Genomic DNA, 111557 nt, shown 5'->3' with positions numbered 1-111557 from the left:
CTTCGTCTCGCTGCCCGAAAACTCACCGGAAGCGATGGAGGAAATCACCGGCGTGCCGGCGCAGGCCGTGCGCGGCGCGGCGCGTTTGTTCGCCACTGGCGGCAACGGCTCCATCTATTACGGCCTGGGCGTCACCGAACACAGCCAGGGTTCCACCACCGTCATGGCGATTGCCAACCTGGCCATGGCCACCGGCAACGTCGGCCGGGAAGGCGTGGGCGTGAACCCGCTGCGCGGCCAGAACAACGTGCAAGGCTCGTGCGACATGGGCTCGTTCCCGCACGAACTGCCTGGCTACCGCCACATTTCCGACAACGTCGTGCGCGCGCAATTCGAACAGGACTGGGGCGTGACCTTGCAGCCCGAACCCGGCCTGCGCATTCCCAACATGTTCGAAGCGGCGCTGGGCGGAACGTTCAAGGGCCTGTACTGCCAGGGCGAAGACATCGTGCAGTCCGACCCCAACACGCAGCACGTGGCGGCGTCGCTTGCGGCGATGGAATGCATCGTGGTGCAAGACCTGTTCCTGAACGAGACCGCCAAATACGCCCATGTGTTCCTGCCGGGCTCGTCGTTCCTGGAAAAAGACGGCACGTTTACCAACGCCGAACGCCGCATCTCGCGCGTGCGCAAAGTGATGGAACCCAAGAACGGCAAGGCGGATTGGGAAGTGACCGTAGCGCTGTCCAACGCGCTGGGCTATCCCATGCCCTACACGCACCCGCGCGAAATCATGGAAGAAATTGCGCGGCTGACGCCCACGTTCGCAGGCGTCAGCTACGAGAAGCTGGACAAGCTGGGCAGCCTGCAATGGCCGTGCAATGACGACGCGCCGGAAGGCACGCCCATCATGCACATCGACGCCTTCGTGCGCGGCAAGGGCAAGTTCATGATCACCAAGTACGTGCCGACCGACGAACGCAGCACGCGGCGCTTCCCGCTGCTGCTGACCACCGGCCGCATCCTGTCGCAGTACAACGTGGGCGCGCAGACGCGGCGCACGCCCAACGTGATGTGGCATGGCGAAGACGTGCTGGAACTGCATCCGCAAGACGCCGAAGACCGGGGCGTGGCCGAAGGCGATTGGGTGGGCATCCAGAGCCGCGCGGGCGAGACCGTGTTGCGCGCCACGCTGACTGACCGGGTGCAGCCGGGCGTGGTATACACCACGTTCCACTTTCCCGAGTCCGGCGCCAACGTCGTCACGACGGACAGCTCCGACTGGGCGACCAACTGCCCCGAATACAAGGTCACCGCCGTGCAGGTCACGCGCGTGTCCCAGCCTTCGGAATGGCAGCGCCAATGGTCGCGCTTTGAAGACATCCAGCACAAGCTGCTGCGCGAGCGATCGCGCGAAAGCGAAGCGACGCTGACCGGGAAATAACCCCTGCCGGCCTCGACCGCCCTGGATGCCATGACCGCTACCCCGTCCACGCCCCCCCGCGCCGACTGCACGCAGACCCCGGTCACCCGCGTGCGGGACGGGGCCATCGCCCCCGCCGCCGAACTCGACTTCGTGGCCGAGGAAACGCCGGTGGCGCTGGAGTTCAACGGCATCAGCCACGCCACCATGCTGGCCACGCCCGCCGACCTGGAAGACTTTGCCGTGGGCTTTTCGCTGTCGGAAGGCATCATCGACAGCGTCAGCGATGTGCGCGGCATTGACGTGCTGCCGCAATGCGACGGCATCGTCGTGCAGGTGGAAATCTCTACCGCTTGCGAAGTGCGGCTAAAGACACGCCGCCGCGCCATGGCCGGCCGCACCGGCTGCGGCCTGTGCGGCGTGGAAACCTTGCCCGAAGTGCTGCGCCCAGTCGCGCCCGTGACCAACGGGTCGGCCGTGCGTATCCAGGCCGTGCTGGCCGCCATGCGCGACATGCGCGCGCGCCAGGCGCTGCACGACATCACGGGCGCCACGCACGCGGCGGGCTGGGCGGGCGCCGACGGCGCCATTGCCCTGGTCCGCGAAGACGTGGGCCGGCACAACGCGCTGGACAAACTCATCGGCGCCTTGGCGCGCCAAGCCATGCATGCCGGCGGCGGCATCGTGCTGGTGTCCAGCCGCGCCAGTTTCGAAATGGTGCAAAAGACAGCGGCGGCCGGCGTGCCGGTATTGGCGGCGGTGTCCGCCCCCACGGCGCTGGCCATCCGCCTGGCGGAAGACGCCAACGTCAGCCTGGTGGGCTTCTTGCGCGGCGGCGACGCCACGCTGTACGCCCACCCCGAACGCTTCACCCCCTGAACGGAACCCTGACACGCAATGGAAATCGGCAACCTGATCCGCATGGCCAACCGCATCGGCCAGTTCTTTGACGCCATGCCGGACCGCCACGAAGCGCTGGAAGGCGTGGCCAACCATATCCACAAATTCTGGGAGCCCCGCATGCGCAACGAGCTGCTGGGTTTTCTGGCGGCCAGCCCTGATGGCGACGCAGGCGACGAGCAGTTGCACCCCTTGGTGCGGGACGCGGTCACGCAGAACCGCCAGCGCCTGACGCCCGCGCCCCGAGTGGGGTAGCCCGGCCGCACCGCTTTACCGCAGTCAGATCGCAGTACGCAGTACGCAGTGACGGATTCAATAAAAGAAGCCGCGCCCCCGTTCTATTTGCGGCCGGCGCGAGCGATAAAGCCGCACCCCACGAGGAGACTTCATGGAAAGTACCGCCACCTTGGACCTGCCCGGCTCAAAGCCGGGTTTTTTTGACAAAGAACGCACAATCGCCGGGCCGGGTTTTTCGCGCTGGCTCGTGCCTCCCGCCGCGTTGGCCATCCATCTTTGCATCGGCATGGCTTACGGTTTCTCGGTGTTCTGGTTGCCCCTGTCCAAGGTGGTGGGCGGCGCCAAGCCGCTGTCCTGCCCGGCCGACATGAGCCTGGCCGCGGAACTCTTCACGACCAGCTGCGACTGGAAGATTTCCACCATGGGGTGGATGTACACGCTGTTCTTTGTGCTGCTGGGGTGTTCCGCGGCGCTGTGGGGCGGCTGGCTGGAACGCGCCGGTCCGCGCAAGGCGGGCGTGGTGTCGGCGGTGTGCTGGTGCGGCGGCCTGGTCATTTCGGCCATTGGCGTGTACCTGCATCAGATGTGGATGCTGTGGCTGGGGTCAGGCGTCATCGGCGGCATCGGGCTGGGGCTGGGGTATATCTCGCCCGTCAGCACGCTGATCAAATGGTTTCCCGACCGCCGCGGCATGGCCACCGGCATGGCCATCATGGGCTTTGGCGGCGGCGCAATGATCGGCGCGCCGCTGGCTGACCTGCTGATGCGCCACTTCGCCACGCCCACCTCGCCCGGGGTCTGGCAGACGTTCCTGACGATGGCCGTCGTGTACTTCATCTTCATGATGTCGGGCGCGCTGGGTTACCGCGTGCCGCCCACGGGCTGGAAGCCGGAAGGCTGGACGGCGCCCGCCAAGCATGCCAACAACGCGATGATCACCAAGGGCCACGTGCACGTGAAGCGCGTCTGGGGCGTGCCGCAATTCTGGCTGGTCTGGCTGGTGCTGTGCCTGAACGTGACGGCCGGCATCGGCATTCTGGGCATGGCGTCCCCGCTTTTGCAGGAAGTGTTTGGCGGCGGCCTGATCAACAAGCCGGAACTGGGCTACGCCCAATTGGACAAAGACCAGCTGGCGGCCATTGCCGCCATTGCCGCGGGCTTTACCGGCCTGCTCAGCCTGTTCAATATTGGCGGGCGGTTCTTCTGGGCCAGCCTGTCTGACAAACTGGGCCGCAAGCTGACCTATCTGATCTTCTTCGTGCTGGGCTTCGTGCTGTACGCCGCCATTCCCTGGACGGCGCACATCGGCGCGCTGGCCCTGTTTGTGGCCGCGTTCTGCGTGATCCTGTCGATGTACGGCGGCGGCTTCGCGACCGTGCCGGCGTATCTGGCCGACCTGTTCGGCACGCAGATGGTGGGCGCCATCCACGGCCGGCTGCTGACGGCGTGGTCAGCCGCCGGCATCTTTGGCCCGGTGCTGGTGAACTACATCCGCGAATATCAGCTGTCTATCGGTGTGCCGCGCGCGCAGGTGTACGACATCACCATGTACATTCTGGCCGGCATGCTGGTGCTGGGCTTCCTGTGCAACCTGGCGATTCGCCCCGTCAACCCCAAGTACTTCATGACGGAGGCCGAACTGGCGCAGGAAAAGGCTTTGGCGCACGAACGCGCAGCAGCGGCTGAAACGCACGGCGTGGGCCGCTCGACCTTCCGCACGCCCGCCGCCCTGGTGCTGTTCGCCTGGGCCTGCGTGGGCATTCCGCTGGCCTGGGGCATCTGGATCACGCTGCAAAAGGCGGTCGTCCTGTTCCACTGAAGCGGCGCATCCGCGCGGCGCCGGGCGCGCCGCGCAACGCCCTGGGGCGCGAAACTGCTACATTGGCAGCCCGCGCCCTTTCTTTTTATCTCCCCTACATGATCCTGCCCCGTCCCCCCGTCCTTGCTGGAGCGACACGTTGACCGCCCCTGAACTGCACTGGGTAGAACAAGACGCCCCCCGCTCCGCCCGCTGGCGCTCTGAAACCGGCGCCACGCCGCCCAAGCGCGTGGTCGTGGTGGACGACACCCTGACCGCGGACATGGCCTACCGCCAAGCCTGCGAAGGCGTCGGCCTGCTGTGGCGCGGCGACTTCCAGAACGCGCGCCTGCTGCTGCAAGCCATGACCCGCCGCGTGGACAAGCGCCCGCGCAAGCCGGTCGACACGCTGCTGGAAGCTTTCAACCAGCACCGCCAGATTCAATCCCAGCGCGCCCGCATCCTGGGCATGCTGCTGATTCCGTTTGATGCCGGCCACGGCATTTCGCTGCGCCGCGCGCCCGACGCCCGCCAAGCCTGCGAAGAAGTGCACGGCCCCGCCGACGAGCCCTACGTGGCATCGCTGCGCGAACTGCTGGGCATGATCGGCGCCTTCGAATGGCGCAAAAAGGGCGTGGAAATTCCCGTCCTGAACAACCGCATCCACCCGCACTACGGCGTGTTTTCGCCCCTGCGCGGCGAATACGTCGAGCTTGTGGCCAACACCCCGATGCCGCGTGGCAGCGTAGCCTTTGATATCGGCACCGGCACCGGCGTGCTGGCCGCCGTGATTGCGCGCCGTGGCGGCAAGCGCGTCATCGGCACCGACCAGGACCCGCGCGCGCTGGCCTGCGCCCGCGAAAACCTGGAACGGCTGGGGCTGTCCAAGCAGGTCGACATCGTGGAAGCCGACCTCTTCCCCGAAGGCCGCGTGTCGTTGATCGTCTGCAACCCGCCGTGGCTGCCCGCCCGCCCGAGTTCCCCGGTCGAACACGCCGTGTATGACCCCGACAGCCGCATGCTGCGCGGCTTTCTGAACGGGCTGACCGCGCACCTGACGCCCAACGGCGAAGGCTGGCTGATTCTGTCGGACCTGGCCGAACACCTGGGCCTGCGCACGCGCGAACAGCTGATGGAAATGATTGATGCGGCCGGGCTGCGCGTCATCGAACGCATTGACACGCGCCCCACGCACGCACGCGCCAAAGACCCGAGCGACCCGCTGTACGCGGCGCGTTCGAAGGAAGTGACGTCGTTGTGGAGATTGGGCGCGGCGGCCGCACCGGCGGCTTGATTGGCTGTCTGACCGGAAGGCTTGCACGTGCGCTTGCTCGCAGGCAGGTCAGCACGCACGCAAGCAAGCACGCACGTACCTACGCACGATACCGCGGCCCGAAGATTTTTCTTCGGGCCGCATTTTTTTTCAGGCCTTGCCGGCAGCCACGTTCACGCTGATCGCAATGATGAACACGTTGAAGAAGAACGCGATGACGCTGTGCACCAGCGCCATGCGCCGCACCCGCCGGTTGACGATCTGCACGTCAGACACCTGGAACGTCATGCCCAGCACCAGCGCAAAATAGGCGAAGTCCCAGTAGTCGGGTTCCTGCGTGCCGGGGAAATCCAGCCCCTTGTGCGTGCCGCTGCGATGGCCGTAGTAGCCATGCGCGTAGTGCAACGCAAAGATCATGTTCATGTAGAGCCACGACAGCACGATGGTGGCCGCAGCCGCCAGCATGTCCACCACGCCGCCCACGCTGCTTTCGCCGCGCAATTCCACCCACAGCGCCACCAGCACCATGCACGACAGCGCCACGCTGCTCCAGAGCACGCCCATGCGCCCGACGTCCTGTTGCTTGGCGTGCACCCGCATGGAGGCCGAACTGGCCTGGCCGAACACCCTGGCGGTCAAGACCAGGAAGACCAGCGCGGCGGCGTCAAAGCCCAGCAGCAGCGCCAGGCTGGGCGAACGGCCCAGCGCATAGGCCGCGCCCCCCGCCACCACGAATAACAAACCGCACATCACCAGCCGGCGGTGCGCATGGAAGAACGGCAGGCGGCCGGCTCTGGCGGCGGCGTGTTCTTCTGGCGCCGCTCCGGGGGTGTGGTCTTGGTTTGTGTCCTGCCCCGGGTCTTTGCTTTGGTCTTTGCTTTGGTCTTTGCTTTGGTCTTTGCTTTGGCCTTCGCTTTGGTCTTTGTCCTGGTCTTGCTTTTCGCTTTTCTGCTGACCGCTTTTCTGCGGCGCTTGCGGGATCGGCTTCGTCATGCGGGCTCCTACGCGCGGCAAGAGTCCTACGCTAACCGATCGCCACCAAACCCACCAGCGCGCCGCCGAACAGCAGCCATAGCGGATGGATACGCGTGGCGCTGCCCAGCACCGCCACCACGGCGGTGATGGCGCCCAGCAGCCACGTATGCGCCGACGCCTCGGTGATGAGCGACGCGCTGGCCGCCACCAGCCCGACCGTCATCGGGAAAATGCCCGCCTGGATCACGCCGCGCCACGGGCGGTCTTTGAAGCGTTCCCACAAGCCCAGCGCCAGGATGGTGATCAACGACGACGGGCCGAACTTGGCGATGGTGGTGACGAGCATTCCCCACCACCCCGCCACGTGCCAGCCCACCAGCGTCACCACCATCAGGTTGGGGCCGGGCGCGGCCTGGCCCAGGGCGAACAGCGCCGAAAAATCGGCCGCGCTCATCCAGCCGTGCACCTCGACCACCTGGCGCTGCATCTCGGGCAGGATGGTGTTGCCGCCGCCAAACGCCAGCACGGACAGCTGGGAAAAGATCAGGGCCAGCGCAATCAGCGTATGAATCATCGACGTTGCCTCCACACGGCCAGGATGCTCAGCGGCGTCAGCACCGCCATCGTCGGCAGCAAGGGAATGCGCAACACGGCGATCGCCACGAAACAAATCGTGGCCACCACCCCAGCCAGCCAGTCGCGGCGCTTGATCACCGGCACGCCAATCTTGACCGCCATCGAAATCAGCAGCCCCGCCGCGGCGGCCGCCAAGCCGGCGAACAGGTGCTGGATGTGCGGATCGCTCTGAAAGCGGTCATACACCATGCCCAGCAGAATGACGATGGCCGACGGCGCCAGGATCAGCCCCATCAATGCCGAAAAGGCGCCGCGCGGCCCGCGGAATTTCATGCCCAGCGCCACCGACAGGTTGATGATGTTGCCGCCCGGCAAAAACTGGCACAGGCCCAGCAGGTCGGTGAATTCCGGGCCGCTTAACCAGCGGTGCTTCTCAACGACCATGCGGCGCGCCAGCGGCAGCGCGCCGCCGAAGGCCGTCAGGCCAAGCATGAGGAATCCGTAAAACAACTGCCCGCAAGTGGGCGCCGGCCGGCACTCGGCCTCTAGGGTGGAGGGTGCTGCATTCATGTTGTGAAAGCCGGTCTGGGGCCGGCAGGCAGGGGCTGGCGCGTTGCCGCGCTGACTGAGAAATACCGAGTTGGGAGCCTACTCTTCGCTCAAGATAATGTCTAATATATGACCACTTAACCACTCATATCCAACCCATATGGCATCGGTCGACTTGCGCCTGCTGCGTTACTTCCTGGCGGTGGCCGAGGAATCCCATCTGACCAAGGCCGCCGCCCGCCTTGGCATCCGGCAGCCGCCCCTTAGCCAGCAGATTCGCGTGCTGGAACAAGAGCTGGGCGTGACCTTGTTTCACCGCCTGCCGCGCGGCATGGAACTGACGGAAAGCGGGCGCGCGCTGGTCGACGATGCGCGCAATATCCTCGCGCTGGTGGACCAGGCGGTCGACGGCGTGCGGCGCGTGTCACAAGGCGAAGCTGGGCGGCTGACGGTGGGGTTCACCGGGTCGGCCGCGTTTCATCCTTTTGTGCCCACGGTCATCCGCCGCTTTCGCGAAAGCGCGCCCAACGTGCGGCTGGTGCTGGAAGAAAGCAGCACCGGCGAACTGCGCGAAGCCGTCAGCGAAGGCCGGGTGGATGTCGCCTTCATTCGCGGCGCGCACGGCACGGGTTCGGGCGTATCCGAAGAAACTGTGCTGGAAGAAACCATGCTGGCGGCTTTTCCCGCCGACCACCCCGCCGTCAAGGGACGCACGCGCAGCCAGATCGCGCTGTCCGAGCTGGCCGAAGAATCCTTGATTCTTTATCGCCGCCATAGCGGCCCCGGCTTGTACGACGCCATCATCACGGCGTGCAGCGCGTCGGGCTTCAGCCCGCGCGTGGCGCAGGAAGCGCCGCGCATGCTGTCCACACTGAGCCTGGTTGCGGCCGGCCTGGGCGTGTCGCTGGTGCCGGCGTCGCTGCGGCGCGTGAATATCGAAGGCGTGGTGTACGTCAATGTCACCGGCCCCGTCGCGCTGCGCGCGCCACTGAACCTGATCTGGCGCGACACGCCGATGTCGGGCGCCACGCGCAAGCTCATCGATGAAGTGCGCCGGCATCGCGCCGAAGACCCGGGGCTGGCGCGCGGATAGGCGGGCGTTACACTGCCGGGCACCCGGCTATTCTCTTTTGCCCTACGTTTTCGCCCCCCCGCACTCGACCATGCTTTCCGAATCCCCCATCGGCATCTATGACTCTGGCGTTGGCGGCCTGAGCGTGCTGCGCGCCATTCGCGACGCCCTGCCCCACGAATCGCTGCTGTACGTGGCCGACTCCGCGCACGTGCCTTATGGCGAAAAAACGCAAAGCTTTGTCGAACAACGCGCCTTCGCGCTGGCGGATTATTTCGTGTCGCGCCAGGCAAAAGCCATGGTCGTCGCGTGCAACACCGCCACCGCCGCCGCCATTGCCCCACTGCGCAAGCGCCACCCCGGCCTGATCATCATCGGCGTCGAACCCGCCATCAAGCCAGCGGCGCATCTGACGCATAGCGGCGTTGTGGGTGTGTTCGCCACCACCGGCACCTTGGCCAGCCCCAAGTTCGCCGCGCTGGTGCAGCGCGAAGCGCCCGAAGTCCGCATCCTGCTGCGGCCTTGCCCGGAATGGGTGCGGCTGGTGGAGCAAGGTGAACTGTCCGGCCCCGCCGTCGAGGCCGCGGTGCGCACGCCCGTGGCGGAATTGCGCGCGGCGGGCGCCGACGTGCTGGTGCTGGGCTGCACCCATTTCCCCTTTTTGCGCGACGCCATCCAGGCGGCAGCCGGCCCCGGCGTGCCGCTGCTGGAAACGGGCGCCCCCGTGGCGCGCTGGTTGCGGCATCAGTTGCAGGAAAAGGGCTTGCTGCGCGCAAGCGGCGTAGGTGAGCTGCATCTGGAAACCACCGGCAGCGCCCCCGCGCTGGCGGCGCTGGCCAGCCGCTTGCTGGGCAAGTCGCATGACGCGGCGGCCACGCCCGAACGCTGGCGCTGATCGCTTGCCCAGCATGCGCGCGGCTTGATCCTGCGCAGCGTCCCTGGTGCGAAATCGGCGAATAATTGGAATACAGTGATCGCACAGCCTCGCGGCTCGCACATAACAAGGAGACGACCATGAAACGCATCCTGATTCCCGTCGACGGTTCCCAACCCGCCATCCACGCCGTCCAAGCGCTGCTGGCGGCCCGCGCCTATGACCCCGTCGAACGCGTGGACCTGCTCAGCGTTCAGATACCGCTGAAGTCCGGCAAGATCGGCCGCGGCCTGTCGCAAGCAGAAATTGACGCCTACTACCTGGAAGAAGGCCAATCCGCGTTGCAGGAGGCCCGCCGCCTGCTGCAACAAGCGGGGGTGCCGTTTGACGTGCGTGTTGAAGTGGGAGAAGCCGCTGAAACCATCGTGCGTATCGCCGACGAATCCGGCGCTGACGAAATCTTCATGGGGTCGCGTGGGCTGGGGTCGGTCTCGTCTATGTTCATGGGGTCCGTCGCCACACGCGTCCTGCACCTGACGGCATTGCCCGTCACCCTGGTCAAGTAACGCATCAAGGAGCATCCATGCTGAACATCCTGGTCCCTGTCGACGGCTCCGACAATGCCAACCGCGCCGTGCTGTACGCCCGCCAACTGGCCCAAGGCGCGCCCGCCGCGCGCATCCACCTGCTAAACGTGCAAACGCCCACGCAAGGGCGTGCGGGCATTTCCCGTCTGATCACGCAAGACATGATCGATGAGTTCTACGCCCGCGAAGGCCAGGAGGCCACCGGCGAGGCGCGCCAACTGCTGGACACCACCCGCACCGGCTACACCAGCTACATCGCGTTCGGCCACGCCGCTACCGAGATCGCCGGCTACGCCCGCGACCAAGGCTGCGCCCGCATCGTGATGGGCACGCGCGGCCATGGCAACCTGGTCAATATCCTGATCGGCTCGGTCGCCAATCAGGTGCTGCAGCTGGCGGACGTGCCGGTCACGCTGGTGAAGTAAGGCGTCGGGCTGGCGTTTATTTTTAGCGCTTATGTTGCGCTGGCCAGCCCCGGCAACGACAAGGACACGCGCAGCCCGCCCAATGGCGACGGGCTCGCGTGAACCTCGCCGCCATACGTGCCAACCAGATCGCGCACAATGTCCAGCCCCAGGCCCGAGCCGGGCCGTTGTTCATCCATGCGCACGCCGCGCAGGAAGATGCGCTCGCGGGCATCGTCTTCAATGCCTGGGCCGTCGTCATCGATATGCATCAGCAAGCGCGCGCCGCTTGCGGGCTCCACAGAAATCAGCACCTGGCTGCGCGCCCATTTGCAGGCGTTGTCCAGCAGGTTGCCCAACATCTCCTGCAAGTCTTGCGGTTCGCCACGGAATACTTGCGCGCCGGTGAACCCTTGCATGCGGATCTGCAAGCCGCGCTGCGCATACAGGCGCTGCATGACGCGCACCAGCCCCGCCGCCGCGTCCTGCAAGGGCGCGCGTCCATCGGCCGCGCCTGACGCCGCGGCGGCGCGTGCGCGGGCCAGGTGATAGTCGATCTGGCGGTTGGCCATCGCCACTTGTTCCTGCACCAGCGCCGCCGGCACGCTTGCGTCGCGCGAGGCGGCGTTGGCCAGAATGGTCAGCGGCGTCTTGACGGCGTGCGCCAGATTGCCCGCTTGCGTGCGGGCGCGCTGCACGATGTCGGCGTTCATCGCCAGCACCTGGTTGAAATCGTCGACCAGGGGCTGGATCTCGCTGGGGAACTGGCCGTCGATGCGGCTGCTGCCCGCATCCTGTTTCGCCAATTGCCGCCGCAGCCGGGCCAAGGGCCGCAAGCCCACCACCACCTGCACCACGGCGGCGGCCGTCAAGCCAACGGCCAACGCGCCCAAGGCCATCGCCAGCATATGGTTGAAGCGCTCGATGGGTTCGGCCAGCACGTTGCGGTCGGCGGCCACAATCAGGCGCAAGGGCGCGGCGTCGTCTTCAGCCGGCTTCAGCACGCGCGCAAGCGCCGTCAGGCTGCGGCCGGCGGGGCCGCTAAGGTCATAAACCTGATCGCCGCTATCGGCATCGCGCGGCACGGGTTTCAGGGGCACATCCAGTGCCTGATCCCACAAGGACCGCGAGCGCGCAACGCCCATGGCAGCCGGCTTGCCGCCCTCCGCCAGCCGGTCCACCTGCCAGTACAAGCCGGATAACGGCTGCTCCAGCCGGGGGTCGCTCAGCGGCGGCGACACTTCCGGGCGGCCATCGGCGCCCAGGTTGATGGCTGCGGTGAGCTGGTTCAGATGCAAGGTCAGCTCGGCCTGCAACTGCTGCGTGATGTGCTGGCGAAACAGGCTGGAAAGCCCCCACCCCGCCAGCGCCACCGCCACCAGAATCCAGGCCAGCGTGCCGGCCAGCAGGCGCAGCCGCAGCGAGCCCAGCACGCCCGCGCGCCGCGCCGTCATTCGCGCGCCGCCAACCGGTAGCCCAGCCCGCGCACCGTTTCGATGGTGTCAGGCGGCAGCTTCTTGCGCAGCCTGCCGATGAAGACTTCGATGGTGTTGGAGTCGCGGTCGAAGTCCTGCGCGTACACGTGGTCGATCAATTCGGTGCGCGAAACGACCTCGCCCGCGCGCTGCATCAGTACCGACAACACCTTGAACTCGTGGCTGGTCAGCGTCAGCGCCTGGCCGTCGATCGTGACCTTGGCCTGACGCGTATCCAGCATCAGCGGGCCGCAACGCCATTGCGCGCTGGCGTGCGCGGTGCTGCGGCGTAGCAGCGCGCGCACTCGCGCCAACAACTCTTCCATGTGAAAAGGCTTGGTCAGGTAATCGTCCGCGCCTGCGTCGATGCCGGCCACTTTCTCGTGCCAGTTGTCGCGCGCGGTCAGGATCAGCACCGGCATGTTGCGCTGGGCGGCGCGCCATTGCTTAAGCACCGTCAGCCCATCCATCACCGGCAAGCCCAAGTCCAGCACCACGGCGTCGAATGCTTCCACATCGCCCATAAAGCGCGCGGATTCGCCATCGCCCGACACATCCACCGTATAGCCCGCGCCGCGCAGCGCGTCGGCCAGCTGGCCGGCCAGCGTGGGTTCATCTTCGACCACCAGGATGCGCATCAGTCCTTGCCCTTGAATTTGATGTCGCGCCCTTTGACGGACAACAAGGTGCCGTCGCGCGCATCGAGCTTCAGTTTGAGGATGCCGCCGCCGCTTTGCAGCACGCGGATCTCGTAGATGAATTCGTCATCGTCTTCTTCGAATTCCACCTTGACCACCTGCCCGGGAAAATCGCGTTCAACGATATCCAGCACGGCGCCCAGCGGCAGCACCTTGCCGGCTTCCAGCGCCTGGCGCGCGCGTTCGTGGTCGCTTTCGCCGGCCAGCCCGCTGACAGGGCCTGCGATCAGCGCAAGCGCCAAGGCGCAGCCCGACAGCAAGAGGCCGCCGCGCCTGGACCATGTCTGGGAAAAATACCGCAATGCCGGGCCTCTTTGGTGGGCGAACACGGGGAAAAGTGAGCGTCTTTTATACCGCGCCGAGGATGAACCTGGGATGAACGGCGGCTTCAGAAAAGGTTCATGCGCCAAGCCGAATAATGGGCACATGGTCGCTGCAACGGCCAGCCTTTCCCCCCTTACCCTCAGGAGATATCCCATCATGACGCGCATTCAAAAAACCCTGGCCGCCCTGGCAATTGGCGCATCCGCTTTGGGCGCTGGCGCCGCCGCCCAGGCGCAAACCGCGGCTCCGGCTCCGGCTGCGGCTCCCGCTCAGGCCGCTCCGGCCGCTCAGACTGCACCCGCGGCCGCTGCCCCGATGCTGACGATACGCCAGGTCTACGACAAGATGGAAGCCGCCGGCTACCGCAATATTTCCGAGATCGAACGGTCCAGCAAGCACGGCTACGAGGTCAAGGCCTACGACCCGCAGGGCCAGCGCGTGAAGCTGCGCGTTGATCCGCAATCGGGCGCGGTCACGCGCAGCCGCTTCGATGACTAAGCGCAGGGGGTCAACCGCGCTGAAGTCCCCCCGCGGGTGAAAGACGATTCTTGGGGTGAGTATGATGAATCCATTCAAGATTCCGGAGTCGCATCATGCCCACCCTGCGTCTCGCAGCGGCCAGCCTCACGCTGGTTACGCTTAGCGCCTGCGGCGAAGTCGCCACCCTGCCCGTCGAATCGGGCATGGGGCCGAACCCCAAACTGCCCGCCCCCAACACGACCCTGATTCCCACCGTCAACACGGCCAAAGCCGTGGGCTGGATCGCCGGCACGCAGCCCGTGGCGGCGGCGGGCCTGGGCGTCAACGCGTTCGCCAGCGGCCTGGACCATCCGCGCTGGCTGTACGTGTTGCCCAATGGCGATGTGCTGGTCGCCGAGACCAATGCGCCGCCCAAGCCCGAAGAGGCATCGGGCGGGCTGAAGGAATGGGCCAGCGGCATCGTCATGAAACGCGCGGGGGCCAAGACCCCCAGCGCCAATCGCATCACACTCTTGCGCGATACCGACCACGATGGCGTGGCCGACACGCGCAGCGTGTTGCTGCAAGGCTTGAATTCGCCCTTCGGCATGGCTCTGGTTGGCAACCAGCTCTATGTGGCCAATGCCGACGCCGTCTTGCGCTTTCCCTATGAACCTGGCCAAACGCAAATCTCGGCGGCGGGTGTGAAAGTCACTGACCTGCCCGCCGGCATCAATCACCACTGGACCAAGAACCTGATTGCCAGCCCGGACGGCAGCAAGCTCTATGTGTCGGTTGGCTCGAACAGCAACGTCGCGGAAAACGGCATGGAGATCGAAGCCGGGCGCGCCGCCATCTGGGAAATCGATGTGGCCAGCGGCAACAAGCGGCTGTACGCGACGGGGCTGCGCAATCCGGTCGGCATGGCCTGGGCGCCAGATAACAAAACCTTATGGACCGCCGTGAACGAGCGCGACGAATTGGGCAGCGACCTGGTGCCTGACTACATGACGTCCGTGCGTGATGGCGGTTTTTACGGCTGGCCCTACAGCTACTTCGGGCAACACGTCGACACCCGCGTCACGCCGCCCCGGCCTGACCTGGTGGCCACCGCCATCGTTCCCGACTACGCGCTGGGGCCGCACACGGCGTCGCTGGGCTTGGCGTGGTCAGCCAACAGCCGGCTGCCCGCGCCCTTTGCGCACGGCATGTTCGTGGGCCAGCACGGCTCGTGGAACCGCGATCCGCGCAGCGGCTACAAGGTCATCTTCGTGCCGTTCTCGCAAAACACGCCTGATGGCGCCGCGCGCGACGTGCTCACCGGTTTTCTGAACGAGAGCGGCCAGGCGCAGGGCCGGCCGGTGGGCGTCGCCATCGACCGCCAGGGCGATCTGCTGGTGGCCGACGATGTGGGCAACGTGATCTGGCGCGTCAGCCCCAAACCCTGATCCGGTTGCGCGGCCGGCGCAACTCAATGGCGCCGGCTTGCGCTGGGTCAAACCGCCGCACGCGCGATTTCGCTTTCTGGCCTACAGTAGCGCGAGAATGTCGTATCGCCGGTTTTCCCGCGCATTGCGCCCGCCGGCCGTCCGCTCCCCTCGAAACATTGGAGGCATGAATATGGTGTTCAAGAAATTGTGCGTTGCAGCGGTCCTCGCTGTTGCCTCGGCCCCGGTCCTGGCCGCCGACTGCTCGATCGATATCGCTGGCAACGACCAGATGCAGTTCGACAAGAAGGAAATCACGGTCAGCAAAAGCTGCAAGCAGTTCACCGTGAACCTGAAGCACCCCGGCACGCTGGCCAAGAACGTCATGGGCCACAACTGGGTGCTGACCAAAACGGCCGACATGCAGGGCGCCGTGAACGACGGCATGGCCGCGGGCCTGGACAACGACTACGTGAAGAAAGACGACGCCCGCGTCATCGCCCACACCAAGGTGATTGGCGGCGGCCAATCCGATTCCGTCACGTTCGACGTTAGCAAACTGGCTGCCGGCACCGACTACACGTACTTCTGCTCCTTCCCCGGCCACTTCGCGCTGATGAAGGGCACGCTGAAACTGGTCGACTGACACGGCTCAAAAAGCACGGGGCCACCGCTGCCCCCCCCGCTTGCCAGCACGGGCTGATTGCCCCGATTCAACCCGGGGCAATCAGCCCGTTTCCATTCGGCCACCCCTACAATGCCTGAGCCTCGAACACACGGAAAAGGAGCAGGCATGAGCACGGAAAAAGTAGCGATCGTGACGGCGGGCGGCAGCGGCATGGGCGCCGCCGCGGCGCGCAAGCTGGCGGCCGACGGATACCGCGTGGCCATTTTGTCTTCGTCCGGCAAGGGCGAATCGCTTGCGCAAGAACTGGGCGGACTGGGCGTGACCGGCTCGAACCGTTCGCCCGAAGATCTGGCCCGTCTGGTCGAGACCACGCTGCAAAAATGGGGCCGCGTGGATGCCGTGGTGAACAGCGCCGGCCACGGCCCCAAGGGCCCGCTGCTTGAGATCAGCGATGACGACTGGCACCTGGGCATGGAGTTCTACCTGCTGAACGTGGTGCGCATCACCCGCTTGGTGGCCCCGGTGATGAAGCAGCAGAAGTCCGGCGCCATCGTCAACATTTCCACGTACGCCACGTTCGAACCCGAAGCGCTGTTCCCCACTTCCGGCGTGTTCCGCGCGGGTCTTGCCGCCTTCACGAAGGTGTTCTCGGACGAATACGCCGAACACAATGTGCGCATGAACAACGTGCTGCCGGGCTTTATCGACAGCCTGCCGGAAAAAGAAGACCGCCGCGTGCGCATCCCAATGGGCCGCTACGGCACGGCCGAAGAAGTGGCCGGCCTGATTGCCTTCCTGGCCTCGGACGCGTCGTCCTACATCACTGGCCAGAACATCCGCATCGACGGCGGCATCACGCGCTCGGTCTGAGCCTCATGCTTATGGACTAAGCCTCTCGTCCGAATGACCGTATTGAACCCCGCCGCGCGGTTCAGTACCGTAGTTTTTCGCATTCGACGAGAGGCTGGCGATGACTGTCACCCCGGGCCAGGCGTCGCGCTTTCTGGCGCAGGCCACCTTCGGGCCCACCCCCGCACAGATAGACGCGGTTGTGCGCGAGGGCTACGCCCCGTGGCTGGACGCCCAGTTGGCGATGCCCCCGTCGCAAACGCATTTCGACTGGCTGCTGCAACAAAAGAAAAACACCGAAGCCTTCAAGGGCAACGGCATCAATGCGCCGCTGGAATCCACGCTCTGGCGCAAATTCATCAGCGCCGAAGACCAGGTGCGCACGCGCGTCGCGTTTGCGCTGTCGGAAATATTCGTCGTGGGGGTGCAGTCCATTACCGCGTCGTGGCCGCTGTTTGGCGCGGCGGGTTTCATGGACTTGCTGGCGGAACACGCGCTGGGCAATTATCAAACGCTGCTGACCGCCGTCACCAAAAACCTGTCGATGGGTTGCATGCTGACCTATCGCGGCAACCGCAAGGAAGACCCCAAGACCGGCCGCCACCCCGACGAAAACTACGCGCGCGAGGTCATGCAATTGTTCAGCATCGGGCTGCTGGAGCTTGAGCCGGATGGCACCGTCCGCAAAGAAAACGGCGCGCCCATCGAAACGTATGACAACGCCGATGTGCAAGGGCTGGCCAAGGTGTTCACGGGATGGGACATCAACGGGCCGGAGACCGATGTGGAATTCCACCGGCGGCCCATGGCGCTGAACAATGCCCAGCACTCGATGGCGGAAAAGCGCTTTCTGGGCGCGGTGATTCCACCAGGCACGGATGGGCACCTGTCGCTCAAGCGCGCCATGGATGTCATCTGCGCGCATCCGAACGTGGGGCCGTTCATCGGCATGCAGCTGATCCAGCGGCTGGTCACCAGCAACCCCAGCCCCGCGTATGTGGCGCGCGTATCGGCCGCGTTCAATGACGACGGCAAGGGCGTGCGCGGCAACCTCAAGGCGGTGGTGCGCGCGATTTTGCTGGACCCGGAAGCGCGCAACCCCGATTTGAACGACCCTGCCTGGGGCAAGGTGCGCGAACCCATCCTGCGTTTCTCGGGCTGGGCGCGCGCGTTTGGCGCCACGTCCACCAATGGCGCGTGGGCCATGCCCGACACCACCGACAACACGATCCGGCTGGCGCAAAGCCCGATGCGGTCGGCCACGGTGTTCAACTTCTTCCGCCCCCGATATTCCCCGCCCGTCACCGAACTCGCGAAGCGGCATCTGGTGGCGCCTGAAATGCAGATCACGGACGAGACCAGCATTGCGGGTTATCTGAACTTTTTGTCGATCTACGCAGACCGGGGGTGGGAAGACTTGCAGACGTCTTACGCGCCAGAGGTCGCCTTGGCGCACGACCCGCAAGCGCTGGTGGCGCGCATCGTGCTGCTGCTGGCGGGCGATGCGTTCAGCGCGCAGACCGCGCGCAGCATTGCCGACGCCGTCGCCACCCTGCCCGCCAGCCGGCCGCGCGACCGCGTGCGCGCCGCCATATTGCTGGTGGCCGCCACCCCTGAATACCTGGTGCAGAAATGACGCAACCCCACGACGCCGACCGCCGCGCCTTTTTGCTGCGCGCCTGCGCCTTGGGCGCGACGGGTGCGGCCGCGCCGCTGGCATTGAACCTGGCGGCGCTGGGCGCAGCCGCCGCGCAGGCCGCCCCGCCGTCGTACAAGGCGCTGGTGTGCGTGTTCCTGTACGGCGGCAACGATCCCTTCAACACCATCGTGCCGGTTGATGATGCCGCCTACCGCGCCTACGCCGCGGCGCGCACCGACATCGCATTGCGGCGCGACACGCTGCGCGCGACCGCGCTGCGTGGCAAAGCGGCTGCGCCGGATGGCGCGCAGTTTGCGCTGGCGCCCGCGCTGGCCCCGCTGGCTCCGCTGTACGAAAACGGCCAGATGGCGGTGCTGTTGAACGTGGGGCCGCTGGTCGTTCCCACCACCAAAGCGGAATACATCAGCGCCCGCGTGCCGTTGCCGCCCAAACTGTTTTCGCATAACGACCAGCAGTCGTATTGGCAGGCGCTGGCGCCCGAAGGCGCGGCATCCGGCTGGGCCGGCCGGCTCACGGACTTGTTCGCCAGCGCCAACGCGCAGCGCACGTTCACCGGCATCACGGCTGGCGGCAGCACCGTGCTGCTGGCCGGGCATAAGGTTGCCGGCTACCGCGTCGGCATCAACGGATCTACGCCGATTGAACTGCTGCACCGCGACATGTACGGCTCCAGCGCCTGCACGGCGCTGCTGCGTCAACTGATCACGCAGCCGCGCGAGCACCTGATGGAACGCGAGCTATCCCGCATCGCCGCGCAGTCCATTGATGCCGACACGCGCTTGCGCGCCGCACTGGCCGATGTGGCGGTGCCGGGCGACTTCGGCTCGCCACTGGCCCAGCAGTTGAAGATCGTGGCGCGCATCATCGGCGCGCGCCAAGCGTTGGGCGCACGCCGGCAGGTGTTCTTTGTGTCGCAAAACGGCTATGACAACCACACGGGTTTGAATGACACGCACCCAGCGCTGCTGCGGGAATTGGGCCAGTCTTTGGCGGTGTTTCAGCAGGCGCTGACGACGCTGGGCGTAGCGGATCAGGTCACGACCTTCACGGCGTCCGAGTTTGGCCGCACGCTGGGGTCCAACGGCAACGGGTCAGACCACGGCTGGGGTTCGCACCATCTGGTACTGGGCGGCGCGGTCAATGGCGGCCGCAGCTACGGCACCCATCCCGAAATCGCCCTGGACGGCCCCGGCTTCGTCGACAACGGCCGCCTGCTGCCCACGCTGGCGGTGGACCAGCTGGGCGCGTCGCTGGGCCGCTGGTTCGGCGCCGGCCGCGATGATTTGCGGCTGGTGTTTCCGAACTTGAAAAATTTTGATGCGGACGCGCTGGCGCTACTGCCCAGCGCATGATGCGTAAGCAGTGGGCCATCCTGCCCAGCACCTGCCGGGCAAGCCGTTGACCCGCCCGCCCCTCGCATCGAAGACGACGACGCCTGGCTACCTGGCCGCCAGCTTTCGCGTGGCCGCCAATTGCTTCCAGCGCACGGCTTCGCTTTCGACAAACGCGCCCAATTCGGCGGGCGTACTGTGGCGGACCTCGGCGCCTTGCTCGCCAATCTTCTTCACGACTGCCGGGTCCGCCAAGGCCTGATTCAACGCCTTGTTCAACGTTGCGACCACGGCGGCATCCGCCTTGGCGGGCGCGAAGATGGCGTACCACTGCGGCACATCCACGCCCGGCACACCGGCTTCAGCCAGCGTGGGCAAGTCGGGCAGCGCCGCCGTGCGGGTGGAGCCCGCTACCGCCAGCGCCTGAATCATGCCGGACTTCAGGTGCGGATACACGCTGAACAAGCTGGGGAACATCACCTGCGTGGTGCCGGACAGCGTATCCGTCAAGGCGGGCGCCGAGCCCTTGTACGGCACGTCCAGCATCTGTGTGCCGGTCGCCATGTTGAAGAGTTCGCCCGCAATCGCGGGCGCGGTGCCAGGCCCCGCGGACGCAAAGCTGAGGCCCTCGGGATGGTCGTGGCCGTACTTCACCAGACCCGCCACATCGTGCACCGGCAGGCGGCTGGTCACGACCATGATGGTGGGGGAATCCGCCACCATGCCGATCGGCGTGAAGTCTTTGACCGGGTCGTAGTTCAGCTTCTGCATGGCGGGGTTGATGCCGTGCGTGCCGATATAGCCGAGTATCAACGTGTAGCCATCCGCGGGCTGGCGCGCCACGTAGTCCGAGGCGATGGCCCCCTGCGCGCCGGGCTTGTTCACGACGATGACGGTCTGGCCCAGCAGTTCGCCCACCTTCTGGCCCACCACACGCGCCAGCACATCATTGCCGCCACCCGCGGCGGTAGGCACAACCAGCGTGATCGGGCGTTCGGGATAGGCGGCTTGCGCCGTTGCGCTCAGCGCCAGCAGCAGGGCTGCCGCGCAGGCGGTTTTCAAGGAATGGCACTTCATGATGTTGTCTCCAGAGGAATCATGGGTTGTTGTGTAAGCGGCCTCTTTGCGGGCCGCTTTTAAGGTCAAGACGCGTCAGGTACGTAGTCCGCCGCCACTACGCGGCGGCGCGCACCTGCAGGTTGTGCTGGGCGCCTGCCAGCACATAGTGGCCGGGCACGTACAACAGGCCCTTCATGATCTTGCGCGCCGTGCGCACCAGGCCGGCCGCGCGCACCACGCCGCTTGCGGGGTCCAGTTCCACATCAATATCCATGGCGCCCGACGGGTGCTCGATGCGCACGCTGCGATAGCCCGCCTGCACAGCCGGGCCGCCGCAATCGTGCCCCACCGTGCCGGGCATGAGGAACGCGCTTGCCACCCCCACCGCCCCCGTCGCCGCATGCGACCGATGGCACGCGCGCGGCGTGAAATAACGGGATCGCAAGGCCAGCCCGCCGGTGGCATCCGACGGGGCCACCAACACGGGTTTGGGAATGACGCTTTGGGACACATCGCCCAGGCCCATCCGGCGTCCTGCCTCCAGGCGTATACGCTCCATGCGTGCCAGCAACGCGGTGTCGGCATCCAGCTGCGCGGGCGTTTCATCGCCGCGCAGGCCGAAATCCTGCGCGCGCATCAGCACCATGGGCATGGCGGCGTCGATCAGCGTCACCGCCACGCCGTCCACCGTTTCCTGGCGCAATCCGCTGGGAAACAGCTTGCCCGTGACCGCGCCCCAGGCATCCAGAAAATTCAAACGCACGGGCGCGGCGGCGCCAGCCACGCCGTCGATACGCGCGTCGCCCTCGTAGGTCAAACGGCCGCCCGGCGTTTGCACCACCGCTTCGATGATTGCGCCCGTGTTGACGTTGTGCACCCGAACCGGCGTGACGCCCTGGCGTGCCGGGATCAGACCTTCGTCGATGGCGAAGGGCGCGGCGCCTGACAGCATGTTGCCGCAGTTGGGCCGGGTATCGACGGTGGCGCGGTCTACCGACACCTGCGCAAACAGATAGTCGATATCGCAATCGGGCCGCGTCGAGCGCGACACAATCGCGACTTTGCTGGTCAGCGTGTTGCCGCCGCCAATGCCGTCGATCTGCAAGGCATGGGGCGAGCCCATGGCGCTTAGCAGCAGCTGGTCGCGCTGGACAGGGTCTGCCGGCAGCCATTCGCCCAAGAAAAAGGGGCCGCGCGACGTGCCGCCGCGCATCAGTACGCAAGGGATTACGGTTTCCATGGACGCCATTCTGCGACGGCGCGGCTATTATTTGAATTGCAACTTACGGATGGATTAATGCATGGCACGCATCAATTTTGATTTGCAGGAATTGCAGGCTTTTGTGGCCGTGGCGGAACGCGCCAGCTTTCGCGCCGCCGCCGACGACCTGCACCTGTCGCAACCCGCGCTCAGCCGCCGTATCGAAAAACTGGAAAGCATTCTGGGCGCGCGGCTTCTGGAACGCACGACGCGGCGCGTGGCGTTGACGCAAGTGGGACGCGTCTTCCTCGAACGCGCCCGCACCGCCATCGACGAACTGGAAAGCGCCGTGCTCAGCATTGGCGACCTGGCCGCGCAGCGCGGAGGGCTGGTGACGGTGGCCTGCGTGCCGTCGGTCGCCTACTACTTTTTGCCGTCCGTCATCCGCGACTACACCGAACGCTTTCCGCGCATCCGCGTGCGCATCATCGACGAAACCGCCAATACCGTGCTGAACAGCGTGGTGACCGGGCGCGCCGACTTTGGCATCAGCTTTTTCGGCACCCAGGAGCCGGACGTCGATTTCAAGGCGGTGCTGCGCGAAGACTTTGTGCTGGCGGTGCGCCGTGACCATCCGCTGGCCAGCCGCCGCAGCGTGTCGTGGGAAGCGCTGGCGCAGGAACGCTTCATGACGGTCGCCAAGGAAAGCGGAAACCGCCTGCTGATCGACGATGCGCTGGCCAAAAGCGGCAAACGCACGGTCAGCGCTTTCGAGGTCAGCCACATCATGACGCTGCTGGGGCTGGTGGAAGCCGGTCTGGGCGTGGCCGCCGTCCCGCAACTGGCCATGCCGCAGGCGGGCCACGCCACGCTGACCAGCGTCAAGCTGGAACATCCGCGCGTCACGCGCACGCTGGGGCTGATCGCCCGCCGCGGCCGCCCCCTGGCGCCCGCCGCCCAACAGCTCTATAACCTGATTCATCAAGCCGGCAAGTCGGCCAAACGCAAACCCGCCTCCAACCCCTAGCCCCATGACCCTGACCCACTCCCTGGCTTTACAACCCGCTTCCGACGACGATCTGCCCTTTCTGCTGGCGCTGCGCAAAGCCACCATGCAGGAACACTTGCAGCGCGCCGGTGCGCCGCTGGATGACGAGCACCATCTGGCGCGCATCCGGTATCACTTTGACGACGCCCTGATCGTCTGGCTGGATGGCCGGCCCGCCGGGCTTTTCAAGCATTACCGCGACCCCGCCGGCTGGCGCATTGTGCAGATCCAGATCGACCCGGCGTTTCAAGGCCAGGGCTTGGGCCGCCGTCTGCTGGAAGGCGTGCTGGACCAGGCGGACGCCGAAGGCGCGCCCGTCACCCTGAGCGTGCTCAAGGGCAACCCCGCCCAACGCCTGTACACGGCGCTGGGCTTCACCCCCATCGAGGAGACCGAGCTGGAGTTTGAAATGCGATACGAGCCGGGCGCCGTCCGGCCGGTTGGCTGAACTCTGCAAATTCTTTTGTCCGCGCGGGAATATTCCCGCTACGGCTGGCGTCTGTAGAGGGCAGTCTCCCCCCACTTTCCTATCTACGAGGCACAACATGCGCAAACACATCGCCGCCGCCCTGGTTCTTGGTTCCGCCGCTCTGTTCTCGGCCGGCGCCCACGCCCAGGCCGTCAAGACCCAGGACGGCATCCTGGTCAACAGCGCGGGCATGACGCTCTATACCTTCGACAAGGACGCCGGAGGCAAAAGCGCCTGCAACGACCAGTGCGCCAAGATCTGGCCGCCCGTCACCGCCCCCGCCGACGCCAAAGCCATGGGCGACCTGACCGTCATCGCCCGCGACGACGGCTCCAAGCAATGGGCCTACAAGGGCAAACCCGTGTACCTGTACTCGAAGGACGCGAAGCCGGGCGACAAGACCGGTGACAACTTCAAGGACGTCTGGCACGTCATCAAGCCCTGATGCGTACCGCCAGCGCCGCCGTAACACCATGCGCGCCGAAGACGAAGCCCTGATCCTCGCCTGCATCCCCAGCCTGCGGCGCTATGCCCGCGGGCTGACGGGCGACCCGCACCGGGCCGATGACCTGGTTCAGGACACGCTGGAGCGCGCATGGAGCCGCTATTCGCGTTGGCAACGGCGCGGCGAACTTCGCGCCTGGATGTTCGGCATCATGCATAACCATTTCATCGACGGCGTGCGCGCCAATGGCAGGCGAGCCGACCAGGCCGCGCTGGGCGATCTGCCCGACGCGCCGGTGCGCGCAACGCAAACCGATCACCTGGAGGTGCGCGACCTGGACCGCTGCCTGCAAGCCCTGCCGGCCGAGCAGCGGGAAGTGCTGTTGCTGATTTGCGTGGAAGACCTGTCCTATCAGGAAACCGCGCAGGTGCTGGACGTGCCGATTGGCACGGTCATGTCCCGGCTGTCGCGCGCCCGTGAAAAACTGGGCGCGCTGATGCAAGGACGCGACTCGGTCAGCCGGCTGCATCGCGTGAAATGACATGAACGACAAACACCTGCATCCGATCCCGAGCACGGGTTCCCCCATTACCGAAGCCGATCTGCATGCCTATGCAGACGGCCAGTTGCCCCCTGCCCGCCACGCCGAGGTCGACGCCTTTCTGGCCGCGCATCCACAGGACCAGACCCGCGTGAACGACTGGCAGGCGCAACGCCGCGCGCTCCACGCCTTGCTGGACCCGGTGCTGGATGAACCGCTGCCGCTGCGCTTGCCGTTGAAACCGCCGGCCCGCGCATTCCCGTGGCGCGCGTTGGCGGCAGGCGTGGCCATTGCCGCTATCAGCGCCAGCGCCGCCTGGATGATGCGCGGCGCCATGGACGCGCGGCATCTGCAAACCGTGCTGGCCACCGCCAGCCCCGAGCGCGCGGCGGGCGGCTATGCCCAACGCGCGGCGATCGCGCACGCGGTGTATGCGCCCGACATGGGCCGCCCTGTTGAAGTCAGCGCCGATAACGAAAAAGGCCTGGTGACGTGGTTGACCAAGCGCATGGGCGCGCCGGTGCGCGCGCCATCCCTGTCAAAGGCGGGGTATGAACTGGTGGGCGGGCGCTTGCTGCCGGGCGGTTCCGGGCCGGTGGCGCAATTCATGTACGGCGCGGCAGATGGCCAGCGCCTGACGCTTTACGTGACGCGCGAAGCCGCGGGCGGACAGACGGCGTTTCAGTTCACGCAGGAAGGGCCGGTGCGGGTGTTTTATTGGGTAGAGGGACAGTTCGGCTACGCGTTGTCTGGCGCGGTCAGCCGGGATGAATTGCAGCGCGTGTCAGAAGAGGTTTACAAGCAATTGCAGGGATGAAGGCGGCCATGCCGAACACGCGCCCCCCCTCACCCGCCGCCTTTCTCGCGCGCCTCATGCAGCATGTGCAGCGTGATCTTCCGCACCTCTGCCTTGCTCATCTCGATATGCGAACGCAGCATCCGCGCCGCCTCATCGGCCCGGCGCGCCAGCACCGCGCGCAGGATCGCGGCGTGTTCATCGTAGGTGGCGTCCACGCGGAAATCCTTGGTGAAGTCCAGCCGCCGCACAATCCGGATTTTCTCTGTCACGTCGCGGTGAATCTGCGTCATCTCGGGGTTGCCGGCCGCCGCCACCAATGAACAGTGAAAGGCCTCATCCAGCTGCGCCACCAGCCGCCCATCCAGGATGCGTTGCGGCGGCGGCACCAGCCACACGTCTTTCAACGCGCCCAGAATGCCGGACACATCCATGGGTTCGCGCGCACACAGCTTATCCACCGCCGCCTGCTCCAGCACCACGCGCACGTCGTACAGGGCCTCGAAGCGCTCGAAGTCGAACGGCCGCACCTGCCAGCCGCTGCGCGGGCGCGCCAGCACGAAGCCTTCGCGTTCAAGCCGCGCCAAGCCCAGCCGCACCGGCGTGCGGCTGACCCCAAGGCGCGCCACCAGATCCGCTTCGGTGAAGCGTTCTCCGGGCAGCATGCGAAAGTCGAACAGGTCGTCCTTGATGCGTTGATAGACCTGATCAGCCAGCGACCCGGCAAGCGCTGGCGCCTGCCGAATTGCCGGGCTGATTTGCACGGATTCCAGACGCATCATCCCGCCACGGTGCAGGTCGCGTCTTCCGCCAGCACCACCAGCGGGTCGCCCGCGTTGACGGGCTTACCCGGCACGCAGCGGATGGCGGTGACGATGCCCGACGACGGCGCAATGACGGACAACTCCATCTTCATGGCTTCCACCACCACCAGCGTGTCGCCGGCCGACACGCTCTGCCCCACCTGGACGGGTATCTTCCAGATGTTGCCGCACATGTCGGCGCTGACCAGGCGTTCGCCGTCACGCAACGCCGTCTCGGCTTCGGCTTCCGGTTCAGCGGCGGTCTGCTCCGCCGCCACATCCTCGGTTTTCCACAAGGCCACTTCCGCGTCGAAGGCGCTCTTCTGGCGCGTCTGGAACACGGCGATGCTGTCCGCCTGCTCGGCCAAGAACTGCTGGTGCGCGGCGAAGTCGAACACCTCTTCTTCGATGCGCACCGTGGCGCGGCCTTCGCGGAAGTCTTCGCGCAGCACGTCGAGCTCGGTCTCGGTCACCGGGTAGAAGCGCACCTGATCAAAGAAGCGCAGCAGCCACGGCTTGCCGTCCTGGAACACGGGGTTCTTCAGGAATTTGTTCCAGATGGGCAAGGTGCGTCCCACCAGCTGATAACCGCCCGGCGAATCCATGCCGTAGATACACATGTACACGCCGCCGATGCCCACCGTGCCTTCGGCCGTGAACGTGCGCGCGGGGTTGTACTTGGACGTCAGCAAGCGGTGGCGCGGGTCGATCGGCACCGCGCAGGGCGCGCCCAGGTACACGTCGCCCAGGCCCATGATCAGGTAGCTGGCGTCGAACACGATGTTGCGCACATCGTTGCGGCTGGCCAGCCCGTTGATGCGCTGGATGAAGTCCACATTGTTCGGCAGCCACGGCGCATTGGGGCGCACGGTTTCCTGATAGCGCTGCACGGCACCCAGGGTTGCCGAATCTTCGAAGGCCATCGGCAGGTAGACCACACGCGTGGGCACCTTCAGCGTGGCCACATCGGCCAGCCCGGCTTCGATTTCCAGCAGCCGCGCAATCAGCGCGCCTTGCAGAATCTGGCGGCTGTCATAACGAATTTGCAGCGAACGCACGCCTGGGGACAGCTCCTGCACGCCCGCGATGGGGTCGGCGTTCAGCGCTTCCATCAGCAAATGGATGCGCATGCGCAGCGCCAGGTCGAGCACGTTGTCGCCGTACTCCAGCAGCAGATAACCGTCACCGGCCTGACGGTACGACACCGACGGGCGCGAGCCTTGCGCCGGCAGCGCGGCAATGATCGTCTCTGACGCCGTCGCTGGCGCCGGTGATGGCGCCGTTGCAGCGGGCGCCACCGACGACAAGGCCGCCACGCTTTGATCCTGCGCGGCTTCCAGCGCCACAGCCTGCGGATAGTCAATGCGCACAAAGCGGATGCGGTCGCCCGGTTTCACCTGGCCCACCTTCCACAGCTCGGCGCGCGCAATCGTGACGGGGCAGACAAAGCCACCCAGGCTGGGGCCGTCGCGCGTCAGAATCACAGGGCTGTCGCCCGTGAAGTTGATGCTGCCAATGGCGTATTCGCAATCGTGGATGTTGGACGGGTGCAAGCCGGCTTCGCCGCCGTTCTCGCGCGCCCAGGTGGGCTTGGGGCCAATCAATCGCACGCCCAAACGATTCGAGTTGTAGTGCACTTCCCAGTCGGCCGCGAAGAAGGTCTCGATGGCTTCGGGCCGGAAGAAGTCTGGCGCGCCGTGCGGGCCGTAGAGCACGCCAATTTCCCAGGTGTTGCCATAGACGGGAATCAAATCGGCCGGCGCGCCTTGCGGCTCGGCCACGGGCGGCGTGGCGGTCTGGCCGCCCAGCTCCGGGCGCACCAGCGGCAGCATGTCGCCCACGCGCAGCGTGCGGCCCGCGTGTCCGCCGAACTGGCCCAGCGCGAACGTCGAGCGGCTGCCCAGATAGACCGGCACGTCCAGACCGTTACGCACGGCCAGATAGCTGCGGCAGCCCGACAGCGCGCGGCCGGTGGCCAGCACCTGCCCCGACTTCACCGCAATGGGCTGCCACATCGGCACCGGCTCGCCGTCCAGCGTGGCGGCGCATTCAGCGCCCGTCAGCGCCACGATGGCGTCGCCGTGAAAGCGCAGCGTGGGTCCGACAAGCGTGGCTTCGATGCCTGCCGCATCCGGCGCGTTGCCGACGATGCGGTTGGCCACGCGAAACGCGTAGTCGTCCATCGGGCCGGAAGGCGGCACGCCGATATCCCAGTAGCCCGCGCGCCCGGGGTAATCCTGCACGCTGGTGTAGGTGCCAGCTTCCAGCACTTCGATGGCCGCAGGCCGGTAGGCGAAGCTTTCCAGAAAGCGCGTGGACAGCTTGCCCGCACGGAAACGTTCGTCGTCAACGATCTGGCGCAGATAATCCAGGTTGGTGGCGATGCCGTGCAAGCGGGTGCGCGCCAAGGCGTCCGCCAGCTTGTCCAGCGCGGCGTCGCGCGTGTCCGCGTGCACGATCAGCTTGGCCAGCATGGGGTCATAGAACGCCGGCACCTCGGTGCCGGTAGCCACCCAGCCATCGACCCGCACACCCTCGGGGAAGAACACTTCCGTCAACACGCCCGGCGACGGCTGGAACTGGCGCAGCGGGTCTTCGGCGTACAGACGCACTTCAATGGACGCACCCTGCGGCGCGCGCGTCATCGCCTCGATATCCAGCGCTTCGCCCGCCGCCACGCGCAGCATGCATTCCACCAGGTCCAGCCCGGTCACGGCTTCGGTCACCGGGTGCTCCACCTGCAAGCGCGTGTTGACCTCAAGGAAATAGAAGCTGTCGCGCGCGGGGTCGTAAATGAATTCCACGGTGCCGGCCGAGCGGTAATTGACCGACTCGCCCAATTGCACGGCGGCCGCCAACAGCGCTGCGCGCGTCGCCGCCGGCAACAAGGGCGCGGGCGTTTCCTCGATGACTTTCTGATTGCGCCGCTGCACCGAGCAATCGCGTTCGCCCAGCGCCAGCACGCGGCCCGCGCCGTCGCCAAAAATCTGCACTTCCACGTGCCGCGCGTTATCCACATAGCGTTCAATGAACGCGCCGCCATCCCGGAAAAAATGTTCGCCCATGCGCTGCACGCTGTCGAACGCCACCGTCAGTTCGGCTTCGTTCTCGCAGCGCGACAAGCCGATGCCGCCCCCGCCCGCCGTGCTTTTCAGCATCACCGGGTAGCCGATGCGTTCAGCCTGCGACAGCGCTTCGCCCAGGCTGGCCAACAGACCGGTGCCTGGCGTCATCGGCACGCCCGCTTGCGCCGCCAATTCGCGCGAGCGATGCTTCAAACCGAACTCGCGGATCTGCAAGGGCGTGGGGCCAACAAAGGCAATACCCGCCGCTTCGCAGGCGTCGGCGAATTCAGCGCTTTCAGACAGAAACCCATAGCCGGGGTAGATGGCTTGCGCGCCATGCTCGCGCGCGGCGGCCAGCAACAAGTCCATGCGCAGATAGCTGTCGGCGGCCTTCTCGCCGCCCAGCGCCACGGCCACATCGGCCTCGCGCACATGCTCGGCATTGCGGTCCGGGTCGGAATACACGGCCACGCTACGGATGCCCAGCCGCTTCAGGGTGCGGATGGCGCGGACGGCGATCTCGCCGCGGTTGGCAATCAGAACGGTATCGAACACGATGCGGCTCCCAAGTGTCTTGCGTACAGGGTTATCGAAGATCAGCGGGCAGCGTTAAGGCTGGCCAGGTAGGCGCGCCAGCCGCCGAACGCGGTGATGTCGCGCGCGCCATCCAGGCCGCGCGGCTCGCAGATGAAGCCTTTCACCAGCCGGCCGTCTTCGAGTTCCAGCGTGCCGATGCCCAAAGGCGCGGGAATCTCGGCCACGAACGCGCCGAATGCCGCGACGGGCACGTCCCACAGCTCCACTTCAATTGGCGCGCCCGACTCGGACTTCACCAGCCCCGGCTTGGGCGGCGTGGTGTTGGCCAGCGCATACAGGCGGTAGTCATCCGCCGTGCGGGTCTTTTCCGCCAGCACGGCATGGCGCGAGGTCAGTTGATGGTTCAGCGGCATGCCGGTCAGGTGTGCGCCGACGACCGCCACGCGCACGGTGTCGGCAGGCGGCTTGGCGGCATCCACGCCCGCAGGCAGCGGCGCACCGGTTGCGCCCAGCGGCAGGCCGCGCTGCGCTTGCCACAGACGGCCAAACTGCGCCAGCGCGCGGTCTTGCCAGGCCAGGCCGATCAGCGTGATGCCCGACGGCAAGCCATCGGCGCGCATGCCGGCCGGCACCGCTAACGCCGACAAGTCCGCCAGGTTGGCAAAGTTGGTGTACACGCCCAGCCGCGAATTCAGCGTGACCGGGTCGGCCTGCAATTGGGCAATGGTGTAGATGGAGGGCGACGTCGGCACGACCAGCGCGTCGAACCCCGCCAAGGCTTGATGAATCTGGCGTGTCAGCTCCGCGCGGCGGTACTCGGCCTTGAACGCATCCACGGCGTTGTAGTTCGCCGCCTGCTCGACAATGCCGCGCACAACGGGGTTGATGACTTCCGGCGTGGCTTTCCACAAGGCTTCAACGGCTGCGAAGCGCTCGGCCACCCACGGGCCTTGGTACAGCAGCGCGGCCAGTTCATTGAAGGGGGTGAAGTCAATGGCTTCCACTTCCGCGCCCGTGTCTTTCAGCGCGCGCACGGCGTCTTCGAACACGGCGGCGGCTTCGGCATCGCCGAAGAATTCCAGCGTGGCAGGCACCGCCAGTTTGGGCGCGCGCGGCCACGGCAGCGATGCGCCGGCCGGCATGGCGCGCGAATACGGGTCGCGCTCATCAAAGCCGCCCGCGACGTTGGCCACGAGTTCGGCGTCGGCGACTGTCAGCGCAAAGATCGACACGCAATCCAGCGTGCGGCACGCAGGCACCACGCCCGCCGTGCTGAGCCAGCCCTTGGTCGGCTTCAGGCCGACGATGTTGTTGAACCCCGCCGGCACGCGGCCCGAGCCCGCCGTATCGGTGCCTAGCGAAAACGCCGCGATGCCACGCGCCACTACCGACGCCGAGCCCGAGCTGGAACCGCCGCTGACGTACTCGGGGTTGAATGTGTTGGCCACCGCGCCGTGCGGCGAACGCGTGCCGACGAGCCCGGTCGCGAACTGATCCAGATTGGTCTTGCCGATCAGGATGGCGCCGGCCGCGCGCAGCCGCTGCACGACAGTCGCGTCTTCACCCGGCGTGTACGCGAACTCGGGGCAGGCGGCGGTCGTGGGCCAGCCGGCCGCATCGATGTTGTCCTTGATGGCGAACGGCACGCCATATAGCGGCAAGCGCGCGAGGTCGCCCCCGGCTGCCTCCAACATCAGACGCAGGCCGTCCAGCTGTTCGTCCAGCGTCGCGCGGTCAACCCGCTGAATCCAGGCGTTGTCCGCGGGGCCTTCGGGCGTGGCCGCATAAGCGGCCAACAGCACCTCGGGCTGCGCGCCGTCTTCCCGATAGGCGGCCTGCCATTGCGCAATCGTCCAACCGACGGGGCTTTTCTGCGTTGCTGCGGCATTCATGCTGGAATCCTTTCTTGTATACAAGTACGGATACCCAAGCAATCGCCGTGCCATGTTGGCGGGCTTTTTCGCTTTCCCTCTGGAACCCCCGGGCGGCAGCCACCGGACCCCGTTCCCGCACCCTTGCCCCACCCCATCGTCCGCACCGCAAGCGGGCAAGCGACGCACCTGTTTTGTGCATGCGGCACGGTTTTGAACCGCGACGCCGCTACGCAAACCCGCCGCGCGCCTTCGCGTAAACACCCCCTCTTCATACAGCGGCGCACCCCCTGCCGCGCACTTGGCATGCCTTTTGCTTTGATGTCCAGGTTGTCGGGTGTTGTTCAGATCGTTCCTGCCGGCCAAGCCGGCACATTCCATCCAGGAGTCACCATGAAACGCAGACTAGCCCTTAAGCAACTGACCGCCGTGAGCCTGTTGGCCATGTCCGGATGGATGCCACAGGTATTTGCCGCCGACGACACCATCAAGGTCGGCATCCTGCATTCCCTGTCGGGCACCATGGCCATCTCGGAGACGTCGTTGAAAGACGTCGCGCTGATGACCATTGACGAAATCAACGCCAACGGCGGCGTGATGGGCAAGAAGCTGGAGGCCGTGGTGGTGGACCCCGCCTCGAACTGGCCGCTGTTTGCCGAGAAGTCGCGCCAGCTGTTGTCGCAGGACAAGGTCGCGGCGGTGTTTGGCTGCTGGACCTCGGTGTCGCGCAAGTCGGTGCTGCCGGTGTTCAAAGAGCTGAACGGCCTGCTCTTCTACCCGGTGCAGTACGAAGGCGAAGAGCTTGAGAAGAACGTGTTCTACACGGGCGCCGCACCCAACCAGCAAGCCATTCCCGCCGTCGAATACCTGATGAGCGAAGACGGTGGCGGCGCCAAGCGCTTCGTGCTGCTTGGCACCGACTACGTCTACCCGCGCACCACCAACAAGATCCTGCGCGCCTTCCTGCATTCCAAGGGCGTCAAAGACAGCGACATCGACGAGGTCTACACCCCCTTCGGCCATTCCGACTACCAGACCATCGTCGCCAACATCAAGAAGTTCGCCACTGGCGGCAAGACGGCCGTCATCTCCACCATCAACGGCGACTCCAACGTGCCGTTCTACAAGGAACTGGGCAACGCAGGCCTGAAGGCCACCGACGTGCCGGTCGTGGCGTTCTCGGTGGGCGAAGAAGAACTGCGCGGGGTGGACACCAAGCCGCTCGTTGGCCACCTGGCCGCATGGAACTACTTCCAGTCGGTGAAGAACCCGGTCAACGAGGAATTCATCAAGAAGTGGAAGGCCTACGCCAAGGCCAAGAACCTGCCGAACGCCAACACGGTCGTGACGAACGACCCGATGGAAGCCACCTACATCGGCATCTACATGTGGAAGCAGGCGGTCGAGCAAGCCAAGACCACCGATGTGGACAAGGTGATTGCGGCAATGGGCGGCCAGAAGTTCAACGCGCCTGACGGCTACACCATCGAAATGGACAAGACCAACCACCACCTGCACAAGCCGGTCTACATCGGCGAAATCAAGGCGGACGGCCAGTTCAACGTGGTGTGGAAGAGCAAGGGCCCGATCCGCGCTCAACCCTGGAGCCCGTACATCCCCGGTAACGAAGGCAAGCAAGGCCTCTAAGCGGAAAAGCAGCCATGCACATCGCGGCAATCGCACACTTCTTGCGTCGTTCCCTGCTTGCATGGCTGCTTGCCATGCCGCTGCTGGCCGCGCCCGCGGCAGCCGCTGGCGTGGACCCGGCCTTGCTTGCGCCGCTGGCCGGCGACGACACCGACGCCAAGCTGCAAGCGATTGCCGCGTTGGGCCAACTGCCCGAGCCCGGCGCGGCGGCGGTGCTGCAAGCGCTGGGCAATGACCAGCTCTATGCCACCGCCGACGGGCGCGTGGTGATCGGCGACGGTGGCGCGCGCGCCACCGACCCCGTTACCGGCGCGGCCGTGGATCTGCCTTCGGGCGCCGGCACCGTCAGCATCAACAACCGCCTGCGCCGCGCCATCGAGGCCGCGCTGGCCGGTTCCCGCTTGTTCTCGGACAAGCCCAACGAACGTCTGGACGCCGCACGCCGGCTGCAACAGACGGGCGACCCCGCCCGCTTGCCGATGCTGGAAAAAGCGCTGGCGTCTGAAAAGAATGAGGCCGTGCGCGACGCGTTGTTGATCGCGCAGGCCAATCTGGAATTGAAAAGCGCCGACCCCGCCAAGCGCCGCCACGCGGTCGAGCTGCTGGGCAACACACGCAACGCGGCCTTCCGCCCCACACTTGCCGCGCTGACGCAGGAACGCGATGGCGCGTATGCCGAACCCGACGCCAGCGTGCGCGAAGCCGCCACCAATGCGCTCAAGCAGATTGACCGGCATCTGGCCACGATCGAATGGGCCGGCAATCTGTTCTACGGCATCAGCCTGGGCAGCGTGCTGCTGTTGGCCGCGCTGGGCTTGGCCATCACCTTTGGGCTGATGGGCGTCATCAACATGGCGCACGGCGAACTGCTGATGATCGGCGCCTACGTGACCTATGTGGTGCAGACGCTGTTTCGCGCGTGGCTGCCGGGCTGGCTCGACTGGTATGTGGTGGCCGCGCTGCCGCTGGCCTTCGTGGTGACGGCGCTGGTGGGCATGGCGCTTGAACGCACCGTCATCCGCTGGCTGTATGGCCGGCCGCTGGAAACGCTGCTGGCGACCTGGGGCATCAGCCTGATGCTGATGCAAGGCGTGCGCACGCTGTTCGGCGCGCAGAATGTGGAAGTGGGCAACCCCAGCTGGATGTCAGGCGGCTTCACGGTGCTGGGCGGCCTGGTGCTGACCTACAACCGGATCGTCATCATCGGCTTCGCCTTGTTCGTGGTGTTCCTGGTGTGGGTGCTGCTGAACCACACGCGGCTGGGGCTGTTCGTGCGCGCCATCACGCAGAACCGCCGCATGGCCGATTGCGTGGGCGTGCCGACGGGGCGCGTGGACATGCTGGCCTTCGGGCTGGGCTCCGGCATTGCGGGGCTGGCCGGCGTGGCGTTGTCGCAGCTGGGCAACGTGGGGCCGGACCTGGGCCGCGGCTACATCGTCGATTCCTTCATGGTCGTGGTGCTGGGCGGCGTGGGCCAGTTGGCCGGCACCGTGATCGCCGCGCTGGGCCTGGGCGGCGTCAACAAATTCCTGGAGCCCTACGCGGGCGCCGTCATGGCCAAGATCACCATCCTGGTGCTCATTGTGTTGTTCGTCCAAAAACGGCCGCAAGGCCTGTTCGCCCCCCGCGGCCGGAGCGTTGAATGAAACAGACCGCGCTGACCGATCTGAACCTGCTGGCCCGCCGCCCTCTGTTTTCGGGCCGCGTCTGGACGGCGCTGGCCGCTGCCGTGGCGCTGCTGGCCTTGCTGCCGCTGTTGAATCTTGTCTTCCCGCCCGGCCACGCGCTGCACGTGTCGGCCTATGCGGTGGCGCTGCTGGGCAAGTTCATGTGCTACGCGATGGCCGCGCTGGCGCTGGACCTGGTGTGGGGCTACGCCGGCATCCTGTCGTTGGGCCATGGCCTGTTCTTTGCGCTGGGCGGCTATGCGCACGGCATGTACCTGATGCGCGCCATCGGCCGCGACGGCGTCTACCAAAGCAACCTGCCCGACTTCATGGTGTTCCTGGACTGGAAAAGCTACCCCTGGTACTGGTCCTTCACCGAACACTTCTGGTACGCGATGCTGCTCGTCGTGCTGGTGCCAGGCGTGCTGGCCTTTGTGTTCGGCTACTTCGCCTTCCGCTCGCGCATCAAGGGCGTGTACTTCTCGATCATCACGCAAGCGCTGACGTTCGCCGCCATGCTGCTGTTCTTTCGCAATGACACGGGCTTTGGCGGCAACAACGGCTTTACCGATTTCAAGCGCATCCTGGGCTTTGACATCACTGCGCCCGGCACGCGCGCCACCTTGTACTGGATCACGCTGGCGGCGTTGGCGGGCGCGTTGATCCTGGCGCGCATGGTCACGCAATCCAAGCTGGGCCGCGTGCTGACGGCGGTGCGCGATGCCGAAAGCCGCTTGCGCTTCATCGGCTACGACCCGCTGGGCTTCAAGCTGTTCGTCTGGACCTTGTCGGCGGTGCTGTGCGGCATTGCAGGCGCCTTGTACGTGCCGCAAGTCGGCATCATCAACCCCAGCGAGATGTCGACCGAGACATCGATTGAAATGGTGATCTGGGTCGCCACCGGCGGGCGCGGCACCTTGATCGGCCCCATCATCGGCGCGGGTGCGGTCAACGGTTTGAAGACGTGGTTCACCAGCGTGCTGCCGGAATTCTGGCTGTATGCGCTGGGCCTGATCTTCGTGCTGGTGACGCTGTTCCTGCCCACCGGCATCGTCGGCCTGGCCCGCCGCATTGCGGCACGCTTTCAGGAGAAGAAGGCATGACCAGCACGCACACCGAATCGGCCATGCTGGATGGCGGCCCCAGCGGCAACGCCGGCTACGGCCGCGTCAGCCCCAAGGGGCTGGACACGAGCCACGGCGCCATCCTGTACCTGGAAGGCATCACCGTCAGCTTCGACGGCTTCAAGGCGTTAAACGACCTGACGCTGGACATCGGCGTGGGCGAACTGCGCTGCATCATCGGCCCCAACGGCGCGGGCAAGACGACGATGATGGACGTCATCACCGGCAAGACGCGGCCCACATCCGGCACCGCGTACTTCGGCCAAAGCATCGACCTGACTTCGCTGAACGAAGCGCAGATTGCGCACGCCGGCATCGGCCGGAAATTCCAGCGGCCCACGGTGTTCGAACAACACACCGTGTTCGAAAACCTGGAGCTGGCCATGAAGACCGACAAGCGCGTGCGCCCCACGCTGTTTTCACGGCTGACAGGCGAGCAGGCCGACAAGATTGGCGAAACGCTGGATCTGATCCGGCTGCGCCCCGAGGTCTGGCGCCCCGCCGGCCTGCTGTCGCATGGCCAGAAACAGTGGCTGGAAATCGGCATGCTGCTGATGCAGGAGCCGCAGTTGCTGCTGCTGGACGAACCGGTCGCCGGCATGACCGACGCCGAAACGGAACGCACCGGCGAACTGTTGAACGAACTGCGCGGACGCCATTCGCTGATGGTGGTGGAGCACGACATGGACTTCGTCAACCAGATTGCGGGCGACGGCAAAGTCACGGTGCTGCACGAAGGCTCGGTGTTGGCCGAAGGGCCGATGAGCAAGGTGCAGGCCGATCCGCGCGTGATCGAAGTCTACCTGGGGCGCTGAGATGCTGGACGTAAGCACAATCAACCAATACTACGGCGGCAGCCACACGCTGCGCGGCGTGTCGCTATCTGTGCGCCAGGGCGAATGCCTGGCGCTGCTGGGCCGCAACGGCGTGGGCAAGACCACGCTGCTGAAATGCGTGATGGGCGTGCTGCCGGTGGCCAGCGGCAATATCGGTTTCGATGGCGCCGACATCACGCGCCTGGCGCCGCATCAGCGCGCCGCGCGCGGCATGGCCTATGTGCCGCAAGGCCGCGACATCTTCGCGCGGCTGACGGTGGAAGAGAACATCCTGATGGGCATGGCGACCCAACCCGCCTCGCGCGCGCGCCGCATCAAGGAAGAAGTGTTCGAGCTGTTCCCCGTGCTGAAAAGCATGCTGTCGCGGCGTGGCGGCGACTTGTCGGGCGGGCAGCAGCAACAGCTGGCGATTGCGCGGGCGCTGGTGGCCGAACCCAAGCTCATCATCCTGGACGAGCCCACCGAAGGCATCCAGCCGTCCATCATCAAGGACATTGCGCGCGTGATTCACATGCTGCGCGCACGCGGCGACATCGCCATCCTGCTGTGCGAACAGTATTTTGATTTTGCGCGCGAGCTGGCGGACCAGTTCGTCGTGATGTCGCGCGGCGAAGTGGTGGCCCGCGGCGACCGCAGCGCGATTGACGGCGATGACGTGCGCCGGCATCTATCGGTGTAGGCGTCAGGGGCCGGGCCGCTGCGCTTAGCACGGGGGCCGGGCCGCGCCGCTTCGCACACGGGGCCAGAGGCGGGCGCTTAAGCCTTCCTTGAGATTTTGGGCGGATTTCAAATCTGCTCCGATATAATCCGGCTCCATGTGCTTCGCTACTTTCCTGACCCGCCCCTCGCTATGGATCGCGCTTGCCGCGATCCTGTGGGCGTCGTTGGCGCCGTCGATCGCGCAAGCACTGAGCCTGTCTCCGGACGGCCATCACATCCATCGCATCACCGTTGACTATTGCGCAAGCGAAGGCGACGGCAACACGCACGGCGCCGTCACGCTGGATATTCCCCACGACAGCCACGACGCCCAAGACTCGACTCAAGCCGACGCCCACGCCGACGGCCATCATTGCCCGCTGTGCCGCAACCCGCACGCAGACGTCGGCATCCTGCCCACCAACATGCCGGTCGTGCCTGCACCCGTGGGCCGCGCCATCACGTATCCGCCGCTGTTCTTCCTGGCGGCCGCCCCCCTTCATGCCTGGAGCGCGGCCCAGCCGCGCGCGCCCCCCGCGAACTGACCCGGCGCGCATCTGCCGTCTGACGACGGCACGCTTGCGCCCGCCCGTCGCGTCCCATTTTGCACGTCCCCTACCCGCTGCTTGAACGCGGGCGGCCGTGCCGTCATCCAGACCCTTGTGGCCCGCTGCGCCTCGCCTGTGTTCAGGCCGGGCGCGGGGTCCGTGCGCCGGCCCGCCGGCTTCAGACATGAAACACACCACGATCTACTCCTTGCTGCTTGGCGTGCTTGCCAGCGGCTCCGCCCACGCGCTGACCGCCGAACCCGCCGTGGAAACCTTGTCGGCCACCACCGTCTACGGCGCGGGCCACGTTGACCCCGCGCCCAACGGCCCCGTCAACCTGGACGCGCGCGACAGCACCGGCAGCCGCCTGGGCCTGACCTTGCGCGAAACGCCTGCCAGCGTCACCGTGATCTCGCGCGAGCAGATCGAAGCGCGCGGCTCGCTCAACACGCAAGAGATTGCGCGCGGCATACCCGGCGTGGACAACGCATCGCCCCCCGGCAACGCTGGCGCGGTCAGCTACCGGGGTTTCTCGGGCGGCCAGGTGTCGCAATTGTTCAACGGCATTTCGGTGCAATACGACGCCATCGCCGGGCGTCCGGTGGACAGCTGGATCTATGACCGCGTGGAAGCCATCGGCGGCCCGTCGACCTTCCTGTTTGGCGCGGGCGCGGTGGGCGGCGCCATCAATTACGTCACCAAGCTGCCCGAGCGCGACACCTTCTATGACGGCCAGTTGCGCCTGGGTTCCTACGACAGCCGTCAGCTGTCCGTAGGCGTGAACCAGCAGTTGTCGGGCGACGCCGGCGGGCGTGGCAACTACCTGCGCATCGACGCCAACACCGGTTCCAGCCACGGCTGGGTGGACGGCAACCGTTCGCACGCGAGCCAGATTGCGGCGTCGGTATTGTCCGACCTGGGCAGCGACGTGACCCAAACCTTCGCGTTCGAATATCAGCGCGAACAGGTCGACCGCCCGTACTGGGGCACGCCGCTGATGACGAACGCGCAGGGCGTCGTGCAAGGCGCGGGCCACATCATGGATGGCACGCGTTTCAAGAACTACAACGTCAACGACGGGCTGTACGAGCAGACGGTGTGGTGGGCGCGGTCCATGACCGAATGGCGCGCGAGTTCGGCCGTGACGATGAAGAACACGCTGTACTACTACCAGGCCGAGCGCGATTTCCGCAACCTGGAAACCTACCGCTTCAACACGGGCAACACGCTGGTGCAGCGCTCCGGCGCCCTGTTGCAGCGTCACGAGCAACGGCTGGTGGGCAACCGTGTGGAAGGGCTGGTGCGTTCTTCCGTGGCCGGCCTGCCCAGCGACTGGTCGTTTGGCGCCGACATCAGCGTGAACAAGGTCACGCGCTTTCCCACCAGCCTGCCCGCGCAAGTGGACGCCGTGGACCCTTATGACTTTTCACCGGGCGATTTCTACGGCATCCCTGGCATGACGCGCGGCCACAAGGCCGACCGCGACAACCGCATCCGCACCGTTGCGATGACGCTGGAGAACCGCACCGAAGTGCTGCCCGGCGTGGCCATCGTGTCGGCCTTGCGCAAGGACTTCATCGACCTGGATCTGACCAACCGCCGCGCCGTCACCGCCGCCGCACCCGCCAGCGCGTCGCGCAGCTATTCGCCGCTGACCGGGCGGCTGGGCGTGAACTGGCAGGTCAGCCCCGAAGCGTCGCTGTACGCGCAGTACGCCACGGCGGCGGACCCTCCGTCGGGCCTGCTGGCCACGGCATCGTTTGCCGACGTGCTGAATAACGATCAGCTCACCACCGGCACGCAGGCCGAGGTGGGCGGCAAGTTCGACTTCTGGGACGGGCGCGGCTCCGCCACCGTGGCGCTTTACGAGATCAAGCGCAAGCACATCTCGACGACTGACCCCAACAACCCGGGCGTGAGTGTGCCGGTGGGCGCGCAGTCGGCGCGCGGCGTTGAGCTGGCGGGCGGTTTGCAGCTGACGTCCAAGCTGTCCTTGCAAGGCAACGTGGCCTTTGTCGACCCGCAGTACGACGACTTCTCGCAATCGGTGGGCGGCGTGTCCGTGTCGCGCAATGGCAATGTGCCGGTCAACACGCCGCGCCGTCTGGCCAATGTGTGGCTGGACTATGCGTTCGTGCCCGACTGGAACGCCAGCGTCGCCGCGCGTTACGTGGGCCGCGCCTACGCGGATGCCGCCAACACGGTGTGGGCGCCGTCGTACACGGTGTTTGACGCCGCGTTGTCGCATCGGGTGAACCGCAACCTGAACGTGACGGCGCGCGTGCGCAACCTGACCGACAAGGTCTACGCGGCCAACGCCAGCCCGACGATGTTCTACCTGGGCGCGCCGCGCACGTTTGAACTGTCGCTGCAAGCCCGCTTCTAGTCCGCCCCCAGCTCCGCCGTGTAGAGATGCCATGAGCGCCACATCGCCCCGTTCTTCCGCTCGCCCCGCCGGGCCGCCACTGTCCACGCGCGCCAAGCGCTGGCTGTATCTGATCCATCGCTGGGCGGGCGTCGTGCTGTGCCTGTTCTTCGCCATGTGGTTCGTGAGCGGCGTGGTGATGATGTATGTGGGCTATCCCAAGCTCACGCCGCACGAACGCCTGACGCATCTGGCGCCGCTGGACGCCGCGCGGATCGCCATCACGCCCGAACAGGCGCTGGCGGCGGCCGGGAAAACGCGCGCAGACGCGCCCGGCTTGCAGCTGTCCGCCAGCCGGGGCGGCGCGCCGGTGTACGTAGTGGCGGGTTCAGTGCCGGGTTCAGCGCCGGGTTCCGCGCCGGGTTCAGCCCCGAATTCCAGCCCCGTCGCGCCCAAGGTCGTCGACGCCGCCACCGGCCTGCTGCTGCCCAGGGCGGACGCCACGGCAGCGCAGGCCACGGCGCTTGCCTGGTTCGGTGGCAAGTACGCCGCGCATTACGACGGGCTGGTGGACGAAGACGTCTATACGCACTCGGGCGCGCTGGATGTGCATCGCCCCTTGCACCGCATCGACATGAGCGACCCGGCGCGCACGCGCTTGTACGTATCGTCGGCGACGGGCGCGGTGGTGCTGGACGCCACCCGCAACGAACGCGCCTGGAACTATGTGGGCGCGTGGGTCCATTGGCTGTACATGTTCCGCGGCAATGCGCTGGACCCGTGGTGGCATGACATCGTGGTGTGGCTGTCGGTGGCGGGCGTGGTGCTGGCGCTGACGGGCACCATCGTGGGCATTCTGCGCTGGCGGTTTTCGCGGCCTTACGCCAGCGGCAGCCGCTCGCCCTACCGCGACAACATGATGCGCTGGCATCACATCAGCGGCTTGCTGTTTGCCGCCATCACCATCACGTGGATTTTCAGCGGGCTGATGTCGATGAACCCGTGGAAGGTGTTCACCAGCACCGCCGCCCCGCTGGCGCGCAGCGCGTATGCGGCGGGGGCAACGGCGGCGTCAACGGCTGGGGCAACGGCAGGGTCAGCGGCGGCGTCAGCGGCAAGGCCGGCCACTGCAACGGCCGACGCGCCGCTGGCATCCCCCCGCGATCTGATCGCCGCCCTGCCCGCCGCCCCGCGTGAGTTGAGCTGGGCGCGCAATGCCGGCCAGGACGTGGTGCTGGCGCGCGGCGCGTCGGGCGCGCCGCACGTGCTGTCGGCCACCCAAGCCGCGCCTTACGCCTTTGATGAAGCCACGCTGCGCCAGGCCGCCACGCAGTTGCTGCCCGGCGCGACGCTGCGCGAGGTGCAGGTGCTGCGCCAGTACGACGTGTATTACTACGCGCGCGACGAACACGCCATGCTGGGCCATGTTGAAAAGCCGCTGCCCGTCTGGCGGCTGGTGTACGACAACCCGCAGGCCACCTGGGTCTATCTGGACCCGCACACCGGCCAGATCCAGGGCCGGCAAGACCGCAGCACCCGCGTCAGCCGCTGGCTGTTCGCCTTTTTGCACAGCTGGGATTGGACGGGCCTGCTGTCGCGCCGGCCGCTCTGGGATGCCTTGCTGATTTTCCTGAGCCTGGGCGGCGCGGCGCTGAGCCTGACGGGTGTGGTGATCGGGTGGCGGCGGCTGGGCAAGAAGCTGCGCGGCTAAGGGGCATGCGGCTGGGCGCGGCCGCTCGGCGCCCCCTCCAATGCACTATGCTCACCGTCTTGCATGACGAATCACCGCTATTCAGGAGCCTTCCATGTCAGACGTCACCATCTATCACAACCCCAAGTGCGGTACGTCCCGCAATACGCTGGCGCTGATCCGCAACGCCGGCATCGAACCCACGGTGGTGCTGTACGTGGAAACGCCGCCGTCGCGCGCCACCTTGAAGGCCTTGTTCAAAAAGGCCGGCATCAGCGTGCGTGACGCGCTGCGTGAAAAAGGCACGCCCTACCAAGAGCTGGGCCTGGACGACACGAGCTTGTCTGACGACGCGCTGCTGGACGCCATTGCACAGCACCCGATTCTGCTGAACCGCCCCTTTGTCACCACGCCGCTGGGCGCGCGCCTGTGCCGCCCGTCGGAGCTGGTGCTGGACATTCTGCCCTCGCCCCAGCTAGGCGCGTTCACCAAGGAAGACGGCGAAGCGGTCATCGACGCCAACGGCAAACGCATCCAGAAGTAAAAGGGCGTACTCCGCCGCATTTTGTAAGCGGACTGACGGGAAACCCCTTTACCATCGCGGCTATTGATTATTACGCCGCGATGACGTGTCATGGATTTCCTGGAAAGCTTCAACCAGTCCCTTTTTCTTCTGATCAATGCCGACCCGGCCACCCCCGTATGGCGGATACACGGCGCCATGCTGGTGGCCAATCAGCTGATCCTGCTGGTGCCCGCCGTGCTGGCGGCGATGTGGCTGTGGGGCGGTGAAGCGCAACGCAATCTGGCCCTGAAAGTGCTGGCCAGCATAGGCGTGGCGCTGGTCGCCAGTTATGCGTGCGGCCTGCTGTGGCCGCATCCGCGTCCGTTCGTGATCGGGCTGGGGCAGGCGTTCTTCCCGCACAAGCCGACCTCGTCTTTCCCCAGCAACCACACCATCATCATCGCCACGTTCGCCTTTGCGCTGATCTTTGATCGGCGCTGGGCGGCGTGGGGCGTGGTGGCCTTGCTGGGCGCCGTGGTGGTCGGCACGTCGCGCGTATACCTGGGCGTGCATTTCCCGCTGGATATCGTGGGCGGGCTGATCCTGGCGCCCGTCGCGGCGGCCATCGCGGCTCCGGTGTGGAACCGCATTGGCGCGCCGTTGACGTTGGTGGCGCAAGGCATCTATCGCAAAGTGCTGGCGCTGCCGATTGCGCGCGGCTGGATACGCGCGTAGCTCACGCTCAGTTGATAGCCACCTTGGCGTCCTTCACCAGCTTCGCGTAGTTCTCGGTGTCGGCGCCGATGCGGGCACGCATCTGGTCCGGCGTGTCGCCAATCGGCACCGCGCCAATCTCCGCCATGCGGCGCGAGAAATCCGGCGACTGAATAATCTTCACCATCTCGGCATTCAGCCGCGCCACCACCTCCTTGGGCGCGGCGGCCGGGGCCAGCACGCCAAACCACGTCCCCATGTTGAACGGCTTGATGCCCGCCTCTTCCATCGTCGGCACGTCCGGCAATGCCGCCGAACGCTGATTGGTCGTAACCGCCAGCGCGCGCAACTTGCCGCTCTGAATATGCGCCAGCACGGGCGTGATGGTGTCGAACGACATATCGATCTGGCCGCCCAGCAAGTCCGTCGTCAGCGGCCCGCTGCCCTTGTACGGCACATGCAGCAGCTTCACCTGCCCCGCGTGTTCAAACTGCGCGCCAATCAGATGCTGGCCGGTGCCCATGCCGTTTGATCCATAGGTGAGCTTGCCCGGCGCGGCTTTCGCCAAGGCCAGCAGCGCTTGCACGGTATTGGCGTCCAGTTTCGGGTTGACGACCAGCACGTTAGGCACGAGCGCCACCGTCGTCACCGGCGCAAAGTCTTTCTGGAAGTCATAGTGCAGGCTCTTGTACACGCTGGTGGCGATGGTGTGATGCACCGCGCCCATCAGCAAGGTGTAGCCGTCGGGCGCCGCCTTGGCTACGTAGTCCGCGCCCAAGGTCGAGCCTGCGCCGGGTTTGTTTTCCACCACCACCGGCTGGCCCAGGCGCTTGGCCAGTTCCTGCCCCAGCGCGCGCGCCAGCACGTCGGTGGTGCCGCCCGCCGGAAACGGCACGACCAGGCTGATCGGCCGGGACGGGTACGACTGGGCCATGGCCCCGCCCGCCAGCGGCAGGCTCAACACGCAGGCAACCGCCCACGTGCGCACGCGGAAAATTCGCTTGAACATGCTTGTCTCCTTGGGATACGAATGAACTTCGCTTCTTGTTCTACGACCGGAATTTCGCTGCGGGTCTGATGCCCGGGGCCGCGAATTCCGGTGGTCGTGCCAACCCGCCTGCTACGCCGCCTTCACCTGCTTGCCCGCCGTCAACAACGCGCAGACGGCTTCGGTCACCGCATCGGTCGTGGCGTTGCCGCCCAGGTCGCGCGTATGCAGCGCGGGCGTCGCGGTCACTTGTTCAATGGCCTGCATCAAGCGCGCCGCGGCCTCGTGTTCGCCCAGATGTTCCAGCAGCATCACCACCGACCAGAACGTGCCGACGGGGTTCGCCAGGCCCTTGCCCATGATGTCGAAGGCAGAGCCGTGGATGGGTTCGAACATGGACGGGTAGCGGCGTTCGGGGTCGATGTTGCCGGTGGGCGCAATGCCCAGGCTGCCGGCCAGCGCGGCGGCCAGATCGCTCAGGATGTCGGCGTGCAGATTGGTGGCGACGATGGTGTCCAGCGACGCCGGCCGGTTGACCATGCGCGCGGTGGCGGCGTCAACCAGTTCCTTGTCCCAGGTCACGTCCGGGAATTCGCAGCTGACTTGCAGCGCGATTTCATCCCACATCACCATGGCGTGGCGTTGTGCGTTGGATTTCGTGACGACGGTCAGGAGCTTGCGCGGACGCGATTGCGCCAGCTTGAAGGCAAAGCGCAGGATGCGTTCGACGCCCGCCCGCGTCATGATCGACACGTCGGTGGCGGCCTCGATGGGATGGCCCTGATGCACGCGCCCGCCCACACCCGAATATTCGCCTTCCGAGTTTTCGCGCACGATCACCCAGTTCAGTTGCTCGGGCGTGCAGCGTTTGAGCGGTGCGTCAATGCCGGGCAGGATGCGCGTGGGGCGCACGTTGGCGTACTGGTCAAAGCCCTGGCAGATTTTCAGGCGCAGGCCCCACAGCGTGATGTGGTCGGCAATGTCGGGGTCGCCCGCCGAGCCGAAAAGGATGGCGTCTTTGTCGCGCAGCACGTCCAGCCCATCGGCCGGCATCATCACGCCGTGCTGGCGGTAGTAGTCGCCGCCCCAATCGAAGTTCTGGAATTCAAAGCGCAGGCCACCCGCCTGGGCCAGGGCCTGCATGATGCGCTGGCCGGCCGGAATGACTTCCTTGCCGATGCCGTCGCCGGGAATGGTTGCGATGCGATAGGTGTTCATGGGCCGACAGGCTCCTTGCAGATAAGGGTCTGTCGGCAATGTACCGAGCGCTGCGCGCTGTGCGCGCAGCGCCATTCACAACATCTTCAACTTCAGGTTGAAGATCGGCGCGCGGCGATCAGCAGCGGCTGACGTTCAGATTGTTGATCAGGTTGTTGAAGCTCTGGCGCAGGCCGTAGGCGTCGTCCACGATCGTGGGACGCATCATCTTGAACGCGCCCGTGCGCTTGGCGTCTTCCTCGTAGCGGCCGCTATTGGTATGTTCCAGCACTTTGCGCCCCGCCGCCAGCAGGGCGTTGGCCTGCATCATGGTGCTGGCGCAACCCTTCGGATCGGCTTCGCGGGTCTTCTTGTCAAAGCCCAAAGTCATTTCGTTCAGCTTGTCCAGCTGCTGCGCAAAGGCGTCTTTCTTGTCGCCCAGGCCGGTGCCGTCGAAAATGCCGGTGGCCTGATCCAGCGAGGATTTGGCGTAATACACCATGCCGGCGCGGTAGTACGCCACAGTGTCTTTCTTGGCCTTCTCGAACGCTTCCTTGGTGTTGGCCGTGTCCTTCACCGAGATGCCGTGGTAGAAGGCGCTCTCGGCCTTCGCGGCGGCGGTCAGCGCCGACACATAGGCGGGGCTTTTTTCACGCGCCAGCGCGCCGTTGTCCGACACATAGGTCTTGGCGGCCGCGTAGTTTTGCAGCTCGGCGCTCAGCGGGGCCAGCTTGCCCAACGCATCAGAGAATTCCTTGGCGGCGGCGTCGATCTCGGCAATGGCGGGCTTCATCGCCAGCGCCTTGTCCAGCTTTTCCTTGGTGCGCAACACCATGATGTCATTGCCGATGACGTAGTCCTTCACCGGCTTCTTGTCGGCCAGCTTGGGCACCATGTACTGCTCGTACTGGGTCAGCGTTTCTTCAAACGACTGCGTGATGCCATTGGCCGCGTCAACGTACTGGTTGTACTTGATGATTTCGGCCTGGGCCGTGCTGGCTTCGGGGGCCTTCGCCCCTTGCTTGGCGGTGTCATCGCCGCACGCGGCGAGCATCAACGTGGCGGCAAGAAGGGCGGACATGCACAAGGGGCGCAACATAAACATCGGTTCTCCGTAAAAGGGAACGCATCATAGGCCCCGGCATCCGTTAACACGCTACAAAGTCATTCAGACGTGTCACAAGTGTTTTCAACACGCGACCACTTCTGTTCGTGGTCCAGCAACCAGCGTTTGCGATGCAGCCCGCCCCCGTAGCCGGTCAGCGACGCGTTCGCGCCCACCACGCGATGGCATGGCACCACAATGCCAATCGGATTCGCCCCATTGGCCAGCCCCACGGCGCGCACCGCCGTCGGCCGCGCGATGCGTTGCGCCAGGCCGCTGTAGCTGATGGGCGCGCCGCCCGCAATGCCGCGCAACGCCTGCCACACCTGCCGTTGAAAGTCGGTGCCGCCGGTGGCGACATCCAACGTATCGATGGCGTGCACGTCCCCGTCGAAGTACGCCCGAAGCGCCCGGGTCGCGGGAGAGGCATGCGCGGCGTCATGCAAGGTGATGGCCGCTTTGCCGTACTGCCTGCGCAGCAACGTGTGCATGCGCGATTCAAAATCCTGCCAGTCCACCGCGCGCAGGCGCTGTTGTGCATCGGTCAGCACCAGCATCAGGCCGATCGGCGTTTGCACGCGTTCAAGATTGAAGTGATGAGACGTGGCGTTCATGAAAAGCTCCGTTGGGTGCAAAGACATGCGGCCACTATAAGGGCGGGTTCAGGCGAGGGGCTGGCGGTTTTCGGACAGCAATGTCAGGCCGACAACAGTGTCCGAAAACCGCTAGATTTTCTTCGCGGCGCGGCGCTAGCATGGCGGCATGAACCTTGACCACGACGCCTGCTACCGCGCCATCAGCGTGCGAGACGCCCGTTACGACGGCCGCTTCTTCACCGCCGTGAAGACGACGGGCATCTATTGCCGCCCCGTCTGCCCGGCCCGCACGCCGCTGTCGAAGAACGTGGCGTTCTTCGGCACCGCCGCCGCGGCGCAAGAGGCGGGCTTTCACCCATGCCTGCGCTGCCGGCCCGAAACCGCGCCCGAGCTCGGCCCCGCGCCCGACTTGCCCGACGGTGTGGCGCGCGCCTTGGGGCTGATTGAATTGGGTGCGCTGGATGAGGCCGGCGTGGATGCGTTGGCCGCCCGGCTGGGCGTAGGCGAACGCCAGTTGCGCCGCCAATTTCGCCAGCACCTGGGCGCATCGCCCGTGGCCGTGGCGCAAACCCGGCGCGTGCTGCTGGCCAAGCAGCTGATCCACGAAACGCACCTGCCCATGGCGGAAATCGCGTTCGCGTCGGGGTTTGGCAGCATTCGCCGCTTCAATGAAATCTTCCTGACCTTGTTCGGCCGCACGCCGGGCGACTTGCGCCGCTCCGGCCAGCCCGATGTGCCCGCCGGGCCGCGTGGCGAAATCCAGTTGCTGCTGCGCTACCGGCCGCCCTATGACTGGGAGGCCATGCTGGCGTTCCTGCGCCTGCGCGCCATACCCGGCATTGAACGCATAGATGGCAGCCGCTACACGCGCACGATCAGCCTGGACGGCATGCAAGGCACGGTCAGCGTGCAACCCGGCGCCGGCAACGCGCTGCAAGCGACCGTGCGCTTTCCACGCCTGCACGCGCTGCCGGCCATCATTGCGCGCTTGCGCCGCGTGTTTGATCTGGGCAGCGACCCCGTCGCGCTGGCCGCGCAGTTTTCGCACGACCCGGTCATGGCGGCGCTGATCGCCGCACGCCCCGGCCTGCGCGTGCCGGGCGCATGGGACGGCTTTGAGCTCGCCATGCGCGCGGTGCTGGGCCAACAGATCACCGTCACGGCCGCGATTCGGCTGGCCGGAAAACTGGTGGCTGCGCATGGCGCACCCATGGCCCAGCCGGAAGACGGGTTGACCCATGTGTTCCCCACCCCCGAGGCCGTGGCCCCGGCGGAGCTGGCGGTGCTGGGCATGCCGCGCAGCCGTGCCGCCACGTTGTCGGCGGTGGCCGCCGCTGCGGTGGCCGACCCGCATTTGTTTGACGCCAGCAGCAGCCTGGACGACGCGGTCAAGCGTTTGCGCGCGATACGCGGCATCGGCGAATGGACGGCGCAATACATCGCCTTGCGCTGCCTGCGCGAGCCGGATGCATTTCCCAGCGCCGACATCGGCCTGATCCGCGCCTTGGAAAAATTGGAGTCGCGTGCGTATACGCCCGCGCAATTGCTGGCGCGTGCGGAAATTTGGCGGCCGTGGCGCGCGTATGCCGCGCAGCATTTGTGGTCGGCAGGCTGAGGGCCGCGTTGGACGCCACGATGCCCGAAAGATGCGGCCGGAAAATCGCGACGGAAATCCGGGTGGCGCTACCAGCGCGCGTCCGCGTCCTGCTGGAAGTAGTTAACGAGAAAGTCCACGAAGACGCGCACCTTGGCCGACAAATGATGCCGTTCCGGAAACACGGCATAGATATCCGCTTGCGGCAGCGCATAGTCTTCCAGCACGCGCACCAGCCGGCCGCTGCGCAGGTAGCGCGCCAGGTCCCACTCGGCGCGCTGCAAGATGCCCAGGCCTGCCAGGCCCCACGTCAGCGTCACTTCGCCATCGTTGCTGCTCAAAGCCCCGCGCACCTTCACGGTTTCGCTGCGGCGTCCTTTGGTGAAGCGCCACAAGCTATAGGCGTCTTCGTTCTGCCGCAACACGATGCACTGATGCCGCGTCAGGTCGTGCGGGGTGACCGGCACGCCATGGGTCTTCAGATAACTGGGGGATGCGCACACCAGCCGGCGGTTCGGCGCGATCTTGCGGGCGATCAAGCGGGTGTCGGGCTGGTCGCCAAAGCGCACCGCCACGTCGAAGGCGTCTTGCACGAAGTCCGCCGGGCTGTCGGTCAGTTGCAGTTGCAGCGAGACCTCGGGGTAAAGCTTCGCGAATTCAGCAATGGCCGGCGCAATGTAAGTGCGGCCAAAACCCAGGGGCGCATTGACCTTCAGCCGGCCGCGCGGGCTGTCCTGGCGGCTGGCGATAAGCTGATCAAGGTCTTCGATTTCACCCAGGATGCGGCGGGCGCTTTCCAGGTAGACCTCGCCTTCGGCGGTCAGGCTCAGCCGTCGCGTGCTGCGGTTGAACAGCCGCACGCCCAGCCGCGCCTCGATCTGCGCCAAGCGTTTGCTGACGGCCGCCGGGGTCACGTCCAGCTGGCGAGCGGCGGCCGACATGCCGCCGGCGCGCGCCAGTTCCACCACCAGTTGCAGTTCGCTGGAATGCCCCATGGCGGCGGGCCAGGGTTTAGTCGCGGAAGTTTTCGAACTGCAAGGGCAGGTCGACGTCGGTCTTTTTCAACAGCGCAATGGCGGTTTGGAGATCATCGCGCTTCTTGCCGGTGATGCGCAGCTTGTCGCCGTTGATTTGCGATTCCACCTTGAGCTTGGCGTTCTTGATGGCGGCGATGAGCTTCTTGGCCACCGGCTGCTCGATGCCCTGCTTGATGGTGACCTTCTGGCGCGCGCCGCCCAGGTTTTCCAAGGGGTCGGCCACGTCCAGGCAGCGCACGTCGATGCCGCGCGCCGACAGGCGGCCGCGCAAGATGTCGAGCATCTGCTTCAATTGGAACGCGCTGGAGGCAACCTGCGTCACGACAAAGCCTTCCAGTTCGAACTTGGCGTCGGTGCCTTTGAAGTCGAAGCGGGTAGACAGTTCGCGGTTGGCTTGGTCGATGGCGTTGGTGAGTTCGTGTTTGTCGACTTCGGAGACGACGTCAAAAGTAGGCATGACACGGGTCCTGTAGGGGGATGAGTGAAATAGGCGAAACTATAAGTTCGCCTATTTTACCGGCCCGGCGGACGCGTGCTGTGGTCCGCCACCTTATGACGTCAGCACCAGCAGCCGGCCCGATTGCAGCGGATGCGGAATCACTTGCGCGTCAATGCCGTAAGCCAGGTACAGATTGGCGGGCGTCAGCACCTGCTCGGGCGTGCCCAGCGCAATGGGGCTGCCGCCGCTAAGCAATAGCAGGCGGTCGCACCAGCGCGCGGCCAGATTCATGTCGTGCAGAATCACCAGTACACCCGTATTGCCGGCATGGGCCAATTCCCAGGCGCGGCGCAGCAGGTCGGTTTGGTGTTTGGGGTCCAGGCTGGCGGTGGGCTCGTCCAGCAGCAGGTAGCGCGCCTCGCCCGCTTGCCGCGCGGCATGGCACTGCACCAGCACGCGCGCAAACTGCACGCGCTGCTGTTCGCCGCCCGACAATTCGGGATAACGGCGTCCGGCCAGATGAGCGGCATCGGCCAGCGTCAAGGCTTGGGCAACCAAGGCCTCGACCGCGGCGGGCGGCAGTTCCGGAAACGGATAGGCGCCCATCGCCACCACTTCATTGACATCCAGGTCAAAGGTCAGCCCGGGCTTTTGCGGCAGCACGGCGCGTTGGCGCGCTTGCTGGCGAAACGCCATGTCTGCCAGGGGTTCCCCGCCCAGATGCAGCTGGCCTGAATCGGGTGACAGCTCGGCAGCCAGCGCGCTGAGCAACGTCGACTTGCCCGCGCCGTTGGCGCCCAGCAAACCGACGACTTCGCCCGGGGCTAGCGATAGCGAGATATCGGTCAGGATGCGCTTTCCGCCCCGCGATAACATCAGGTTCTGTGCGGTAAGCATCAGCCTATCCCCCGGCCCCGGGCCAAGAGCCACAGGAAAAACGGGCCGCCCACCAAGCCCGTCACCAGACCAATCGGCAATTCAGCCGGCACGACGACGGTGCGCGCCGCCCAATCCGCCAGCACCAGCGCCAAACCGCCCGCAATGACGGTGGCCGGCAGCAGCCAGCGGTGGTTCGCGCCCAGCGTCATGCGCACCAGATGCGGCACCACCAGCCCGACGAAGACGATGGTGCCGGTTGCCGCAACCAGCGGCCCGACAATCAGCGCGCTGGCCAGCACCAGCCGCGCCCGCACGCGCGCCAGCGAATAGCCCAAGTGCTGGGCCTCGCGGTCGCCCAGCAGCAAGGCGTTCATCACGCGCCACTGGCTGATCAGCCATGCGCTCATCAGCAATACCCACGGCCCCAGAAACGCCAGGATTTTCCAATTCGCGCCGCCCAGGCTGCCCATGTTCCAGAAGGTCAGGTCGCGCAGTTGCGCATCGGTGGCCACGAAGGTGAACAGGCCGATCAGGCTGAACGACATCGCAGTGATGGCCACGCCCGCCAGCAGCAACCCGGCCACGCCCGGCACGCGGCGGCCCACGGCGTACGCGCACAACGTCGCAAGCAAACTGCCGGCGAAGGCCGACGGCGCGGTGATCCAGAAGCCGCCCGAGGTCAGCACAATGGCGGCCACCGCCCCCAGCGCGCCGCCCGCCGAAATGCCGATCAGGCCGGGTTCGGCCAGCGGGTTGCGGAACAGCGCCTGCATGGCCGCGCCCGATATCGCCAGCCCCGCCCCCGTCACCACGGCGAACAGCACACGCGGCAGGCGGATGTCGATCAGCACGTTGCGCCACAGCGCGTTGTCTGCGGTGGGAGCGCCCCACAGCAAAGACGGAAGTTCGCGCAACGGAATGGCGACCGCGCCGCTGGCGGTGGCGGCCAATACCGCCAGCGCCAACGCCGCGGTCAATAGCCCCAATGCCAAGGGCGCGCTAACGCGCCATGACATTCGCGACCTCCTGTTTGAGCTGGGTCAGCGCCAACGGCAGGCGCGGCCCCATGCCCAGAATCAGCAGGTCATCCATGACCACCACGCGGCGCTTGGCCGCCGCCTGCGTCGAGGCGATGCCGGGCAGGCTCAGAAATTTCTCCATGCCGCCGCCCGCGTCCAAGGACGCCTGCGTCACCACGATCAGGTCGGGCGCCAGCGCGCCCATGGCCTCGGCCGACAAGGGCTTGTAGCCCTGTTGGTCGTGCAACACGTTATCCAGGCCCGCCAGATGCATGACTTCGTTGGCGGCCGTATCGCGGCCCGCGCCTTGCGGCGCGCCCGTGCGGTTGATCAGCAACAGCGCACGCGCGCGTGTGGCCGGAATGGCCTCGGCGCGCGCGAGTTCTTGCGTCACGTCGTCCACCATGCGCTCGCCGGCCGCCGCCACGCCCAAGGCGCCGGCGATGGCGCGGATGCGCGACTTCAGGGAATCCACGGATGGCGCGTCCGACACCGTCACGACGCGCACGCCCACTCCCGCCAGACGCTTGAGCGCCTCGGGCGGGCCGGCCTGCTCTGACGCCAACACCAGATCTGGTTTTAGCGACAGCACGCCCTCGACCGGCACGGCGCGGTAGTAGCCCACGCGCGGCAGCTTGGTGGCGGCCTCGGGGTACAGGCTGGATTGGTCGTCGCCCACCAGCCGATCGCCCTGCCCCAAGCCATAGACGATTTCCGTCACGCTGCCGCCTAGCGTCACCACCCGGCTGGGTTCGGCGGCGTGCACACTTGCCGCCATCGCCCAGCCCAACGCAATTGCCCACCATTTTTTCATCGCAGATTCCCGTCGCGTTTTCAGGCCGCCAGCGGCGCGTCGCACAAGCTGACCATCAGCTCGCGCCAACCGGCCAGCTCCGGCTTGCCGGGTTTGCGTTCACCGAAGAACTGCACGATGAGATCGCCATTCGCCGCGTAGACCTCAAGCGAGGTCACCCAGCCATCGGACGTGGGCTTGTTCACCACCCAGGCCGACGCGATGGCGGTAGTGTCCAGGTGCAGGTTGAATTTCGGGTCGAGCACGTTGTACCAAGGGCCGGTGCGGCGCAACTGCTCAACGGGGCCGGTGTGAATCTGGATCATGCCGCGGTTGCCCACGAAGCACATGATGGACAGGCCCGACTCCGCCGCCGATTGCAGCATGCGTTCCACGGCGTCCGCCGGCACCGGCTGCGCCAGGTCTTCACCGGCCGCAGCCAGCGCGGCCAGGCGCGACACCTTGAACTTCCTCAGCAGCGGAAAGAATTCGTGCGTGTCCTTCATGCCCAGCCACGCCGCGCGCCAAGCGGCCGCGTCGTCAACGTGATCGGCATCGGTGGCGGGGGCATACGCGGTGGTCTCGGGCCATTGCGCATCGCCCGAGAACTTTGCGACCAGCGCATCGTAGGCGGCTGCATCGGTGGCGTCGGTGCGGTAGACCTTATGCACGGCCACGCCGGCGGCATCGAAGAATTGCAGGCTGTGGCGGCCGTCTTGCTCAACCGCCCACGCGGATTTCCACGCAGTGAAGAAGACGCGCAGATCGATGTCGGGTCCCAACACGATTCCGACCGGGCCGTCAGCCTGGATATCCAGGTAAGCGCCGTGGCGCTCGTGCACGCACCAATCGTTACGCGTCAACGCCATCACTTCGCCCAGCGTGCCCAGCTCGCGGAATATTTCTTGCGGCGTGCCATGCAGCGCCGTCGACTTCACACCGGCACAGCCCGCGGCAATCCACTCCGCTTCGGACACGCCCAGCGCCTGCGCCAGATTGCGCGCGCGCAGATTCGGTTGCGTCGCGGCCAGCGCGTCGTTGCGGGTGCGCAGGGCTTGCGCGCGGGAATTGAAATCAAGATTCGTCATCGTAGGCCTCCGGCCAATGGGTTCTTCAGTGAAGCCGCCGCCGGCCCCGGCACCTTTCCGGGCGGCGGCGGCGTGAGATCAATACTGGTAGGTCAGCGACACGCGCACGCTGCGCCCCGGCTCGGTGTACCAATCCACCGTGCGCGGCAGCGCGATGGAACCTGCGGTCGGCACGTTGATGGCCTCCCAGTATTTCTTGTCGAACAGGTTGAACACGCCAGCCTGCACTTGCAGCCCCTTCACCGCGGCGGGGCGCCAATAGCCCATCAAATCCACGACACCATAGCCCGGCGCCTGGAAGTCGGCGTTGGCGGCAGCCGGCGGGCCATCGGGGTATTCGACCTTGTCACGCTTGAGCGCGGTGGTCAGCATGGCGTCCACGCCCCACACATCGCGGCTGTAACCCAGGCCCAGCACGGCTTTCAGCGGCGCCACCGAATTCAGGTATTGCCCCGTGTTTTCATCCTTGCCCACGGCCCAGGCCAGCGAGCCCCACGTGCGCCAGCCCGGCGAAAACTTCCAGTGTGCGCTGGCTTCAGCGCCGTAGATGCGCACCTTGGCGCGGTTTACGTTGCCGGTAATGCCCAACGGATATTGCCCTGCCCAACCGGGCTGCCACTGCGGCGAATTGGCATCCAGCGGTTGATTGCTATCGATAAAGTTCTGATAACGATTATCAAAGAACGATACTGCACCGCCCAGGTCGTCGGAACCGATCTTGGCGCCCAATTCCCAGCCCTTGCTGGTTTCCGGTTTCAGGTACGGATTGCCCACGCGCAGATACGTGCCGGGGCCGCCGTAGTTGGTGTAGAGCTGGCTGGCGCTGGGGGCCTTGAAGCCGTAGGCGTACTGGGCGTAAACGCTGAGCGCTTCCGCAGCCTTCCACGTACCCAGCAGCTTGGGCGAGAAGCGGCTGCCGCTGTTGGACGGCGGCAAGGCGCCCGCGTTGGGATTGCTGTCGTAGCTGGCGGTGGACTGCGGTTTTTGCTCGTAGTGGTCGTAGCGCAGCGCCGGCGTCAGCGTGTAGCGGCCGTCGGCAAAACTGAATTCGTCTTGCACCCACAGCGCCCACTGGTTGCCCTTGGACTCTGGCACGTCGGCCTGATTGGTGTGCAGCATGTCGCACGAGCGCGGGCCAAAGGGCGCGGGCAGACCCGGGCGGATGGCGGGGCAGTTGTCGTAGCCGGTGGAGTTCTGCTCGGTCTTGTTGCCGTACCACTCGCCGCCCACCGTCCACAACTGCGACACGGACGCGCTGCCCAGCCGCTTGGTGAGCTCGCCATTCATGCCGAACAAGGTCTGTTGGATGGAGTTGCTGCGGCCATACGGGCCGCTAGGGAAGCCGTAGCGGAACGGATCGCCCGGGATGATGCCTGCGCGCGAATCCACGCTGCGCACGCCATCCAGCGCGTTGTCCAGCCGCAGCCGCGTCCAGTAGACGACGGCGGTGGCGGTGTCGATCAGGCCGCCTTCGGTGGGCGCTTTGTACGAATAGTCGAAGGACACGCGCTCGCGCTCGGTTTCTTTCTTCGTGCTGTTTTCGCCGTACAGGTAGGACGTGCCAGCCCCCTGTTCGTACATGTTGTCGATGTCGGCGCGGCGCTTGAAGTATTCGCCCGTCAGGCCAAAGCGGTGGCCGCCGTCGGCGCGCTGCTGCAACTTCAACAGGAAGCTTTGCTGGTCGTAGTCTTCGGGGCTGGGCTGGCTGCGTTTGGGGCCGTAGCCGCCCACGTCGCCACGGTTGTCCAGGTCGTGCCCGTTGCGCACGCCCGCTTGCACCAGCCAGAACGTATTGCTGTGGATCTGGCCCGCCAGCGCTGCGTTCGCGCCCCAGCTGGCGTCGGCGGAATCGTAGTCGGTCTTGGCGAGTGCGCCGAACGTCTTGCCGTCGGTCAGCAGGTCGGACGGGTCCAGCGTATACAGGTCGGCAATGCCCGAGATGGCGCCGGAGCCGCCGCCCGTCGCATCCGCGCCGCGCACGATGTCCAGCCGCGACAGGCTGTTGAAGTCCACGGATTCCAGCCCGCCCTTCACGCCGCGCGCGCCGTCATCCAGCCACGGCAGCCGGATGCCATCCACGCGGGTCAGCACGCGGTCTTGGTCCAGGCCGCGGATGTTGATGCTGTTGTTTGACCGGTTAAAGCTCACGCCGGGTTCGGCGCGCTTGCCCAGGTCGCTCCAGCTGCGGATTTGCAGATCGTCCAGGCGCTTGCGGTCGGTGCTGGTTTCCCAGGCTGGCGTCACGACCGCGCCCTCGCCTTCCACCTTCACCGGCGCCAGCTGCGTCACGCCCGGCTGCGGCGCGGTTTGCAGGACGAACACGCCCGCGCTGCGCTGCTGCACCGCCAGTCCGCTGCCATCGAGCAAGCGCGCAAAGCCCTCGCCCACCGAGTAGGTGCCATCCAGCCCCGCCGTGCGGCGCTGGCCGACCAGCCGGGCGTCGAACAGAATCGTCACGCCCGCGCTGTCGGCAAAGCGCGGCAGCGCCTCGGCCAGCGTGCCGGCCGGAATGCGATAGCTGCGCGCCGCGCCCTGGCTGACGGATTGCGCGGTCTGCGAAGCCTGCGCCTGCGCCGCCGCAAGCGGCAGCATCGCGGCGGAGACGGCGGCAAGCGCCAGCGCGGCATGCACCGCGCCGCTCAGGCGGGTCAAGCGGGGCGGCGCGTCGCAGGGGGTTGGGGAGCCGGTTGGGGAGCCGCTTGCGCGGCCGGCGGGGAGATAAGCCATGGTCGTCCTTTCGATCCAACGGGTATCGGCATTCGTTTGCCTATACAGACCATGACCCTCGTGATTCGCGAATCGGACAGCACCCGCGCAAGTATTTTGTAACGGCGAAAAAATCATGCCGCTGACGCGCGCGGCCCGATGGTGACCCAGTACGGCGTGCGGTAACGCACTTGCACCGGCAAGGTGGCGGGCAAGGCCGCCAGCACCGCGTCGGTATCGCTCAGTTGGAACGCGCCCGAGATACGCAGATGCGCGATCTCGGGGTCGCAGCGCAGGACGCCCGGGCGATAGCGCCCCAGCTCGGACGCAAACGCATCCAGGCGCAGTTGATTGGCGTAGAGCACGCCGCGCGTCCAGTCGCTGGCGTGCGGGTCTGCCGGCGCCGCGTCCGATACCCCGGCCTCGGTCAAACTGCCCTGCTCGCCCGCCGACAGGCTCAGCACACGCCCAGGGTGCGCGCCACTTGCGATGCGAACCTGCCCTTCTTGGACGCTGACCTGGCATTGCCCACCGATTTGCCGGACGCAGAAGCGCGATGGCGGGGCTTCGATGTCGCCCAGGCTGGTGCGCACGACAAAGGGCCGCGGATGCCGCGACGCATCGGCCACCGCGTGCACGGCGATCTCGCCCGCGCGCAGGCGCACCTGCCGCGTCGTGGCGTCAAACGCCACGTCCACCGCGCTGGCGGTATTCAAGTGCAGCGATGACCCGTCGGCCAGCATCACGTCGCGCCGCTCGCCCGCCGCGCTGCGATAGTCGGCCGTCCAATTCAACGGGTCCGCGCGCCACGCGGCCCAGCCCACGGGGCCTGCCACTACCAGCGCCACCAACGCCTTCAAGGCCGCGCGGCGCTGCGTCAGCTCAGGCCGGTTCAGCGTCGCCATGCCCAGCGCCGGGGGGATCAGGCCAAAGCGTTCATTCACGCGTTGCGCGCGCTGCCAGGCGGTTTCGTGCTCGGCCTTGCTGGCGCGCCATTGATCGCAAGCGTGCACGTCGGCATCGGTTGCGCGGCCCGAACTCAGCCGCAATAACCAACGCGCGGCCTCGCGCGCCACATTGCGTTCAACGGCGGGCAGTTCGCCCGACTGCGTGCTCATGTCACCGCCATGATGCATTGCTCGAACCCCCGGGCGATGTAGCGGTGCACCGAACGCAGCGACACGTTCAGCCGCTGCGCGATTTCGCCATGGCTCAAGCCTTCCAGCTGCGCCATCAGAAACGCCTGACGCGCGGGCAAGCTCAAGCCCGCCAGCATTTCGTCGATCTCTTGCAAGGTTTCCAGGATGATCAGCCGCTGCTCGGCCGACGGCGCGACCGCTTCAGGGATCAACGCCAGCGCTTCCAGATACGCGGTTTCCACCGAACGGCGGCGATGATGATTCATCAACAGCCGCTTGGCGATGGTTGTCAGATAGGCGCGCGGTTCACGCAGCGCGTCCAGCTCGTGGCGATGGCGCAGCACCCGGACGAACGTGTCCTGGGCCAGGTCCGCCGCGTCAAAGGTGTTGCCAAGTTTGGCGCGCAACCAGTTATGAAGCCACCCATGGTGGCTGCGGTACAAACGTTGCACGGTGTCGCCTGAAGCGAGCACAGGGTTAGACACGACAGGCTCCCGGAACGCAAAAATACAAATAGCAATCAATCTCATTCTAAATGCAAAACCCGGTTTCTGGTCAAGTCCGCGCGGGATAGTTTTGCGGCGATATCATGGGGACAGACCGGCCGCAATCCGCGGCCATTCACTACCCGGACCTCGCCATGTTCTATAGCGTCTTGAAATTCATCCACGTGATCGCCGTGATCCTGTGGGTTGGCGGCATGCTGTTCGCGCACTGTTTCCTGCGGCCGGCGGCCGCGAAGCTGGAACCGCCCGTGCGCCTGAAGCTGATGGCCTCCGTGCTGGGCCCGTTCCTGAACGCCGTGCTGGTGGCCATTGTGCTGATCCTGCTGACGGGCATGTCGATGATCGGACAGGCGGGCAGCCAGGCCGTGCAAACGGGCGGCACGTTCTTCATGCCGCGCAGCTGGACGCTGATGGCCGGTGGCGGCATCGTGATGATGGTGATCTTCGGCCACATCCGCTTTGCGCTGTACAAGCGTCTGGCCGCCGCGGTGGCCGCGTCTGATTGGCCCAAAGGCGGCCAGGCCATGGCCGGCATCCGCCGCTGGGTGGGCGTGAATTTGATTCTGGGTATCGCCGTCGTGGCGATTGCCTTCCTGGCCTAGCCGGATACCAGCCGCGCCGGCCAGCTATCGGCCAAGTGGCGGCTGGTATCGGAAATCTTTTGACTGGTGCAATACCCCGTACATCCGCGGCCCCCACACTGCGGATGACTCTCGCGGGTCACGTCAACAACGATAAGGGATTCCCCATGATCAAACGTGCATTGCATCTGGCCGCCCTCGGCCTGTTCGCCACCTCGTTCGCCGCCCACGCGGCCGCGCCCATCGACAACAGCGCCCTGGAAAAACCCGAGTTCCGCGCCCACAAGGCGACCTATGGCGTGGTCTACCGCCTGCCGCAAGACGTCAACGCCGTGCTGGACGCCAAGATCAACGGCACGCTCAAGCAAGACCTGCTGGCGCTGGGCTTGAAGACCGAGGCCGAAACGCCCAACATGCCCCACGTGACCGTGATGCACCTGCACAGCGCTGACCCGGAAACGCCCGCCCGCATGCTGAAGGCGCTGCCCAAGCCGCCCGCCCCGTTGCAGGTGACGCTGAAAACCTTCTACCCGACCGAAGCCGCCAAGGGCGCGGGCCACCCGTGGTGGCTGGACCTGGGCGTCGTCAAAAGCGGCCAGGGTTTTGAAGACATGATGCGCTACAACACCGTGACCACCGCGGCGCTGGCGCCCTTGCGCGACGGCCCCCTGCCGCGCGTGACCGGCCCCGTCTACGCCAAGATGAGCGACGCGGGCAAGGACCTGGTCAAGACGATGGGTGTCAGCGGCGTGAACATCATGCAGGACGGCAAAGAGGTGCGCGCCCACAACCCGCACACCACGCTGGTCTACAGCATGGCGATGTACGACACCCGCTTGCAGGACGCCATGAAGCAGGAGTCCGACAAGTTCAACGCCGTGCTGCCTGAAGGCATCAACACCACCTTCAAGGACGTCTCCATCGTTGAAATCGGTTTCGCCGGCAACGTGGTGCGCGAGATCTACCGCGTCAGCCTGGAAGACGGCTCGGCCATCGATGTGGCGACTGGCAAGAAGGTCGGCGGTTAAGCCGATTGCGATGCAGTGGGTGCGCCTGGCGTTGCACGTTGTGTGGAACGCGTTGGCGCGCCCGCCGGCTACGCTTCCGGCGCACCCGCAGGCGCTTGCAGCACATCCCGAATCTGCTCGCGCAGCCATGCTTGCAGCGGCGACGTGTGCTGACGGCGCGCCCACACCATCACGAATTCAATGTTGCGCAGCCGCGCCGGCAACTCCAGCGTCGCCAACGGAAAGTGCCGGCTGTGCGCCTGCGCCACGCGGGCCGGCATGGTGGTGGCGTAGTCGGTATCCAGCAGCACATACGGCGTAATGCCGAAGCCCGACAGATACGCGGAGAACTCCAGTCGGGCCGCGTCAGGCCGGGCCACGTTCGGTCGGGCCGCGTCAGGCCGGGCCGCGTCCGGTTTCAACGCCCGATCGAAGTTGGTTTCGCGTCCGTACATCTGCGCGAATGCAAACCACTTGATGGCGGACAGATCCGCCAGCGTCAACGCCTTGCGCCCCGCCCACGGATGCCGTGCCGACACCACGCATACGCGGCGGTCGCGCAGCAAGGTATCGCGATGAAAACGCGCGGGCACTTTGCCGAACAAACCGATAGCGATGTCCAGCCGTTCGGCGTCCAGATCGTCTGGCACAAAATCGCCATGCACGGACTGAAAGCGCAGCGTGATGCCGGGCGCCAGCCGATGCAGCCGTTCCAGCAACGGCGCGGCAAGCAGGATTTCGCTGTGCGCGCCCGTGCCGATATTGACGACGCCACTGGCGCGCGCCGGATCAAACGCTTCAGGCGGACGCAACGCGGCTTCCAGCTGCGCCAGCGCATCGTGCACGGCGGCGTGCAGCTCCAGCGCGCGCTCGGTGGGAATGAAGCGGCCTTTGACGACAACCAGCAGCGGGTCTTCCAGCCGCCGGCGCAAGCGGGCCAGGTCGCGGCTGATGGCGGGTTGCGTCTTGTGCAGCAGGGCGGAACTGGCCGTGGCGCTGCGCGTGCGCATCAGCACGTCAAACGTCAGCAGCAGGTTCATGTCCAGCCGGCGCAGATAGGGCAAGGGTTGGGATTCGCTCATGGCGCCTATGCTATGCGTCAAACGCATGCGTTGAAAGGGCTATAGCAGTTTCGATATAGCCAGTTTGCGCGCCCGGCATTGGGCAGCGCGGCCCGGCTTGGCTACAGTCGCCGGCAGATCGGGCGTTTCGCACCCGACACCGACACTCTGGAGAGACACCCGCCATGGGCCCCTTACGCCTGATCGCCAAGCTGGCGACCGCCGCGGTATCGACCGCCGCGGCATTGACCGCCGTCCTGATGCTGGCCGCCGCCCCGCCCGCCGCGGCCGCTGATTTTCCCACCCGCCCCATCACGCTCGTCGTGCCTTTCCCCGCCGGCGGCACGCCCGACATCCTGGCGCGCATCCTGAGCGAAAACCTGGGCAAGCGCCTGGGCCAGCCGCTTATCGTCGAGAATCGCGCCGGCGCAGGCGGCAACATCGGCGCGCAGGCCGTGGCGCGCGCCGCGCCCGATGGCTACACGCTGCTGATGTGCGCGTTCGGCTGCACGGTCGCGCCGTCACTGTACCAGCCGCCTCCGTACGACATCGTGAAGGATTTTGCCCCGGTCGCCATGGTGGGCACGGTGCCCAGCGTGCTGGTCGTGAACCCGAAGGTGCCCGCCAAGACCCTGCCCGAATTGCTGGCCTATGCGCGGGCCAACCCGGGCGCGTTGAACTCGGCGTCGTCGGGTGTTGGCGGGTCTGCTCACCTGGCGACTGAACTGCTCAAGCAGCGCGCCGGCATTGACGTCGCGCACATTCCGTACAAGGGCGCGGGGCAAGTGGCCGCCGACCTCTTGGGCGGCCAGGTCGACATGTATTTCGACAACCTGCCTGCATCGCTTGCGAACATCCGCGCGGGCAAGCTGCGCGCACTGGCGGTGGCCAGCAGCAAACGCGCGCCCGCCATCCCGGACGTGCCGACGTTTGCGGAAAGCGGCGTGCCGGATTTTCTGATCACGCCCTGGTTCGGCGTCATGGCCCCGGCCCGCACGCCGGACGCCACGCTGGCGGCGCTGCATGACGCCTTTACCGAGGCGCTCGCCGCCCCCGAGGTGGCCGCGAAAATGCGCGAGCTGGGCGTGGAAACCGCGGCGGGAACGCGCCAGGCGCTGAGCGATTTCGTCACCACCGAAACCGCGCGCTGGAAAGACGTGATCCAGGCCAACCACATCAAGGCGGAATGATGGCGGCAGCGCTTGCAGCGGCCCCGGCCGCCATCCGGCTGCGCGACATGGGTTCGTTTCATGTGGGCGGCCACGATGTGCGGCTGTCGGGGCTGCCGACGCGCCAGGTCGTCATGGCCGAGGGCGGCCAACCCGTTGCGCTGGACCCCAACGGCACCTATCGCGTTGAGCAGATGTACGCGCAGTACTTCCTGTCGGACCCGGCCAGCGGCCGCCCGCCGCTGGCGTTCTGGCATGGCGGTGGCATGACGGGCGCAGCCTGGGAAACCACGCCCGACGGGCGCGAAGGCTGGCTCAACTTTTTTTTGCGGCGCGGCTGGGATGCGTATCTGTGTGATGCCGTCGAACGCGGCCGGTCGGGCTATGCGCTGGTGCCGGAAATCTGGCCGGCCGCGCCCATCGTGCAGGCGCGCGAAGACTGCTACACGCGCTTTCGCATCGGCCAGCCCGGCACGCGCCCCGGGCCGGGCAGCGCCTATCCGAACACGCAATTCCCGGTCGACGCGTTCGACCAGCTGGCCGCCCAGATGGTGCCGCGCTGGGTCCACACCGACGACGCCATCTTGCGCGGGTATCTTGCGTTGCTGGACCGGGTGGGGCCGATGATCGTCGTGTGCCATTCGCAGTCTGGCGTGTTCGGCATCCGCGCGGGGCTCGCCCGGCCGGATCAGGTGCGCGCGGTGGTGGCGCTGGAACCCGCCAGCATTCCGCTGTTGGCGCCCGACGCCGACTACCGCACGCCGACCCTGATCCTGATGGGCGACAACATGGACACCGACCCGCGCTGGCCGCGCATGCGGGAGCGCGTGCAGGAATTTGCGCAACGCTACGCCTGCGTCACCGTGCTGTCGCTGCCGGATGAGGGCATCACCGGCAATTCGCACATGCTGATGATGGACCGCAACAGCCTACAGCTTGCCGCCCGGGTGCATGACTGGCTGATGGCGCTGCCGGCGGGCTGAATCGCGCGGGCAGACGGAACTGCCGGCGGGCTGAATCGCATGGGCAGACGGGCTATCGGGGAGCGCTTCCCCATCACTGCCATTTCGTGGCAGCATTGCACCGATTCCTCGCCCGTTACTGCCCGCCCCATGTCCCGCACCGAACGTCTCCTGGACTTGCTCCAGACCTTGCGCCGCCACCGCCTGCCCGTCAGCGGCCAGCGGCTGGCGACGGAAATGGGGATCAGCTTGCGCACGCTGTATCGCGACATCGCCACGCTGCAATGCCAGGGCGCTGAAATCGAAGGCGAACCGGGCGTGGGCTATGTGCTGCGGCCCGGTTTCATGCTGCCGCCGCTGATGTTCAGCACCGAAGAGATCGAAGCGCTGGTGCTGGGCACGCGATGGGTGGCGGGCCGCACGGACGAGCGGCTGGGGATGGCGGCGAGCAATGCGCTGGCGAAGATAGGCGCGGTGCTGCCGCAAGAGCTGCGCGATGAGCTGGACGCCATTCCCTTACTGGTGGCCCCAAGCCCCTATGCGGTCATCGACCGGGTCGACGTGGCGCTGATTCGCCAGGCGATACGCTCGGAGCTCAAGCTTCAAATCAATTACCGCGATGACAAGGGCGCCGAATCCGCGCGCGTGATCTGGCCGTTTGCGTTGGGGTTTTTCGATAGCGTGCGCATCGTGATGGCGTGGTGCGAACTGCGCGGCGACTTCCGCCACTTCCGCACCGACCGCATCGCGTCCCTGGCCGCCAGCGAACGGTATCCGCGCCGCCGCCACCAGTTGTTGAAAGAGTGGCGCGCGATCAATCAAGAACCCAAAAAATGCTGATACACACTACTGCCAAAAACTGACAGTACCCCTGCCTACCATGAGCGCATTACCCACCAGGAGCGCATCATGTTCGAATCCAACTACGTTCTCTTTTACGTTGAAAAGCCCCAAGCCAGCGCAGCGTTCTACAGCGCGTTGCTGCAACGCCAGCCGGTTGAAAACTCCCCCACCTTCGCCCTCTTTGTGCTGGACTCTGGTTTGAAGCTGGGCTTGTGGTCGCGCTACACGGTAGAGCCGGCCGCGGCCGGGCGCGGCGGCGCGTCCGAGCTGGCCTTCTCGGTTGCCGACGCCGACGCCGTCAACCAACGTCATCGGGAATGGAGCCTGCGCGGGCTGCCCATTCTGCAAGCGCCCACCGATATGGATTTTGGCCGCACCTTTGTGGCGTTGGACCCGGACGGGCATCGGCTGCGTGTGTTCTCGCCCGCCCCGGCGAACGCCCCCGCAGAACCCAACGAACGCGCCGCGGCCGCCTACGCTGCGTGACGGGTACGCTGCGTGACGGGTACGCTGCGTAACGGGTACGCCGCGTGACGGGTACGCTGCATAGCGAGTTCGCGGCATAGCGCCAACGCGGGCTTGTCCCATGGCGGACAAGCCCGCGTGTTTGATCAGGCCGCTGCTGAAAACAAGTCCGTCATGAACTGCGTGGACTTGATGCCGGTGCCCGTCAGCAGCACCACTGTGCGTTCGCCGGCTTGGATGGCACCGCGTGCTTGCAACACGTCCAGGGCGGCGGCCGCCGTGGCGCTGGTGGGTTCTGCGTACAGGCCCGAGAGCGCCAGCTTTTTCACGGCGGCCACGATGTCGGCTTCCGGCACCGCCACCGTCTGGCCGCCACTGGCCCGCACCGCCTGCAATACCTCGCGCAAGCGCACGGGATGCTTGATGGCCGTGCCTTCGGCCACTGTCGGCAAGACCTCGCGCGGCGCGGCGCCGTCTACGCCCGCGTGAAAGCTGGCGTCCACCGGCGAGCAATTCAGCGGCTGCGCCACGAACAGCTTGGGCAGGCGGCGGATTTGTCCGGCCGCCAGCAGCTCGGCGAACCCGATGGCGCAGCCCAGCACATTGCTGCCCGCGCCCGCGGGAATGACCACGTTGTCAGGCGCCGCAAAGCCAAAGTCTTCCCACATTTCGTAGGCGATGGACTTGGTGCCTTGCAGGAAAAATGGCTGCCAATTGTGGCTGGCGTAGAAGATATCTTGCGACGCGCGGATGGCTTCGGTCTGCGAGTTTTCGCGCGGGCCGTCGATCAGGCGCACGTCGGCCCCGAACGCGCGTATCTGCGCCACCTTCGCCTGCGACGTATACGCCGGCGCAAAAATGGTGACGCCCATGCCCGCCGCCGCGCCAAAGGCCGCGATGGCGGCCCCGCCGTTGCCCGAGCTGTCTTCCGCCACGGCGCGGATGCCAATCTGCCGCAACCACGACAGCATCACCGCCGCGCCTCGGTCCTTGAAGCTGCACGTCGGGTTGAACCATTCCAGCTTGAAATGGGGCCGCAGGCCGCCCCAGTCGCGCTCGACCATCGGCGTGCCGCCTTCCCCCATCGACACGGGCTGCGCGATATCGGCCGGCAAGGCCGCGCGATATCGCCAGATGGAACGGTCGCGCGTGTCGATGTCATCGCGCGAAATTCCCGGCAACGGCGACACCATCAACGGCGTTTGCGCGTCGGAACACCAGCGCGCATCGGTGATGGGATAGTGGCCGCCAGTCAGCGGGTCAACGTAGCAAGGCTGAGACATGATGAAGACAAAGAGAGACACGAAAGCGCCAGTCTAGGGTGAACGGCCGCATCGGCGTTGCAATATCATGTTGCGATAAACGCAACGAAACGCGCAACGACAAACGCAGCGAAACGCGCAACGAAACACCCAACAAAAAACGCAACGGAAAACGCGAAGGAGACCCCGTATGGAACGAGGCGCGCTATGGGAATACCAGGTGTTTTGCGCCGTAGCCGAACGCCAGAGCTTTGTCGTCGCGGCGCGCGCGTTGGGCGCATCCCCCAGCGCGGTGACCCGCGCGGTGCAATCGCTGGAGCGCCAGGTGGGCGCACAGCTGCTGTTGCGCAGCAAGAGCAGCGTGGTGCTGACCCCGCAAGGCGAAAGCTATTTTCAGTCTGCGCGTGAGCTGCTGCGCCTGGAGGCGCAGGCGCGCGATGAATTGCAGGATGCGCAAGGCGGCGTGCAAGGCCGGCTGCGCTTTTCTGCGCCCGATCTGCTGGGCGTGGCCCTGCTGCCCGCCGTGCTACGCCGCTATGCGGACGCGCACCCCGATGTCAGCCTGGATATCCTCTACACCGACAAGGGGGTCGACCCCATCGCCGAAGGCCTGGACTTTGCCATACGCGGCGGCTTTCCGGCGTCCAGCGAGCTGCTGGGTGCGCGGCTGTTTCCGTATCAACGCCTGCTGTGCGCCAGCCCCGATTACGTGCAACGCATGGGCTTGCCGCGTGAACCCGAAGACCTGAAGGCGCATCGTCTGGTCATGCATACCGGGCCGCGCGTGCTGAAAGACTGGTATTTGCGGCAAGACAAGCGCATCGTCCGCCTGCATGCCGAACCTGCCGTGCGCGCCAGCAGCGGCAGCGGCGTGATGGCGATGGTGCTGCAAGGCATGGGCATTGCGCGGCTGGCGGATTGGGCGGCGCAACCGGAGATTGACCGCGGCGCGCTGGTGCGCGTGTGCCCGGCGTACACGGTGACGTCCGCGCAAGGCGACGCGCCGCAGATGCATGCCGTGTACGGGTCCCGCTCGCTGCCGGCACGCGCCCGCGCGATGCTGGCAGCCATCCGGCAAAGCACAAGCGGGCCGGGGCGGTAAGGCTCCGGCCCCGGCCCCGGCCCCAGCCCCGGCACCGGCCCGCGCGTTGTGCTGTGGACCCCGCCGTCAGCCCCGCTGACTGCGCGTCTGCAACACCACGGACTCCCCGCGCTTCTTGAACAGCAAGAAATACAGCGCGGCCAGAATCAGCAGGAACGGCACGCCAAACACCAGCGTCATCTTGAACACGTTGGTGAAGTAGGTGGTGACCAGAATCGCCAGCATGGCCACCGCGCCCAACAAGGTCAGCACCGGAAAGCCGGGCATCCTGAAGGACAGCGCCGCGCCGCCTTCTCGCGCCCAGCGGCGGCGGAAGAAGTAGTGGGTGATGAAGATCATCATCCACGTGAACAGCGCGCCGAACATCGAGATGGCCATCATCAGCGTGAACGCCGTGTCGGGATACAGCACCTTCAGCACCACGGCAATCGCAATGCCGCTGGTGGACAGCAGCAGCGCGTTCAACGGCGTGCCGGCGCGCGTCAGGCGGCCAAACAGCGACGGCGCATGACCCGCGCGCGACAAGCTGAACATCATGCGCGTCGTGATGTAGAGCTGGCTGTTCATGGCCGACAGCGCCGCCACCAGCACGATGAAGTTGATGACGCCCGCCGCGCCCGGAATCTCCAGCGCCAGCATCACCTTCACGAAGGGGCTGCCTTCCTTGCCCGCTTCGTTCCACGGCACAATCGCCAGAATCAGCGCCAGGGTCAGCAGATAGAAGACGACCAAGCGGACGATGGTGGCGCGAAACGCCTGCTTCACCGCACGTTCGGGGTCTTCGGCTTCGCCTGCGGCCACCGCAATCATCTCTACGCTCAGGTAGCTGAAGATCGAAATCACAACCGCAATCCACATGCCCCACAGGCCATTGGGGAAGAAGCCGCCATGCGACGTGTACTGCGCAACGCCATATTGCGGATTGCCCCAGACCACATACGCGCCCAGGATGATGAACGCCACGATGGCGGTGATCTTGATCGTCGAGAACCAGTATTCGATGGTGCCGAACGCCTTGACGCTCATGGCGTTGATGAAAATCAGCGCCGCCGAAAACACGCACACCCATTGCCAGCCGGGCACGTCCGGAAACCAGAAATGCATGTACTCGGCCACCGCCGTGACTTCGGTACCTACCGCCAGCACCACGCATGACCAGTACGCGTAGCGCACCAGAAAGCCCGCCAGCGGGCCGATGTAGTGCTCGGCGTAGGCGCCGAATGACCCCGAGGTGGAATGCGCCACGGTCATTTCGGCCAGGCAGCCCATCAGCAACAGCGTGATCAGCCCGCCGATGGCGTAGCTGATGATCACGCTGGGGCCGGCAAAGCCGATGGCGAACTTGCTGCCCAGAAAAAGGCCCGTGCCAATGGCGCCCCCAATGGCGATCATGCTCATCTGGCCCGAGGTCAAGCGCCGCTTCAGGCCCTGTTCACGTTCGGCGATCTTGCCGAATCCTTGTTGTTTTTGCATTGTCTCCTCCTTGTCCTGCGCTCTCTTATTTATAGATATGTGGCCGATAGGCCTGCGCGATAAGGCAACGCTGCGCCGTTCAAGTCACGGCGGACCGTTGCTTGAATTCGGGTGCGTCCCAGGCGCGGCTATCCAGCACGTCTTTCAGGATGTCCACCGCGTCCCACACGTCGGCGTAGCCGAAGTACAGCGGCGTGAGGCCAAAGCGCAGGACTTCGGGCTCGCGGTAGTCGCCGATGACGCCGCGCGCGATCAGCGCCTGCATCACCTCGTAGCCATTGGGATGGCGGAAGCTGACGTGGCTGCCGCGTTCGGCGTGGTTGCGCGGCGTGACGAGCGTGAGCGGATGGCCTTCGCAACGTTCTTCGACCAATGCGATGAACAGGTCGCCCAAGGCGAGCGACTTGCTGCGCACTTGCGACATGTCTGCGGCGTGGGCGACGTCCAGGCCACATTCAACCAGCGACAAGGACACGATGGGCTGCGTGCCGCACAGGTAGCGGCGGATGCCGCCCGCCGGTTCGTAGGCCACGGCCATGTCGAACGGGCGCGTGTGGCCCCACCAGCCGGACAGCGGCTGCCAGAAGTCCTTGGTGTGACGCGGCGCCACCCAGATGAAAGCGGGCGAACCCGGGCCGCCATTCAGATACTTATAGGTGCAGCCCACGGCAAAGTCGGCGTTGGCGCCGTTCAAATCCACCGGCACCGCGCCGGCCGCGTGCGCCAGGTCCCAGATGGTGAGCGCGCCGCGCTCGTGCGCCAGGGCGGTCACGGCGGCCATGTCGTGCATCTGGCCACTGCGGTAGTTCACGTGCGACAGCAGCATTACGGCAACCGACTCGTCCAGCGCCTTGTCCAGCGGCAGGTCGTCGTCGATCAGGCGCATCTCGTAGCCCTGCTCAAGCAGGTCGATCATGCCCTGGATCATGTAGAGATCGGTCGGGAAGTTGTCGCGCTCGGACAGGATGACGCGGCGCGCGGGCTGCTGCTTCTGCTGAATGCGCAAGCCGGCGGCCAGCGCCTTGAAGATGTTCAGCGAGGTGGTGTCGGTGACCACCATTTCGCCTTCGCGCGCACCCAGCAGCGCGCCCAGCTTGTCGCCCAGGCGGGCAGGCAGTTCAAACCAGCCAGCCGTGTTCCAGCTGCGGATCAGGCCGGTGCCCCATTCATTCTTGATGACGCCGGCCGCGCAGGCAGCCGCGGTCTTCGGCATGACGCCCAGGGAATTGCCATCCATGTAGAGCACGCCGGGCGGGAGCTCGAAGCGGTCTTTCAGGGGGGCCAGGGGGTCGTTGCGGTCGGCGGCGACGCAATCTTCGCGGGTAGTCATGCAATGCTCCTTCGGGGCAAAATTCAACAAACAGGATAGCAGCGCGGTCAGGCCTGGAAATTGCAAACCCGGGCGTGGCTTACCCTAAGTTTTCGCAGTAAATTGCTTCAACAACAAATTTTTCGAATTGGATTGCTCCATGCTTTTAGACGCGATCGACCAGCGCATCCTGTACCGCTTGCAGGAAAACGGGCAGCTCAGCAATCAGGATCTGGCCGAACAGGTGGCGCTGTCGCCTTCGGCCTGCCTGCGCCGCGTGCGGGCGCTGGAGGAAGCGGGGTTCATTCGACACTACCGGGCGGTGCTGGACGCCGACAAGCTGGGCTTTGAGCTTGAGGCCATCGTGCATGTATCGCTGGACCAGTCGCGCCCGGGGTGGCACGAAGCGTTTCTGGCCGGCATTGCCGCGCATGACGAAATCACCGAGGCCAGCATCGTGACCGGCGCGTCGAACTACATCCTGACCGTGCGCACACGCAATTTATCGGCGTTTTCGCAGTTCGTCGAAGACAAGCTCAGCAAGATCGCAGGCGTGCGCGACCTGTGCTCGCATATCGTCATGCGGAAAGTGAAAGACCGCGGCGGCATGCTGCCCCTGGCCAGCTGGCGCTAAGCAGGCGTACCCGGCGTCAAGCCGCCGAGCCGTAGCGCAAAAACCCGAACACCGTCACGAAATGGCAGGCTGATCCGCCCATCACGAACAAATGCCAGATGCCGTGGGCATGGCGCCAGCGTTTGTCATTGACATAGAACAGCGTGCCCACGGTGTAGGCCACCGCGCCCGCAAGCAGCCAGGCCAACCCGGCCGAGGACAAGGCGCCCGCAATCGGCGCGGCGAACATCACGCCCAGCCAGCCCATCGCCAGATACAGCGGCAAGGCGGGCGCCGCGCCGCGCGCCCACCACAGTTCGCGGCTGATGCCGATGGCGGCCAGCACCCAGATCGCCGCGCCCATGGCCGCGCCCCAGGCGTACTGCACCGGGCCGAACGCCAGCGGCGTATACGTGCCGGCAATCAACAGGTAGATGGCGCAGTGGTCGGCCTTGGCCCAGCGCGCCTTGTTCGGGCCGCGCGTGCAGTGATAGAGCACTGACGAGGCATACACGGCAATCATCGACGCCGCGAATACCACGCACGAGAGGATCTGGCGCGTGTCGACGTTCAGTTCGGCGGCCCGGGCAATGAGCACGCTGGATGCGGCCACGGCCATGGCCAGCCCCGCCAGATGCGTGGCGCCGTTGAAGCGTTCGCCTTTGTACATACGCCCTCCTTGGACACCGGCGAACCGCCGGCGTCTGCCATCTTGGGCCCGGCCTGTGACAAGCTGACGTCAGCGGGCAACGTCTACGCTCACTGTCCAAGGCCAGGCCGCGACGGCGTGCGGAGGTCAGGCGATGAAATCCACCGCCGCGGGAAAACCTTCCACCGCACGCGCCGCCAGAATGGCGCGCTGCACAGCAATGGCCATGGCTTCGGCCGCCATCACGCCCAGCAGCATCACGTTGCCCGGCTTGCCAGACGTGCCGGTGCCAAGCGCGAAGATCGTGTCGCCGTCCATCATGGTGTGTATCGGGTTGATCGTGCGGGCCAGGCCATCATGCGCCATGCCCGCAATTTTCTGCGCCTGCGCCTTCGTCAATTGCGCGTCGGTGGCCACGACGCCGATGGTGGTGTTGGTGCCGGCGCGCATTGATTTGGGCAGGTCTCCAGCCAGAATGGCGGCGCGGGTGTCCAGCAGATGCTTGCCATCGGCCGTGCGCGCGCCCGCCAGAATGCGCCCGGTGGTGGGGTCCAGCACGTCGCCCACGGCGTTGACGGCAACGATGGCGCCCACCGTCACGCCCGCCACCGTCAGCGATGCGCTGCCGATGCCGCCCTTCATGGCGCGCTGCGGTCCATAAAGTTTGCCGACGGTGGCGCCCGCCCCCGCGCCGACATTCCCTTCCTTGGGCGCATCGGTGGTGGCGGATTTGCATGCCTGATAGCCCGCCGCCGCATCCGGGCGAATGGACGCGTCGCCCACGCCCAGATCAAACAGAATGGCCGACGGCACGATCGGCACGTGCGCCACGCCCACGTCAAAGCCAATCTTTTTTTCTTCCAGATAGCGCATGACGCCGCTTGCGGCATCCAGCCCGAACGCGCTGCCGCCCGACAGCACAATGGCGTGCACTTTTTCCACCATGTTCACGGGGTTCAGCAGATCGGTTTCACGCGTGCCGGGCGCGGCCCCGCGCACATCGACGCCGCCGGTTGCGCCCGCTTCCGCAATGATGACCGTGCAGCCGGTGGGGCGGCGGGTATCGGTGTAATGGCCCACACGCAAGCCGGACACCTGCGTGATGCTGCCGCCGCCCGGGGTCAGCCGCAAGCCGCTGGCGCCTTGCGCCGGCATCACGCCCGCAAACGCCGCCGCCCCTGCCGCCGTCATCATGAAAGCCCGCCTGTTCCATTGCTGTTCCACACCGATCTCCGTCCCGTTACCGATTGAATGAACCCCGCCGGCTGGCCGCCAGGCGAGGGCAAGTTATGACTGGCAGTTATATTTTTACTATTCCTTATGCTTTGTGGAAAAATAGGCGCGTTGATAGAGTGCGGCTACGTCTGAGGGCATTGCACATCCCCATGCTCTCCAGAATGACACCGATCATCCGTGGAGCCTTGCCATGAAACTCTTCCGCTCGTTGTTCATCGCCGGCCTTATCCAGGCCGCTGCCCTCTCCGCCGCGCATGCCCAATCGGGCCTGGACCAAATCAAGTCCGCCGGCACTTTCAAGATTGGCACCGAGGGCACGTACGCGCCCTTCACCTTCCACGACGCATCGGGCCAGCTTACCGGTTTTGACGTGGACATTGGGCGCGCCATCGCCGAACGACTGGGCGTGAAAGCCCAATTCGTCGAAGGCAAATGGGACGGACTCATTGCCGGCCTGGACGCCAAGCGCTATGACGCCGTGATCAACCAAGTGGGCATCACCGACGCGCGCAAAGCAAAATACGACTTTTCTGATCCGTACATCTCATCGGCCGCCGTGCTGATCGTGCGCGACGACAACACCAGCATCAAGTCGTTTGCCGACCTGAAGGGCAAGAAGTCGGCCAACACGCTGACCAGCAACTTCGGCAAGCTGGCGCAAAGCCATGGCGCGGAAGTGGTTGCGGTGCAGGGCTTTAACGAAGCCATCGACCTGCTGACGTCCGGCCGCGTCGAAGCCACGGTGAACGACAACCTGTCGTTCCTGGACTTCAAGAAGCAAAAGCCCAACGCCAAAGTCAAAATCGCCGCTACCGACAAGACCGCTGAATTCAGCAATTCCGGCGTGCTGATCCGCAAGGGCAACCCCGAGCTGCAAGCCGCCATCAACAAGGCGCTGGCCGATATCAAAGCCGACGGCACCTACAAGACGATTTCGGTCAAATACTTCGGCACGGACCTGTCGGCGGCGCAATAAGCGGCGGACACGCTCATGACGCTCCCTTCCTGGCTGCAAGCCGTCATGCCCGATTGGCTGCTAGCGCAAATCGGGTCGTGGACGGTGCCGGCCTGGGTGCAGTTGATGGCCGACTCGTTCTGGCCATTGCTGCATGCCGGCTTGGTGTTCACGGTACCGCTAACGCTGATGTCGTTTGCGCTGGGGCTGGCGCTGGCGTTCGTGGTGGCGCTGATCCGCTTGTTCGGCCCCGCGCCGCTGGTGGCCGTGGTGCGCTTCTATGTGTGGCTGATCCGTGGCACGCCGTTGCTGGTGCAGCTGTTCGTGATCTTCTACGGCCTGCCCAACGTGGGCATTGTGCTGGACCCGCTGCCCGCCGCGCTGATCGGCTTCACGCTGAACGTGGGCGCGTACAACTCGGAAGTGATCCGGGGCGCCATCGAGTCCATCACCAAGGGCCAGTGGGAAGCCGCGTACTCGCTGAGCATGACGCGCGGCCAGGCGCTGCGCCGCACGATCCTGCCGCAAGCCGCCCGCGTGGCGGTGCCGCCGCTGTCGAACTCGTTCATTGCCTTGGTCAAGGACACGTCGCTGGCGGCCGTGCTGACCGTGCCCGAAATCTTCCAGGCGGCGCAGCGCATTGCGGCGGTCACGTATGAACCGCTGATCCTCTATACCGAGGCCGCGCTGATCTATCTGGTGTTCAGCTCCGTGTTGTCGGCCGCGCAGGTCCGCCTGGAAAGGCGCTTTGGCCAGCACGCCGTGTTTTCCGAGAAAAGCCGATGATCCGCCTGCAAAAAATCGAGAAATCTTTCGGCGGCAATCCCGTGCTGAAGCAGGTGGATGTGAGCATCGCCGAAGGCAGCGTCACCGCGCTGATCGGCCCTTCGGGCAGCGGCAAAAGCACCTTGCTGCGCTGCGTGAATCTGCTGGAAGTGCCGGACCGCGGCACGCTTGCCATCGGGCCGGAAACGGTGGAATTCGAACCGGGCAAAAAGCTGACTCGCGATCAGGTGCAGCGCGTGCGCAAGCAAACCGGCATGGTGTTCCAGAACTTCCAGCTGTTTCCGCACCAGACGGTCATCGGCAACGTGATGGAAGGCTTGCTGACCGTGCAGAAGTGGCCGCTGGACCGGGCCCGCGCACGCGCCGAAGAACTGCTGAAGAAAGTCGGCATGGCCGAAAAAGCCGAAGCCTGGCCCGCCAATCTGTCAGGCGGCCAACAACAGCGCGTGGCGATTGCGCGGGCGCTCGCACCCGCGCCGCGCGTGCTGCTGTGCGATGAGCCGACGTCGGCGCTAGACCCGGGCCTGGCGGCGGAAGTGGTCGATGTGCTGCGCCAGTTGGCCACTGAAGGCATGACGATGCTGATGGCCACGCACGACCTGCGCCTGGCCGCCAGCGTGTCACGCGAAGTGGTGTTCCTGCTGGATGGCGTGGTGGTGGAAGCGGGCGAATCCCGCTCGATTTTTTCGCGCCCGGCTGATCCCCGCACGGCGACGTTCATTTCAACGCTGACGCAGGACGCGGCGCTGGGGCCGTAGCCGGCTTTCGGCGCATACCCCGCCCCAACACAACTCGCGATTTTTTAATCGGCCTCTTCAGACACCTTTGATCATTTCGGCGGTAAATTCCCCGCTGGATCGACGGCCTGGCCGTCATAGCGCAGCTCAAAATACAGACCCACCTGCTTGCTGTCGCTGTTGCCCATTTCGGCAATCTTCTGGCCCTGCTTCACGCTCTGGCCTTCCTTGACCAGCAGCTTGCTGTTGTGCGCGTAGATGCTGAGGAAGCTGGCGTTGTGTTTGACGATGACCAGGTGGCCGTAGCCGCGCAGCCCGCTGCCCGAATACGCCACGGTGCCGCCTGCCGCGGCCACCACGGGGGTGCCTGCGGAATTCGAGATGACGATGCCGTTGGAGCCGCCGCCGTCGTAGCCGCGCGTGACCTTGCCTTGTGCCGGCCAGACCAGGGAAATTGCGCCCGGCGGCGCGGTGCGCCGCTTGCCGGAAGACGAGGACGATGCGCGCGGCGTTGCAGCGGGCTTTGATGCCGCCTTGCTGGGCGTGGACGTCCTGGCTTGACCGTCCGGCGGGTCCACGCGCAAGACTTGTCCGACCTCGATCGAATTCGAATTCGACAGCTTGTTCCACCGCACCAAGTTGCTGACGCTGGTGCCTTGCTTGCGCGCAATCTGCGTCAGCGTGTCGCCCGACTGCACCCGGTAATAGCCGGGCTGGACTTTGGTGGTGCCGCAAGCGGACAACAACGCCAGCAAGGCCACAATGCAGGCCAGCATCCAGAAGCGGCCAGGCGGCCGGAGCCGGATCGGGCCAGAGGCGGTTGCGCGGGCGGACTGAGACAGGGTCGGGGCGGACAAGGAAAGCACTGAAACCTGGGGCACTGAGTGGGCGGTTGAAGGGAAGTGCGTTCAAGGGTACCAAGATTTTCGTGCGCCGGAGTGCGCGAATGCTTCACACCCATTTCGCACCCGCGCCAGAGGCGTGTATAACCCCGCAGATCAAGACGCCCCCATGGCGCCACGAAATCATGCGCTTGCAAGGACAATTATGGTTAAGACCGACACGGTTAGAAGAAATCCGCTCTGCCTGCTTTGGACGATTCCGTACCTGCTGTGCGGCGTGTTTTCGCACCTCTTGAACGACCCGGTCAGCCACGCCCTGTTCGTCTGGCTGCCGCCCGGCGTGGCGGTCGCGGCCTATCTGCTGACGCCGCGCCGCAATTGGCTGCTGCTGATGCTGGGCTTTTTCGCCGCGCAGCTCATCCTGACGCTGATCTGGCGCGGGCAGCCCGCCACGGCAATCGTGTTTGCGGTGACGGGCGCCGTCTCGTCGCTGCTGGCCGCCTGGACCGTGCAACGTTTGTCACCAAGAGCCGAAGGGCTGGGATTCGTCGCCGCGCTGTTGGCCGGCGCGGTGGCGGGCGCGGCGGCCAGCGCGTTGCTGGGCGGCGGCTGGCTGTGGCTGACGCAGGAAGCGCATGCGGCAGTCCGTTTGCGCACCTGGGTCACCGCCTATCTGGCAGGCGTGCTGATCCTGGCGCCGGCGCTGACTGGCTGGTCGCAATTCCGGCCGCGCCGCTCCGGTGGCGCGCGCCCGCGCGAACTGGTCATCGGCCTGGTGGCTTATGTGTTGATGATCGCCTCGACCTTCATGACGTTCGACGGCGACATGATCCAGCACCTGCCTTACGTGGTCTCGTTCGAACTGACCTATCTGCCTCTGGTGTTCGCCGTGCTGATTGCGCTGGTCTGGGGGACACCGGGCGGCACGTTGGCCATGGTGACGCTGATGCTGATGGCGCTGTACCAAAGCGCACAGGGCGAAGGCCCCTTCCTGCAAGCCAATGATCCCTGGCAAGTGCTATTGGCCACGCAGGTCTATCTGGTGGTCACGGCGCTGCTGCTGTTGCTGGTCAACACCTTGCGCGGCGGGCGGGCGCAAGCGCTGGAAGACGCCGAGCAATGGCGGGGCCGCTTTGATCTGGCGCTGGCGGGCAGCCACCAGCTGATGTACCGCTACAACCCCTATGACGGCAAGCTGGAACTGGCGGGCGATGTGCAAGACGCTTTCGGCCTGCCGCCTTCCGCCATCGCGAGCCTGGATGCCCTGATCGCCCACGCGCACCCGGACGACCGTTCGCGCCTGTCCTTGCACTGGGCGGCCCGCCGCGCGGGCGCCCAAGACCGCACCCCCTTGCTGTTTCGCATCGCCCACACGGCGGGCGGCTGGCGGCTGATCAGTGACCGAGGCTCGCCCCTGGCCGACTTCGATGGCAGCGTCGCCGTCGTGGCCGGCATGTGGCGGCTGGGCGACATCGAGGTTGAGCCGGCCGATGTCAACTGACTCACCCGTTCGCGCCGGCACGGGCGCCCTGCTCATACACGGGCTGGGCGGGACCGAGTACGACCTGGGGTCCATGCACAAGATCCTCAAGCGCGCCGGCATCGAGACGCACAGCCTGACGCTGCCCGGCCACGGCGGCGCGCCGGAAGATCTGCTGTCCGTGCGCATGGAAGACTGGCTGGATGCCGTGACGGCCAAATATCACGAGGTGGCCGCCCGCTACGAGACGCTGCACGTCATGGGCATGTGCCTGGGCGCGCTGCTGGCGGTGGAACTGTGCAAGCGGGTCGGCCATAAGCAGGGCACGCTGGTGTCGCTGGCCGCTCCGGTCTTCATTGATGGCTGGAGCACGCCCTGGTATCGGGGCCTGCGCCGGCTGGTCTACCGCATCCCTGGCCTGGCCGCGCGCATGCGTGTCGAAGAGGAAGAACCCTACGGCATCAAGAACGAATTGGTCAGGTCCATCGTCAAGGCCAAGTTCGAACGGGGCGAAAACTTCCACTACCGCTGGGTGCCCCTGGCCTGCGTGCGCGAAGTCGACCGGCTGCGCGCGGCCGTGCGCCGCGGGCTGGACGGCATTAGCTGCCCCACGCTGATCATGCATGCCCACGAAGACGAGCTCACGTCGGTGCGTTCCGCGCAGCTGCTGCACGAGGCCATCGCGGGCAGCCAGCTTGTGCTGCTGAACAACAGCTATCACATGATCTGCGTGGACAATGACCGCGATCTGGTGGCCGCGACCGTGCTGCAATTCATGGACCGCGACCCTGCGGCCGCACAATCGCCCCGCACGGCCGGGCGCGCGGCCCCCATGGGCGCCGCCGACATCGAACGCATTCTTGAGGCGTACCGCGGTTCGCTGCTGGCCGGCGAATTCGAAACGCTATTCCCGCTGTTTGCCGAGGACGTGGTCTGGACCGAAGAAGGCGACAACCCCATCAGCGGCGTGTACGAAGGGCGCGGCGCGCTGATCAATCTGTTCTCGCGCTTGATGGATTATTCGCGCAACACCTTCGCGGTCAACGAGGTTGGCCAGCCTGCGCTGGCGGGCCGCTCGATTGCGCTGCCCCTGCGCTTTCAGGTGCAGGACGGCGCGGGGCTGTACAACGGCGCGTCCACCCACACGCTGCGCTTACGCAACCACACCATCACGAAGGTCGTTTCCAAAGCCGACGACCCCCAGCGCGAAGATGCGCTCTGGCGCCGGCTGGCGACGGCGAGCGGGCTGGAGCCCGAGGGCGACGCCATGGACGAGGCCACGCTGGCGCTTGACGCCAGCGCCTTGCCCGACGCCTTTGAAGCGGCCGTCATCGAGCTGCGTTCGCTGCCGGCCCTGCCGTCAGCCGCCGTATCGATCCGGCTGACCGCCTACGAACAGCAAGCGCGGCTCGGTGACGCCCCTGCCGCCCCCGCCGAGACCGCGGACGCCCGCGAGCAGGTGCGACACGCCGCATGGCGGCTCTTGTCGGGCCTGCCCGCCGACCAGGCGCAACGCCGTTACATTGCCCTGGTGCGGCGCTTGAACGCGGGATATTGGCCCGCAGGCATGGACTAGAATGCGAGCCATGCCTGACTTGACCCGCCTCCTCCGTCTTCGGAGCGCCGTGCGCGCTCACGGCGTGCTGTGGCTGGCGCTGCTGGCCTTGACCTTGCGCGCCCTGGTGCCAACGGGCTATATGCCCGACGCCCGCGCGCTGCATGACGGCCGGCTCGAAGTCACGTTCTGCTCGGCCGCGGGCGACCTGTCCACGCTGAGCCTGGCGCTGGGCAACAAGCCCGACGGCAAGTCTGCGCATGACGCCGCCGAAACCGGCGCGCAATGCCCGTTCGGCCTGCTTGCGCATGTTTCCCCCGCGCCGCTTGCGGGCATCCCCCCCATCCTGCTGCCCGTCAGCCGGGCCGCCCCGCCCCCGCCTGCTTACCAGGCGTTGCCCGCCCTGGCCGCCCAAGGGCCGCCCCTGGGGTCTCGCGCCCCACCCTCGCTGGTCTGACTCCGCCTGATGGCGCGGCCCCTGCCGCGCGCCTTGCCGACACGTCAACCCAAGAGGTTTTCATGCGTTACCCCACCCTGTTCGCGCCTGCCGGTGCGACGTCTGCCCACGCGTCCTCGGATGCGCCCGATCCGCGCCGCCGCCTGCTGCTGTCCTCTCTTGCGCTGCTAGCCCTGACCGGCTGCGGCCCCGAGGCCCCCAAGCTGCATGGCATGGACCTGTCTGGCATGCCCACCGGCGACTTCCAGCTGCAAGACACCAGCGGCCAGCCGCGTACCTTGGCGGACTATCGCGGCCACCCCATCATGCTGTTTTTCGGCTTCACCCAATGCCCCGACATCTGCCCGACCGCGCTGACGCGCGCGCTGGAGATCAAAGCGCAGTTGGGCGCCGACGCCGACAAGCTGCGCGTGCTGTTCATTACCGTCGACCCCGAGCGCGACACCGCCGAGATCCTGCACGCCTACACGCAGGCGTTCGACCCCGGGTTCGTGGGCCTGCGCGGCACCGCCGAACAAACGCGCGCCGCCGCGCAATCGTTCAAGGTGTTCTACCAGAAGGTCGCCACCGGCTCGTCCTACACCATGGACCACACCGCGCTCACCTACATCATCGACGCCCAGGGCAAGTTGCGCCTGGCGCTGCGCCACCAGCAGAGCACCGAAGAATGCGTAGCAGACCTGCGCACCGTGCTGTAACGCCAGCGGTTCCCCGCCACACGACCTCTATATATAGATAGGAGACTGTTATGAAACCCCTTTCGATCAAATCTTTCGCCGCCGCCCTCACCCTGTGCGCCCTGTCCGGCTTCGCGCCCGCCGCGCTGGCGCAAGACGCCGCCTTGAAGGTGGAAGACGTCTGGGTGCGCGCCACCGTCCCGAATCAGCACGCAACCGGCGTCTTCATGCGTCTGACCTCGCCCACGGCCGGCCGCCTGGTGGGCGTGGAATCCGACGCCGCCAAGCATGTGGAAGTGCACGAAATGGCGATGCAGGACGACGTCATGAAGATGCGGCAGGTGCCGGCCATCGACCTGCCCGCTGGCCAGGCGGTGGAGTTGAAGCCGGGCGGCTACCACGTGATGCTGATCGACCTGGCCAAGCAGATCACCCCGGGCGATCACGTTCCGCTGACGCTGATCGTCGAAGACGCCAAGCAGCAGCAACACCGGGTGCCGGTCCAAGCTGAAGCCCGCGCGCTGAACGCCAAGGCGGGCGCCGCCCCGGCGCAGCACGGCCACTGACAGCGCAATGACATCTGTGCTTCAAGCCTGAAATACCTTTCGGCGGCTGAAGCCGGTTTTCCTGCAACACGACGGCGCACGCCCGGTCGAATTGAAAAGACCGGACGGGCGCCGTTTTCACGCCCGGTCAGGCAGTTCCGCATTCAGGAAATCGTCCGCTGGCAACTTGCGGACGACGGCGCGGCCAGATTGGCCGCAGGCTATGTTTGCCAGGAGCGTTTCATGAAGACCTTCACCACCACCGTGTTGCTATGCGCCGGCTTGGCCGTCGCGGGCGCCGCCCAGGCGCAATCCGCAGCCCCGTCCCCCGCCCCGTCCACGCAGTACAAGCGCGATCTGTATGGCGACTGGCGCGTCACCTACGCCGCCCCCGTCTCCAAGAGCTCGGCCCAGGTGGCTTCTGAATTGGCGCAGGCGAAAGCCAATGGCCAATACACCTTCGGCCAGGAAGACTACCCGCCTCCCATTGCGTCGACCGCCAGCGAAAGCCGCGCCCAGGTCGAACAGGAATTGCAGCAGGCGCAAATGCAAGGCCAGATGGCGTCCGACCAGGAAGACTACCCGCCCCCGGCCATGGCCCACAGCGGCATGTCTGACATCCATTGATGGCTCTCCGCCATCGGCGAATATTGGGGACATACCTATCCGCCCCGATGCCAGCGTTCTACGCTGAATCACCATACAATGCCTGCACGTCCACCGTCGGCGCCCTGCCTGGGCCCGGCGGCAGCCGGCCCCTCTGGCCGCGCGCCGGACGCCTGCGTTCCGCGCCGCCGGGCGCTTGACCCGCCGGCGGGCCGCCGGCACCTACGTGTCTGGATATGCCCGGTAGTTCCGCTTTTTCATTCCTGCGTACCTTATGCAGCCTGCGCTGGCTCGCCATCGCGGGCCAAGCCGCCACCATCTTGCTGGCAAGCAGCGTGCTGGGTCTGGACCTGCCGCTTGAGCCCCTGTGGATCGGCGTGGGTGTGCTGATCGGTTTCAACGCCTACGCGAGCCTGCGGCTGCGCCACCCCCGCGACTTGTCCCACATCACGGCCTTTGGGCATTTGCTGGTGGACATGGCGGCGCTGTCCTGGATGATCGGTTGGAGCGGCGGCATCAGCAACCCGTTCGGCATGATGTTCCTGATCCTGACCGCGCTGGCGGCGCTGGCCTTGCCGCGCAACTGGGCGTTCGCGGCGGCGGTGGCCGGCATTTCGGGCTATGCGGCGGCGGCCATCTTCGGCCAGCCCCTGCGCGGAGACGTGGACACGCATTCCCTGCTGCTCTGGGGCCTGGGCGCGAACTTCCTGATTTCGGTGGTGGTGGTGCTGGTGTTTTCCACCCGCCTGGCCGCCGACCTGCGCGCCCGCGAACGCGAACTGGCCCGCCTGCGCGAACGCTTCACGCGTAACGAAGGCATCGTCGCCCTGGCGACCCACGCCGCCGCGATGGCGCACGAACTGAACACCCCGCTTGCGACCATGACCCTGCTGGCCGACGAAATCGCCGCCGAGGTCAAGGACGAAGACCTGCGCGAAGATGTGGCCACCCTGAGCCAGCTGCTGGCGCTGTGCCGGGAACGCATCCGCAATCTGGCGGTCCCAACAGCCGTGGATCTGGTTCGCGTGGTGGGTCAATGGCGGCTGATCCGGCCGACGATCGACCTGCAACGCTCGGGCACGCTGCCTGCCAGCTTGCGCGTGGACCCGGCCATCGCCCACTTGTTGCAGGCCTTGCTGAACAATGCGGCCGACGCGGGCGAAGCCGCCGAGGCCCCCCGCGTGGACCTGCATCTGGAATATGGCTATGGCGCCCTGCGCGGCGAAGTACGGGATTACGGCCGGGGTTTCGACCCCGACCAGACCCTGCTGCCCGCAACCAGCCTGTTCAACAGTGGCAAGCCGGGAGGGCTGGGCGTGGGCCTGGCGCTGTCGCACGCCACCGTGGAACAACTGGGCGGCGAAATGACCATGACCGCCGCTGCTGGGGGAGGCACCCGCATCCGCTTTTACCTGCCCCTGGGCAACCCCGGAATTTGATCGTGATGAACCCTACCGACCTTGGCCTCTTGATCGACGACGACGAACTGTATGTGCGCACCTTGCAGCGCAGCCTGTCGCGTCGCGGTCTGGAAACCCGAACCGCCACGGGCATCGCCGAAGCGCTGCGCGTGGCCGAGGAAATCCGCCCGGCCTTCGCGCTGGTGGATTTGCGGCTGGGCGAAGACTCCGGCCTGACGCTCATCCGCCCCTTGCGCGCGCTGCGTGCCGACATGCGCATCCTGCTGGTCACCGGTTACGCCAGCGTGGCCACCGCCGTGGAAGCCATCAAGCGCGGCGCGGACGACTACCTGCCCAAGCCCGCCACCGCGCCGATGATCCTGCGCACGCTGGGTTTGGTGAAGCCAGAATCCGTTACCATCGAAACGACCATGACACCGTTGCACCGCCTAGAATGGGAGCACATTCATCAGGCGCTGCACGAAACCGGCGGTAATGTTTCCGCGGCGGCGCGTCTTCTGGGCATGCACCGGCGTTCGTTACAGCGCAAGCTGGCAAAAAAACCGGGGCCGGAACGCGAAGTGTTTGTCGACTGATTTGTGCGGGTGCGACACATCTTTACAACACCCCATGTGCAGGTGCGACATATCGTCGCACCCCCTGCACCCCTCCCGGGGCATCTGCTCCCCTAGGAAAACCCTGTATCTACCCCGTTGGGGGCAGATTCCTCCCAGGCAATGCGACCATGTGTCGCATGCTTGACGGATATCAAGCCGATAGGATGGACGTTGCTGCCTAGCAGCATTCCAGTCTGCTGCTACGCAGCATTTCCAACCATCCATCCAAGGCTGTACGTGAAACACCCCCTCCTTGCGACCCTAACGCGCATTTTTGGCGTCGGCGCGGTCATGCTGCTTGGCGGCTGCAACATGGAAATTCTCTCTCCCAAGGGAGACATTGGCGCCCAGGAAAAGACTTTGCTGTTCACGGCGACGGGGCTGATGCTCATCGTTGTGATTCCAGTACTGTTCATGATCGTGGCGTTTGCGTGGAAATATCGCGCATCCAATACCAAAGCTGACTACCAGCCCAAGTGGGCCCACTCCACGGCGATTGAAGTCGTAGTTTGGACCGTTCCTTGTATCATCGTGGCGATTCTCGCCGTGATCACCTGGCGCTCCACGCACGCGCTGGACCCCTACAAGCCGCTCGTTTCCGAACACAAGCCCGTCACCATCGAGGTGGTGTCGCTGGATTGGAAGTGGCTGTTCATCTACCCCGAGTACGACATCGCCACGGTCAACGAGATCGCGTTCCCCGTGGACGTTCCGGTCAACTTCCGGATCACGTCGGCTTCGGTCATGAATTCGTTCTTCATCCCCCAGCTGGGTAGCCAGATCTACTCGATGGCCGGCATGGAAACGAAGTTGCACCTGAATGCGCGCGAAGCAGGCACCTATGCCGGCATCTCGGCCAACTACAGCGGCGCCGGTTTCTCCGGCATGCGCTTCAAGGCCATCGCGACGTCGCAAGAAGGGTTCGACAACTGGGTCAAGGAAGCCAAGGCTTCGCCCACGGCGCTGACCCCCGAGGTGTATGCGGAACTGACCAAGCGCAGCGAGCGCAACCCGGTCGTCAAGTACTCCTCGGCGCCTCCCGCCATGTTTGATTTCGTCTTGGGCAGCACCATGTCCAAGATGGCCGGTGTGGACTCCGCCACGTGCACGTCCACGTCGAACAATCTGATCGCAGGAATTAACTAACAATGCTCGGGAAACTTACCCTCGAGGCCATTCCGTACCATGAACCTATCGTCATGGTTACGCTGGCCGCCGTGTGCCTGGGAGGCCTAGCGGTCTTCGGCGCCATCACTTACTTCGGCAAGTGGAAGTACCTGTGGACGGAATGGCTGACCTCCGTCGACCACAAGCGCATCGGCGTGATGTACATCATCGTCGCGCTGATTATGCTGCTGCGCGGCTTTGCCGACGCCATCATGATGCGTACCCAGTTGGCGGTGGCATCCGCCGACTCCGCCGGGTTCTTGCCGCCCCATCACTACGACCAGATCTTCACCGCCCACGGCGTCATCATGATTTTCTTCATGGCGATGCCCTTCATTACCGGGCTGATGAACATCGTGGTGCCGCTGCAAATCGGCGCCCGCGACGTGGCCTACCCGTTCCTGAACTCGCTGAGCTTCTGGCTGTTCGGCGCCGGCGTCGCGCTGATGATGATCTCGCTGTTCGTGGGCGAATTCGCCGCGACCGGCTGGCTCGCCTATCCGCCGTTGTCTGGGCTGGACTACAGCCCAAGCGTCGGGGTGGACTACTACATCTGGGCGCTCCAGATATCAGGGTTGGGCACAACACTTAGCGGTATCAACTTCATCGTGACCATCCTGCGCATGCGCGCACCGGGCATGAGCCTGATGAAGATGCCGATTTTCACGTGGACCTCGCTGGTCACCAACGTGCTGATCGTCGCCGCCTTCCCCGTCCTGGCCGCCACGCTTGCGCTGTTGACCATGGACCGCTACCTGGGCACGCACTTCTTCACGAACGACATGGGCGGCAACGTCATGATGTACGTGAACCTGATCTGGATCTGGGGCCACCCCGAGGTCTACATCCTGGTGCTGCCGGCGTTTGGCGTGTATTCGGAAGTGGTCGCCACCTTTGCCCGCAAGACGCTGTTCGGCTACAAGTCCATGGTTTACGCCACGGCCGCCATTGGCGTGCTGTCGTTCCTGGTCTGGCTGCACCACTTCTTCACGATGGGTGCGGGGGCCAACGTCAATGCCTTCTTCGGCATTGCAACGATGATTATCTCGATCCCGACGGGCGCGAAGATTTTCAACTGGCTGTTCACCATCTACCGCGGCCGCCTGCGCATCACGACGCCGGTGCTGTGGACGCTGGGCTTCATGATCGTCTTCGTCATCGGCGGCATGACCGGCGTGATGCTGGCCATCCCCGGCGTGTCCTTCGTGCTGCACAACAGCTTGTTCTTGATCGCCCACTTCCACAACACCATCATCGGTGGCGTGGTGTTCGGTTGTATCGCCGGTATGACGTACTGGTTCCCCAAGGCGTTCGGCTTCACGCTGAATGAGCGCCTGGGCCGCTACTCGTTCTACTGCTGGTTCGTTGGTTTCTTCATGGCCTTCATGCCGCTCTACATCCTGGGCTTCAAGGGCATGACGCGTCGTCTGAACCACTACGACAACCCCGAATGGCAGCCGTACCTGCTGGTTGCGCTGGCTGGCGCCGCGCTGATCATGCTGGGCATCTGGTTCCTGCTGCAGCAAGTGTTTGTGTCGGTTCGCCAGCGCAAGCAAAACCAGGACGTCACGGGCGACCCCTGGGATGGCCGTACCCTGGAATGGTCGATTTCGTCGCCGGCTCCTTTCTACAACTTCGCCCACGTTCCTCACGTTGATGAGCTGGACCAGTTCTGGGAAGACAAGCAAAGCGGCAAGGCCTACAAGCGCCCGGCCAAGTATGAAGACATCCACATGCCGCGCAATACCGGCGCTGGCGTCTACATCGGTTTGTTCGGTCTGGTGATGTGCTTCGCGCTGATCTGGCACATCTGGTGGCTCGCCGCCGCCGGTTTCGTCGGCATGATCGGCGCGTTCATCGCCCGCGCCTACGACCGCGACGTCGATTACTGGGTCCCGGCCGCGGAAGTCGAACGCATCGAAAACGCTCACTTTGACAAAATGCAGAAGGCCGCCTGAGCCATGATTCAAGCCGTAGCCACTCACCCCCACGCGGGTCACGACGATCACGCGCATCACGACGATGGGTCCAAAACCGTTTTCGGTTTCTGGGTCTATCTGATGAGCGACTTGCTGATCTTTTCGGTGCTGTTCGCCACGTTCGCGGTGTTGTCCAACGCCACCGCGGGCGGCCCCACGGGCAAGGAACTGTTCGATCTGAAGTTCGTGCTGGTCGAAACGCTGTTGCTGTTGTTCTCCAGCTTCACCTTCGGCATGGCCAACCTGAACGTGCACGCCAACAACAAGTCCCGCGCAATGGGCTGGTTGATGGTGACGTTCCTGTTCGGCGCAGGCTTCATCGCGATGGAAATCTATGAATTCCATCACCTGATCGTTGAAGGCGCGGGCCCGGGCCGCAGCGCGTACCTGTCGGCGTTCTTCACGCTGATCGGCACGCACGGCCTGCACGTCACCTTCGGCCTGATCTGGATCATCGTTCTGCTGGACATGATCCGCCGCCATGGCCTGGACTCGATCAACAAGCGTCGTCTGGCGTGCCTGAGCCTGTTCTGGCACTTCCTGGACATCGTCTGGATCTGCGTCTTCACCTTCGTCTATCTCATGGGAGCCATCTGATGTCGCACTCCGCTGCGGCCGCACACGGCCACGACGATCACGCCGCCGACCACGGCAGCCTGAAGTCCTACATCATCGGTTTCGTGCTCTCGCTGTTGCTCACCTTCGGCTCGTTCGGCCTGGTGATGCACGGTGCGCTGTCGCACACCATCACCATCGTCGGCGTCGTTGCCCTGTGCGTGCTCCAGTTGCTGGTGCAACTGGTGTACTTCCTGCACATGGGCGCGTCGAAGTCGGCACGCGACAACCTCGCCGCGTTCGTCTTCACCGTGCTGATCATCGCCATCATCGTCGGCGGTTCGGCATGGGTGCTGTACAACATGAACGTCAACATGGGCCACGCCATGTAATGACGGGTTGCGGTTGACGCGGTACGCCCGCGTCGATGCAAAAAAAAAGCAGGCACCTTCGGGTGCCTGCTTTTTTTTGGGGATTGATCCGGGATTGATCCGGGATTGATCCGGGATTGATCCGGGATTGATCCGGGATTGATCTGGAATTGATCTGGAATTGATTCCGGACTGATCCGGGCCGTAGCCCCCCTCCGGCGCTGGCGCGTCTACTGCGCCGGCGCTTTCACATTGAGCGTCACCTTGGCGCGGTCGGCCAGTTCGCGGGCCGTTGCCCCCACAAACGGCTGCACGCGCGAGGTCTGGTTCAAATCGCAACTGGCCGCGCCCTGCGCCCCGTCCATGACCTGCCTTACCGCCCGCGCGCCCATCGGGCTGATGGGGCCGCTGTCGCTCAACTGCCAGGCCAGCATGTCGGCCACCGCCATGCCGCAACGCCACGGCGTCCGATACAACCCTGCGTCATGCTCCAGCAGCAGCTTCGCCTTGGCTTCCTTGCCCAATCGCAGCATCGTCACCAGCGGCAAGGCATCGGCGTCCGCCACCCCATGAATACGGATGCTGGGGTCTGTGCGGTCGGAAGCGTCAGCGCCCTGCTCCAGCCACTGCTGGTAAAGGTCGTCAGGCAGCCACGGCAGGCTAAGCGGCGCGATCATGTTGTTGGCCATGCCCGTGGCATCATTCGCGCGGATCAGCGGCACACCGGCCGCCAACAGACGATCGGCCGTGGCGCGCAGCTTGGCGCGCTGGCCATCCCACTCGGCGCTGTTCTGTTTGACCTCGGCGCGGATCTCCAACTGGTTCCACACCCCCAGCAGGCGGGATAGCGATTCGGGCGTCAAGGGGTCATGCGGCGGCCGGGCCGCTTGCACCAACTGATCAATCAGCGCCGGCTGCATCATGCTCGCAGCCAGCGTCAGCGCTTCGTTCAGCCCGTTGCGCGCCGGCGTCTTGCTGGCGCTGTAGCCGCCCACCGACGGGTCTGCGCCGTGGGCCAGCGCATAGGTCAGGCGTTCCGGTATCGGGTACACCACCGTCGGCGTGAACTCGCCGTTGATGGCGTCTCGCAACGCTTCCAGCAACGGCGTTTCCCACATGCCCTGGTTGCCGTAGTACATGCGAATGTAGGCGGCATTGATGTCGGCGCCCTTGGCCAGCAGCGCGTCGGCAAACCACAGGGTCTTGGGACTTTGCATGGCCGCATGCAGCGCCGACCGCCCATTCTTTTCGCGCACGTTCGGGTTGGCGCCCTTGGCCAGCAGATAGGTCAGCGCGTCTTTGTCTTCGCTGTAGTACGAAATGCGCCGTATCAGCATGGGCGTGCCGCCGGAATCCAGCACGTCCATCGGCGCGCCCGCTGCGATCAGGGCGTCGGCCAGCGCAAAGCGTTCTGCGGCGGGGCGCGTGTCGCGGCCATCGGGCAGCGCGCTGGCCAGCAGCACATAGCCGTTGTTCGCGCCGTCGGCGCGCGCGCCTGCCGCCAACAACACCTGCACCGTCTCCAGCTGCTTGCGCGATACCGCCGCGGCCAGCGCCGACGTGCCGTTCTCGTTCACGCCGTTCGGGTCTTGCCCGCTTGAGAGCTCGGCGCGCACGGCGTTCAGGTCGTCGGCCTGAATCGCTTTGAAGATCGCAAGCCGGGGCCGGCAGACGTCGGCGTTGAGCGCCGCTTCGTTCAGGGCAACACCGATGCGGGTGGCGATGTTGGCGGGAATGGGTTCCTTGGCCGTCAGGCGGCGCGAGCAATACAGGCGGTAGTCCTCGCGAGCCAGGGCCTGAAAATAGTCACGCTTGTCACGCGTCTTTTCGCCGTACTTCCAGCGCGCATCGGCGCGGTTCAAATACGCTGCCGTGCGCGACGGGTCACGGCGCAGCACCTCGGTCAAGATGCGGTCGGCTTGCGCCGTGTCGCCTGATTCCGCCAGCCAGAAGCCATAGTCGTTCAAGGCGGTGAGCAGGTCGGCATCCTTGCCGGTGGGATCGATCTCGCGGTAGTCCTGCTCCATGACGAAGCGGCGCAAGTCGGCCAGCGCGCGATTGAACTCGGCCGTCTTCGCGCGTGGGATGGCGCGCGCAACGTGATGCAGCGTGCGGAAGGTGGCGGTCACGTCGACCGGCGCCCGATATTCGAAACGGACTTCCGCAGGAAACGCCTTCATGCGGACGGGGTAATCAGTCAGGGCCGGGCGCAGGGTGGCCAGCGCTTGCGCCTTCGTGGCCTCGTTCCAGGGCCGATCGGCCGTCACAACGGCCAACGCCGCATCGGCATGGACCGAGGCGGCCACGCCTTGGGCATCCACCAGGAAGCCATCGGCCTGCGTGTCGTCGGAATCGTTATACGAATAGCCCACCCAGTAAACCGTTTCGGCGTTGCGCGGTGTGCGGACAACCACGCGTTCTTCTCGCGATGCGCTCCACTTGGCCGGGTCGATTACCAGCGGCTGCGAACGGAAATCCAGGCTGAATTCCTTGCCCGCGCCGCGCGTATACCGGTACAGATACAAGCGATTTTCCATCTGCCCGGCCACGGTGGCGTCCTTGACGTTCTCGGTACCCCAGGCACGGCGTTCCGGCTCGCGCAGCGGGTAGCGCGACAGCCGCACGGACTCGATGACGGCGCCGATATCGGACGCCACAGCGGGCTGCGGCGTAGCCGCCATGCCGGCCAGCGCAACCAGGACGGCGCCGAACAAACGGGAGACTACGGGATGAAAGCGCTGCATGCGGGGCGGGAAAACCAGGGAATCGGGGACGCCGATGATACTCCTGGCGCCTGACATCCCCGGGTATGTCCTGAGTCAATTTTGTCCACAATATCGCGGGCGGAACCTATATTCCGATATATATTCCGCAACATAACGACTTCATTAACAGCTTAATCACTTCGCGACTGCCGCTACCCCCATGGACGCCGTGCTGACCCCATCCCCCGCCCAGGCTGACCTTGTCACGCCGGCTCAACGGTTTGCCCGCGCCCTGCTGCACCATGCACCGCCCGGCCACCCCGACGCGGGATTCTTCGCCACCGTCATCGGCACCAGCCTGGCGCATCAGGATTTATCGCGCAGCGGCCTGTGCCCGCAAGAGCTGACCGAGCTGCTTGGCCACCTGTTCCCCGGCGCGCTCGCCTCGGGCGAAGACCGTCTGGCCGCGCTGGCCGACCAGTATGCGAGCTATGTCACGTATGGCCGGGGCGATCCGCAGCCTGGCTTTACCTTGCTGTTGCGGGTGCTGCTGGATGCCTATCGCGCGCCAGGACCGGAAACCACGCCGTGGGTCACGGGCGTGCTGGTTCACGCCTGCCTGCGTCCCGACCACCTGTGGCGTGACCTGGGTTTGTCTGGCCGCGAAGACGTCACGTTTCTGCTGGCGCGGCACTACCCCGGGCTGGTCGTGCGCAATGTGCGCAATCTGCGCTGGAAGCAATTCCTGGCCTACTCCGCCTGCGAGCATGCGGGCTTGCCGCCCACTGCGGCACCCGGCTGCCCCAACTGCGAAGACTACGGCGTCTGCTACACAGACGCCCCCGACTGACCTGCCACGCAGCTAGAACCGGTAGGTCGCGCCCACGCCCATCCCCACGCTGCGCCCGGCGGCCGGTTCGTAATAGCGCCCATTGCTTTCATTGACGATCACTGAGCCTGCATAGCGCTTGTCGAACAGGTTATCCACACGCGCGTAGGCGTTGAGCTCCCACGGCCCCAGCCGCTTCACGTAACCCGCGCTCACCGCCGCCACAAAGTAGCCCGGCGCGTCCTGGTCATTGGCGTCGTTCACATAGATCTTGCTCAGCGCGCGCCCTTCCACCGACGCCTGCCAGCCTTCGGGCGGCGCCCAGGCCAAAGACGCGAACACGGCCTGGCGAGCAATACCGGGGATTTTGTTGCCGGCGCGGATGTCTGCCCCGCTATCGTCGGCGTAGCGCGCGTTCAGCCACGTATAGGCGAACTGCGTGCGCCAATGCGGCGCGAATTCGCCCGTCCACCCAAGCTCCACACCGTCGCGCCGGGTGCGCCCTGCGTTCTGGTAACTGGTGCGCCCGCCCGAGCTGCCCGCCGACACGATCTCGTCGTCGGTACGGGTGTGGAACACCGCTGCCGTCGCCAGCCCGCCCGCCAACCTCGCTTTGAGGCCGGCTTCCAGATTGGTGCTGAGCGCGGGCGACAAGCCAAAGTTCAAGCCGGGCTGGCCGCCTGGCCGGTACGAGATCTCGTTAAGTGTCGGGGTTTCAAAGCCCCGGCCGTACGAGGCATAAACGTTCACGTCGGCATTGACCGCATAGCGCACGGCGGCCACGGGCAAGGCTTTGCGATAGCGGGCGTCGCCGCTGTCATCGCCGTTGCCGGGCACGATGTAATGATCGTTCGAATCGAAGCGCACGGTGCTGTAACGCAGCCCGGCATCCAAGGTCCAGCGCGGCGACACCTTCCATGACGCCTGCACGTAAGGGTCGGCGCTGTAGACGGTGTTGGTTTCGTCGCGCCGCAACGCGCCTTGCACGCCCAGTTGTTGATTGCCGCCCGAGCCGGTGAAGTTCTGATAGCCCTTGCGGTCTTCGCGCAGGGAATCGTAGGAGAAGCCGCCAATCAGCGTCAGCGGCCGGCCGGCCACGTCCAGTTCCGACGTCCAGCGCACGTCCGCGCCGCCGTATTGGCGCGCCAGGTCAATGACGCCGCCCGCCTGCGTGGGCGCGAGTTGCGCGGCCGGAGGAATCGATTGGTACTGCGTGGTGTCGCGCTGGCCGTAATACGCCATCACGCGCAAGGTGTTGCGGCCATCCACCTGCCGTTCGTAGACCACGCCGCCCTGCGTCTGCCGCACCGTTTTACGGGTGTCGTATTGCTGGGCCAGGGGCGCGGCCCGCGGGTCCTCTTGAAACTGCTGATACGTCAGGCCCAAGGGGTCTTGCGCCGTCAGGTCCACGCTGTTGGCGACGATGGTCAGGCGGCTGGCGTCGTCCAGTTGCAGGCCCAGTTTGGCGTTGGCCAGGTTCTTACGGGCGGCGCTATGGTCGCGATAACCGTCTGTTGTATAGCGTGTCAGGTCCACCACGTAGTCGAGTTCGCCTGCGCCCGTCCCGGTGACGCCGCTGGCTTTCGCGCCGTAACGCCAGGTGCCGTAGCTGCCCGCCCACGCGCTGGCGCCAAGCGAGGGCGGCGCGGCGCCGTCTTCCGTATAGACCTGAATCACGCCGCCCGAGGAATTGCCATACAGCGCGGAAAACGGGCCGCGCAGCACTTCAACGCGGTCGATGGAGCCGATGTCGATATTGGAAGTCTGCCCTTGGCCGTCCGGCATCGTCGCGGGGATGCCGTCCACGTACAGCCGCACCCCGCGCACGCCGAAGGTCGAGCGCGCGCCGAATCCTCGGCTGGAAATCTGCAAGTCCTGCGCGTAGTTCTGCCGGTTCTGAATCTGCAACCCCGGCACGCCCGCTAACCCTTCCGACAGATTGATCTGAGGCTGCCCGCGGCGCATCGCCACGCCATCGACCACGTCCACCGAGGCGGGCGTATCCAGCACCGACGTGCTCAGGCGCGTGCCGGTAACGACCACCGGGGACAGGGTGGGCTCGGCCTCTTGCGCCCAGGCGCCGTTCACCATCCCTGCCGCCAGCGACCCGCGCGCGAGCCATCGCAGCCCTTGATGCATCTTCCGCAGCCGTCCTGCCCCGCGCCGATCCGCCCGCTGTACCAAATCCGTCTCCCATGCTCAAAAAGTCTGGACCGCCCGATTGGAAATCCCGGGCGGGAAAGGGTTTAATAGCCGCCATGGAACCCATGCAAGACATCGAACGCCGCCTGCTCGAACTGGAGGTCAAGTCCAGCTTCTCGGACGACCTGCTGGAACAGCTGAACCAGATCATCGTGCGGCAGCAACAGCAAATCGACCGGCTACAGCGCGAAGTGGCGGACCTGCGCCAACAAGCTCCGGAAGGCGCAGCGCCTTTTCGCAGTCTGCGCGACGAACTGCCGCCGCATTATTGACCTTGCGACGCTGATGTTGCGACGCTGACGTTGCGATGCTGACGATTCGCTGCCGACGATTCGCCGCTGATGCCACGCTGCTGACGATTCGCCGCCGCCATTTTCCCCCGGCACCGCGCTAGTAACGGTACCGCAGCAGCCGTCCCAAGCGGCGTAGCGGCAACACGCGTCGCATCCACCACAGTCCCATGCGCGCGAACCCGCTCAGCCTGGCCCGCTGTCCGCTATCGCTGGCCGCTTCCATCCCCTGCTCGGTGCGCAGACGCATGCCTGGCACCTGGGCCTCCAGGTTCTGCGGATTATCCAGGCTCCAGCGCATCACGGCGCCCGTCGCCCGGAACATGCGGTTGCGCCGCGCCAGCGCCAAGCCCAGCCGGTTATAGGCGTCGAACGCAATCTCGCCGGTGGGAAATTGCGTGGTCACCACGCGCATCAGTTGCAGCACCTCTTCTTCCTGTAAGTACAGGAACAGGCCTTCGGCCACCACCATCGCCGGCTTGTCGGTGGGAATCTGCGCAAGCCACGCCAGATCCGACAGCGGTGAGCCAATCACCGTGTAACCAGGGCGCGACGGGTACAGCGCGCGCCGCAGGGCGATGACGTCGGGATAGTCCACGTCGAACCAGCTGACCTCTGCCGGCGGGTCCACCCGAAACACCCGGCTGTCCAGCCCGCACCCCAGATGCAGCACCGTGGCGCCAGGGTGGGCGGCGATGAACTCGCGCACCCAGCCGTCCAGCGAGTACGCCCGCATCGCCAGGCCGATCATCTCGTCGCGGCGCATGCGCAACGCGGAAAAGTCGTGGTCGATGCGCGCCACGGCCTCGGCCGCGTAGTGGTCTTGCAACAGGGAATCCGGCAGACGGCTTTCTTCCGCCTTGGCGTACAGCGTGATCAGCAGCGTGGCTTTTTCACGTGTCAGATGGACCTTTTCCATGCCGGCTCCCAGCGGGGCAGAGGACGTTCAATCAGTTCCATGAATGGAGGCTATCGACTAAATCGAAGGATATTTTTCCATTCATGGAAATATCTTTTACGGATATCCGGGTTTATCCCTACCTTCAATCGGCGCAGAATTCAGTCATCGGGAAACAGCAACGAACCACGACGGATAGGCCGCCGGATTCGCCCCCAGGCTCTTGAAATCGGAGATTTACCATGAAGAAGACCCTCGCTACCGCACTGATGTTGTCCTTGGCCGCCCTGAGCGCCGGCGCCTACGCATCGCAAAACATCGAACCCAATAACGTGCCCTTCCAAGGCGTTTACGGCACCCAGTACGAAGGCCCGACCCGCGCCCAGGTGCAAGCCGAACTGGCCGCCGCCAAGGCCGCTGGCCTGGTCACCAACGTCGAACCGAACAACGTGCCCTTCCAAGGCGTTTACGGCGCCCCGCAATCGGGCAAGACCCGCGCCGATGTGCAGGCTGAACTCGCCGCCGCCAAAGCCGCAGGCCAAGTGTCCAACGTTGAACCGAACGACATGCCCTTCGCTGGCGTCTATCACAGCAACTGATCTTGTCCGGGGCCGCACACACCGGCCCCGGCATCACGATTAACGCGATTTACCCTCCCCTTGTTGTACCTTGGCCGCCGGCAATCTGGCGGCCTTTTTTTTTACGCAGCGCATGGCTTGGCGTACTATCGGCTCCATCGCACGCATAACAATCTGGTCAATAAGAAGGGAGCCTATCTTGAGATATACCCGCGTTCTCGCCGCACTGCTCGTCGCAGGCGGTATGTCGGCAGCGGCGGTCGCCGCGCCGCCGGTGATGCTGAACAACTCGCTCATCACTCAGATCCCCAAGGGCGACCGGACCTCGTTCCATGAAGCCATCGCGCAAGCGTTGAACAGCTCGGCCGACGGCCAGCGCACCGAATGGGCCAGCAAGACCCAGCCCAAGAAGGCCGCGCCGATCACCGTGCAGCTCACGCCGACGCAAACGTCGACGGTCAAGGACAACCGCACGTGCCGCTTCCTGGTGGCGGACTTCGCGCGCACCAGCACCACGGAAAAATGGCAATTCTGGTTCTGCAAAATGCCCGACGGCACCTGGAAGGCCAGCAGCAACTAAAGCGCCTGCCCATGAAAAAAAGCCCCGCAAGGGGCTTTTTGATTGGTGCTGGGAGAATCGGCCTGGCGTAACGGATTACACCGCGGCGTCGACCCGGTTGGCGTCCAGCACGGTCATGGCCGTCATGTTGATAATGCGGCGCACCGTCGAGCTCGACGTCAAAATGTGCACCGGCGCATTCGCGCCCAACAGGAACGGACCAACCGCCACGTTGCCACCCGCTGCCGTCTTGAGCAGGTTGTAGGCAATGTTGCCGGAATCCACGTTCGGGCACACCAGCAGATTCGCTTCGCCCTTCAACGTGGACGACGGCAGGATGCGCATGCGCAGCGCTTCGTCCAGCGCGCAGTCGCCGTGCATTTCGCCGTCGATCTCGATTTCCGGCGCGGCTTCGCGCACCAGCTCCAGCGCACGGCGCATCTTGGCGCCCGAGGCCGAGCTGCCCGAACCGAAGTTCGACCGCGACAGCAACGCCACCTTCGGCGCCAGATTCATGCGGGCCATTTCGTGCGCGGCCATCACGGTGAATTCAGCGATCTGTTCGGCCGTGGGCTCGTCGTTCACGTGCGTGTCCACCAGCACCACCGTGCGCTCGTTGAGCAGCAGAATGTTCATGGCGGCATACACGTTGTGGCCCGGGCGGCGGCCGATCACTTCATCCACGAAACGCAGGTGGTCGTGATACGCGCCCACCGTGCCGCAGACCATGCCGTCGGCGTCACCCAGATGCACCATCATCGCGCCAATCAAGGTCAGACGGCGGCGCATTTCCACGCGCGCCATTTCCTTGGTGATGCCACGGCGGCACATCAGTTCCCAGTACGTCGTCCAGTACTGATGGAAGCGTTCGTCGTATTCCGGGTTGGTGACTTCGACGTCTTCGCCCAGGCGCAGGCGCAGGCCGAATTTCTCGATGCGCGACAGCAACACCGCGGGGCGGCCCACCAGGATGGGGCGCGCCAGGCCTTCGTCCACAATCACCTGCACCGCACGCAGCACGCGTTCGTCTTCGCCTTCGGTGAACACGATGCGCGCCTTGCCGCCACCGCGCACGATGCGCTTGGCCGCCGAGAACAACGGCTTCATGAACGCGCCCGAGTGGTACACGAACTGCTGCAACTGTTCTTCGTAGGCTTCCAGGTCAGCCAGCGGGCGCGTGGCCACACCACCGTCCATGGCGGCCTTGGCCACGGCCGGGGCGATGCGCACGATCAAGCGCGGGTCGAACGGCTTGGGAATCAGGTATTCGGGGCCGAACGAGATGTCATAGGTGCCGTAAGCGGCCGCCACGACTTCGTTCTGTTCCTCTTCGGCCAGTTGCGCAATGGCGTATACCGCCGCCATTTCCATTTCGCGCGTGATGGTGGTGGCGCCCACGTCCAGCGCGCCACGGAAGATGTACGGAAAGCACAGCACGTTATTGACCTGGTTCGGGTAGTCCGAACGGCCCGTGGCCATGACCACGTCGTCGCGCACGCCATGCGCCACTTCCGGCAGGATTTCCGGCGTCGGGTTGGCCAGCGCCAGAATCAGCGGGCGCGTGCCCATGGCGGCAACCATCTCGGGTTTCAGCACGCCACCTGCCGACAGGCCCAGGAACACGTCGGCGTCCTGAATCACTTCGGCCAGCTTGCGGGCATCCGTCTTCTGCGCAAAGCGTGCCTTGTCCGGGTCCATCAGCACGGTGCGGCCTTCATAGACCACGCCTTCAATGTCCGTCACCCAGATGTTTTCCAGCGGCAGGCCCAAGTCCACCATCAGGTCCAGGCAAGCCAAGGCGGCGGCGCCCGCGCCGGACGTGACCACCTTGACCTTCTTGATGTCTTTACCCACGACCTTCAGGCCGTTGATGAACGCGGCCGACACGGTAATGGCGGTGCCGTGCTGGTCGTCGTGAAAAACCGGGATCTTCATGCGTTCACGGAGCTTGCGCTCGACGGTGAAGCATTCGGGGGCCTTGATGTCTTCCAGGTTGATGCCGCCGAAGGTAGCTTCCAGGCCGGCGATGATCTCGACCAGCTTGTCCGGGTCGGTTTCGTTGATTTCGATGTCAAAAACATCCAGGCCGGCGAACTTCTTGAACAGCACCGCCTTGCCTTCCATCACCGGCTTGGACGCCAGCGCGCCGATATTGCCCAGGCCCAGCACGGCCGTGCCGTTGGTGATCACGCCCACCAGATTGCCGCGCGCCGTGTAACGGTAGACATTGGCCGGGTCGGCCACGATCTCTTCGCAGGCAGACGCCACGCCGGGCGAGTACGCGAGCGCCAGGTCGCGCTGGTTGACGAGCGGCTTGGAGGCCACCACAGAAATCTTCCCCGGGGTGGGGAACTCGTGATAGTCCAGGGCGGCCTGGCGGTCGGATTGCGTGTTCATGGGGCTTGTGCCTCGCTGTCTTGAATATGGAAAAATTCTAGGCCCCAAGACATAAGGTGATCATTCGGATTTAATATCGTCCCATTACCCTAACCTTATGATCTGTCTATGACAGCCTTTGACCCGGATGCCGTCATCCGGAAACTGACCTCGCGCCTGAAGATGCGCCACCTGATGCTGCTGCTGCAAATCGAGCAGCACGGGTCGCTGACGCGGGTGGCGGAGCACATGGCCACCAGCCAGCCCGCCGTGACGAACGCCCTGGCCGAACTGGAGAGCATGTTCGACGTGCCGCTGTTCGACCGATCCGTGCGCGGCATGACGCCGACGCCGCTGGGCGCCGTCGTGCTGGCCCGCGCACGCGGCCTGGTGCACGACCTGGGCCATCTGGTGCAGGAAATGGAAGCGGTGGCGGCCGGCCACGCCGCCCATCTGCACATCGGCGTTATCCCCTTCGTGTCGGGGCAGATGCTGTCGGCGGCCATCAGCCGCACGCTGCCGCAAGGGCGGCGCATCACCGCCACCATCCACGAAGGCCAGGGGCCCGCGCTGTTGCGCCAGTTGCGCGACCACACGCTGGACATCGTCGTCGGCTGGGCGACGCCATCGGTGGACCTGAGCAATATCGATTTTGAAGTGCTCTACCACCAGCAGCCCCGGCTGATCGCCAGCCGCCGCTTGGCGGCAAGGCTGGGCCGGTCTCGGCTGGAATGGAACCGGCTGGCGGATCTGGACTGGATTCTTGGCACCCCGGGCAGCCCCATCCGCGAACAGGTGGCCGACATTTTCCTGCGCGCCGGGCTCGCGCCGCCGCCGCCGTCGGTACAAAGCGATTCGTCCAAGCTGATTGGTGAAATGATCGTCGCAAGCGACCGCGCCGTGTCGATCCTGCCCGCCGATATCGCCGACGAACTGGTGCGTATCGCCGGTGCGGCCATCGTACCGTATTCCTTTGACTGGACCTTGCCGCCGATTTCGCTGTTCACGCGCGCGGACGGGTTGCGGCGCAATGTCGACGCCTTGTTCGCGTCGGCGCTGCGCGACGTCTACACAAAAGGCGCGCGTCCCGGCAACTAGGCGGTCTGCAAAATTGCTAAGGATTGCAAGGGACGTGGCCACGGCGCCGCGCGCCCTCCTATACTTTCGGCGCCCCAGTATTACGCAGGAAGCACGTCGTTGTTCATCCCCATGCTCCCCCGCGCGACCCGCCGCGCGCTTGCCCTGATTGCCATCACCGCACTGACCGCCCTGTCCGGATGCAGCTCGTTGCTGAGCGAAGGCACCGGCGCTGGCGCCGGTATCGCCGGTACGGCGATCGCCAATAAAGTCACCGACAACCCCAACGTCGCCACCGGCATCGGCCTGGGCGTGCAGGCGGGCGCGAAAGCCGCGCTGGCTTATGCGCAGCGCAAGACGCGCGGCGAAGAACAGGACGCCATCGCCAAGGCCGCCGGGCCGCTGGACGTGGGCGCGGTGGCGCACTGGAACGTCAAGCATCAGCTCCCTATTGAAAGCGACGCGCAAGGCCAGGTCACCGTCAGCCGCTTGATTGGCGGCGTGGGGCTCGCCTGCAAGGAAGTCGTGTTTTCGCTCGACACGCCCGCAGAGAAGGCGGGCGACGACCCGGTGCGCGAGTTCTACATCACCACCGTCTGCCGCGACGGCGAGCAATGGCGCTGGGCCAGCGCCGAGCCGGCCACGGCGCGTTGGGGGTCGTTGCAGTGATGCGCCGCGCTGGCTTGTTGGCGCTGGCCGCCTGCCTGGGGCTGAGCGGCTGCCAAAGCTCGTCGATTGGCGGCGCAGCGGGCGCGGTGGTAGGAACGGCCAGTGGCGCGGCCACCGCCAACCCGGTTGTGGGCTACGCCATCGGTGTAACGGTGCAGGCCGCCGTGGACGCCACCGTGAAATACGTGCTGCGCGAATGGAAAAACGACCAGCAAAACGTCATGGCCAATGCAGCCGGCGAATTGCCGATTGGCCAAGTGCGGCAATGGCAGATCCGCCACACGCTGCCCGTGGGCAATGAACGCGGCGGCATCCAGGTGGTGCGCGACATCGACACGGCGCTGACCCGCTGCCGCGAGGTGCTGTTCACGGTGGAACAGGACGACGCGCCCGCGCCCGCCTACACCAGCATGATCTGCCGGCAGCAGAGCGGGCAATGGAAATGGGCGGCGGCGGAGCCCGCGGTGGCGCGCTGGAACGGCTTGCAGTAAGCGCTTGATTGCGCCGGGATCGGCAAGCGATACTGGCCGCACACCACCCCGCGTTTGCCAAGATCCGCCGCCATGTCCCAAGGCCAATTCATCATGCATCGCAGTGCGCTCGCCGGCGTGCAGGCCGTGGCCGCGCACAGCCGGCGCGCGTTCGGGCGGCACATGCATGACCAGTTCGGCATCGGCGTCATGCGCCTAGGCGCGCAGGTATCACACAGCGGACGCGGACAGGTCGAGGCCGGCCCCGGCCACGTCATCACCGTCAACCCCGGCGAGATTCACGATGGCGCGCCCATCGGCGACGGCGCGCGAGCCTGGCAGATGCTGTACCTGGACCCGGACGTCGTTGCGCAAGCCGTGGCCGAACGTTATGCCGACGGCGGCACGCAACCCACTTACGAATTCGAACACCCCGCCCGCGACCACCCCGGTTTGGCCCGCGATGTGCTGGCGCTTTACGCCCATGCCACACACGGCGCCGCGCCCCTGGCCTGCGACGCGCTGCTGCTGCGCATTCTGATCAACGCGTGCAGCCCGAACGCGAGCGGGCGGCGGACGGAATTACTGCCCGGCACGCCCGATGCCATTCGTCATGCCCGCAGCCTGATCGACGACGATCCTGCCGCGCCGCTATCGCTGGCGGATCTTGCGATGGCAAGCGGACTGAGCCGCTACCAGGTGCTGCGCGCCTTTGCCCGCGCCACCGGCATGACGCCCCACGCGTATCAAATGCAGCGCCGGCTGCTGCGCGCGCGCCAGTTGATTCGCCACGGCATGGCCTTGGCCGACGCCGCGGCCGCAAGCGGCTTTGCCGATCAAAGCCACATGACGCGGCTGTTCGTGCGCACGTACGGCGTGTCGCCCCGCCACTACGCACTGGCCGCAAGCTAAGCGGCCCCGCGCTGCAATTTCGTTCAAGACTCGCCGTCTCCCTGCCCGCTAGCCTGCATGCTTCTTCACCCTGATGGGGACCGAGCATGCGTGAAAAATGGCTGGGGTATGCCTGCCTGGCCGCGGCCATGGCGCTGGTGGGCAGCACGGTGGTGGCCAGCAAGATCATTGCCGCGGGCCTGCCGCCTTTCACCGCGACGGCGCTGCGCTTTGCCATGGCGCTGCCCTGCTTCGCGGTGTTGATGGCCGCGACCGGCGCGCGCCTGCCTCGGCTGGATCGCCGCGATTGGCTGCTGCTTGCCGCGCAAGCCATTGCTGGCAGCGTGGGCTATACCACTCTGTTGATCGCCGGGCTGCAACGCGCCACGGCGGTAGACGGCGGCATCATTCTGGGAACGCTGCCGCTGGTCACGGCCGGCATCGCAATCGTGTTGCTGGGCGAACGCCCCGGCAAGGCGACGCTTGCCGCCATTGCAGCGGCGGGCGTCGGCGTCTGGCTGATGATGCGCAACGCGGCAAACGCGGGCGGCGCATCTTCGTGGCTGGGCAACGCGCTGATACTGGGCGCGGTGCTGTGTGAAGGACTGTTCATATTGCTCAACAAGCGGCTGCGCACGCCCGTGCCAGCGCTTGCACTGTCGACGATCATGACGGCGCTGGGGCTCGCGTTTTCAGCGCTGGCCAGCGTAGCGGAATCCCCCTGGCGGCTGGACGTGTCTGGCGATGCGCTGATGGCCGTTGCCTACTATGCCTTGGTGCCCACGGTAGGCGGCTTCCTGCTTTGGTATGCGGGCGCGGCGCGGGTGCAAGGGTCGGAAGCGGCGCTGTTTACCGCACTGGCGCCCGTATCGGCCGTCTTGCTTGCGACGGGCTTGCTGGGCGAAACCTTGGAGAGCGCGCAGCGCTGGGGCATGGCTTGCGTGCTGGGTGCGGTGCTGCTGTTGGGCGTGGCGAATCGTGATGGAGGAAAGCGGCCAGTTGCTGACGGCTAGTTGCGGTTAGCTAGCTGCGGACGTCCAGTTGCGGACGGCTAGTTGCGGACGGCTAGTTGCGGACGGCTGTTCTCGCGCCGCCGATAGCGGACGGTCAGCGGCAGTTCCAATGGCAGTCGCTACCCCCGGCTGAACGCCAGCGCGAACTCATCCGAAAAAATATCGGCCAACGCGTGCCGCAACGCCGCTGCGCGCTCGACGCCGTATGCCGCCTCAAACCGGCTTTGCGCATCTTTCCACAAGCGTTTGGATTCCGACAGCTTGGCGCGGCCCGCATCCGTCAGCGCCACGCGCCGGCTGCGGCCGTCGTGCTCATCGCGTGACATCTGCACATAGCCGTCGCGTTCCAACGGCTTCAGATTGTGCGCCAAGGCAGAGCGGTCCAGCACCAACGCGCGCGCCAGGTCCGTCATGGACGGCGTGCCGGCGCGCGCGATGTGAATCAGGATGGAATGCTGCGACACCTTCAAGCCGCAAGGCGCCAGCACCGTGTCATACAACTGCGACACACGCCGCGTCGCCTTGCGCAAGGCGGCGCCGTTGCAGACGAGCGGGTCCTGAACCAAAGCGGGGACGGGGGAATCGGCGGGGGGCATGACAGCGGGCACGGGAGAAGTGTAGGGAACAAGGTCATAACGCTACTGCCGCAGCCGGCTTGCGTCCAGCCTCTTGTTGACAGATATTGGCATATGCACGTAAATTTTATCGCATTGTTTTTTTGCGCCTTGCGCCCTGCCACTCCCTCGCCCCCTTCGCCCCCCTTCGCCCCTTTCCGCCCTCCACCCCACCCATGTCAGCGACTCCCCCGCCACGCCCCGCCAATGCGCGCTTGCAGGCCATGCTTGAAGCGCCCATCGCCCCCACGCTGGCTCGTCTGGCTTGGCCCAACATCCTGATGATGTCGGCGCAGTCGGCCACGGGGCTGATCGAAACCTGGTTCCTGGCGCGGCTGGGCACCTCCGTGCTGGCGGGCGTGGCGCTGGTGGTGCCGGTGCTGTTTCTGATGGGCAATATGTCGCAAGGCGCGATGGGCGGCGGCATTTCGGCAGCGGTGGCGCGCGCGCTGGGCGGCGGGCGGCAAGAAGAGGCCGATCAACTGGTGCTGCATGCCGTCGTGCTGAACGCCCTGCTGGGCTTGCTGTTTTGCGTGCTGCTGCTGGCCTTCGGGCCGCAGTTGTACCGCGCGCTGGGCGCCGAAGGAGAAGCGCTGGACGCCGCCTTGGCGTACTCGAATGTCATCTTCGGCGGCATCGTGTTGATGTGGCTGATGAATGCGTTTGCCAGCGTCATCCGCGGCACCGGCAACATGCTGGTGCCAGGCGCGGTGATCTGTGGCGGCGCGCTGCTGCTGATTCCGCTATCGCCCTGCCTGATCTTCGGCTGGGGGCCGTTTCCCGCGCTGGGCGTCGCGGGCGGCGGCTGGGCGCTGGTCATCTACTACGGCGTGGGCGCGCTGATTCTGGGCGCGTACTGCGCCAGCGGCCGCAACCCGGCGCGGCTGGTCGCGAGCCGGCTGCACCTGAACCTGATGCGCAGCATTCTTCGCGTGGGGGCCTTGGCCACGCTCAACCCCTTGTTGACGAATGCGTTGGTGGCGCTGACCGCCGCACTCGTCGGCGCGTATGCCGGCACCGCTGCGGTGGCGGGCTATGGCATTGCCGTGCGCCTGGAGTATCTGCTGATCCCCATCGCCTTCGGGCTGGGCGCGCCGATGGTGGCGATGGTGGCGTCCAACATCGGCGCGGGCCAACCGGAACGCGCGATGAAGATTGCGCTGACCGGCGGCGCGATGGCCTTCGTACTGGCCGAAGCCATTGGCCTGGCGGCGGCGTTTTTTCCCGAGCCCTGGCTGCGCTTGTTCGGCGCCGAAGACCACATGCTGGAAGCAGGCGCCACGTACCTGTGCACGGTCGGCCCCGTGTACGGATTTTTCGCGATGGGGTTTTCGATGTACTTCGCATCGCAAGGCGCGGGGCGGCTGAAGTGGCCGTTGCTGGCGGGCTTGCTGCGTCTGCTGATGGCCGTGGGCGCGGGCGGCCTCGCGCTGCATCTGACCGGATCGCTGACGGTGTTCTTCCTGGTGGCGGCGGTGGCGATGAGCCTTTACGGGCTGATCATCCTTACCGCCGTCGCGTCCGGCTCGTGGTTCGAGCGCGGGCATCTGCGCCGGATACGCCCTGGGGCGCAGATGTGACGGCGGCCTGCGCAGCCGACGCCGCGGTCACCGGCGCATCGCGCAACGCATACGACACCAGCTCGGCGGCGTAAGCCGGCAACGGTTCGCGCACGCACAACACCAGATCGCGCGCGGCCCAATCATCGGCCAGCGCCACGCGCTGCACGCCGGCCGCACGGCCATGACGCACCGCGGCCACGCGCGGCACAATCGCAATGCCCACGCCGTGTCCGACCATTCGGCACACGGCGTCAAAACTGCGCAAACGCACGCGGTACGACAACGGTTTCCCCGTGCGCCGCGCATGGTGCGCGATGTGCGCTTGCAGCGCGCTGCCTTCGACCAGCCCCACGAATTCCTCGCCAGCCACCTCAGCCAGCATGACGGACGGGCGGCTTGCCAGAGCATGCCCGCGCGGCACGATCAATGTCAGCGGGTCATGGCGGAACGTGCGCGTGTGCAAACCATGCAGGTCCGCCGAATCCGCCAGCACGCCGATGTCGCACATGCCTGCACGTAGCGCGTCGGCAATTTCCAGGCTCGTGCGTTCTTCCAGATCCACCGACACGCGCGGGTAGTCCTTCAGAAACTCGCCCAGCACCGGCGGCAGGTATTCGCTAAGCGCGGTGGTGTTGCACAACACGCGCACATGGCCTTTCAGGCCGAGTCCGTAGTGATCCAGTTCACCGCGCATGCGGTCCATCTGCCCCAGCACCAGCCGGGCGTGATGCGCCAGCGTGCGCCCGGCCGGCGTGGGCGCGACGCCGCGATGCTCGCGCAGCAGCAGCGGCACACCCAGCGTGTCTTCCATGCCGCGTATGCGTTCGCTGGCAGACGCCAGCGTCATGTGGGAACGCTTGGCGCCCGCCGTGATGGAGCCGGTTTCCTGCACGTTCAGGAAAAGCCGCAGATCGGTCAGGTCGAATCGCATTCGGGCAGCGTAGCACGCCAGCCTCAGGCGCAACCATAGGCCCGCTACGCAAGATCCCGATGCGGATTCGCACGCATCGCGGCGCAGAATCTGGCTTTGGCATCTGCATAGGAAGGGCGGTAAATGACGATCGGAAACCGATGCGAGCGCGCATCATGAACGCATTGAACTCGTTCAACGTGTTGCCCGACGGTACGCCGGAACTGCTGGCCATCACCGTGGCGGTGTTCGTTCTGGCCGGTCTGGTCAAGGGCGTGGTGGGCTTGGGTCTGCCCACGATATCCATGGCCATGCTGGCGCTGGTGATGGCGCCTGCGCAGGCCGCCGCGCTGCTCATCGTGCCGTCGCTCATCACAAACTTATGGCAAGCGCGGCCGTGGCCCACGCTGCTTCAGACCTTGCGCCGCATTGGCACGATGCAGGCAGGCGTATGCCTTGGCACGCTTGCGGGCGCGCTGTGGCTGGGCGCGCCCAGCGGGCATTGGGCCAGCGTGGGTTTAGGGCTGGCGCTGATGGCGTATGCGGCGTGGGGTTTGTTCGGCACGCCGCCCGCCGTTCCCGCCCGGCACGAAGGCGTGCTGGGTGCGGTGGTGGGCGCGATCACCGGTGTCGTCACGGCCGCGACCGGCGTCTTCGTGATTCCCGCCGTGCCTTATTTGCAGGCATTGAACCTGGGCAAGAACGGCTTGATTCAGGCGATGGGAATTTCGTTCACGGTATCCACCGTGGCGCTGGCGGCGGGCTTGTGGCTGAACGGCGGCTACAGCCCGGCCGCGGCAGGCGCGTCAGTGTTGATGTTGCTGCCTGCATTGGCCGGCATGGCGCTGGGACAGGCGCTGCGCGACAAATTATCGGCACGCACCTTCAAGCTGTGCTTCATGATCAGCCTGGCGTTGTTGGGCGCGTACCAGGTGGTGCAAGGATGGCAGGGGTAAGCGCCGGCCATCGCGGCCCGCGCTACGTATCGTTATCCGGCTGACGTTACGCCGCCAGCCGGCGCTCGTCGACAAAGCCGATAGACACCGACATCTCGCGCCAGCGCGCAAGCTCCTGTTGCACCGAATGGATCTTGCCGCGCGCTTGATCAAATGCGTCGCGTCCCAGGAACAAATGCAGCGGCGCGTACTGCGCCTCGGCCGCCTGAATCAACGCTTGCGCGGCCTTGACGGGGTCAGCGCCCGACTCGCGCCGTTGCGGATCGCGCGCGGCGTTTTCGGGTGCGTCGGCGCAATCAAGCCGGGCTTGCGCCCGCATCGCGCCGGGGTACACCAACGACACGCGCACACCCATCGGCGCCGCTTCCGCCGCCAGCGCTTCGGTCAAACCTGCCACTGCGAACTTGCTGGCGCTGTAGGCGCCCCACTGCGCATGGCCGCCATCGAAACCCAGAATGGACGACAGGTTGAACACATGCCCGCCGCCCTGCGCCTGCATGCGCGGCAGCACGGCGCGGATCACGTTGAGCATGCCGAAGACATTGATGTCGAAGCCGGCACGCACGTCGGCGTCGGGCAGTTGGCCTAACGCGCCTTGCGGTGCAACGCTGGCGTGGTTGACCACCACGTCCACACCGCCGAACGCGGCGACGGTAGCGTCCACCGCGCGGCGCACATTGCGTTCGTCCGCCACGTCCACGGTCAGCGGCAAAAACTGGCCTTCAAGTTTGGCGCCCACGGCGTCCAGCAAGGCGTCGCCATCCCGGGACGTCGCCGCCACCTTGTACCCTAAGTCCAGCAACAGCTTTACCAAGACCAGGCCCAAGCCTGCCGACGCGCCCGTCACCAACCAGATTTTTTCGGATTTCATGCGATTCCCTTCCCTTGCTTGCTGCTTGCCACCGCCGGCAAGATGCTTGGGCGGCGCGGCGGGAACCGATGCTTTCATGTCGACGGCATCGGCTCTGAGCCTGGTAGGGATATTAAGAATCGCGCGGCAGTGCGTACAGGCTTGTTCTTGCGTGAAACCTGCCTATTTCTCCGATGATGTTCTGCGAGGCTTGGCGCGTCAGGGCAACCGCATCAACCCAAGGCGCTGCGGTAGTGTTCGCTGTCAAAGCTCGGCGCGTCGCCGGCAACGGCGGATGCCGCGACGACGGGTTCATTGTCTGTCTGCACACCAAACAGCGAGAGTTCAGCGTTGACCAATGCGAGGATGAAATTTGCCATGTTGATTCCTTGAATAAAGCGCCCCGCTGACCCGCGTAATCGGCGCAGGTCTTATAGAGGACATGAGCGCCATGGTGCGGGCCATGACGCGCGGCGTCCATTTGCTTTACTCAATGGGGTCGATAGCAGTGGGCGGGCGATGGTGGCGCGGGCGCTGTAACGCCGTCTGAATCACCGCCCGAAGCGCCGCCGCTGCCCCGTCTGTCTGACTGCGGCCACCAGCGCCTGCACGGCCGGTTGTGCGGATCGCAGAAACGCGTAGAAGCGCGTCATGGGCAATTCAGGCAGCCCGTCATCTAGCGACAAGGGCCGCAGCCCCTCACGCAACTGGCTGCGTGCAACAGGCGCCACCGCGAAACCTGCCAGCGCCGCCGCAAGGCAGCCCGCCATGCTGCCGCTTTCGAAGGCGGGCGACCATTCCTGCCCGGCTTTACCCAGCGCGGTGATGGCCGCTTCGCGATACACGCAGGGTTCGGGAAACACCGCCAACGGCACGGGGCGCCCGGGCGTCCAGACCTTGTCCGCGCCCCAAGCCCACACCAATTCCTCTTCCCACAGCAGTTCGCCGTCGTCCTGCACGCGCTCGCATTGCTTGCCGAACACCACGTCGAGTTTGCCGCGCGCCTGCTGGCGCAGCAGGTCCGCCGTCACGCCCACCTTCAATTCAATGGACGCTTCCGGATGCCCGCGATGAAAGGCGGACAGCACCTCGGCGAGCCACGCCCCCGCAAAGTCTTCGGACGAGCCCACGCGCAATCGGCCCTTCAGACGCGTGCCGCTCAAGCGGGCGCGCGCCTCGCGTTCCAGATCGACGATGTTGCGCGCGTAGGCATACAGCGTCTCGCCTGCGGGCGTGACTTCAAAACTGCGCGTGGTGCGTTCAAGCAGCGTCGCGCCCGCCAGCACTTCCAGCCTCTTGATGTGGCCGCTGACGGCTGACGGCGTCAACGCCAGCGCGTCGGCGGCCAGCGCAAAGCCGCCACAGTCCACCACTTCCAGAAACGTGCGCAGTAGCGTCAGGTCCAGTACGGCGCCGGTCGGTTCGTTAGGGGTATCCATCGTGCTGCTTCTCTCTATTCATGATTTGTTGATAATAATCGGCTATTCATCAAGAATCATGACAAGCGCCGACGCTATCGTGACAGCACCGTCACTGAAAGAAGGAACCGCACCATGCCCGCCTATGCCCACGTCCAGACCCCCGTGCTGGATATCGCTTACCTGGAATGGAACCCCGCCGGGTCCCGCACTGCGGTGCTCGTGCATGGCTGGCCGGACAGCCCTGAAAGCTGGATTCCCGTGGCCGAGCGGCTGTCGGCCGAGGGGTACCGCGTGCTGTGCCCCGCGTTGCGCGGCTTTGGGCCAACCCGCTTTCGTCATGCCGACACGCCACGCAGCGGCGAACTGGCGGCGCTGGGCCGCGACCTGCTGGACTTCATCGATGCGATGAGCCTTGCGCAACCCACGCTGGTCGGCCACGACTGGGGTGCGCGCGCCACGGCCAACGCCTGCGGCTTGCGTCCGGGCGTGGCCGCGCAGCTGGTGCTGCTGTCGGTGGGATACGGCACGAACGACCCCAACCAGCCCTTGTCGCTGACGCAGGCTCGCAACTACTGGTACCACTGGTACATGGCCACGCCACGCGGCGCAGCCACTGTGCGCAACGACCGCCGCGCCTTCACCCGCATGATGTGGGACACCTGGTCGCCCGGCGCCTGGTACACGCCAGCGGAATTCGACGAGGCCGCGCGCGCTTTCGACAACCCTGATTGGGCCGACGTGGTGCTGCATTCCTACCGCCATCGCTGGGGCCACGCGCCGGGTGATGTCGCGTACGACGCGGACACCGCATTGCTGACCCCTGCCCCGGTGTTGAGCGTACCCACGCTCGTGCTGCACGGCGGCGCCGACGCCTGCAACCAGCCCGCCACCTCGGAAGGCAAGGAAGGATTTTTCAGCGGCGGCTACGAACGCCGCGTGCTGGACCGCGTAGGCCATTTTCCGCAACGGGAAGCCCCGCAGGCGGTAGCCGACGCCATCCTGCAATTCTGCGCAAAAGCGGCTGCGTGAAGTCCATTTGCTCGCGGGGAGCGTACGTCGCCATACAGGCCTGACACCGCCTCCGCGCCTTCCCCGAGCCGCCCGCTGGGCAGGCCCGCCCGGAATGGCGGATAATCCGTCTGTTTCCCGCCGCCCCATGCGGCGGCTTTTCGTGGGCGCGTGGCGCCCGCCAGCATTCGGAGTCAGCTATGTATCGCGGTATTCAGGCGATTGAACAATTCATGGAATCCATCGGCCTGACCTGGCGCCCCGGCTCGACCGAAAGCGCCGAACTGCGCGTCAGCTACCGCATCGGCAACACCCGCCCGCTGGGCATCGACCGCACGCTGGTCGAATTCCATTGCGACGCCAAGCGCGCCAAGGTCTGGGTGCCAGAATTTTCCCGCACCAGCTTTCACCAGTGGTTTGAAGTGCCGCTTCAGGACTTCGAATTCACCCCGGGCGGCTCGATGCTGAAGATCAAGGCAGCCGCGCGCGGCAACGCGCCTCCGTACAGCGTGGGAATCAAGCCGCTGGCTTGATTTTCGCCCCCTGCCCACGCAGCGCAGGGAGAGCGGGCCAGATTTGACTCGATCGGGTCAAATCTGGCCCGTTTTTTATTGTGGTTAATCAATGACTTAGAAAAATCGAGTCAAATCTGGCCCGTTTTTCCGTGCAAAACCGCTGATTTTTGCCGCGTCGACGGCAAAGGTTGTGGCCCGCGCGTTTTTATTTCCCTCAACCCGTTGATTCACAAGGATTATTTTTTAATTCCTTAACCTGGCACCGTTCTTGCATAGCAGCCTATGGCGGCCCTTTCCGCCTGCTATCCGGCCTTTCGAGCCGTGACGACACGAACGGAGCCCGTCATGACCACCCGCGACTGCCCCACTGCCTTGCAGACCCCGCATCCCAGCGCCAAGCAGGTGGGCAAGGCCATTTCGCCACCGCCGTGCGAAGCGGGCGTGCCGATATACCCGCTGCGCTACGGCATCGCCGACGCTCCGTACCGCAGCGAGCTACACACCCTATTGAAGACGCCGGGCTACCCCGTCCTGCAAGGCGGCAAGGCCTATGGCCTGCGCGTCCTGCGCCCGGGCACCTATGTCTATCTGCTGTACGTCGACCACGGGCAGATGTGGAACCGGCACTATCAAGTCACTGAAGACATCCGCTTCGCGCCCATCTGGTGGAGCGACGCCGACTACGAACATTCGACGCCAGGTTCGCAATCCAGGCCCGACGTCACCGGCGCCGCGCCTTACCTCTTGGCCCCGCCCGCCGCGATCAACGGCCCCGTCTATCTGCTGATCAGCGACACCGTCCTGACGCACAACACCCTTTGGCAAATAGAACAGAACACGGATGGCCTGCGCGACGCCCTGGCCACCGTCGTCACGCCCACCGGCGGCCCGGACCAGCCCCACGTATTTCACGCGGCGCGCTTGACGGTGTCCACGCCCGAACTGATCCGTCCCACGCTAAGCCGCGTGCCGACGTATTACGCCTGGAGCGAGATCGCGCCCGCGCAGCACTACCCGGATGTCAGTGACGTCATCAGCCAGATGTACGCCGCGCTGCGCGCCCGCAAAGACGTTGCGCCGCTAGCGGTGGCGCTGCAAGACCCCGTGGGCATCGCCAGCGAACTCAACTACCTGTGCTCAACCGAAGTCAAAAAGCGCGACGACTATCAAACGCAAAGCAAGCACCGGCTAAACAGCGCCGGCCTGATCGACGCCTACTTCAAACAAGCCGAAGCCAACAGCACCACACCGCCCGCCTTGACGGCGCTCGCCCGGCAACGGGCGCTGGTGAACCTGGCAGGCGCGCGCGATTTCATTCCCGCATACCAAGCTCGCGTGGCCGCGTTTCAGGCCAACATCACCCGCGCCTGCACAGACGTCGTCGCCTGGCTGCAACGCGTACACGCCGCGGGATTGCTGGGCCAGGCGTTCAGCCTCTTCGACCAGCGTTGCGCGCAAAACGCCCGCGACTTCGAGTCCACCGTGCTTCATTGCTTTGGAGCGGCGGTGCATACGGACGAGGGGCTGGCGGAATTGGCGAAGCATATTGAGGCTGCGCCGGATATCAGCCCGTTGTGGCGTGCGCTAAGCGCGGGCGACAAGCCGCTGATGATGCGGCTGGCGAATCCGCTCACTATCGGTAAGGGCTTGTTTGATGCGGTGGATCGCATCATGGAAGAACGGCCTGGCACGTTGGTCACGGATCTGCTGACCCGGCTGATCTGGCCTTATCTGGCCAAAGCACGCTCGGAGGTCGCCGAGGTCCAGGTCAGACGGTTGCGGCATGTGGGCGAAATAAGGTTTGGCGTAACAGTCGGCCGCCGCTTCGTGACGCCGCAGCAGTACCTGGCGTACAGCGTGGCGTTGCAGGGCTATGTGGCGATGGGACGGGATGTGGAACTGCGTTGGCCTGGAGCGTTCATACCCTCTACGGGACAGGGGCAGGCTGCGAGCGTGAAGGTAGGGAACATCGAAATTTGGGAATGGGAGACGGTAGGGACGACGTCAGTCGCTAAGAAGCAGAAGCCGCTGGACCTGGAAGGCAACCCGTTGTTGAGAAATTTGAAGCGGCTGCGAGCAGCCGCGGGTGGGGTGTCGACGGGGGTGGGAGGTGCGCTGGCGATTTGAGGGATGCGGAATGCGGTGGAGGGGTTGGAGAAAGAACGCAGTCTAACTTCCGTCATGTCAGCTTTCGGGGCGGGTTCCGCGCTAACCGCGGCTTCATTGGAAGTTGGCGCGTTGGCGCTTTCAACCATGCAAGCACCTCGGGCAGGAACGACGATAGCGAGTTCAATGCTCGTCACGCGCTTAAAGTCAGGAGCCATTTTTGCTAGCACGGCGGCCGCTGGCATATTGGCGTCGGCCGACCTCATAAAAGCGATCAGCGCCAGCCATGACTCAAATCATGAACAGGCAAGGATGCATCTGTATTCAGCGATAGCCGGTGGCGCACTTACCGTCGCCACCGGTGCGGGAGGCGTAGCTTCAGTGGCGACCGCTATGGCAGCCGGAGGAAAGGCTGTCGCCGT

At 65.6% G+C, this 111557-nt stretch carries 109 protein-coding genes (2 of these 109 only partly in view); 69 read left to right on the top strand and 40 right to left on the bottom strand.

Translation table 11 applies throughout. The features are described 5' to 3' along the window. From fdhF to ACFZAI_RS05790, 5 genes are all read left to right on the top strand, one after another. Positions 1-1384, top strand: partial view of a formate dehydrogenase subunit alpha gene (gene fdhF, locus ACFZAI_RS05810; RefSeq protein ID WP_391566280.1) — the 3' portion only. The gene continues 929 nt to the left of window position 1, outside the view; only the last 1384 of its 2313 coding nucleotides appear in the window; its start codon lies off the left edge, out of view; the stop codon is at positions 1382-1384. 30 nt (positions 1385-1414) lie between these two features. Further along, positions 1415-2242 carry a formate dehydrogenase accessory sulfurtransferase FdhD gene (gene fdhD, locus ACFZAI_RS05805; RefSeq protein WP_391566015.1) on the top strand — a complete coding sequence of 276 codons (828 nt, stop codon included), beginning with the start codon at positions 1415-1417 and terminating at the stop codon, positions 2240-2242. Positions 2243-2260: 18 nt separating this feature from the next. After that, on the top strand, positions 2261-2518 hold the full coding sequence (locus tag ACFZAI_RS05800; protein ID WP_391566014.1) for a formate dehydrogenase subunit delta: 258 nt from the start codon (positions 2261-2263) through the stop codon (positions 2516-2518). Positions 2519-2651: 133 nt separating this feature from the next. Next, the gene (locus ACFZAI_RS05795; protein WP_391566013.1) at positions 2652-4319 is read left to right on the top strand and encodes an OFA family MFS transporter; all 1668 of its coding nucleotides are present in this window, start codon (positions 2652-2654) and stop codon (positions 4317-4319) included. A 139-nt stretch (positions 4320-4458) separates the two neighbouring features. Beyond that, positions 4459-5592 (top strand): methyltransferase, encoded by a 1134-nt coding sequence (locus ACFZAI_RS05790; RefSeq protein ID WP_391566012.1) that lies wholly within the window; start codon positions 4459-4461, stop codon positions 5590-5592. A 129-nt stretch (positions 5593-5721) separates the two neighbouring features. Here ACFZAI_RS05790 and ACFZAI_RS05785 read toward each other — a convergent pair whose 3' ends face one another. From ACFZAI_RS05785 to ACFZAI_RS05775, 3 genes are read right to left on the bottom strand one after another with little or no spacing between them, the layout of a single operon-like run. Further along, positions 5722-6564, bottom strand: coding sequence for a DUF1345 domain-containing protein (locus ACFZAI_RS05785; RefSeq protein WP_391566011.1), 843 nt, complete (start codon positions 6562-6564; stop codon positions 5722-5724). Positions 6565-6595: 31 nt separating this feature from the next. Next, positions 6596-7120, bottom strand: a complete 525-nt coding sequence (locus tag ACFZAI_RS05780; RefSeq protein WP_391566010.1) for a chromate transporter — start codon at positions 7118-7120, stop codon at positions 6596-6598. Beyond that, positions 7117-7692, bottom strand: coding sequence for a chromate transporter (locus tag ACFZAI_RS05775; RefSeq protein ID WP_391566009.1), 576 nt, complete (start codon positions 7690-7692; stop codon positions 7117-7119). Before ACFZAI_RS05775 ends, ACFZAI_RS05780 begins: the two co-directional genes overlap by 4 nt. A 139-nt stretch (positions 7693-7831) precedes the next feature. On the opposite strand from ACFZAI_RS05775, the gene ACFZAI_RS05770 reads away from it, so the two are divergent. The 4 genes from ACFZAI_RS05770 (at position 7832) to ACFZAI_RS05755 (ending at position 10629) form a co-directional block, all read left to right on the top strand. Next, entirely contained in the window at positions 7832-8764 is a 933-nt protein-coding gene (locus ACFZAI_RS05770; protein WP_391566008.1) for a LysR substrate-binding domain-containing protein, read from the top strand. A 70-nt stretch (positions 8765-8834) separates the two neighbouring features. Next, a complete protein-coding gene (gene murI / locus ACFZAI_RS05765; RefSeq protein ID WP_391566007.1) occupies positions 8835-9638 on the top strand; it encodes a glutamate racemase in 804 nt (267 codons plus the stop codon). Between the two features lie 119 nt (positions 9639-9757). After that, positions 9758-10183 (top strand): universal stress protein, encoded by a 426-nt coding sequence (locus tag ACFZAI_RS05760; RefSeq protein WP_391566006.1) that lies wholly within the window; start codon positions 9758-9760, stop codon positions 10181-10183. Between the two features lie 17 nt (positions 10184-10200). Continuing rightward, complete coding sequence (locus tag ACFZAI_RS05755) at positions 10201-10629, top strand: universal stress protein (RefSeq protein ID WP_391566005.1); 429 nt, start codon at positions 10201-10203, stop codon at positions 10627-10629. 29 nt (positions 10630-10658) lie between these two features. On the opposite strand, the gene ACFZAI_RS05750 is transcribed toward ACFZAI_RS05755, so the two are convergent. From ACFZAI_RS05750 to ACFZAI_RS05740, 3 genes are read right to left on the bottom strand one after another with little or no spacing between them, the layout of a single operon-like run. Then, entirely contained in the window at positions 10659-12062 is a 1404-nt protein-coding gene (locus ACFZAI_RS05750; protein ID WP_391566004.1) for a sensor histidine kinase, read from the bottom strand. Then, positions 12059-12721 carry a response regulator transcription factor gene (locus ACFZAI_RS05745; protein ID WP_391566003.1) on the bottom strand — a complete coding sequence of 221 codons (663 nt, stop codon included), beginning with the start codon at positions 12719-12721 and terminating at the stop codon, positions 12059-12061. Before ACFZAI_RS05745 ends, ACFZAI_RS05750 begins: the two co-directional genes overlap by 4 nt. Continuing rightward, the gene (locus ACFZAI_RS05740) at positions 12721-13083 is read right to left on the bottom strand and encodes a PepSY domain-containing protein (RefSeq protein ID WP_391566002.1); all 363 of its coding nucleotides are present in this window, start codon (positions 13081-13083) and stop codon (positions 12721-12723) included. The genes ACFZAI_RS05745 and ACFZAI_RS05740 overlap by 1 nt, the downstream gene beginning before the upstream one ends. 178 nt (positions 13084-13261) lie before the next feature. Between ACFZAI_RS05740 and ACFZAI_RS05735 the strand changes: the two genes are divergently transcribed. The 6 genes from ACFZAI_RS05735 to ACFZAI_RS05710 all read left to right on the top strand — a co-directional run bounded on the left by ACFZAI_RS05735 (position 13262) and on the right by ACFZAI_RS05710 (position 19480). Next, a complete protein-coding gene (locus ACFZAI_RS05735) occupies positions 13262-13603 on the top strand; it encodes a PepSY domain-containing protein (protein WP_391566001.1) in 342 nt (113 codons plus the stop codon). A 95-nt stretch (positions 13604-13698) separates the two neighbouring features. After that, a complete protein-coding gene (locus tag ACFZAI_RS05730) occupies positions 13699-15012 on the top strand; it encodes a PQQ-dependent sugar dehydrogenase (RefSeq protein ID WP_391566000.1) in 1314 nt (437 codons plus the stop codon). A 172-nt stretch (positions 15013-15184) separates the two neighbouring features. After that, complete coding sequence (gene azu, locus ACFZAI_RS05725; RefSeq protein WP_391565999.1) at positions 15185-15637, top strand: azurin; 453 nt, start codon at positions 15185-15187, stop codon at positions 15635-15637. Between the two features lie 147 nt (positions 15638-15784). After that, positions 15785-16489 carry an SDR family oxidoreductase gene (locus ACFZAI_RS05720; RefSeq protein WP_054422599.1) on the top strand — a complete coding sequence of 235 codons (705 nt, stop codon included), beginning with the start codon at positions 15785-15787 and terminating at the stop codon, positions 16487-16489. Between the two features lie 100 nt (positions 16490-16589). Continuing rightward, positions 16590-18104, top strand: coding sequence for a DUF1800 family protein (locus tag ACFZAI_RS05715; RefSeq protein ID WP_391565998.1), 1515 nt, complete (start codon positions 16590-16592; stop codon positions 18102-18104). Beyond that, positions 18101-19480, top strand: a complete 1380-nt coding sequence (locus tag ACFZAI_RS05710; protein ID WP_391565997.1) for a DUF1501 domain-containing protein — start codon at positions 18101-18103, stop codon at positions 19478-19480. Before ACFZAI_RS05715 ends, ACFZAI_RS05710 begins: the two co-directional genes overlap by 4 nt. 87 nt (positions 19481-19567) lie before the next feature. Here ACFZAI_RS05710 and ACFZAI_RS05705 read toward each other — a convergent pair whose 3' ends face one another. Both ACFZAI_RS05705 and ACFZAI_RS05700 read right to left on the bottom strand, forming a co-directional pair. After that, positions 19568-20536, bottom strand: a complete 969-nt coding sequence (locus ACFZAI_RS05705) for a tripartite tricarboxylate transporter substrate binding protein (RefSeq protein ID WP_391565996.1) — start codon at positions 20534-20536, stop codon at positions 19568-19570. Positions 20537-20633: 97 nt separating this feature from the next. Next, positions 20634-21758 (bottom strand): 4-oxalomesaconate tautomerase, encoded by a 1125-nt coding sequence (locus ACFZAI_RS05700; RefSeq protein WP_391565995.1) that lies wholly within the window; start codon positions 21756-21758, stop codon positions 20634-20636. A gap of 61 nt (positions 21759-21819) precedes the next feature. Here ACFZAI_RS05700 and ACFZAI_RS05695 point away from each other — a divergent pair, with 61 nt between their 5' ends. From ACFZAI_RS05695 to ACFZAI_RS05675, 5 genes are all read left to right on the top strand, one after another. Further along, positions 21820-22746 (top strand): LysR family transcriptional regulator, encoded by a 927-nt coding sequence (locus ACFZAI_RS05695; protein WP_391565994.1) that lies wholly within the window; start codon positions 21820-21822, stop codon positions 22744-22746. A 4-nt stretch (positions 22747-22750) separates the two neighbouring features. Next, complete coding sequence (locus tag ACFZAI_RS05690; RefSeq protein ID WP_391565993.1) at positions 22751-23215, top strand: GNAT family N-acetyltransferase; 465 nt, start codon at positions 22751-22753, stop codon at positions 23213-23215. 97 nt (positions 23216-23312) lie between these two features. Beyond that, complete coding sequence (locus ACFZAI_RS05685) at positions 23313-23681, top strand: hypothetical protein (RefSeq protein ID WP_391565992.1); 369 nt, start codon at positions 23313-23315, stop codon at positions 23679-23681. Positions 23682-23709: 28 nt separating this feature from the next. Further along, positions 23710-24222, top strand: coding sequence for an RNA polymerase sigma factor (locus tag ACFZAI_RS05680; RefSeq protein WP_391565991.1), 513 nt, complete (start codon positions 23710-23712; stop codon positions 24220-24222). Position 24223: 1 nt separating this feature from the next. After that, positions 24224-25039: an anti-sigma factor family protein gene (locus tag ACFZAI_RS05675; RefSeq protein ID WP_391565990.1), complete on the top strand. Its 816-nt coding sequence runs from the start codon at positions 24224-24226 to the stop codon at positions 25037-25039. A gap of 29 nt (positions 25040-25068) precedes the next feature. Here ACFZAI_RS05675 and ACFZAI_RS05670 read toward each other — a convergent pair whose 3' ends face one another. From ACFZAI_RS05670 to atzF, 3 genes are read right to left on the bottom strand one after another with little or no spacing between them, the layout of a single operon-like run. Continuing rightward, the gene (locus tag ACFZAI_RS05670; protein ID WP_391565989.1) at positions 25069-25800 is read right to left on the bottom strand and encodes a GntR family transcriptional regulator; all 732 of its coding nucleotides are present in this window, start codon (positions 25798-25800) and stop codon (positions 25069-25071) included. Next, the gene (gene uca / locus ACFZAI_RS05665) at positions 25797-29441 is read right to left on the bottom strand and encodes an urea carboxylase (protein ID WP_391565988.1); all 3645 of its coding nucleotides are present in this window, start codon (positions 29439-29441) and stop codon (positions 25797-25799) included. The genes ACFZAI_RS05670 and uca overlap by 4 nt, the downstream gene beginning before the upstream one ends. 41 nt (positions 29442-29482) lie before the next feature. Next, positions 29483-31315, bottom strand: coding sequence for an allophanate hydrolase (gene atzF, locus ACFZAI_RS05660; RefSeq protein ID WP_391565987.1), 1833 nt, complete (start codon positions 31313-31315; stop codon positions 29483-29485). 372 nt (positions 31316-31687) lie between these two features. On the opposite strand from atzF, the gene urtA reads away from it, so the two are divergent. The 10 genes from urtA to ACFZAI_RS05610 all read left to right on the top strand — a co-directional run bounded on the left by urtA (position 31688) and on the right by ACFZAI_RS05610 (position 43110). Continuing rightward, entirely contained in the window at positions 31688-32941 is a 1254-nt protein-coding gene (gene urtA, locus ACFZAI_RS05655; protein WP_391565986.1) for an urea ABC transporter substrate-binding protein, read from the top strand. Positions 32942-32955: 14 nt separating this feature from the next. Next, positions 32956-34587: an urea ABC transporter permease subunit UrtB gene (gene urtB / locus ACFZAI_RS05650; RefSeq protein ID WP_391565985.1), complete on the top strand. Its 1632-nt coding sequence runs from the start codon at positions 32956-32958 to the stop codon at positions 34585-34587. Next, a complete protein-coding gene (urtC, locus tag ACFZAI_RS05645; protein WP_391565984.1) occupies positions 34584-35711 on the top strand; it encodes an urea ABC transporter permease subunit UrtC in 1128 nt (375 codons plus the stop codon). The genes urtB and urtC overlap by 4 nt, the downstream gene beginning before the upstream one ends. Further along, complete coding sequence (gene urtD, locus ACFZAI_RS05640; RefSeq protein WP_054422614.1) at positions 35708-36547, top strand: urea ABC transporter ATP-binding protein UrtD; 840 nt, start codon at positions 35708-35710, stop codon at positions 36545-36547. Before urtC ends, urtD begins: the two co-directional genes overlap by 4 nt. A 1-nt stretch (position 36548) precedes the next feature. Continuing rightward, positions 36549-37247 (top strand): urea ABC transporter ATP-binding subunit UrtE, encoded by a 699-nt coding sequence (gene urtE / locus ACFZAI_RS05635; RefSeq protein ID WP_391565983.1) that lies wholly within the window; start codon positions 36549-36551, stop codon positions 37245-37247. Between the two features lie 136 nt (positions 37248-37383). Then, the gene (locus ACFZAI_RS05630) at positions 37384-37812 is read left to right on the top strand and encodes a DUF2946 domain-containing protein (RefSeq protein WP_391565982.1); all 429 of its coding nucleotides are present in this window, start codon (positions 37384-37386) and stop codon (positions 37810-37812) included. A gap of 187 nt (positions 37813-37999) precedes the next feature. Continuing rightward, on the top strand, positions 38000-40201 hold the full coding sequence (locus tag ACFZAI_RS05625; RefSeq protein ID WP_391565981.1) for a TonB-dependent receptor: 2202 nt from the start codon (positions 38000-38002) through the stop codon (positions 40199-40201). Between the two features lie 31 nt (positions 40202-40232). Then, positions 40233-41891, top strand: a complete 1659-nt coding sequence (locus ACFZAI_RS05620; protein WP_391565980.1) for a PepSY domain-containing protein — start codon at positions 40233-40235, stop codon at positions 41889-41891. Between the two features lie 94 nt (positions 41892-41985). Next, positions 41986-42414, top strand: coding sequence for an arsenate reductase (glutaredoxin) (gene arsC / locus ACFZAI_RS05615; protein ID WP_391565979.1), 429 nt, complete (start codon positions 41986-41988; stop codon positions 42412-42414). A 90-nt stretch (positions 42415-42504) separates the two neighbouring features. Further along, entirely contained in the window at positions 42505-43110 is a 606-nt protein-coding gene (locus ACFZAI_RS05610; protein ID WP_391565978.1) for a phosphatase PAP2 family protein, read from the top strand. Positions 43111-43117: 7 nt separating this feature from the next. Here ACFZAI_RS05610 and ACFZAI_RS05605 read toward each other — a convergent pair whose 3' ends face one another. The 4 genes from ACFZAI_RS05605 to ACFZAI_RS05590 all read right to left on the bottom strand — a co-directional run bounded on the left by ACFZAI_RS05605 (position 43118) and on the right by ACFZAI_RS05590 (position 46993). Further along, positions 43118-44098 carry a Bug family tripartite tricarboxylate transporter substrate binding protein gene (locus ACFZAI_RS05605; RefSeq protein ID WP_391565977.1) on the bottom strand — a complete coding sequence of 327 codons (981 nt, stop codon included), beginning with the start codon at positions 44096-44098 and terminating at the stop codon, positions 43118-43120. Between the two features lie 111 nt (positions 44099-44209). Then, the gene (locus ACFZAI_RS05600) at positions 44210-45295 is read right to left on the bottom strand and encodes a tartrate dehydrogenase (protein WP_391565976.1); all 1086 of its coding nucleotides are present in this window, start codon (positions 45293-45295) and stop codon (positions 44210-44212) included. 118 nt (positions 45296-45413) lie between these two features. After that, positions 45414-46355 (bottom strand): DUF3829 domain-containing protein, encoded by a 942-nt coding sequence (locus ACFZAI_RS05595; RefSeq protein ID WP_391565975.1) that lies wholly within the window; start codon positions 46353-46355, stop codon positions 45414-45416. Between the two features lie 83 nt (positions 46356-46438). Beyond that, entirely contained in the window at positions 46439-46993 is a 555-nt protein-coding gene (locus tag ACFZAI_RS05590; RefSeq protein ID WP_391565974.1) for a methylated-DNA--[protein]-cysteine S-methyltransferase, read from the bottom strand. A gap of 148 nt (positions 46994-47141) precedes the next feature. On the opposite strand from ACFZAI_RS05590, the gene ACFZAI_RS05585 reads away from it, so the two are divergent. Then, on the top strand, positions 47142-48590 hold the full coding sequence (locus ACFZAI_RS05585; RefSeq protein WP_391565973.1) for an AlkA N-terminal domain-containing protein: 1449 nt from the start codon (positions 47142-47144) through the stop codon (positions 48588-48590). Positions 48591-48658: 68 nt separating this feature from the next. On the opposite strand, the gene ACFZAI_RS05580 is transcribed toward ACFZAI_RS05585, so the two are convergent. The 9 genes from ACFZAI_RS05580 to ACFZAI_RS05540 form a co-directional block, all read right to left on the bottom strand. After that, the gene (locus ACFZAI_RS05580; protein WP_391565972.1) at positions 48659-49564 is read right to left on the bottom strand and encodes a LysR family transcriptional regulator; all 906 of its coding nucleotides are present in this window, start codon (positions 49562-49564) and stop codon (positions 48659-48661) included. A gap of 16 nt (positions 49565-49580) precedes the next feature. Then, a complete protein-coding gene (locus tag ACFZAI_RS05575; RefSeq protein ID WP_006222631.1) occupies positions 49581-50063 on the bottom strand; it encodes a YajQ family cyclic di-GMP-binding protein in 483 nt (160 codons plus the stop codon). Positions 50064-50156: 93 nt separating this feature from the next. Beyond that, positions 50157-50945, bottom strand: a complete 789-nt coding sequence (locus tag ACFZAI_RS05570; protein WP_391566279.1) for a heme ABC transporter ATP-binding protein — start codon at positions 50943-50945, stop codon at positions 50157-50159. Beyond that, a complete protein-coding gene (locus tag ACFZAI_RS05565; RefSeq protein WP_391565971.1) occupies positions 50942-51940 on the bottom strand; it encodes a FecCD family ABC transporter permease in 999 nt (332 codons plus the stop codon). Before ACFZAI_RS05565 ends, ACFZAI_RS05570 begins: the two co-directional genes overlap by 4 nt. Continuing rightward, positions 51924-52757 carry a hemin ABC transporter substrate-binding protein gene (locus ACFZAI_RS05560; RefSeq protein ID WP_391565970.1) on the bottom strand — a complete coding sequence of 278 codons (834 nt, stop codon included), beginning with the start codon at positions 52755-52757 and terminating at the stop codon, positions 51924-51926. Before ACFZAI_RS05560 ends, ACFZAI_RS05565 begins: the two co-directional genes overlap by 17 nt. A 20-nt stretch (positions 52758-52777) precedes the next feature. Continuing rightward, complete coding sequence (locus tag ACFZAI_RS05555; protein ID WP_391565968.1) at positions 52778-53824, bottom strand: hemin-degrading factor; 1047 nt, start codon at positions 53822-53824, stop codon at positions 52778-52780. Positions 53825-53902: 78 nt separating this feature from the next. After that, complete coding sequence (locus tag ACFZAI_RS05550; RefSeq protein ID WP_391565967.1) at positions 53903-56551, bottom strand: TonB-dependent hemoglobin/transferrin/lactoferrin family receptor; 2649 nt, start codon at positions 56549-56551, stop codon at positions 53903-53905. Positions 56552-56664: 113 nt separating this feature from the next. Continuing rightward, positions 56665-57666, bottom strand: coding sequence for a FecR domain-containing protein (locus ACFZAI_RS05545; protein WP_391565966.1), 1002 nt, complete (start codon positions 57664-57666; stop codon positions 56665-56667). After that, positions 57645-58154: a sigma-70 family RNA polymerase sigma factor gene (locus ACFZAI_RS05540; RefSeq protein WP_391565965.1), complete on the bottom strand. Its 510-nt coding sequence runs from the start codon at positions 58152-58154 to the stop codon at positions 57645-57647. The genes ACFZAI_RS05545 and ACFZAI_RS05540 overlap by 22 nt, the downstream gene beginning before the upstream one ends. A 155-nt stretch (positions 58155-58309) precedes the next feature. On the opposite strand from ACFZAI_RS05540, the gene ACFZAI_RS05535 reads away from it, so the two are divergent. Both ACFZAI_RS05535 and ACFZAI_RS05530 read left to right on the top strand, forming a co-directional pair. Further along, a complete protein-coding gene (locus tag ACFZAI_RS05535) occupies positions 58310-58777 on the top strand; it encodes a CopD family protein (protein WP_391566278.1) in 468 nt (155 codons plus the stop codon). 146 nt (positions 58778-58923) lie between these two features. Further along, positions 58924-59784 (top strand): hypothetical protein, encoded by an 861-nt coding sequence (locus ACFZAI_RS05530; RefSeq protein ID WP_175170072.1) that lies wholly within the window; start codon positions 58924-58926, stop codon positions 59782-59784. Positions 59785-59852: 68 nt separating this feature from the next. Here ACFZAI_RS05530 and ACFZAI_RS05525 read toward each other — a convergent pair whose 3' ends face one another. After that, positions 59853-60845: a LysR substrate-binding domain-containing protein gene (locus ACFZAI_RS05525; protein ID WP_391565964.1), complete on the bottom strand. Its 993-nt coding sequence runs from the start codon at positions 60843-60845 to the stop codon at positions 59853-59855. A 164-nt stretch (positions 60846-61009) separates the two neighbouring features. Between ACFZAI_RS05525 and ACFZAI_RS05520 the strand changes: the two genes are divergently transcribed. From ACFZAI_RS05520 to ACFZAI_RS05505, 4 genes are all read left to right on the top strand, one after another. Beyond that, positions 61010-62014, top strand: coding sequence for a tripartite tricarboxylate transporter substrate binding protein (locus ACFZAI_RS05520; protein ID WP_391565963.1), 1005 nt, complete (start codon positions 61010-61012; stop codon positions 62012-62014). Beyond that, positions 62014-62976, top strand: coding sequence for a hypothetical protein (locus tag ACFZAI_RS05515; RefSeq protein ID WP_391565961.1), 963 nt, complete (start codon positions 62014-62016; stop codon positions 62974-62976). The genes ACFZAI_RS05520 and ACFZAI_RS05515 overlap by 1 nt, the downstream gene beginning before the upstream one ends. A gap of 129 nt (positions 62977-63105) precedes the next feature. Beyond that, positions 63106-63795, top strand: coding sequence for a helix-turn-helix transcriptional regulator (locus tag ACFZAI_RS05510; RefSeq protein ID WP_391565960.1), 690 nt, complete (start codon positions 63106-63108; stop codon positions 63793-63795). Between the two features lie 69 nt (positions 63796-63864). Continuing rightward, complete coding sequence (locus tag ACFZAI_RS05505; protein WP_391565959.1) at positions 63865-64284, top strand: VOC family protein; 420 nt, start codon at positions 63865-63867, stop codon at positions 64282-64284. A gap of 125 nt (positions 64285-64409) precedes the next feature. On the opposite strand, the gene ACFZAI_RS05500 is transcribed toward ACFZAI_RS05505, so the two are convergent. Beyond that, a complete protein-coding gene (locus ACFZAI_RS05500; protein ID WP_391566277.1) occupies positions 64410-65546 on the bottom strand; it encodes a pyridoxal-phosphate dependent enzyme in 1137 nt (378 codons plus the stop codon). Positions 65547-65715: 169 nt separating this feature from the next. Between ACFZAI_RS05500 and ACFZAI_RS05495 the strand changes: the two genes are divergently transcribed. Beyond that, entirely contained in the window at positions 65716-66627 is a 912-nt protein-coding gene (locus tag ACFZAI_RS05495; protein WP_391565958.1) for a LysR substrate-binding domain-containing protein, read from the top strand. A gap of 66 nt (positions 66628-66693) precedes the next feature. Here ACFZAI_RS05495 and ACFZAI_RS05490 read toward each other — a convergent pair whose 3' ends face one another. Together ACFZAI_RS05490 and kynU are read right to left on the bottom strand one after the other, a co-directional pair. Continuing rightward, positions 66694-68100, bottom strand: coding sequence for an amino acid permease (locus ACFZAI_RS05490; protein WP_391565957.1), 1407 nt, complete (start codon positions 68098-68100; stop codon positions 66694-66696). A gap of 79 nt (positions 68101-68179) precedes the next feature. Then, positions 68180-69430: a kynureninase gene (gene kynU / locus ACFZAI_RS05485; RefSeq protein ID WP_391565956.1), complete on the bottom strand. Its 1251-nt coding sequence runs from the start codon at positions 69428-69430 to the stop codon at positions 68180-68182. A 139-nt stretch (positions 69431-69569) separates the two neighbouring features. On the opposite strand from kynU, the gene ACFZAI_RS05480 reads away from it, so the two are divergent. After that, positions 69570-70043, top strand: coding sequence for an Lrp/AsnC family transcriptional regulator (locus ACFZAI_RS05480; RefSeq protein WP_391565954.1), 474 nt, complete (start codon positions 69570-69572; stop codon positions 70041-70043). 16 nt (positions 70044-70059) lie between these two features. Here the strand turns inward: ACFZAI_RS05480 and ACFZAI_RS05475 are convergent, their stop codons facing one another. Then, positions 70060-70692, bottom strand: a complete 633-nt coding sequence (locus tag ACFZAI_RS05475; RefSeq protein ID WP_391565953.1) for a hemolysin III family protein — start codon at positions 70690-70692, stop codon at positions 70060-70062. A 126-nt stretch (positions 70693-70818) separates the two neighbouring features. After that, the gene (locus ACFZAI_RS05470) at positions 70819-71865 is read right to left on the bottom strand and encodes a P1 family peptidase (RefSeq protein WP_391565952.1); all 1047 of its coding nucleotides are present in this window, start codon (positions 71863-71865) and stop codon (positions 70819-70821) included. Between the two features lie 232 nt (positions 71866-72097). On the opposite strand from ACFZAI_RS05470, the gene ACFZAI_RS05465 reads away from it, so the two are divergent. The 3 genes from ACFZAI_RS05465 to ACFZAI_RS05455 all read left to right on the top strand — a co-directional run bounded on the left by ACFZAI_RS05465 (position 72098) and on the right by ACFZAI_RS05455 (position 74406). After that, a complete protein-coding gene (locus ACFZAI_RS05465; protein ID WP_391565951.1) occupies positions 72098-72883 on the top strand; it encodes an amino acid ABC transporter substrate-binding protein in 786 nt (261 codons plus the stop codon). Positions 72884-72967: 84 nt separating this feature from the next. After that, the gene (locus tag ACFZAI_RS05460; protein WP_391566276.1) at positions 72968-73648 is read left to right on the top strand and encodes an ABC transporter permease subunit; all 681 of its coding nucleotides are present in this window, start codon (positions 72968-72970) and stop codon (positions 73646-73648) included. Then, positions 73645-74406 carry an amino acid ABC transporter ATP-binding protein gene (locus tag ACFZAI_RS05455; RefSeq protein WP_391565950.1) on the top strand — a complete coding sequence of 254 codons (762 nt, stop codon included), beginning with the start codon at positions 73645-73647 and terminating at the stop codon, positions 74404-74406. The genes ACFZAI_RS05460 and ACFZAI_RS05455 overlap by 4 nt, the downstream gene beginning before the upstream one ends. A 71-nt stretch (positions 74407-74477) precedes the next feature. Here the strand turns inward: ACFZAI_RS05455 and ACFZAI_RS05450 are convergent, their stop codons facing one another. Further along, positions 74478-75161, bottom strand: a complete 684-nt coding sequence (locus ACFZAI_RS05450) for a peptidoglycan DD-metalloendopeptidase family protein (RefSeq protein WP_391566275.1) — start codon at positions 75159-75161, stop codon at positions 74478-74480. A 271-nt stretch (positions 75162-75432) separates the two neighbouring features. Here ACFZAI_RS05450 and ACFZAI_RS05445 point away from each other — a divergent pair, with 271 nt between their 5' ends. From ACFZAI_RS05445 to cyoD, 12 genes are all read left to right on the top strand, one after another. Next, complete coding sequence (locus ACFZAI_RS05445) at positions 75433-76728, top strand: MASE1 domain-containing protein (RefSeq protein ID WP_391565948.1); 1296 nt, start codon at positions 75433-75435, stop codon at positions 76726-76728. Further along, positions 76718-78283, top strand: coding sequence for an acyl-CoA-binding protein (locus ACFZAI_RS05440; RefSeq protein ID WP_391565947.1), 1566 nt, complete (start codon positions 76718-76720; stop codon positions 78281-78283). The genes ACFZAI_RS05445 and ACFZAI_RS05440 overlap by 11 nt, the downstream gene beginning before the upstream one ends. Before the next feature lie 49 nt (positions 78284-78332). Next, on the top strand, positions 78333-78719 hold the full coding sequence (locus ACFZAI_RS05435) for a DUF2946 family protein (protein ID WP_391565946.1): 387 nt from the start codon (positions 78333-78335) through the stop codon (positions 78717-78719). Between the two features lie 62 nt (positions 78720-78781). Next, entirely contained in the window at positions 78782-79417 is a 636-nt protein-coding gene (locus ACFZAI_RS05430; protein WP_391565945.1) for an SCO family protein, read from the top strand. Positions 79418-79467: 50 nt separating this feature from the next. Further along, positions 79468-79962, top strand: a complete 495-nt coding sequence (locus tag ACFZAI_RS05425; protein ID WP_391565944.1) for a copper chaperone PCu(A)C — start codon at positions 79468-79470, stop codon at positions 79960-79962. 222 nt (positions 79963-80184) lie between these two features. Next, positions 80185-80568: a DUF4148 domain-containing protein gene (locus ACFZAI_RS05420; protein WP_391565943.1), complete on the top strand. Its 384-nt coding sequence runs from the start codon at positions 80185-80187 to the stop codon at positions 80566-80568. A 215-nt stretch (positions 80569-80783) separates the two neighbouring features. Further along, positions 80784-81986 carry an ATP-binding protein gene (locus ACFZAI_RS05415; protein ID WP_391565942.1) on the top strand — a complete coding sequence of 401 codons (1203 nt, stop codon included), beginning with the start codon at positions 80784-80786 and terminating at the stop codon, positions 81984-81986. 5 nt (positions 81987-81991) lie between these two features. Beyond that, positions 81992-82543 carry a response regulator transcription factor gene (locus ACFZAI_RS05410; protein WP_391566274.1) on the top strand — a complete coding sequence of 184 codons (552 nt, stop codon included), beginning with the start codon at positions 81992-81994 and terminating at the stop codon, positions 82541-82543. Between the two features lie 258 nt (positions 82544-82801). Further along, a complete protein-coding gene (cyoA, locus tag ACFZAI_RS05405; RefSeq protein WP_259249735.1) occupies positions 82802-83710 on the top strand; it encodes a ubiquinol oxidase subunit II in 909 nt (302 codons plus the stop codon). Positions 83711-83712: 2 nt separating this feature from the next. Then, positions 83713-85689, top strand: coding sequence for a cytochrome o ubiquinol oxidase subunit I (gene cyoB / locus ACFZAI_RS05400; RefSeq protein ID WP_054422652.1), 1977 nt, complete (start codon positions 83713-83715; stop codon positions 85687-85689). A 3-nt stretch (positions 85690-85692) separates the two neighbouring features. Further along, complete coding sequence (cyoC, locus tag ACFZAI_RS05395) at positions 85693-86307, top strand: cytochrome o ubiquinol oxidase subunit III (RefSeq protein WP_391565941.1); 615 nt, start codon at positions 85693-85695, stop codon at positions 86305-86307. Beyond that, positions 86307-86657, top strand: a complete 351-nt coding sequence (gene cyoD / locus ACFZAI_RS05390) for a cytochrome o ubiquinol oxidase subunit IV (RefSeq protein WP_054422653.1) — start codon at positions 86307-86309, stop codon at positions 86655-86657. Before cyoC ends, cyoD begins: the two co-directional genes overlap by 1 nt. Before the next feature lie 209 nt (positions 86658-86866). Here cyoD and ACFZAI_RS05385 read toward each other — a convergent pair whose 3' ends face one another. Beyond that, on the bottom strand, positions 86867-89380 hold the full coding sequence (locus ACFZAI_RS05385; RefSeq protein ID WP_391565940.1) for an ankyrin repeat domain-containing protein: 2514 nt from the start codon (positions 89378-89380) through the stop codon (positions 86867-86869). Positions 89381-89561: 181 nt separating this feature from the next. On the opposite strand from ACFZAI_RS05385, the gene ACFZAI_RS05380 reads away from it, so the two are divergent. After that, positions 89562-90191 carry a nitrogen fixation protein NifQ gene (locus ACFZAI_RS05380; protein WP_391565939.1) on the top strand — a complete coding sequence of 210 codons (630 nt, stop codon included), beginning with the start codon at positions 89562-89564 and terminating at the stop codon, positions 90189-90191. Positions 90192-90203: 12 nt separating this feature from the next. Here ACFZAI_RS05380 and ACFZAI_RS05375 read toward each other — a convergent pair whose 3' ends face one another. Continuing rightward, positions 90204-92261 carry a TonB-dependent receptor domain-containing protein gene (locus ACFZAI_RS05375; protein ID WP_391566273.1) on the bottom strand — a complete coding sequence of 686 codons (2058 nt, stop codon included), beginning with the start codon at positions 92259-92261 and terminating at the stop codon, positions 90204-90206. Positions 92262-92428: 167 nt separating this feature from the next. Between ACFZAI_RS05375 and ACFZAI_RS05370 the strand changes: the two genes are divergently transcribed. Continuing rightward, a complete protein-coding gene (locus ACFZAI_RS05370; protein ID WP_054422657.1) occupies positions 92429-92644 on the top strand; it encodes a SlyX family protein in 216 nt (71 codons plus the stop codon). 118 nt (positions 92645-92762) lie between these two features. On the opposite strand, the gene ACFZAI_RS05365 is transcribed toward ACFZAI_RS05370, so the two are convergent. Then, positions 92763-93581 carry a class I SAM-dependent methyltransferase gene (locus ACFZAI_RS05365; protein WP_391565938.1) on the bottom strand — a complete coding sequence of 273 codons (819 nt, stop codon included), beginning with the start codon at positions 93579-93581 and terminating at the stop codon, positions 92763-92765. Between the two features lie 221 nt (positions 93582-93802). Between ACFZAI_RS05365 and ACFZAI_RS05360 the strand changes: the two genes are divergently transcribed. Together ACFZAI_RS05360 and ACFZAI_RS05355 are read left to right on the top strand one after the other, a co-directional pair. Continuing rightward, complete coding sequence (locus ACFZAI_RS05360) at positions 93803-94159, top strand: DUF4148 domain-containing protein (protein ID WP_054422659.1); 357 nt, start codon at positions 93803-93805, stop codon at positions 94157-94159. 178 nt (positions 94160-94337) lie between these two features. Continuing rightward, on the top strand, positions 94338-94718 hold the full coding sequence (locus ACFZAI_RS05355; protein ID WP_391565937.1) for a hypothetical protein: 381 nt from the start codon (positions 94338-94340) through the stop codon (positions 94716-94718). Positions 94719-94793: 75 nt separating this feature from the next. On the opposite strand, the gene ACFZAI_RS05350 is transcribed toward ACFZAI_RS05355, so the two are convergent. Further along, the gene (locus tag ACFZAI_RS05350) at positions 94794-97094 is read right to left on the bottom strand and encodes an NADP-dependent malic enzyme (RefSeq protein WP_391565936.1); all 2301 of its coding nucleotides are present in this window, start codon (positions 97092-97094) and stop codon (positions 94794-94796) included. 108 nt (positions 97095-97202) lie between these two features. Between ACFZAI_RS05350 and ACFZAI_RS05345 the strand changes: the two genes are divergently transcribed. The 5 genes from ACFZAI_RS05345 to ACFZAI_RS05325 all read left to right on the top strand — a co-directional run bounded on the left by ACFZAI_RS05345 (position 97203) and on the right by ACFZAI_RS05325 (position 101193). Then, positions 97203-98171 (top strand): LysR substrate-binding domain-containing protein, encoded by a 969-nt coding sequence (locus ACFZAI_RS05345; protein ID WP_391565935.1) that lies wholly within the window; start codon positions 97203-97205, stop codon positions 98169-98171. A 111-nt stretch (positions 98172-98282) separates the two neighbouring features. Beyond that, positions 98283-98819: a hypothetical protein gene (locus tag ACFZAI_RS05340; protein ID WP_391565934.1), complete on the top strand. Its 537-nt coding sequence runs from the start codon at positions 98283-98285 to the stop codon at positions 98817-98819. Then, complete coding sequence (locus ACFZAI_RS05335; RefSeq protein ID WP_054423303.1) at positions 98819-99310, top strand: hypothetical protein; 492 nt, start codon at positions 98819-98821, stop codon at positions 99308-99310. Before ACFZAI_RS05340 ends, ACFZAI_RS05335 begins: the two co-directional genes overlap by 1 nt. 72 nt (positions 99311-99382) lie before the next feature. Then, positions 99383-100201, top strand: a complete 819-nt coding sequence (locus tag ACFZAI_RS05330; protein WP_391565933.1) for an AraC family transcriptional regulator — start codon at positions 99383-99385, stop codon at positions 100199-100201. A gap of 86 nt (positions 100202-100287) precedes the next feature. Beyond that, on the top strand, positions 100288-101193 hold the full coding sequence (locus ACFZAI_RS05325; RefSeq protein WP_391565932.1) for a DMT family transporter: 906 nt from the start codon (positions 100288-100290) through the stop codon (positions 101191-101193). 119 nt (positions 101194-101312) lie between these two features. Here ACFZAI_RS05325 and ACFZAI_RS05320 read toward each other — a convergent pair whose 3' ends face one another. Further along, positions 101313-101789, bottom strand: coding sequence for a MarR family winged helix-turn-helix transcriptional regulator (locus ACFZAI_RS05320; RefSeq protein ID WP_391565931.1), 477 nt, complete (start codon positions 101787-101789; stop codon positions 101313-101315). Positions 101790-101983: 194 nt separating this feature from the next. Between ACFZAI_RS05320 and ACFZAI_RS05315 the strand changes: the two genes are divergently transcribed. Then, entirely contained in the window at positions 101984-103387 is a 1404-nt protein-coding gene (locus ACFZAI_RS05315) for an MATE family efflux transporter (RefSeq protein WP_391565930.1), read from the top strand. Here ACFZAI_RS05315 and ACFZAI_RS05310 read toward each other — a convergent pair. Beyond that, positions 103314-104300: a LysR substrate-binding domain-containing protein gene (locus ACFZAI_RS05310; protein WP_391565928.1), complete on the bottom strand. Its 987-nt coding sequence runs from the start codon at positions 104298-104300 to the stop codon at positions 103314-103316. The two genes, ACFZAI_RS05315 and ACFZAI_RS05310, sit on opposite strands and share 74 nt — an antisense overlap. Positions 104301-104455: 155 nt before the next feature. On the opposite strand from ACFZAI_RS05310, the gene ACFZAI_RS05305 reads away from it, so the two are divergent. Beyond that, positions 104456-105235, top strand: coding sequence for a sulfite exporter TauE/SafE family protein (locus tag ACFZAI_RS05305; protein ID WP_391565927.1), 780 nt, complete (start codon positions 104456-104458; stop codon positions 105233-105235). Between the two features lie 46 nt (positions 105236-105281). Here ACFZAI_RS05305 and ACFZAI_RS05300 read toward each other — a convergent pair whose 3' ends face one another. The 3 genes from ACFZAI_RS05300 to ACFZAI_RS05290 all read right to left on the bottom strand — a co-directional run bounded on the left by ACFZAI_RS05300 (position 105282) and on the right by ACFZAI_RS05290 (position 107524). After that, positions 105282-106106 (bottom strand): SDR family NAD(P)-dependent oxidoreductase, encoded by an 825-nt coding sequence (locus ACFZAI_RS05300; RefSeq protein ID WP_391565926.1) that lies wholly within the window; start codon positions 106104-106106, stop codon positions 105282-105284. Positions 106107-106318: 212 nt separating this feature from the next. Continuing rightward, positions 106319-106465, bottom strand: a complete 147-nt coding sequence (locus ACFZAI_RS05295; RefSeq protein ID WP_391565925.1) for a hypothetical protein — start codon at positions 106463-106465, stop codon at positions 106319-106321. 171 nt (positions 106466-106636) lie between these two features. Further along, complete coding sequence (locus ACFZAI_RS05290; RefSeq protein WP_391565924.1) at positions 106637-107524, bottom strand: LysR family transcriptional regulator; 888 nt, start codon at positions 107522-107524, stop codon at positions 106637-106639. 114 nt (positions 107525-107638) lie between these two features. On the opposite strand from ACFZAI_RS05290, the gene ACFZAI_RS05285 reads away from it, so the two are divergent. The 4 genes from ACFZAI_RS05285 to ACFZAI_RS05270 all read left to right on the top strand — a co-directional run. Then, a complete protein-coding gene (locus ACFZAI_RS05285) occupies positions 107639-108535 on the top strand; it encodes an alpha/beta fold hydrolase (RefSeq protein ID WP_391565923.1) in 897 nt (298 codons plus the stop codon). A gap of 179 nt (positions 108536-108714) precedes the next feature. Beyond that, complete coding sequence (locus tag ACFZAI_RS05280) at positions 108715-109047, top strand: hypothetical protein (protein ID WP_054422673.1); 333 nt, start codon at positions 108715-108717, stop codon at positions 109045-109047. Positions 109048-109374: 327 nt separating this feature from the next. Continuing rightward, a complete protein-coding gene (locus tag ACFZAI_RS05275; protein WP_391565922.1) occupies positions 109375-111156 on the top strand; it encodes a toxin VasX in 1782 nt (593 codons plus the stop codon). A 165-nt stretch (positions 111157-111321) separates the two neighbouring features. Beyond that, on the top strand, positions 111322-111557 hold the beginning of the coding sequence (locus ACFZAI_RS05270) for a hypothetical protein (RefSeq protein ID WP_391565921.1). Its footprint extends 628 nt past the window's final position; only the first 236 of its 864 coding nucleotides appear in the window; the start codon lies at positions 111322-111324; the stop codon falls past the right edge of the window.

The organism is Achromobacter sp. NPDC008082, assembly GCF_042957345.1.
Taxonomy (GTDB): Bacteria; Pseudomonadota; Gammaproteobacteria; order Burkholderiales; family Burkholderiaceae_B; genus Achromobacter; species Achromobacter kerstersii_A.
Note: the sequence above shows the minus strand (reverse complement) of the source record. Positions and strands in the feature narration are given on the sequence as shown.

Excerpts from the sequence above, each read along its gene's own strand:
- ACFZAI_RS05760 (WP_391566006.1), top strand. The coding sequence starts at position 9,758 with ATGAAACGCATCCTGATTCCCGTCGACGGTTCCCAACCCGCCATCCAC.
- ACFZAI_RS05600 (WP_391565976.1), bottom strand. The coding sequence starts at position 45,295 with ATGAACACCTATCGCATCGCAACCATTCCCGGCGACGGCATCGGCAAG.
- ACFZAI_RS05325 (WP_391565932.1), top strand. The coding sequence starts at position 100,288 with ATGCGTGAAAAATGGCTGGGGTATGCCTGCCTGGCCGCGGCCATGGCG.
- ACFZAI_RS05315 (WP_391565930.1), top strand. The coding sequence starts at position 101,984 with ATGTCAGCGACTCCCCCGCCACGCCCCGCCAATGCGCGCTTGCAGGCC.
- ACFZAI_RS05360 (WP_054422659.1), top strand. The coding sequence starts at position 93,803 with ATGAAGAAGACCCTCGCTACCGCACTGATGTTGTCCTTGGCCGCCCTG.
- ACFZAI_RS05585 (WP_391565973.1), top strand. The coding sequence starts at position 47,142 with ATGAACCTTGACCACGACGCCTGCTACCGCGCCATCAGCGTGCGAGAC.
- ACFZAI_RS05505 (WP_391565959.1), top strand. The coding sequence starts at position 63,865 with ATGTTCGAATCCAACTACGTTCTCTTTTACGTTGAAAAGCCCCAAGCC.
- ACFZAI_RS05535 (WP_391566278.1), top strand. The coding sequence starts at position 58,310 with ATGTTCTATAGCGTCTTGAAATTCATCCACGTGATCGCCGTGATCCTG.
- ACFZAI_RS05490 (WP_391565957.1), bottom strand. The coding sequence starts at position 68,100 with ATGCAAAAACAACAAGGATTCGGCAAGATCGCCGAACGTGAACAGGGC.
- ACFZAI_RS05335 (WP_054423303.1), top strand. The coding sequence starts at position 98,819 with ATGCGCCGCGCTGGCTTGTTGGCGCTGGCCGCCTGCCTGGGGCTGAGC.
- fdhD (WP_391566015.1), top strand. The coding sequence starts at position 1,415 with ATGACCGCTACCCCGTCCACGCCCCCCCGCGCCGACTGCACGCAGACC.
- urtE (WP_391565983.1), top strand. The coding sequence starts at position 36,549 with ATGCTGGACGTAAGCACAATCAACCAATACTACGGCGGCAGCCACACG.
- urtC (WP_391565984.1), top strand. The coding sequence starts at position 34,584 with ATGAAACAGACCGCGCTGACCGATCTGAACCTGCTGGCCCGCCGCCCT.
- urtB (WP_391565985.1), top strand. The coding sequence starts at position 32,956 with ATGCACATCGCGGCAATCGCACACTTCTTGCGTCGTTCCCTGCTTGCA.
- ACFZAI_RS05775 (WP_391566009.1), bottom strand. The coding sequence starts at position 7,692 with ATGAATGCAGCACCCTCCACCCTAGAGGCCGAGTGCCGGCCGGCGCCC.
- ACFZAI_RS05475 (WP_391565953.1), bottom strand. The coding sequence starts at position 70,692 with ATGTACAAAGGCGAACGCTTCAACGGCGCCACGCATCTGGCGGGGCTG.
- ACFZAI_RS05410 (WP_391566274.1), top strand. The coding sequence starts at position 81,992 with ATGAACCCTACCGACCTTGGCCTCTTGATCGACGACGACGAACTGTAT.
- ACFZAI_RS05380 (WP_391565939.1), top strand. The coding sequence starts at position 89,562 with ATGGACGCCGTGCTGACCCCATCCCCCGCCCAGGCTGACCTTGTCACG.
- ACFZAI_RS05295 (WP_391565925.1), bottom strand. The coding sequence starts at position 106,465 with ATGGCAAATTTCATCCTCGCATTGGTCAACGCTGAACTCTCGCTGTTT.
- ACFZAI_RS05715 (WP_391565998.1), top strand. The coding sequence starts at position 16,590 with ATGACTGTCACCCCGGGCCAGGCGTCGCGCTTTCTGGCGCAGGCCACC.
- ACFZAI_RS05685 (WP_391565992.1), top strand. The coding sequence starts at position 23,313 with ATGCGCAAACACATCGCCGCCGCCCTGGTTCTTGGTTCCGCCGCTCTG.
- ACFZAI_RS05720 (WP_054422599.1), top strand. The coding sequence starts at position 15,785 with ATGAGCACGGAAAAAGTAGCGATCGTGACGGCGGGCGGCAGCGGCATG.
- cyoB (WP_054422652.1), top strand. The coding sequence starts at position 83,713 with ATGCTCGGGAAACTTACCCTCGAGGCCATTCCGTACCATGAACCTATC.
- ACFZAI_RS05690 (WP_391565993.1), top strand. The coding sequence starts at position 22,751 with ATGACCCTGACCCACTCCCTGGCTTTACAACCCGCTTCCGACGACGAT.
- ACFZAI_RS05630 (WP_391565982.1), top strand. The coding sequence starts at position 37,384 with ATGTGCTTCGCTACTTTCCTGACCCGCCCCTCGCTATGGATCGCGCTT.
- ACFZAI_RS05495 (WP_391565958.1), top strand. The coding sequence starts at position 65,716 with ATGGAACGAGGCGCGCTATGGGAATACCAGGTGTTTTGCGCCGTAGCC.
- ACFZAI_RS05320 (WP_391565931.1), bottom strand. The coding sequence starts at position 101,789 with ATGCCCCCCGCCGATTCCCCCGTCCCCGCTTTGGTTCAGGACCCGCTC.
- ACFZAI_RS05705 (WP_391565996.1), bottom strand. The coding sequence starts at position 20,536 with ATGAAGTGCCATTCCTTGAAAACCGCCTGCGCGGCAGCCCTGCTGCTG.
- ACFZAI_RS05280 (WP_054422673.1), top strand. The coding sequence starts at position 108,715 with ATGTATCGCGGTATTCAGGCGATTGAACAATTCATGGAATCCATCGGC.
- ACFZAI_RS05525 (WP_391565964.1), bottom strand. The coding sequence starts at position 60,845 with ATGAGCGAATCCCAACCCTTGCCCTATCTGCGCCGGCTGGACATGAAC.
- ACFZAI_RS05350 (WP_391565936.1), bottom strand. The coding sequence starts at position 97,094 with ATGAACACGCAATCCGACCGCCAGGCCGCCCTGGACTATCACGAGTTC.
- ACFZAI_RS05375 (WP_391566273.1), bottom strand. The coding sequence starts at position 92,261 with ATGGTGAACGGCGCCTGGGCGCAAGAGGCCGAGCCCACCCTGTCCCCG.
- cyoC (WP_391565941.1), top strand. The coding sequence starts at position 85,693 with ATGATTCAAGCCGTAGCCACTCACCCCCACGCGGGTCACGACGATCAC.
- ACFZAI_RS05675 (WP_391565990.1), top strand. The coding sequence starts at position 24,224 with ATGAACGACAAACACCTGCATCCGATCCCGAGCACGGGTTCCCCCATT.
- ACFZAI_RS05275 (WP_391565922.1), top strand. The coding sequence starts at position 109,375 with ATGACCACCCGCGACTGCCCCACTGCCTTGCAGACCCCGCATCCCAGC.
- ACFZAI_RS05680 (WP_391565991.1), top strand. The coding sequence starts at position 23,710 with ATGCGCGCCGAAGACGAAGCCCTGATCCTCGCCTGCATCCCCAGCCTG.
- ACFZAI_RS05470 (WP_391565952.1), bottom strand. The coding sequence starts at position 71,865 with ATGATGACGGCGGCAGGGGCGGCGGCGTTTGCGGGCGTGATGCCGGCG.
- ACFZAI_RS05595 (WP_391565975.1), bottom strand. The coding sequence starts at position 46,355 with ATGTCCGCCCTTCTTGCCGCCACGTTGATGCTCGCCGCGTGCGGCGAT.
- ACFZAI_RS05510 (WP_391565960.1), top strand. The coding sequence starts at position 63,106 with ATGTCCCGCACCGAACGTCTCCTGGACTTGCTCCAGACCTTGCGCCGC.
- ACFZAI_RS05695 (WP_391565994.1), top strand. The coding sequence starts at position 21,820 with ATGGCACGCATCAATTTTGATTTGCAGGAATTGCAGGCTTTTGTGGCC.
- ACFZAI_RS05590 (WP_391565974.1), bottom strand. The coding sequence starts at position 46,993 with ATGAACGCCACGTCTCATCACTTCAATCTTGAACGCGTGCAAACGCCG.
- ACFZAI_RS05305 (WP_391565927.1), top strand. The coding sequence starts at position 104,456 with ATGAACGCATTGAACTCGTTCAACGTGTTGCCCGACGGTACGCCGGAA.
- ACFZAI_RS05700 (WP_391565995.1), bottom strand. The coding sequence starts at position 21,758 with ATGGAAACCGTAATCCCTTGCGTACTGATGCGCGGCGGCACGTCGCGC.
- ACFZAI_RS05575 (WP_006222631.1), bottom strand. The coding sequence starts at position 50,063 with ATGCCTACTTTTGACGTCGTCTCCGAAGTCGACAAACACGAACTCACC.
- ACFZAI_RS05445 (WP_391565948.1), top strand. The coding sequence starts at position 75,433 with ATGGTTAAGACCGACACGGTTAGAAGAAATCCGCTCTGCCTGCTTTGG.
- ACFZAI_RS05745 (WP_391566003.1), bottom strand. The coding sequence starts at position 12,721 with ATGCGCATCCTGGTGGTCGAAGATGAACCCACGCTGGCCGGCCAGCTG.
- ACFZAI_RS05300 (WP_391565926.1), bottom strand. The coding sequence starts at position 106,106 with ATGAAATCCGAAAAAATCTGGTTGGTGACGGGCGCGTCGGCAGGCTTG.
- ACFZAI_RS05455 (WP_391565950.1), top strand. The coding sequence starts at position 73,645 with ATGATCCGCCTGCAAAAAATCGAGAAATCTTTCGGCGGCAATCCCGTG.
- urtD (WP_054422614.1), top strand. The coding sequence starts at position 35,708 with ATGACCAGCACGCACACCGAATCGGCCATGCTGGATGGCGGCCCCAGC.
- ACFZAI_RS05415 (WP_391565942.1), top strand. The coding sequence starts at position 80,784 with ATGCCCGGTAGTTCCGCTTTTTCATTCCTGCGTACCTTATGCAGCCTG.
- ACFZAI_RS05555 (WP_391565968.1), bottom strand. The coding sequence starts at position 53,824 with ATGACGAATCTTGATTTCAATTCCCGCGCGCAAGCCCTGCGCACCCGC.
- urtA (WP_391565986.1), top strand. The coding sequence starts at position 31,688 with ATGAAACGCAGACTAGCCCTTAAGCAACTGACCGCCGTGAGCCTGTTG.
- ACFZAI_RS05605 (WP_391565977.1), bottom strand. The coding sequence starts at position 44,098 with ATGTTCAAGCGAATTTTCCGCGTGCGCACGTGGGCGGTTGCCTGCGTG.
- ACFZAI_RS05625 (WP_391565981.1), top strand. The coding sequence starts at position 38,000 with ATGAAACACACCACGATCTACTCCTTGCTGCTTGGCGTGCTTGCCAGC.
- ACFZAI_RS05310 (WP_391565928.1), bottom strand. The coding sequence starts at position 104,300 with ATGCGATTCGACCTGACCGATCTGCGGCTTTTCCTGAACGTGCAGGAA.
- ACFZAI_RS05370 (WP_054422657.1), top strand. The coding sequence starts at position 92,429 with ATGGAACCCATGCAAGACATCGAACGCCGCCTGCTCGAACTGGAGGTC.
- ACFZAI_RS05420 (WP_391565943.1), top strand. The coding sequence starts at position 80,185 with ATGAAGACCTTCACCACCACCGTGTTGCTATGCGCCGGCTTGGCCGTC.
- ACFZAI_RS05785 (WP_391566011.1), bottom strand. The coding sequence starts at position 6,564 with ATGACGAAGCCGATCCCGCAAGCGCCGCAGAAAAGCGGTCAGCAGAAA.
- ACFZAI_RS05710 (WP_391565997.1), top strand. The coding sequence starts at position 18,101 with ATGACGCAACCCCACGACGCCGACCGCCGCGCCTTTTTGCTGCGCGCC.
- ACFZAI_RS05500 (WP_391566277.1), bottom strand. The coding sequence starts at position 65,546 with ATGTCTCAGCCTTGCTACGTTGACCCGCTGACTGGCGGCCACTATCCC.
- ACFZAI_RS05620 (WP_391565980.1), top strand. The coding sequence starts at position 40,233 with ATGAGCGCCACATCGCCCCGTTCTTCCGCTCGCCCCGCCGGGCCGCCA.
- ACFZAI_RS05670 (WP_391565989.1), bottom strand. The coding sequence starts at position 25,800 with ATGATGCGTCTGGAATCCGTGCAAATCAGCCCGGCAATTCGGCAGGCG.
- ACFZAI_RS05480 (WP_391565954.1), top strand. The coding sequence starts at position 69,570 with ATGCTTTTAGACGCGATCGACCAGCGCATCCTGTACCGCTTGCAGGAA.
- ACFZAI_RS05730 (WP_391566000.1), top strand. The coding sequence starts at position 13,699 with ATGCCCACCCTGCGTCTCGCAGCGGCCAGCCTCACGCTGGTTACGCTT.
- kynU (WP_391565956.1), bottom strand. The coding sequence starts at position 69,430 with ATGACTACCCGCGAAGATTGCGTCGCCGCCGACCGCAACGACCCCCTG.
- ACFZAI_RS05610 (WP_391565978.1), top strand. The coding sequence starts at position 42,505 with ATGGATTTCCTGGAAAGCTTCAACCAGTCCCTTTTTCTTCTGATCAAT.
- ACFZAI_RS05285 (WP_391565923.1), top strand. The coding sequence starts at position 107,639 with ATGCCCGCCTATGCCCACGTCCAGACCCCCGTGCTGGATATCGCTTAC.
- ACFZAI_RS05290 (WP_391565924.1), bottom strand. The coding sequence starts at position 107,524 with ATGGATACCCCTAACGAACCGACCGGCGCCGTACTGGACCTGACGCTA.
- ACFZAI_RS05750 (WP_391566004.1), bottom strand. The coding sequence starts at position 12,062 with ATGACGGCGCGGCGCGCGGGCGTGCTGGGCTCGCTGCGGCTGCGCCTG.
- ACFZAI_RS05755 (WP_391566005.1), top strand. The coding sequence starts at position 10,201 with ATGCTGAACATCCTGGTCCCTGTCGACGGCTCCGACAATGCCAACCGC.
- ACFZAI_RS05365 (WP_391565938.1), bottom strand. The coding sequence starts at position 93,581 with ATGGAAAAGGTCCATCTGACACGTGAAAAAGCCACGCTGCTGATCACG.
- murI (WP_391566007.1), top strand. The coding sequence starts at position 8,835 with ATGCTTTCCGAATCCCCCATCGGCATCTATGACTCTGGCGTTGGCGGC.
- cyoD (WP_054422653.1), top strand. The coding sequence starts at position 86,307 with ATGTCGCACTCCGCTGCGGCCGCACACGGCCACGACGATCACGCCGCC.
- ACFZAI_RS05800 (WP_391566014.1), top strand. The coding sequence starts at position 2,261 with ATGGAAATCGGCAACCTGATCCGCATGGCCAACCGCATCGGCCAGTTC.
- ACFZAI_RS05425 (WP_391565944.1), top strand. The coding sequence starts at position 79,468 with ATGAAACCCCTTTCGATCAAATCTTTCGCCGCCGCCCTCACCCTGTGC.
- ACFZAI_RS05430 (WP_391565945.1), top strand. The coding sequence starts at position 78,782 with ATGCGTTACCCCACCCTGTTCGCGCCTGCCGGTGCGACGTCTGCCCAC.
- azu (WP_391565999.1), top strand. The coding sequence starts at position 15,185 with ATGGTGTTCAAGAAATTGTGCGTTGCAGCGGTCCTCGCTGTTGCCTCG.
- ACFZAI_RS05545 (WP_391565966.1), bottom strand. The coding sequence starts at position 57,666 with ATGCATCATGGCGGTGACATGAGCACGCAGTCGGGCGAACTGCCCGCC.
- ACFZAI_RS05795 (WP_391566013.1), top strand. The coding sequence starts at position 2,652 with ATGGAAAGTACCGCCACCTTGGACCTGCCCGGCTCAAAGCCGGGTTTT.
- ACFZAI_RS05550 (WP_391565967.1), bottom strand. The coding sequence starts at position 56,551 with ATGGCTTATCTCCCCGCCGGCCGCGCAAGCGGCTCCCCAACCGGCTCC.
- ACFZAI_RS05735 (WP_391566001.1), top strand. The coding sequence starts at position 13,262 with ATGACGCGCATTCAAAAAACCCTGGCCGCCCTGGCAATTGGCGCATCC.
- ACFZAI_RS05385 (WP_391565940.1), bottom strand. The coding sequence starts at position 89,380 with ATGCAGCGCTTTCATCCCGTAGTCTCCCGTTTGTTCGGCGCCGTCCTG.
- ACFZAI_RS05565 (WP_391565971.1), bottom strand. The coding sequence starts at position 51,940 with ATGTCATGGCGCGTTAGCGCGCCCTTGGCATTGGGGCTATTGACCGCG.
- ACFZAI_RS05440 (WP_391565947.1), top strand. The coding sequence starts at position 76,718 with ATGTCAACTGACTCACCCGTTCGCGCCGGCACGGGCGCCCTGCTCATA.
- arsC (WP_391565979.1), top strand. The coding sequence starts at position 41,986 with ATGTCAGACGTCACCATCTATCACAACCCCAAGTGCGGTACGTCCCGC.
- ACFZAI_RS05770 (WP_391566008.1), top strand. The coding sequence starts at position 7,832 with ATGGCATCGGTCGACTTGCGCCTGCTGCGTTACTTCCTGGCGGTGGCC.
- atzF (WP_391565987.1), bottom strand. The coding sequence starts at position 31,315 with ATGAATGCCGCAGCAACGCAGAAAAGCCCCGTCGGTTGGACGATTGCG.
- ACFZAI_RS05340 (WP_391565934.1), top strand. The coding sequence starts at position 98,283 with ATGCTCCCCCGCGCGACCCGCCGCGCGCTTGCCCTGATTGCCATCACC.
- ACFZAI_RS05450 (WP_391566275.1), bottom strand. The coding sequence starts at position 75,161 with ATGCTGGCCTGCATTGTGGCCTTGCTGGCGTTGTTGTCCGCTTGCGGC.
- ACFZAI_RS05330 (WP_391565933.1), top strand. The coding sequence starts at position 99,383 with ATGTCCCAAGGCCAATTCATCATGCATCGCAGTGCGCTCGCCGGCGTG.
- ACFZAI_RS05520 (WP_391565963.1), top strand. The coding sequence starts at position 61,010 with ATGGGCCCCTTACGCCTGATCGCCAAGCTGGCGACCGCCGCGGTATCG.
- ACFZAI_RS05560 (WP_391565970.1), bottom strand. The coding sequence starts at position 52,757 with ATGAAAAAATGGTGGGCAATTGCGTTGGGCTGGGCGATGGCGGCAAGT.
- ACFZAI_RS05465 (WP_391565951.1), top strand. The coding sequence starts at position 72,098 with ATGAAACTCTTCCGCTCGTTGTTCATCGCCGGCCTTATCCAGGCCGCT.
- ACFZAI_RS05580 (WP_391565972.1), bottom strand. The coding sequence starts at position 49,564 with ATGGGGCATTCCAGCGAACTGCAACTGGTGGTGGAACTGGCGCGCGCC.
- ACFZAI_RS05780 (WP_391566010.1), bottom strand. The coding sequence starts at position 7,120 with ATGATTCATACGCTGATTGCGCTGGCCCTGATCTTTTCCCAGCTGTCC.
- ACFZAI_RS05530 (WP_175170072.1), top strand. The coding sequence starts at position 58,924 with ATGATCAAACGTGCATTGCATCTGGCCGCCCTCGGCCTGTTCGCCACC.
- ACFZAI_RS05515 (WP_391565961.1), top strand. The coding sequence starts at position 62,014 with ATGGCGGCAGCGCTTGCAGCGGCCCCGGCCGCCATCCGGCTGCGCGAC.
- ACFZAI_RS05345 (WP_391565935.1), top strand. The coding sequence starts at position 97,203 with ATGACAGCCTTTGACCCGGATGCCGTCATCCGGAAACTGACCTCGCGC.